We start from the raw sequence: 115,343 nt of genomic DNA on the forward strand, positions 1-115,343 counted from the left end.
CTTAACTCTCCGGGTCGTGTTATCTCCAAGTCTGCATCTTATGATAACTGGTTACCCAGTGTCTCGATAAAAGCAGATTGGCAAGATAATATCATTGCAAGACTCGGTGTATCTCGATCCTTAACTCGGCCCACTATGGGGCAGTTGTCGCCGAGTTTGGTATTAACTACAACTCGTCAAGGCGGCGATTTGCGGGCTAGTTCGGGTAACCCAGATCTTAAGCCATTTGAATCTACCAACTTCGATGTGACCCTTGAATGGTATTACCAACCATTGAGTTATCTATCTGCTAGTTATTTCAAAAAGAAAGTGAGCAACTTCATTGTAAGCACAGTAATACAAACCACAATAAATGATGTTACTGACCCAAGCACAGGGGCAGACTCTCGAGCCCCAGATAGTGAAGACACGCTAGCCGAATTTGATTTAACTACACCTATAAACGGTCAAACGGCAACAGTAAGCGGATTTGAGTTTGCGATTCAGCATGACTTTGACAGTGGCCTTGGGGTGGTGGCAAATATGACACTGGTCGATAGTAACGCAAAACTAGATCCCACAGATATTTCACAGAAATTTGCCCTCACCGGCCTTAGTGACTCACAAAATTTGATCGTTTACTATGAAAAAGGCCCCGGTAAAATTAGGCTAGCATGGAATCATCGTGATGGATTTTTGCAATCTTTGGTGCAAATACAAGGGCCTGAGCCAACTTACGTGCGCAGCTACCAACAATTTGACGTAAGTGCTAGTTATGCAATTAATGACAACGTTTCAGTGTTTATTGAAGGGGTAAATATTACTGAAGAAAATGTGCTTAAACATGGACGTTATCCCAATCAACTGCTTTTAGCCCAACAGCCAGGTGCACGTTATTCTTTAGGTTTACGCGGTAGTTTTTAATTTCGAGATAAATATAGAATATATTTATAGTAAAACAACCTTGGGGTATGAAGTAATAGACCATTGCCAGTTGAACCCGGAATGAAACAAATGACAGCCTTCGTATCCATCGCCTATTGACGAGCAACTACATTAATTATACTTCGTAGAACGCCAGCTATAGTTCGCACATCACCAATAAAAGCCGCTGCACAGCAATACAACTCTCCATTTTTATTTTTTTAAAATAGCCCTCCATTATTTTGTACGAAAAATCGGTATAACTGACAAGGCCTCAAGAGATTAATTTTTTGTAATGTCATCGCTCAGGGCATTGCAAATATTAATAGTGCATTAAAATCGGTTTGAAATGCAATAAATTCGGCGCTTACAATGATGTGACGAAAATTAACATTACGTCAAAATCGGTTCTGTGTACAACAATATCGGCGTTTTTAATATTGAAATTGTTACATTTTATTATTTAAAAAATAATAAAATCCAATTAAACCAATAGTTTGACAGATGTCACCACAAGCAAAACAATAAACATTTATTTTACAGTTAATTTACATAGACTGTTCAAAGTTAACATTCTCATGTTCTAATTTGAGCGCAGAAGGCAAAAATTAATATCAAAACCCTGCTGCACAGACAGACATTTTTTGGCTGATAATGCGTTTATTAAAAGACAACTGATGAATTATGTATTGCCCAAAATGTAGATTGACTGGAGGAAAAACGATAGCCAATCGTCTATCAAATACAGCCATGTAAAAAAATTGTAAATTAAGCCAAATAGATATTTAACATGGTGTAAACATTTTGTTTTTAACTTAATACTAAAACACACATAGGCACAATAATATGATGAAAACACATAAAATATTTAAAAAGTCGTTATTAACACAAACTATCGGGATCATGCTTGGCACAGCAGTAGTTTTACCCGCTGTGGCGCAAGAAGTAGATAATACCGAAGTGATCCAAGTTAAGGGCGTTCGTGGCAGTCTATCTCAGTCAATGGATATTAAACGTCAATCTGCAGGTGTTGTTGACGCTATTTCTTCTGTAGACATGGGTAAATTCCCTGATACTAATTTAGCCGAGTCTTTGCAACGTATTACAGGCGTATCTATCAACCGTGTTAACGGTGAAGGTTCAGAAGTCACCGTTCGTGGTTTTGGAGGTAACTTCAATTTGGTCACCCTCAATGGTCGTCAAATGCCAGCAGCCAACGTTGGTAGCATCACTGGTAACCCTCAAGATAAAGGAGCAGCAGGCACTAGTCGTTCTTTTGATTTTTCAAATCTTGCTTCAGAAGGTGTCAGTGGAATAGAAGTATATAAAACAGGGCGTGCTGGAATAAGTTCTGGTGGTCTTGGTGCAACTATCAACATTAATACTCTAAAACCTTTAGTGGTGGGTAAAAATACCAGTTCTGTTGGTATAAAAGCAGTTAAAGATGAAAGTGGTGATGGTGTCACCCCAGAGTTGAGTGGCGTCACTAATTGGGTGAATGATGACTCAACGTTTGGTGTGTCACTATTCGGTTCATTTCAAGAGCGCGACTCTGGTAGTCGTCATATGAGTACTGAAGTGTATGAATTGCGCACATATAATGGTGCAGCAGATTTGGATTCTCTTACCATACCTGGTGCCACAGTAGTGAATGAACCTAATATTGGTCAAATTCTATCTATACCTAGTAATATTGGTTTAGGTACTAACCAAGATAATCGTGAACGTACAAATGCCATGCTAACGGTGCAATTTGCACCTACGCAAGATTTAATCTTAACTGCTGATGCTACTTATGCAACAAATGAGAAAGAATCAACATCACTTATTGATGGTATCTGGTTTGCAAGGCAGTTCAGTTCTGTTGAATTTGATGGCAATCCGGTCGTGTCTACGCCAGTTAAATTTTCTGAAACGGGTGGCGCAAATAACGCAGTTATAGGTAAAGACTTTTTCTTTCAAAATTTAGCATTAGCAACCAAAGATGAATTAAAATCTTTTGGTTTTAATGCTGAGTATAACGTCAATAACGACCTAAGCCTAAGCTTTGATGTTGCATCATCAGAAGCCACTAGTGGCGGCGCTGGTCCTGATGGGCTTAACGTTATTCGCTTTAATATGGCTGGTGCAACTGCTGGTTGGCAAACAGTTGACTTTACTCAACGTATCCCTGCAGCAAGCATATTAGTTGAAGATAGTATAAAGGGTGGTAACGGTAATGGAGTTTTTGATAAGGCTGATGTGGGTTCACAAGTCACTCAAACAGATAAGTCTAATCAAAAAACTACAGTTGACCAAATCCGTTTTGAAGGTCAATGGATAGGCGATGAGGTAACAGTTGATTTTGGTGTGGGGTATCTTTCAACTGAAATGAGACAAACACGTCAAGCTTCAACTGACGCCTTAGGCGATTGGGGTGTAACAGCACCTGGTGATATCCCAGAGGGTTTATTCGACCAAAGCTGTACTGCTTGTGCATTTGAAGATCATGATATATCGGGTGTTGATGGGGCTGATGCTAATTCACCAGGTGGAACAACCATACCTTTAGGTAGTGTTTCCTTCAGTGGTGATCCCCTTGCTCTACTAAACGCAGTGGGTCCTCTTTATGACGTATCTTTAGCGGGTCGCTCAATCAATACTGATGATGATAATACGGTTGAAGAAGAGATTCTTTCTGTATATGTTCAAGCTGTTATGGATTATGAAATTGGTGACATGCCTTTAAACATTGTTGCTGGTTTACGTTATGAGCAAACTGATGTGACATCATCATCGATTCAATTTATACCTACAGAAATAATTTGGGAAGCTGATAACGACTTTTTACCCGTATTAGGTGCGTCAGTAGACACTATCTCGGACAAAAATGACTACTCTAATTTTTTACCTAGTCTCGATTTAGCCCTTGATGTGAATGATGAAATCAAGGCTCGTGCTTCTTTTAGTAAAACGTTAGCTCGCCCTTCTTATGAGCAATTGTTCCAATCAACTTCATTCTCACCACCACCACGCATAACGTCATTGGGTGGTGTAGCAACAGGTTCATCAGGTAATGCACAACTAGATCCGCTTGAGTCTTCTAACATCGACTTATCTCTAGAGTATTACTATACCGACTCAAGCATGATTTCAATCGGCTATTATAGAAAAGACGTCAAAAACTTTGTTGGCATTGCACAATCTGAGAAATCATTGTTTGGTTTGTTAGATGCCACTTCAGGTGCCCCTGGAACAATCTCAGGTGATGCAATAGCAGCATTGACTGCCGGAGGTTATGACATTTCCGAAGTTAACATGTTTACCATGTCAGCCGTTTTGCAAAACCCAGCGGACTTTCCTAATGGCGCAGCAGACTTCCAAGATCCTGTAGTTAATCCAACATTTGAAGGTCAAGTGTTTGCTGCTTATGATGTGTTTGCAGTTGCAGGTGATCCATTATTACAATTTCAGGTGACCGGTCCTGTTAATGATAAAAGTGCTGTAATAGATGGTTTTGAGTTTGCATGGCAACATTTCTTTGGTGAAACAGGTTTTGGTTATCAAGTAAACTACACTACCGTTAATGGTGATATTGGCTTTGATAATGGCGGTGCTATCAGTGTTGACCAATTTGCATTGGAAGGTTTAAGTGACACGGCTAACTTGGTTCTAATCTACGAAAAAGAAGGATTTTCAACGCGTATTGCCTATAACTGGCGAGATGAATTCTTAAGCACCACTAACCGTGGTAAAGGTCCGCGTAACCCAGTCTATGTCTCTGAAACTGAGCAAGTTGATATTAACGTCGGCTATCAAGTGAACGAGGACTTATCTGTGAGTTTAGATATTATTAACTTATTGGAAGAAGGCCAGCGTAAGTTTGGTCGTAGTAAGAATAATATTTTCTTTGTTCAAGAAGCGGATAGACGCATGGTATTAAGTGCAAGTTACAGCTTCTAAGCACTTAAGGTTTTCCCCTAGTCAGGTTTTCTGACCTGGGGTGTTTATTAGTGTAAAAAATTACATCATCAAAGAGTGAAACACGCACCTTGTGTTTCACTCTATTCGTTGCGCCGCTATTTATGGCAATGCTAGTATGGATAACAAGCGCAATTTTATAAAACAACCAGTAAAGCGAACTACGCTATGAGTAAAGCAACCGTCTTAAATAATGTTGATCATAAAAATTTAAAGGTTGATACACGACCTGAATCTAATAATACCCAGCAAGTTAACCGTTCTTTAGTACATGCGACAGAGATAAGCGAACTTCACAAAGAATTTCCATTAGTATTTTACAAACACACGGACACAGAACAGCTGCAATTGCATGCCATTCTTGGCCTTGAAAAAGACGAAAATTTATTTATGGGTGAAAGTGGTTGGATTACTCGATTTGTGCCTGCTCTTTTGGCCAGAGGCCCGTTTAGTTTAGGTTATAAAAAATCCCAAGAAGAAGGCGAGACGCCAGCCGATCCGGTTATTTGTATTGATATGGACGACCCCCGTGTTAATACTGAGCTGGGTGAAGATATTTTTCTGCAATTTGGTGGGGAAGCGCCTTACCTGGAGTATGTCAAAAAAGCATTACAAACCATTGATAGCGGCATCCAGTTTGATAAAACGCTGTTTACTCTGGTTGAGTCAATGGACCTATTGGAGCCCGTGTCGATTCAAATCAAACTCAGCAATGTAGAAGAAATCAATTTCAGTGATTATTACACAATCAACCAACAGAAATTGGCCAATTTGACTGGTGAAAACCTAAGTAAACTAAACCAATATGGTGTGTTAAGTTTGTTGTATTTTGTACTCTCATCAATGGGTAATTTCCAACAGCTAATCGCTCTTAAAAATGCAAAGTCGGCAATGTTTTAACTCTTCGAAATAAGGCACCGCCTGCGTGATAAAAAAACAAAACAAAGTAACAGTAATGGAAGGCATAAGGCCAGATTGCATTCCATTTGATGAGCTATTTGCACAGGAACAACCTGTGATTTTAAAGGGGCTGGTGAAAGACTGGCCATTAGTTAAGGCTGGGCAACAATCATCCAACAATGTAATGGAACAACTGGAGTTGAATTATAGTCAACGTCCAATGTTAGTTTACAAAGGTTCTCCAGAAATAAAAGCACGTTTCGGCTATGACAAGTTTTGTACTGGTTTTAACTATTCCAGTGAGCGAACTACTATTCCTGAGGTATTTAATACCATACGCAGTCAATTGGATCAGGAACAGCATGAATACCTGTATATCAATTCACTTAGGTTTGATGAAGGTTTTCCCCCATTATATGCAAGCAATAGCCTCGCATTTAAACACCCCGAATTTGAACATAATCAACCTATTGCCAAAATCTGGCTGGGCACAGAATCTGTTGCTGCAGCCCATTTTGATCAGCCCAAAAATATCGCTTGTTGTGTATTAGGTAAACGTCGTTTTACTTTGTTTGCACCTGATCAAGTAGACAATTTATACCCCGGACCTTTGACTCCTACACCTGGTGGGCAAGTGGTGACCTTGGCAGATCTCAGTAAACCTGATTTTACTCGTTTTCCACGATTAAAAACTGCCCTTGAAAATGCCTATATTGCAGACCTAGAACCAGGGGACGGCCTATATTACCCCAGTATGTGGTGGCACGAAGTCGAGGCCTTTGATCGCTTCAATGCCATGGTAAATTTTTGGTGGATGACAGCAGCACCTTATTTAGGTAATCCCATGGATGTGTTGATGCATGCCATGATGAGCGTAAGAGATCGTCCAGCTAAGGAAAGGGAAGCGTGGAGAGCGTTATTCGATTACTACATTTTTTCTGATCCTGATCAGGTCCGAGCCCATTTACCGGCTGAGAGTCATGGGGCATTGGCAACCATGGACGATAACTTAAGTAGGCGTTTGCGCGCAATGTTGCGCAACAATCTAAACCGCTGAACAGAAGAGACAAAATATAAACATGAATGCAAAAACCAAAGTCATAGTAGCTGGGGGCGGAACGGCCGGTTGGCTGACGGCATATAGCCTAGTCACTCGTCTCGGTAAGCTACTGGACATTACTCTAGTTGAGTCCGACCAAATTGGCACAGTGGGAGTGGGAGAAGCCACCATTCCTACCATTCGCACATTTCATGGCTTAATCGGTATTGATGAAAAAGAGTTTATGGCTGCCACTCAGGCAACCTTTAAATTGGGGATACAGTTTGATAATTGGGGGCAGCAAGGTGACAGTTTCTTCCACTCTTTCGGCGAGATAGGTAAACGTGCCTGGATGGCTGAATTTCATGAATTCTGGATGGAAGCTAAAGCTCAGGGTTTTGGCGGTAGTTTGGATGATTATTGTCTCGAATTAAAAGCCGCTAAAGCCAATAAATTTTCCACTATGGCTGGCAAGAAACCGGTTAACTTTGCTTATCATATGAATGCCACAGCTTACGCTGCCTATTTACGGGGAAAAAGTGAAAAAGCCGGTGTCAAACGTATAGAAGGTCGTATCAAACAAGTACAAAATGACCAAGCAGGTAATATTTCATCACTTGTATTAGAAGGTGGTGAACCAGTATCAGGCGATGTGTTTATTGACTGTACTGGCTTTCGAGCATCGCTAATTGGCGATAATTTGGATGTCGGGTATGAAGACTGGAGTCATTGGCTGGCTGCTGATAGTGCCATTGCGGTGCAAACCCAAGCAGTAGAAGCACCTCGTCCTTATACTCGTTCTATCGCCCATTCAGCGGGGTGGCAATGGCGTATTCCTCTGCAAAACCGAGTGGGTAATGGCATTGTTTACGCCAGTCAGTTCCTGTCTGATGATGAAGCGACAGGCACGTTATTGGCTAACCTAAGCGGCGAAACTATTACTGAGCCACGGCAACTTCGTTTTAAAACGGGCAGGCGAAAAAAAGCGTGGCATAAGAACTGTATTGCCATTGGACTTTCTAGCGGATTTTTAGAACCATTAGAATCAACCAGTATTCATCTTGTCACCACTGCAATACTTCGACTCATGAAGTTGTTTCCTTTTGGCGGCAATACCACCATGCTGGCAGAACAATTTAACCGTGAGACTCAGCTAGAACTTGAGACTGTTCGTGATTTTGTGATTTTGCATTATCACCAGACCCAACGTAATGACAGTGCATTTTGGGATCATTATCGAAGTATGGAAGTGCCTGACTCTCTGGTGCACCGCATGGCAATGTTCCATGAAAATGGTTATGCATGGCCTGACGATGTAGGTTTGTTCCGAGTCGATTCATGGGTACAAGTCATGATGGGGCAGGGGTTAATGCCCAAACAGCACCACGGGGCAGGTCGTGTTTTGCCGGCAGATGGATTGAAGCAACAGATGATGACTCTAAGAAATATGATAGACAACACTGTTTCGCAAATGCCGGCGCATAGTGATTTTATTCAAAGCTACTGCCCTGCTCAGGATTTGTAAGATATGAAAACGAGGGTAGTGATTGTTGGCGGCGGCACGGCCGGTTGGTTAACCGCCGGTATTATTGCTGCAAAACATTGTTTAGAAAAAAGCACAGGAAAAAGCACAGAAAACACCTTAACCCAAGAAACTGAAGTGATACTGGTCGAGTCCCCTGACGTTAAAAATTTGGGGGTAGGTGAAGGAACCTGGCCTACCATGCGCGATTCCCTGCGCCAAATAGGCATATCTGAACGCACATTTCTGTCTTGTTGCGATGCTAGTTTTAAGCAGGCGTCCAAATTTGTTGGTTGGTCAGACGGGGAAAATGAACACTATTACCACCCATTCACAGCACCAGTTGGTTATGGCGCAGTGAGTATAGCTGAGCATTGGTCAGCGACGCCTAAAGACATCGATTTTGAAAGCTGGGTTTGCGCGCAGGGCACTATCTGCAAGCAAAATTTAGCACCTAAAACCCCACAAATGCCTGAATATGCTTTTGCTTTGAACTATGGCTACCACTTAAATGCGGGAAAGTTTGTAAAAATGCTGCACCAGCATTGTGTTGAAAAGCTTGGCGTACAATACATTCAAGGGCATGTGGAGCATGTACTCCCCGCAGAAAATGGGGATATTGCATCGATTGCATTGGTTGGGGGGGAACATGTTGAGGGTGATTTATTCATAGATTGCAGTGGTTTTGCTGCCATACTGATTGGTAAACATTATGAGATCCCCTTTACATCAAAGCAGAATATTTTGTTTAACGATACGGCACTCGCATTGCAGGTCGATCACGCTTCAGATGAGGTGCCGATAGCGTCGTGTACGGTGGCAACAGCACAGAAAAATGGTTGGATTTGGGATATTTCGTTGCAAAATAGACGGGGTATTGGGCATGTGTTTTCTAGTGACTTTACCGATGTTGAGCAAGCAGAACAGGCGTTACTTAAATACGTGCATAATGATCCCTTTCTCGCCGCACAGAAGTTAAGCCCTCGGAAAATTAAATTTACCCCAGGCCACAGAGAAACGTTCTGGCATAAAAACTGTGTTGCCATTGGTGTCTCGGCAGGCTTTGTCGAGCCTTTAGAAGCCACAGCTTTGGTATTAATTGAAAAGTCAGCCGAATGGATCAGCCAACAGCTTCCGAGAGAGCGAAGCGCTATGACGGTGCTGGCAAAAAGATTTAATCTGCTCACGCTGCAGCGGTGGCAAGAAATCATCGACTTTTTGAAGTTGCATTACGTACTCACAAACCGCACAGACAGTGAATATTGGCGTGCCCATCAACAACCGGACTCTATCCCTGAAAGTTTGCAAGATACGATGACCTTATGGCGAACTCAAGCCCCTGGTCTGTATGAAACAAACCAAAGGTTTGAACTGTTTTCCTCTGCCAGTAAACAATACGTGCTCTATGGAATGGGCTACCACACAGCTAGAGAACAAGGTGATTTGGGACGTCAAGAAGCCTCAATGGTAAAACGATTACGCAATGAAACCCTGCATACCACCGAAAAATTACTCAGTGTATTACCTTCTAATCGACAATTTTTAAGTGGTTTAAAGAAAGGGTAAGGCAAGGTATTACCATGGATATGAGTTTGTATTTTTTGTGGCAGGAGCAGGGATAGGGTTACTGCTGTTTCTTGTTATCACCTTACGTGTAGCTGCATGAGTGAAGGCTGATTTAGGTTGGGTTACCTTGTTCGGTGCCATAACGGGGATCTCAGCTATGATTATTGCGGGTCCTTCGTTTGGCAAATTTATTGCAAAAAAACATTTATTGGTGATTGCGATGTCATCAGGTGCAACTATCTTGTCACACGTCAATGACTCTGGGTTTTGGTTGGTGAGTCGTTACCTTGGTATCAGTGAAAAAGACACATTAAAGACTTGGACTGTCATGACCACTTTGATTTCGTTGACAGGGTTAGCCAGTTGTATGCTGACACCCCTATTTTTATAAGTAACTATAAACACACATTTGGAAATCCATGAATATTAGACTCGCTACTGAACACGATCTTGACTCCATCTCACAGGTATATTCGAAGTGTTTTCCCAATGAACGTAATCACTTGTTATGGATAAAGTCATCGTTCAATTCATTCCCCCGCGGTGTTTATTATGTAGTAGAACAGCAAGGTGTTATTGCCGGCTATATCCTGTGGTGCGTGAAAAATGGATTTAGAGAGGCCACTATCATTGAGCTCGAACAAGTGGCTGTGGCTCCTCAATATAGCGGCGCGGGGTTGGGGCGTAGACTAATTGCAGACACGTTTGAAAAATTCAAACAGCAGGTTGAAGAAACCGGTCACAAAGTAGGTGCAGTGATGGTGACTACCACAGAGGGTAACTACGCAGAAAATTTATATATCTCAACTTTAAACGTATCCAGAGCGGCAATGTTGTGTGGATATGCATCAGGAAACGAGGTGATTTTATACAACAATTTTATCGAAACTTGAATCTGCCAAAATTTTAAGTGTTGAATGACTTTAAATTTATCTTTCACCACAACATAGCAGTTTGATATGCCTTTATATCTTGCAACATAAGCTAACACAGCCTGTAAAATTGTTAACTAGACACGTTTTTAACCTTGGCTTAATCTCGTTTAATGTCAATAGATAATGAACCGTCATGTCTGACAAGGCACTTCCTGAAAACCAAGACACAGAGTCAACTTCACTGATAACAGCCACACCTTCACCGCTCATACCTGTTGCGGTCGACCAAAGGATAAGTGCATTAGATATGAGAACGTTAGTTTTACAACTTGAAACTGAGGCTGCTGAAATTCAAAAGTTATCATCCAACGAATCAGTTGAGCCTACCGAAGATACGTCAGAGGTCTCATCAGATGACGAACTAAATACCGAGATTGCGCAAGTTGAGTCCTGCACAGATGAAGAAGAGGTTGTTGAATCAGAAAATATTGAACCAATACCTCAAGAGCAGGCACAAGATATTTTTGAGTCTGAACAAGAGAAGGCCCAAGACGGGACTGATGAAATAGTGGCCCTTAAGGATGGCAGTTATTGGTAGGCCACAGTGTTTAGAGCAAAAGCATCGATGATGTGGTTACTGTTTACTCCAATATTCGTACTGACTATGTTACTGCCGATATTATTGCTTTGGTATTGGCTAGTTGTGTCAGGTGCAATCAAAGAGCACGCGCAACATCCCAAGCTCTTTGGATATATGGCTCGCATTAGTCTTGGTGCGGGTTTATTTGTGACAGTTGGCGGCTTAGTCATTTTGGGCCATCCAGCGGTTGAACATATTATGCCTATTCAAGCTGCAGCCAATGTGTTGTTTGATGGAGGTCAGTTCTTTATGGCCGCTGGTTATCTAGGGCTATTGATTAGGCTATTAGATTCACCTAAGTGGCATAACATGTCAGCTAAATTAGTCCCGATGGGACGTATGGCGTTAACCAATTATATTATGCACTCGATAATTTTAAGCAGTGTATTCTACGGTTATGCTGGTGGCTTGTATGGCGAGATATCGCGCGCTCCACAAATGTTAATTGCGGTTGCGATCCTATTAATACAAATACCATTGTCTAGCTGGTGGTTAAAGCACTTTCAGTTTGGACCGCTGGAATGGTTGTGGCGTTCGTTAACTTATAAAACCCGCCAGCCTTTTAGAGTGATACCTAGCTAAGCATTTTCTTGAATATAAATGTTCTAAAAAGTAGAACTAACTAAGCTAATTATTGCGTTATTTTTTCATTAATATCGCAAGTATACTTTCCTCATCAACTTAGAAGAGGAAGGCATTATGTTCGTTTTAAGACCATCATCACAGCGCGGAAGCGCAGACCATGGCTGGTTAAACAGCCGGCATAGTTTTTCCTTTGCCAATTATTATGACCCTGCACACATGGGCTTTTCAAAACTGAGAGTGATCAATCAAGATATTGTTCAACCCAGTATGGGTTTTGGCACACACGGTCACCGAGACATGGAAATTATCACCTATGTACTTGAAGGTAATATCGCCCATAAAGATAGCCAAGGAAATGTCAGAACCTTGCCAGCGGGTGAGGTTCAATTAATGTCAGCAGGAAGTGGTATTACTCATAGCGAATACAACCATTCAAATACACAAGCACTAACATTTTTGCAGATTTGGATTGAGCCCAATATTAAAGGGCAAGCGCCTGGATATCAGCAAAAGGACTTTGGTCAAAATGAAGGGTTAACGCATATTATTAGCCCGAATGGAGCTGTCGATACTTTGCAAGTCAAACAAGATATGCATGTGCATCAATTGATTTTAAGTAAAGGGCAGTCAACCCATTTTTCTAACACGTTCCCCTATCAGTATGTGCATTTAGTTAGTGGGAAATTAGATGTCAATGGTTTTGAAATGGGGCCTGGAGATGGATTAAAGATCACTGATGAAGCAAAGCTGGTCTTTGAATCATTAAACGGCGTGGCAGTTAAAGCGTTATTTTTTGAGCTGCCTTAGCTATGACAGTTTAAATGTGTTCTGATATTTTGGTTACATCTGTTAATCGAACAGATTGGACCTTCGATAATTCGGGATGCCTGGTGAGACCCTTACTAGGTTAAATAGGAGTAAAAAGTATGTCGTCTGTTATTAATGTGTTTGATCTAGACTTTCCTTGGCAAACACAGGATCCCTTTTTATTTTGTGTGTATCACAAGGATGATTTCCCAAAAGGTAACGGAAAATCTGGACCTAAAGCTTCTTTGGTCGGACGCAATATAGGCCAAGATTTTAATTCGGTAGATGGTTGGAATATGTATCATGGTGAAACTGTACCCGGGTTTCCTGCTCATCCGCACCGTGGTTTTGAAACCATTACGGTGGTTAATGAAGGGGTAGTTGATCATGCGGATTCATTGAATGCCGCAGGCCGATACGGTGGCGGTGATACGCAGTGGATGACAGCTGGCAAAGGGGTTCAGCATTCTGAAATGTTCCCATTGGTGAACGAAGAGCAAGGTAATCCATTGGTGATGTTTCAAATTTGGATTAACCTGCCTGCGAAAAACAAAATAGTAAAACCACATTTTGCCATGCTTTGGGGAAAAGATACCCCCGTTGTGGAATGTGCCGATGTCAAAGGAAAGGTCAGTACAGTTAAAATTATCGCAGGGGAGTTCAATGGGTATCGACCACCTTCACCCCCACCAGAATCTTGGGCTAATGATCCGGAAAATGGAGTGTGGGTGTGGAATATTAAAATGCCTAGCCATGCTCAATTTACCTTGCCAGCTTCCAGTGCGGGGCTGAACCGTGTGCTGTATTTTTATAAGGGACAAGTAGCGACGGTTCAAACAACGCCGATTAAAACACAACAAGGTGTACATCTAATGTCAGATGCTGAGGTGATATTGCATTCTGGAGATGAAGCATGTGAATTTTTATTGCTTCAAGGTCGCCCAATTGATGAGCCAGTTGCTCGGTATGGTCCATTTGTCATGAATACCGAACTGGAAATTCAACAAGCATTTTCTGATTACCGTAAAGACCAGTTTGGTGGTTGGCCTTGGCCGAATACTGCCCCTGTGCATTTCGATGCCAAAGGACGTTTTGCAAAACATGCCGACGGCACACTAGAAGAGCCAGATGTTTGATGGACGATGCTGCAGCCCCACTTAAATCAGCTATCTCATCCGTTTTTGACACTGCCGTTGTGCCTTGCTAAACCCTAACAACATTTAAATGAGTTTCTCTTTTAAATGTTGTTGCATGAAATTATTTGCAGCCCAAATGTCGGTTAAAGGTTGATGGGTACTAGGTTGCACATGAGCGTAGGGAAAGGGGCCAAATTCTGGAGTAATGGTAAAGGTTTTTTGACCTCTATTTTTGGCAAGGTTGATCACTTTTTGCCATAGATTGACATGATTTTTTAAGTGGCCTGCCCACAGTTCGTCTTGAGGGTTGGTGACCTGAGGCCCTTCTTCAAAACCTACTCGCCCATGAATGTGATGTACGTGTGGAAAAATAGTGTCCAAACGAGTCAGTTGGTCGCTTAAGTCAGACTCATGCACCACCATCCAATGGCTGATATCCAAATTTAATTTTAATTCTGGTAACACTTTGATAATTTTTTCAGTATCGAATGTACTGAACGTGGGTCTAAATCGGTGAGTTTCATGGGTAATGGTAACATTGTATTTTTGTTCGAGTGTTAAGGCGTTTTCAAATAGACGCAAATTGTCTTCAAGGCTGAAAATATCTCGGCCGGTATGGGAATTAATAAGCACAGGGGAAAACTCAACCGCGCGCTCAATTTGAGCATTCATGCTTTTGAGATGGGCTTGAACGTTGTCTCCTTGCGTCGCTATTCCGGTAATGATGTTGAGGCCGAGTTCGGCATGGGCTTTAAGGGTGGTGTCGGTATCAATATCAAAGAAGGGTAAGAACAGTTCGGTACCCTGATAGCCATCGCCAAAACTACGTTTTACTAATTCATTAAAGTCCTGCTCGTTATTACAGGGTGCTTCCCAAAAAGATTTATGAAAATTAAGTTTCATTTAGTGTTCTCGCAAATGCAGGCTGCTTGATAGTGAGCAGCGTTGAGGATGTGATTTTGTTTTGATTTCATTAGGCCAGTGCGGTTAGTCACTTAAGTTGATATTGGTATTTTTACTTAACAAACGATTTAAAACATAATCAAGCATCTGTTGCTGTTCGGCTAAGTGATTTTCGCCAAAGTTATCGGTTGAACGTTCTGCTTCTATATTGATATAGCGAATACCTGATTTTTGCGCGTAAACCGACAAAGAGCCGTCGTCTTGTGCTGGATCTGTGACTACTCGAGGATGTTGCAATACGGTGTTCCAGCCACTTTGTTGCAAAGCATTAAAATCCTGGTGCTCGGTAACAAAAAACAGATCATCTTCGTCACCGTATTGTTGACTCACAGCCATAATAAATGCAGCGCCATCGGCTAATTTTTGCTGATATTGCAGAATGGATATATTGCCCATTCCTTGTTTATTATCACCCGAATATCCTTGAGTATTGTTGTGTATAGCTAACCATGCCCGAGAAGATTCTGTGCCTCCCAGTTTACTGATAATAAGCTTAGCTAGAGCTGCCGAAAGACGCATAGCTCGATGAAATACATAAGTATTAGTTCGCAATGTGGGATTGTGTTTGATGATGTTTTTGCGTCTACCTGACTCAGTGAAAATGCGATTAGGATCTATTTCAACTTCAAAAGGCTTAATGTCGAAGCGTATCAGGCGTTTACCGTCTTGGCGCAAGATAACGAACACTCCACTACGTTCAATAATTTGTTGGATAACATAATCATTGGCTACATTCTCGTTTTCGTGAGGAGCAAAAAGTGCGAAATTAGAGTTGGTTGAAGCTTGCCCAATTACTTCAAGCTTTATGTTGGGCTGTGCAGGGAAAAGGATAATCTGACTGAGAAGGAGAAAAATAAAATTCACGTTGGGCTTATTTACTGACATAAAAGATAACAAGTGGAGCGGTAAATTAACAAAATTGGTGTTCTGATACAAAGAAAATCTATTCTTGATTATTTATGCCGTTATATTCACCTAGTTAATGGGTGCTGCGATCAGATTTTTGCAAATGTCTGCCTAAGAATACGGCTCCACTTCTTAGGAGAGCCAAGTCATCAATAAAATGGTAACTGGGCTGTGCATTATAATGAGTGTTTTGCGGTGCTTGATTAATCTCACAGTGTTCCCTCGCTGATACATAAAAGTTAATGACCGATATGGATCTTTGTAGGTGTATGTTTGGGCTGAAGATCCGTCGCATATTGTCTGCATAATTAGGATGAAGCTACGAAAATACACTTATATTATATAAAGGTAGCTATTTTACAGAGTGGCTTTTTATTTATAGCATGGTTTGGGACAGAGGCATCTTCAGCAGGGTAACCCACAATCAATAACATGTAAGGGCGTTCGTTATCTGGACGGTTACATATCTTAGATAAAAAACTCATTGGTTTGGGAGTATGGGTGAGGGTTGCCAAGCCAGAGTAATGTAAGGCATTGATGAGAAAACCTGTGGCGATACCTACAGATTCATGCACGTAGTAGTTGGTTTGTTTATGTCCATCTTCTTGTTCAGTATTTTTTTTGCTGAAAATAGCGATAAGCCAAGGGGCGTGTTCTAGATAGGGTTTATCTGCATCAGTGCCTAGAGGTTTGAGCGCATCTAACCATTCTTCCCCTCCACGTCCTTCATAAAAACCTCTTTCGTGCGCTTCGGCTTGCTCACGCACTTGCTTTTTGACTGCTTGTGAATGAATGGCTACAAAATGCCAAGGTTGATGATTGGCCCCATTAGGTGCAGTGCCTGCGGCTTTGATACAATTTTCGATGATAGTTTTAGCCACCTCACGGTCACTAAATTTACGAACACTATGGCGACGTTTGATATCAGTATAAAATTGTTTTGACCGCACCAGCATTTCTGCTGGTGGATATTCAATAAAGTCGTCTAGAGGTGAAGCATGATGATCTTGCATTGGGCGTCTCTTCTATTTTTTAGCCACTGTATTTTATCGAGACGCCTTTTGCCAGAAGTTAACTTTATGCTACCTTCAATGCCGCCTCGCGACTAGATAGATATTCATTGTATGTACCTTGGAAATTAATGATTTCGTGATCAGTAATTTCTATGACGCGAGTGGCCAAAGATGAAACAAATTCTCTGTCGTGGCTCACAAATATGAGTGTGCCGTCGAACTTTTTGAGAGCGTTGTTTAAGGCTTCAATCGCTTCCATATCCATATGGTTAGTGGGTTCGTCCATAATAAGCACATTAATATCTGACATCATTAGCTTGCCAAATAACAGGCGGTTTTTTTCTCCACCTGAGCAAACCTTGGCTTTTTTATTAAAGTCGTCAGCGGTAAATAATAAACTACCCAACAAACCGCGCACTGCTAAATCATCGTGTTTTGGGGTACGCCACTGTGACATCCAATCAAACAAAGTAAGATCAGTGTCGAAGTCAGCAGTGCTGTCTTGTGGGCAATAACCTATGCTGGCATTTTCAGACCATTTCACTACGCCACTAGTGGCTTGTAAATCATCAATCAAACAACGTAATAGTGTGGTTTTACCTGCGCCATTTTCACCAATGATTGCTAGTTTCGCGCCAGCTTCTAAAATTAAGTCAGCGTTGTTAAATAGCGGCTTGTCATCAAATTGGTGACTCAGCTGCTCAAGGATCAAAGCCTGACGATGTAATTTTTTGTGCTGTTTAAGCATAATTTTAGGTGTGCGGCGACTGGATGATTTGACCTCGTCTAAGGTGATTTTTTCCATTTTCTTGGCACGAGAGGAGGCTTGTTTCGCTTTAGATGCATTAGCCGAGAAACGATTTACAAAAGCTTGTAGCTCGTCAATTTCGGCACTTTTCTTGGCATTTTCTGTATGTAGTTGTTCTTGGATCAATGATGATGCCGCTTGGTAAGCCTCATAGTTACCAGGATAAATACGTAATTCGCCATAATCAATATCTGCCATATGGGTACAGACTGAATTCAAAAAGTGCCTATCGTGTGAAATAATTATCATGGTGCATTTGCGTTCGTTAAGCACTCCACCAAGCCAATTGATGGTATAGATATCAAGGTTGTTGGTTGGTTCATCTAACAGCAAGATATCTGGATTTGAGAACAATGCTTGGGCTAATAACACCCGCAGTTTCCAACCGGGTGCTACCTGTGCCATGAGTCCAAAATGGTAGTGCTCGGCGATACCTGCCTGTAATAATATTTCACCGGCTCTAGATTCTGCTGTGTAGCCGTCCATTTCGGCAAATTGGGTTTCCAACTCTGCCACATGCATACCGTCGGCTTCACTCATTTCTGGTTTTGAGTAGATGGCATCGCGCTCTTGTTTAACCTTCCAAAGCTTAGCATCACCCATGATCACGGTGTCGACTACCGTGTATCCTTCAAAGGCAAACTGGTCTTGGCTTAGTGTGCCGACTTTGTCGCCAGGAGTAATCGACACATTACCGGCGCTTGGCACTAAGTCGCCACTGAGAATTTTCATAAATGTGGATTTACCACAGCCGTTAGCACCAATCAGTCCATAGCGATTGCCGTGGCCAAATTTAGCCGAGATGTTTTCAAACAAAGGCGCAGCGCCAAATTGCATGGTGATATTTGCAGTAGAAATCAAAAGTAGGTCGTCCAGAATTAAAAATTAATCGATATGTTTGCCAAGCGGCTCTGTGCCATCGGGTAAACAAAGGCCGCGCATTATACGGAAATGTGACGCTAAAGTCGAGTCTAATTGATGATTATTTATACAGACTGGTATAATTGTACTTCTTATAAACTGCTTGGTAGCATTATCACGCACATAAATTTCTAATGGATTGTATATGACTCTTAGCTTTAATTTAAAATCGGTTGTTGTGGTGGTGTTCATACTTTTAGTATCTGCATGCTCATCACCACCGGTTATTAGCGAAATCGATCGTTTGACTGCCAGAGCAGAGCGAGTTGAAATTATTCGCGACGATTTTGGGGTGCCACATATCTACGGCAAGACAGATGCAGACGCGGTATTTGGTTTGCTGTATGCCCAAGCAGAAGATGATTTTAAGCGGGTAGAGCGAAATTATATTTGGGCCATCGGTAGACTGGCAGAAGTGGAAGGCGAAAAAGCATTGTACAGTGACTTGCGGGCGCGTTTATTTATGTCTGTCGAACAAGCAAAGTTAGATTATCAAAATTCTCCAGCAGCACTTAAAGCGCTATGTGAAGCTTTTGCTGATGGTCTTAATTATTATCTCGCTACTCATCCAAACGTCAAACCCGCTTTGCTGACAAAGTTTGAACCTTGGATGCCGATGTTTTTTTCTGAAGGTTCAATTGGCGGCGATATTGAACAAATCTCAGAGAAAGGGGTGGCAGCCTTTTATGGCGACAGAGCGGATCATTTAAATACGCCAGATTTAGCTATGGTTGAGCCAAGTGGTTCAAATGGGTTTGCTATTTCAGGTAAGTTGACAAAATCCGGTGATGCCATGTTATTGATTAATCCACATACTTCTTTTTACTTTAGACCAGAAGTACATGTGGTTAGTGAAGAAGGGTTAAACGCCTACGGGGCAGTAACGTGGGGGCAATTTTTTGTGTATCAGGGATTTAACCAGAAAAATGGTTGGATGCACACTTCGACCCGTGTAGATTTTATGGATGAATATCTTGAAACCATTATAGAACGTGGCGAAGATTTATATTATCTATACGAAGGTGAGGAATTGCAGGTTGATACCACAAACATAACCTTGAAGTACCGCGATGCAGACACGTATAAATTTAAAACCTTCCCTACTTTTAGCACTCATCATGGGCCAGTAACGCATATGGTGAATGGGCAATGGGTAACAACAAGGATAAATTGGGATCCCGTCAATGCCTTACAGCAGTCATTTACCCGAACAAAAACAGCTAACCATGCCGAATTTCGGGCTATGATGGATATACGTACCAACTCATCTAACAACACCGTTTATGCCGATGCTGATGGCAATATCGCTTATTATCACGGTAATTTTATCCCCAAACGTGATCCTAGTTTTGATTATTCACAGCCAGTGAATGGTTCCATCAAAAACACAGACTGGACTGGCTTACACACAGTAGATGAAACCATTAGTATTCTTAACCCTGCTAATGGTTGGATCCAAAACGCTAACTCCACTCCCTTTACTGCTGCGGGTGAATTCAGTCCTAAAGTGGAAGACTACCCAACTTATATGGCTCCAGATCCTGAAAATTTCAGAGGCATACATGCGGTTCAAGTACTAACAGGTCAATCTGACTTTACCTTAGATAAGTTAATTGAGGTGGCTTATGACCCATATTTACCAGGATTCAAAACGCTTATAACAGGTCTTATTGATGCGTATGACAAATCACGTAAGCCGCTTAGAGCTTTAGATGAACCTATTAATGTGCTGCGCCAATGGGATTACCGAGTATCTGTGGATTCTGTTGCTATGTCTTTGGCACATTATTACGGCATGCAATATTTGGCTGAAGGTAAGCGTCCTGATGATAAAAGCTTTATGCAAATAATTGAACATTTTGGTAATGGCTCGCTGCGCTCAGAGAAATTAACAATCTTTGATTCGGCAGTAGAAAAGCTGACTGCAGATTTTGGGCAGTGGAATACTCTTTGGGGTGACATCAACCGATTGCAGAGGCTTACAGGCGATATAGATTTGCCTGTAGATGATACACAACCGAGTATTCCAATCGGCATGGCATCAGGGCGCTGGGGTGCATTAGCTGCTTTTGGAGCGCGTAGTGTCAATGGCAGTAAAAAACTTTATGGCTACCGTGGCAATAGTTTTGTGGCTGTGGTGGAATTTGGCGATAAAGTAAAAGCGAAATCGTTATTGGCCGGCGGCCAAAGTGGCGATCCAACATCAGCGCATTTTTATGACCAGGCCAAGCGTTATGCTGAGCGGCAGTTTAAAGATGTGGCTTTTTATAAGGATGATGTTTTGGAACGAGCGGTTGAAAGATATCGACCTGGTTACCGCGAGTAGTTTGAATATCTATTGTTACTTGTTGAAATAGAGTGTTATGACAAAATTATTATCAAATTTGATATGTTGTAATATTTTACCATACGTTCTGTAGTCATGATGTTATTGGTGCCTGTTATTTTTTTGGTGCAAGCTAACCATCTACAAATTGCTGAAAGCTTGGCTAAATCCATATGTTATTCTCGATACCCATTTAGAGCTTGCAACATTTGTTGAGGTATAACGTGCTGGGTTTTCAAAGTGCGTCAAATGTTTTAGGTCCTGAGTTTGCTGCTATTGAAGGAAACAAACTATATATGGAGATTGCCGATCAAAGTCGGCAACTTGAACTGACCGGCTTTAATTAATTTAAAAAAAGTAACCGTTCATTCCTTTTTTGCTTCAACACGCTACAGTGCTGGTTTGAAATATTTGACACTCAAGAAATAATTTAACCAAACCCCTGGCAAATACGTTTCGTCAGGGCGTTACGAAGCATTGAAAGTAAAATATAACTTTTAAATTATTCTTCCCATCATTAAGCGATTTCTCATTTATTAACAAACGTAGATTTATTTAATGTTTGTTTTCGCCTTAACATTAACTCTTTTGTCCCTAATAATCCGCATACCTTGAGTGAGTTGCTCAAGAATGGCCTCCACTGGATGTTGGCACGCTGCTCCTACTATAATAGCAACACATTGCAGTTAGATTGATTATCTAAAAGTTATAAAATCAGAATGCTGTAATAAAACTTACAACCCCTGCAGGTTAATCTTTAAACTTTATATATTTGAAGCTGTTGAAGTGGTTATTCTGGTTAGGTAAATGTATTTATTACTGGCTAAATTTAGCTCCAAGCGTCTCATAAATAAGTCTTGCTGCCAGCTTTGCGGTTCTGTTATCAATATCATAAGTGGGATTCATTTCAGCAATATCTGCAAGCCCCCAGTTATAGTGAAAAACAGATTCTGACTTAGCTATCCAATGCAGCATGTTAATGACAAATTCTACTGAAATACCCAAAGCACTCGGTGCACTAACGCCAGGTGCAATATGTGGCGGAAATGCATCAAGGCACACCGTGACATAAAGTTCGTCTACTGCTTTTAACATCGGTGTAATACACTTTTTAGCCGTCTCGGGCTCACAATCAATATCCAGTAGATATTGTGTTTTAGTGTGCGTGGCATAATTAAATAATGCTGCCGTATTTGACGATGAAGCTACGCCTAAGCAGGCATAATGAAAAGGCTGATGGTGAGCTTGGCAATATTCAGCAATCTGCCTAAAAGGAGTACCTGAACTGGTTTGTTTCGCAGGATTACGTAGGTCAAAGTGGGCATCAAAATTAATGATGCCAATTTTTTTGTTGGTGTTAGCAGCAAGATGCTGAACCAAACCTTGGTAACTGCCCCAAGCAATTTCGTGTCCGCCACCTAAGCCAATCACAAATGAATTTTCACCTAGGCTCTTGGCGATTTGCTGGGCATATTGAGTTTGGGCATCGGCCAAATGAGTTGCAGCAACGATATTGCCTGCATCCCTTACATCACAATCTGCATGCCAAGCTAAGTTAGCTAGTGCATTACGTATGACATTTGGACCTTTGGCTGCTCCAACCCTGCCTTTATTAGCGGCCACACCTAAATCACATTCAAAACCAAGCAGACTGCAACTATTGGTTGGTTGAATATTATCCATCACCTGATGCCATCGCAGTCCGTTTTGATCCTCTTCAGTATCTTCACGGCCTTGCCAATGGTAGGTTTTTTCTAAGGTAGTCACAATGCTTAGCACTCCCTTCCAGCGAACCACTTAGCAGCTGGCCTATGCTGGTTAATACCATAAACCAGCTCTGCCGGGTGTTCGATATCCCACAGGCATAAGTCTGCATCCATCCCGGTTTGAATTTGGCCTTTGTTTGCAATATCTAGTGCTTTGGCAGCATGCAGGGTGACACCTTGAAGTACTTCTTCCGGAGTCAAACCAAACAACACACTCGCCATATTCATTATGGTTAAAATGGATGCAATGGGTGAACTACCCGGGTTTAAGTCGGTGGCTATCGCCATAGGAACCTTGTTGGCCCTGAGTGCGGCTACAGGCGGTTTTTGGGTTTCACTAAGATAATAAAATGCGCCGGGTAACAACACAGCAACCGTACCCGATTGTTTTAGTGCGGGGATATCTTTAGGGTCTAAATATTCAATATGGTCGACAGAGATGGCACCAAACTCAGCTGCAAGTTTGGCACCCTTTAAATCAGAGAGCTGTTCAACATGGGCCTTCACATTGAGTTTGTGGGTTTTAGCGGCTGCAAAAATCTTGCGGCATTGTGCTGGCGAGAAGCCAATGCTTTCACAAAACACGTCAACACAACTGGCCAATTGCTGTCCAGCAACAGCGGGTATTACTTGATCACAAACAAATTGAACGTAATCATCAGGGTTAGAGCGGTATTCTATGGGCACAGTATGCGCCCCAAGATAAGTGGGAATAATACTAACAGGCAAATGCTCAGAAATTTGTTTGGCGACTTTGAGCATTTTTAATTCGGTATCCAAATCTAAACCGTAACCCGACTTCACTTCGATACAGGTCACCCCTTCTTTAACTAATCTCGCAGCGCGTTTAATGGCACTGGTGAGCAAGGTTAGTTCAGATGCATCTCTGGTGGCATTTACCGTACCTTGAATACCTCCGCCTTGTTGGGCTATTTCAGTATAGGTTTTGCCTTGTAGCCGTTGCTCAAACTCATTAGCTCTATTGCCGCCATAAACCAGATGGGTATGACAGTCGATAAACCCAGGTAGTAACCATTTGTTTTCGCCATCGACTTTTTTACTACTCTGGTAGGACGTGTCAGAACTACCGAATATGGCGAGTACTTTGCCGTCTTTTATGGCAACACAAGATTGACTAAGTATGCCGTAAGCTTTGCCGTTTTTTTGCATCGAAGCAATACGCACATTTTCTATTACTACATCACACTGCTTAGTCATGGGTTATACCCTTTATTTAATATACATATGAGTTTACTTGTACATACTTGTATATACAAGTATGTACAAGTGTATTAATATCATTTTATTCTTACATACTGGATGGGTTGATGATGGATAATAAATCTTCGGTGCAAGCCAGATTTGTACAAATTAAGTCTGCATTATTAGACAAAATTGAACGTGGCGACATGTGCCCAGGTGACAAAGTGTTGTCAGAAAATAAGCTGGCAGCTAGTTTTGGTGTGAGTCGTATGACTGCTCGTCGTGCTTTATCTGAATTGGTAGTGGAGGGCATTTTGGCGAGGTCTCAAGGTGTAGGTACCTTTGTTTCTGACAGCCGACCCATGAGTTCGATTCTTGAAATACGCAGCATAGACGATGAGATCATTCAGCGCGGACATCGCTATTCAAACAAAGTGTTAGGCGTGCATACAATACATGCATCTGAACGACAAAGTGTTTGGCTGGGAGTGTCGGCTAATAGTTTAGTTTTTCATACTAAGGTTGTGCATATGGAAAACGAGCTTGTTATTCAATTAGAAGACAGATTAGTGAATCCTGCTTTAGCTCCTCAATATATTGAACAAGACTTTATACACACTACAGCGAATCATTATTTGAGCAAAGTAGCGCCTCTGACTCAGGCCGATCATTCTGTTGAAGCTATATCTCCCAATAAAGAATTAGCCGATATATTGGAAATTGATATCACCCAGCCTTGTTTGAAAATAAGTCGCCGCACTTACTCAAGTAAAGGCATTGTCAGTTATGCCCGCTTATATCATCCAGGCAACCGCTATCGAATAGGTGGTCACCTTGATTTTCACCCTTCTAATTAGGACATTTTTATGAATCGATATGACCCCAGTCGCACTATCCGTGCACCTAGAGGCAATCAACTCAACGCCAAAAGTTGGCAGACAGAAGCGCCCCTTAGAATGTTGATGAATAACCTTGACGTGGAAGTAGCTGAACATCCCCATAGTTTAGTGGTTTATGGCGGCATTGGGCGCGCTGCGAGAGACTGGCAAAGTTATGACAAAATTGTTGAAGTACTCAAACGGCTGAATATTGATGAAACTTTGCTCATCCAAAGTGGTAAACCTGTAGGTGTGTTTCCTACTCACGAAAATGCACCGCGGGTTATTATTGCTAACTCAAATTTAGTACCACACTGGGCAAACTGGGAACACTTTAATGCGTTAGATAAACAAGGCCTGATGATGTATGGCCAAATGACAGCTGGATCTTGGATATACATTGGTTCACAGGGAATAGTACAAGGCACTTATGAAACTTTTGTCAGTGTGGCAAAACATCATTTTAATGGTCAACCCAAAGGCCGCTGGATATTAACCGGTGGTTTGGGCGGTATGGGAGGTGCGCAACCTCTTGCGGCAACGATGGCTGGCTTTTCAATGTTGGCGATTGAGGTGGATGAAAGCCGTATCGATTTTCGAATAAAAACAGGATACTTAGACAAAAAGGCTCAAGACCTCGACCATGCTATGGAATTATTAAAGCAGGCCAATTTAGCTGGTGAGTCGGTTTCTATCGGTTTACTAGCTAATGCTGCAGATGTTTTTCCAGAATTGGTTAGACGCAATATAACGCCAGATGTGGTGACTGACCAAACAAGTGCTCACGATCCATTGAACGGTTACTTGCCTAAAGCTTGGAGTCTGGAGCAAGCGTTAAGTATGCGTCAAACCGATGAAAAATTAGTAGTGAAAGCCGCTAAAAAATCTATGGCCATGCAAGTTAAAGCCATGTTGGACCTACAATCTAAAGGTGCGGTCACTCTGGATTACGGCAATAACATCCGGCAAATGGCGTTAGAAGAGGGCGTGTCAAATGCCTTTGATTTCCCAGGATTTGTGCCTGCCTACATCAGGCCTTTATTTTGCCAAGGCATAGGTCCATTTCGTTGGGTGGCATTATCTGGCAATCCAGAAGATATCTATAAAACCGATGCAAAAGTAAAAGAATTAATTCCAGATAACGCGCACTTACATCAATGGTTAGATATGGCCAAAGAGCGCATTCAGTTCCAAGGTTTACCTGCACGTATTTGTTGGGTGGGTTTAGGTGAAAGGCAAAAACTGGGGCTGGCCTTTAACGAAATGGTCAGAACCGGTGAACTATCGGCACCCATAGTCATTGGTCGCGATCACCTAGATTCAGGCTCAGTTGCTTCACCTAATCGTGAAACAGAAAATATGTTAGATGGTTCAGACGCGGTATCAGATTGGCCGATACTTAATGCGCTACTAAACACTGCTGGTGGCGCAACATGGGTAAGTTTGCATCATGGAGGCGGCGTTGGCATGGGATTCAGTCAGCATTCCGGTGTAGTTATTCTGTGTGATGGCACGGAAGATGCCGACAAGCGTATCGCTAGAGTGTTACACAACGATCCTGCTACAGGCGTTATGCGTCATGCTGACGCAGGCTATGACGTGGCTAAAGAATGCGCCAGAAAGCACAATTTAGACCTGCCGATGTTAGACAACGAGGGAGATAAGTAATGGAACGTATCGAAATTAATCCGGGGCAACTCACCCTATCTCAATTAAGAGACGTGTACCGTCAGCATATCCCTATTTCCTTATCATCTGGTGCTCATGAGGCTATTCATAAAGCTGAAATGGTAGTGTTGGATGTGATTGCAGAAGATAGAACTGTGTATGGGATCAATACTGGTTTTGGTCTATTAGCTAATACTAAAATTGATGTGTCGGAGTTAGAACTTCTGCAACGCAGCATAGTGCTGTCACATGCTGCTGGTATTGGCAATTTTATGTCTGAAGATGTAGTGCGTTTGTTGTTATTACTTAAAATAAACTCGCTGTCTCGAGGTTATTCAGGTATTCGCTTACAAGTGATTGAAGCCCTGATTACCTTGTACAACAAAGAAATCTACCCTGCTATTCCTGAAAAAGGTTCGGTGGGTGCTTCGGGCGATTTAGCGCCGCTGGCCCACATGAGCGTAGTGCTATTAGGAGAAGGTGAAGTCATCTATCAAGGCACCCGAATTTCAGCAGAAAACGCCTTAAAAATAGCGGGACTTGAGAAAATTGCACTCGCACCTAAGGAAGGATTGGCCCTACTCAATGGGACTCAGGCGTCAACAGCTTTTTCCCTAAGAGGTCTGTTTTGTGCCGAAAATGCATTAAATTCCAGTATCGCCATTGGTTCATTAAGTGTCGAGGCTGCACTGGGTTCGAGAGTGCCTTTTGATGAACGTATTCATGAGGTGCGTGGCCATCAGGCACAAACTGATGTGGCGGCGGCTTACCGAGGTTTATTAAAAGAATCCTCTATTGGTCACTCCCACGGCGGCTGTGAAAAAGTCCAAGATCCTTATTCGCTGCGTTGCCAACCCCAAGTGATGGGCGCTTGTTTGCAACAAATGCGTTTTGCCGCACAGACGCTTGTAATAGAAGCTAATGGGGTATCAGATAACCCATTGGTATTTTCTGATAGTGGCGATATTCTTTCAGGTGGTAATTTTCACGCTGAAATCGTTGCTATGACCGCAGACATGTTAGCCATTGCTTTATCCGAAATCGGTGCCTTGTCTGAAAGACGCATGGCGTTATTGATTGACTCGCACCTAAGTGGTTTACCCCCATTTTTAGTGGATAACGGAGGGGTGAATTCTGGGTTTATGATTGCACAAGTGACCAGTGCCGCGCTTGCCAGCGAAAACAAAACCCTAGCCCACCCAGCATCAATAGATTCATTACCGACTTCGGCTAATCAAGAAGACCATGTGTCTATGGCCACCTTTGCAGGCAGACGATTATGGGATATTTTCGACAATGTAGCGGGTATTTTGGCCATAGAATGGCTGGCGGCTAGCCAAGGGTTAGACTTTAGATTGCCACTTGAAACCAGCGATAAGCTCAAATCAGTTAAAGCGTTGCTGCGTACAAAAGTGACTTTTTATGACAAAGATAGATATTTTTCACCTGATATTGAAAATGCCAAAAAGTTGATAGTGAATCGTAGTTTGTTGGATATCGTTGATATTGACTTGTTGTAAACAAGTTTGCTTATAGAACCTTCCTAGTTCAACAAATGTGCATCTTATGCAAGTTAATGCTTCATTTCTACAGAGGTGATTATGTATTTTGCTATTTTTATTTGTGTTTTATTTTTACTTTGCGTATTTATCCAGACTTAAAAGTTTGGGTAAATACATGGTTTGCTCACAAAACAGCAAACTTATATTACGCCTTTTAAAAGATTCAGTTTATGAAATACCGTAAAAATTTCCCCGAAACGTTGACGTAATTATGATTATAGCGTTCGTACCTAATCCGACTTCCGCGAATATACTTTGAAGTGTTTGCACGCCTAGTATTTGGTTTAATTGATCCAAATGGTATTGAGAGTAAATATGAATAACCTAAAATTATTTGGATTATTTCTAGTCGACATCTTTTCTGCGATGGGTTGCGGCGAAAGCAGCAACAGCATCTCAAATGCTAGCGTCTCTGCTCCATTCGTAAGTGCTGGTACTTTCATGGTGGTATTTTTCAAATACAGCAAAAACTCATAATGTTTTAGGCGATGGGGCCAATACTTTCAATTCGTCTGGCTCCTACACTTATATAACGAGTGAAAGTGTAGGCAATGCAATCGTAGTTGATTCAGTTATTTCGAATTTTACCCTTACATTTATTTCATTAATAACGGGAAAATTCCAAGCTACAGCTGAACCTGACGCAAATTCAAACCAAACGGGTTTCTCTATTGTGTTAAGACAATCATCACCTAACAAGCGTATAAGTTTATAAGTAACAAATGAGCCCAAATTTTTGTAAATACGAACGACGTAAAATGCGTCTAATTTGCTCCGTTTTTTATGCGGAATTTGAGGCTATAGAAAGGTGTAGAGCCAAAACTGCAGTGCGCCACGTAAAATATTTTTATTTACTAATGGTTCAACTTATCAATATTGCACGTTTTAGTCCTGTACTCTTTTTATCGAGCACTTAGTTCAGCCCACTTTACGTAGTCCCAGTGATTAGACTTTGACGCTTAGTGTTAGCAGCGCCGGGACTTGTGGTAATGAACTTTGCCTACCAGGGCAATACGGCTAAGTACTACTGCTACAAGTAATACAGCAGCACGTAGGCCGATAATAACCCTGCAATCCATAAAGCGGTGGTGCCTACAGGCCAAGAACGGGCAAACACGCCTCTTTCTTTACTGTCAGCCGTGTGGGGTTGCCCCAAGTAATTGATGGCGATCCGATGTAACAATTTCTGCAAACGTACTCTTTGTACTGCAATAACTTCACCGATCGAACTAAGTGCTTGCTCTATTATTCTCACCAATGAAACGGCTGCACGTCTCCATAACCAATCAGTGTCGAGGCTTATTGTCATAGTTCGTTTCATCAGTGGCAACAGCACGAAGAACGCAAGTCCTGAAAATAATAGTAATTGTAAATAGAACAATACTTTGCCAACCGTATACGGTTCATAATTAACTGGATAGGGAAGCAAGCTATAAAGCATCTCGGGGAAAACACCGAGTAAAACACACAAGCTGGCAAAAATGACCATCGCCAGTCCCATATTCCAAGGTGCATCTTTAGGTCGTAAACCTGAATCTTTTTGAAAAAACACAAACCATGGGAATTTTATCCCAGCATGTAAAAACACACCGGCAGATGCGGCAGTTAATGCCATATACACCCATACTAGATTTCCATCAACTGCAGCTTGGGAAATCATACTTTTTGTGGTGAAGCCTGATGTCAGTGGAAAACTTGAAATGGCTAAAGCACCTATAATACCGCAGACGCAGGTTAGCGGCATAGTGCGAAAAAGACCACCCAGCTCCATACATTTATTTTTACCCGTGCGATAGATAACCACGCCCGCACTCATAAATAACAGTGCTTTATAAATAATGTGTGCAAAAGCATGTGCCGTCGCCCCATTGAGTGCCATTTCGGTGCCAATACCCACAGCAACCACCATGAAACCGACCTGGTTAACCACAGAGTAGGCTAAAATGCGCCGAACATCGTTTTCAAGTAGGGCAAAGATGATGCCGTACATAACCATAATCAAACCTATGCCAATCAACACAGGCTCGCCGGGGAACAACAATATAAGTGCCAGCACAGCTGTTTTGGTTGTAAATGCCGACAGAAACACCGAGCCGGTTGGAGTGGATTCTGGGTAAGCATCTGCAAGCCACGCGGAAACAGGCGGTGCTGCGGCGTTTATTAATATACCAATCAGTATCATCCATGTACTAAAATCTGTTGCCAGCATAGGTTGAATTTGGATAGAACCAGTACTCACAACCACACCTTCAATTCCAACTTTAAGCACCACGCCCCCGAGAAGGTGCATAATGGCATAACGTATCCCCGCTGCTCTTGCGCCAGCCGTACCGCCACACCAAACAACAATGGTGGAAAATATCGCCATTAGTTCCCAATACAAAAACATGGTAATCAGGTCACCAGCAAAACAGACACCTATGGCACCCGCGGCGTATGCAAAAGCAGCGGCAAGTTCATACCAACGTGCTACTCGAAAAGAATACAGCCCTCCCACAAAGACCATGATTGCAAAAATGGTAGCGAACAATCGCCTTAGGGGGCTACCCTCAAGGGGTTCAATATTGTATGAAAGAAATTTTACGGTACTTTGAACGCCATCAGGGACTTGCCATATCGCCCATAGGGTGATTATGGGGGCTACTAATATGACTGCGGTACGCCCATGACCTTTTACCAGACAAATTAGAACAGCAGCAATGAGCAGGATAAATGCAGGAGAGAAAAGTTCAAATTCCATTGTTACTCTCCTTTATCTTGTTCTGACTCGGGTCTGGGTTCGTATGAGGCTGAGTTTCGTCGTAATAGTCTAGGGGGCGCTTGAGCACTAGGCCCAATAATTTTGCCATTAACACCATTACCAGACAACTGACAAATCCGTAAATTGCACCGAATCCAAACCAAGCATCAAAGCCAAAATAACCTTTAACGTATATAACTGTCTGCGCAAGTACCACCAAGGTGAGTACTACACTGGAACCAATCCACAACTTACGAACAGTTGACGGTCGGACTAACCAGTGGAGTTGTTTTTCATCATTGTTCATTAACCCAGCCCCTTCACTACTTGGCTTTCCAACTCAATTACTGGACCGTTAAACAAGAAGAAAGCGAGTGTCAGTAATGCGGTTAAACACAATGCTAACACGGCTAAAAACGGTGCTTCTCCATGTTCGTTGCCACCTTCTTTTTCGCGTTCAAACCAAACCATGTATAAAATGGGTAAAAAGTACGCTGCGTTTAGCACTGTACTGGCAATGATGGTGAATACGGCTACAAGATTATTGGCTTCAAATGCGCCAGCTAAAATATACCATTTAGATACAAAACCGCCTGTGGGTGGGACACCGATCATACTCAGCGCTCCGATCGTAAATGCCGCCATGGTCCATGGCATTCGCCTACCAATACCGCGTAATTGATGAATTTCGGTTTTCTTGGAGGCAACGTAAATGGCTCCTGCCGCAAAGAATAAAGTTATCTTGCCAAAAGCGTGAGCAACCATATGTATAGCTGCACCTACTTCTGCTAGTGGTTTAAGTATAGCTGCGGCCATAACCACATACGAAAGTTGGGCAATAGTAGAGTAAGCAAGTAGGCGTTTGATGTTGGTTTGCCGTAATGCCACTAAGCTTGCAGTAATGATGGTAAATGCTGCAGCATACAACAACCATTGGGAGCTGGAAGCTTCAAACAGAAAATCAATTCCAAATATGTAAACGATAATTTTTGTGATAGTAAATACACCCGCCTTTACCACTGCAACGGCATGCAGTAAGGCACTCACTGGCGTAGGTGCAACCATTGCTGCAGGTAGCCATTTGTGAACAGGCATCACTGCTGCTTTACCCACACCAAATACGAATAGGCCTAGAAGTAAACCAATTTCAGGATCATTCAACTTACCAGCGAGGATACCCCCAGTGGTAAAATCGCCTGTTCCTGCCACTGAGTAGGTCCAAATTATCGCAGGTAAAAATAAACCGATTGATGTGCTAAGTAAAACACCTAAATAAATTCTTGCTGAACGCACTGTAGCAGCATCACCTTTGTGGGCTACCAGCGGATACGTAGAAAGCGTTAACAGTTCATAGAATAAAAATAAAGTAAACAGATTGCCGGCAAAAGCTACACCAATAGTGGCGGAAAGAGCAAGGGCGAAACAGGCAAAAAAGCGTGTTTGGTTTTGCTCTTTGTTGCCACGCATGTAGCCTACGGAATATATTGAGTTGATAAGCCAAAGACCTGATGCCAAGGCAGCAAATAACATGCCCAGCGGTTCCACTGTAAAAGCAATGGTTAGACCCGGCATCACCTGACTTACCTCTACTGAGGGACGTCCACCATCCATCAGAATGGGCAACAGCCCCCAGACTACCCAAATTAATGACAGTGAGGTAATTGCAGTAGCTGCTTCACGCAGGTTAGGACTTATGCGCCCAGCAAGAGCAATAGCTAGTGCGCCTACTAATGGGATGCCAATGGCGACTAATATTGCGGTTTCTGGTGTCATCGTGAGCCCTCTAATAGCAGGGCTGCAGCACTATTTGCTAGCTCTAATGGAACCTGCGGAAATATTCCAAAGTATATGTTCATCACCGCAATCAGCCCAGTAATCAATAATAATTGCATTGGTGCTTCAGGTAGCGGGGTTTTTCCCTCAACAGGAACCTGGAAGTAAAGTGCTTCAACGATGCGCCAGATATATACTACCGCCATCAATGAGCTTATAAGAATGATAGCGACTAAGCCCCAGCCCCATGGTCCGCTCTCAAGTGCAGCATTAATTAGCATCCATTTACTGATAAACCCTGCAGTGCCGGGGACACCGATCAAGCTTAAACCACAGACCACAAAAGCTGCGCAAGTCCAAGGCATACGTGCAGATGCACCGCCGAGTTGGTTTAGGCGTAAGTCGCGATATTGGTAAGCAAGGCAGGCAACAGCGAGAAACAGCCCGCCTTTTGCTAACGCATGGTTGAATATATGCATGGCACTGGCACTTAACCCTGCAATACTCACAAAGCTGACACCCAGCAAAATATAGCCGATTTGTGCAATAGAAGATGAAGCAAGCAACCTCTTAAGATGCCCTTCAAACATTGCGACTGCTGAGGCAATAAGTATCCCTAAAATTGCTAGGGGCATCATAAACATCGCGAACTGGATCTCGTGAGCATCAAGCGTGGCCTGAAATACCATGTAGTCGAAACGTATTAATACATATAGTGCAACCTTGGTGGCGCAAGCTGCGAGAAACACTGTCACCATATGTGGTGCATGTGTATACGCATTTGGGACCCAAACATGCATTGGAAACACCGCAGCTTTTAGGGCTAAACCAATAGTAATGAATCCTGCTGCAACAAGGATTGGATTAATATCGGTGACATCACCAATCCGCGCTTCCATATCAGCCAAGTTAAGCGTGCCAGTCATCATGTAAATAAGACCCACACCAATAAGGTAGAAGGTTGCACCTATAGTGCCCATCATCAGATATTTAAAAACAGCAGGTAGCGCGCGTCGGTCTGGACCACCCGCTATCAATATGTAGCTGGCGAGTGATGAAATTTCCATAAATACAAAGATATTGAAGGCGTCTGCGGATACAACTATTCCTACCAGCCCAGAAAGAACAAGTAGCCAAGCCGAGTAAAAAAGCGGTTGACGCTCGATTTCTATTTGTTGGTCAATGCTGGGTTTGGCCGCTAGCAGGGCTGCTGCTGCCGCGCCCGTAATGACGAGTAATACCAGCGCACTAAACGCATCTACCGACAGGGCAATACCATAAGGTGCGGGCCACCCACCCATGGCATATTCAATGGTTTGACCGTCTAATACCGCAATGGTAAGAGCCACTGCAATGGCAAAACTGAGCACAGCAACGGCAGTTGCTCCCGCCCATGCTAGACCACGTGGCTGTAATAAAACAATAAGTGGGGCCGATAACATCGGAACCACAACTTGCAATGCAGGAAGGTGTGTTAATAAATCCATAGTAGTTAGTCGGCGTCCAAAATTTCGTTTTCTTCGATAGTGCCGTAACATTCACTGATACGCACCACTATAGCCAAGCCTAATGAGAGGGTAGATACCCCTACAACTATGGCTGTTAGTATCAGCACTTGAGGCAGTGGGTTAGAAAATATCTGATCTTCCACACCCTCTTGAATGATGGGGGCCGTGCCGCCTTCTACCTTGTCCATGGTGATATACATAAGGAAGACTGCTGATTGAAAGATGGATAATCCAATTAATTTTTTAATTAAATTGACTTTATTGATTACTGCATACAATCCGATCGTTAAAATAATAGCAAAAACCCAATAATTGAAATAGCCCAGTAGTTCTAAAAAATTCATGTCAATATCTCACGGGCTGCAAAAGCATGGAAAATAGCCAGAAGGGCTCCACAAACAGCCATCCCAACTCCGGCCTCAATAATTAAGATCCCTAGCTGCTGTCCAAATATGGGGTTGGCTGCCAATACAGAATAATCTAGAAAGGCTCCACCCATAAACATACACGCCACACCAACACCGCCATACAGTAGCGAACCGCCTACAACCATGCCAAGTAACACCCTACGAGGGATTGCTCGTAGGGCTTCAGCTTCGCCTTCGAGCAACGCATAAAGGATGACACCTGTAGCAATAATAGCGCCTGCCTGGAATCCCCCACCTGGCCCGTACTCCCCATGAAATTGCACATACAACCCAAATAGCACGATAAAAGGTATCAGTAACCGACCGACCACTTGAGGTATCAGATGATGGCGTAGACCACTATTTTTTTCGACTACTTGTCGAGTTTTTTGTGGAGGGCTCACACCAAGGATAAATAAAACTCCGATACATGCAGCAAAAACTACAAATACCTCGCCAAGTGTATCGTAACCTCTAAAAGAGCCCAGAATAGCTGTGACTACATTGGGTATATCGATATATTCAGTGGTTTTCTCTATATACCATGGCGCAATATGTTGATGCACTGGGGCATCTGGGTCGCCAAGCCTTGGTTTATCGAAGGTTGCGTAAATAATTAGTAGTGCCAGCACGCCCACAGTACCAAAAGCTACCCAACGTCCTGTCTGTCGAGGTTTCTCCTTGTCATCAGTTAGCGCTAGCGCACACAGGAAAATGACTGTCGTTACTCCAGCACCCACCGCGGCTTCTGTTAGTGCTACATCGGCAGCATCCAGAATAAAAAAGTTGGCAGCCATCAGTAAACTAAAGATAGATGTAAGCATGACTGCGACGAAAAGGTCTTCAGTACGAACTATAGCTATCGCGGTAATGACGAGTAGGGTGAGTAGAAACAACCCAAATATGAATATCATTCTGGCGTGTTTTCCTTGGGTTTATCGCTAGTAGTTCCAGCGTCTGGTTTGAGACCGGATAACAGTGCCGCATTGGCTAGTGCATAGGTAGCGGTTGGACCCGTTAACAGCAGAAATAGCATGATAGCGAACAATTTTAAAGTGGCCAAAGTTAAGCCAGCTTGCAGCATCATACCAACAAAGATCAAAATGGTTGCCATAGTATCAGTAAGGCTGGCGGCATGAATTCTGGTGTAAAAGTTTGGCAAACGCAGGCCTCCTATACCGCCTATCAGCACACAAGCACCACCTAAAACAAGCAAGATCCAACTTAGAATATCCAACGCGATATCAATCATCTTTGGAGCTCGACTCTTTTCGTGCCCGATTTTGGAAGAATTCCAATACCGCAAGGATCCCGACCATATTGATCAAGGCGTAGGCTAGCGCTAGATCGAGAAAATCCGGCCGACCGTAAAGGAATGCGATAACAGACAGCAGCAATACTGTCTTTGTGCCAAACACATTGACCGCCAATACACGGTCGTAAACACTTGGGCCCATTAAAGCTCTAACGAGGGCTAATACCATGGTCACCAGTATGGCGATTGAGACGATAATGTACATGCCTATTTATGCTCCAGTGCGGCTGCTCGACGATTGGCTTCGCCTTTTTGTAATTCAAGTGCACTTTTGCTGGTAAGACAGTGAATCAATAGTTTTCCCTCATATAAATCCAATGTGACAGTTCCAGGTGACAGAGTAATAGAATTGCCGAGGATTACTTGGCCTACATCTGTTTTGGTTTGGGCTTCCAGTACGACTACTGTAGGACTTATAGGTAAGGACGGCTTGAGGATTAGTTTGGCCACTTCCAGACTTGAAATAATAATTTCTCGCAATAACCACATCCAATAGCCCGGCAAGCGAGGCATTAGTCCAAGTAAAGCCTGATGTCGGAAAAAGCCCATGCGGTGGGCGAGGTAAACGCTGAGCACACACGAAAAAGCCCCTAAACCCACGACCAATGGTTTATAGAGCCCTGACCATAGTAACCATGTGATTGAAAGAATAAACAACAAAAGCAAAACAGACGAAAGCCTTGCTTCGCCTTTTTGAAGCCTATGTCGATTTTGAATCATCTTCATTATATACAGGGATAATTATTGAGCAGTGAAATGTAAACGACTTCCATAGCCAGCACGTCTTTCATTGCACTTTTTTGTTGAGCTGTCAGGTCGGCAACCACCACATCAACTACATCGCGAAGTGGCACGGGATCACCGAGGCAAAAACCGGCCAATTTGGCTGCTCGTGAACGATCGACACGGCCTGGCATACGAGTACGCATCGCTCGCTCTGCAAAGGTTTCATTACCAGAAATGGCATTCTCGGCACTCAACATAACCCGTGCATCTGTCGCAATGGCCCCGTCTATAAAACCTTGAATGTAGCGGACACAATACTGACCATCAACGCCCTCTGGCTCAGATTTAAGTAATGCACAATGAGATGCCAATTCCTGAGAAGATAGTTTTTCCAAAGCATTGACAGTTGATACTGACATTAATTGCAGTAACACAAGCGCGAAAATAAGCTTAGGGTAAATCTTTAGAGAATTACGCAGCCTGAAATATTTATTTTCAAAGGACATTTTTGGAAACCCTTACTGAATTTACTGAGCATTATGAACTATTTAGCAGCGTGTGCAAGTCCCGACTAGTGATTAAGATTACGTTAGGATGAGCCTTTTTTACTTACACATAGCCTTGATTTTTTAGTCTTACTTGAATCCGTTGTAGATGTTTTTAATATTAAATAAGGTAACTTCGTTCTCCGTATTGAACTGTATATAAAAGATGTTTATTAATTTTTTTATAAAAATAGCTAAACGTTAAAATCACTGTATTGGTTCTATTGTGGCGTTTGATTAAGTTAGTCATGTATCGCAATATGAAAAATATTAGAACTAAAAATTAAGGTTAATCTCCACAAGTTATGTTGGATAGTCATATATTTTCATTTGAAACCCACTTTAAAGCTAAAAGTATGCATTTACCGTAATAATAATCCGTAAGGTCTTAGTTTCATGTGTTTATTTATGATTATTGAGGGAATTAAGGTTCTTTGTGTTCAATAGCGGCAGTGATTTGAAACTAATGAGTATTTTAAGCTTAAAATTATAAATTTTAGTGATGCAAAAAAAATAACAGTATGGTGTGTTTCTATTTCTCATAATACGAACGGTCGCTAGGAGAATTTGAGCCTAATATGCTGTGACTCATTGGTTATGATGCTTTTTATGGGTTTAATACTTCTTTGGACGTCAGACATTCACATTTGCTTATCCCTGATAATCAAGTAGAGCACTAAAAATGCTTAAGTCGCGCCAGCGTTAATTATGAAAAAGACCGTTGTGAGTCAACTCTGCTTTTAGTTAACAAGTGTCTCCTACTGTTAAAAATGAGGTTAAAGAGCTCATTTCGTCTCCGACAAAAATAATCAACAACGGGGAGATATATTTGGAAGTATGCTGTTATTGGAAGACTATTATTAAGGTGAATATTGGAAACTTTTTATTATCCTCAATACAAAAATGCCACTCTTAGTGAGCGGCATTTTAAATTCTTCGGCTAGTCAATCCGGTTATAAAATAAAGCGACTTAAGTCTTCATCGTCTACTAATTTTTCTAAGTGGTCGTCAACGTATTTAGCATCGACAATCAACGATTCGCCACTTCTTTCAGACGCATCGTAAGAAATATCTTCCATCAGTTTTTCCATGACAGTGTGCAAACGTCTGGCACCAATGTTTTCAGTACGTTCATTGACTTTCCATGCGGCTTGAGCGATGTGTTCAATACCCTCTTCAGTAAATGATACATCGACACCTTCGGTTTTCAGAAGCGCTACATATTGCTCGGTAAGCGAAGCGTTTGGTTCAGTCAAAATACGTACGAAATCGTGAGCAGTCAACGCAGATAGTTCCACGCGGATCGGCAAACGGCCTTGCAGTTCGGGAATTAAGTCAGATGGTTTGCACATTTGAAACGCGCCAGAAGCGATAAACAAAATATGGTCGGTTTTTACGGTGCCATGTTTAGTCGACACGGTTGAACCTTCAACCAATGGCAATAAGTCACGTTGCACCCCTTCACGAGACACGTCTCCTCCACTGGTAGAGCCTTCACGCTTACAGATTTTATCAATTTCATCGATAAACACTATGCCCGTCTGTTCAAGTGATTCTATAGCTGTTTGCTTTAAATCTTCTTGATTAATTAGCTTTCCAGCTTCTTCATCAACTAACAATTTAAACGCTTCTTTAACCTTAAGTTTCTTCTTCTTATTTTGACTACCAGACAGGTTTTGAAACATGCCTTGAAGTTGATTGGTCATTTCTTCCATGCCTGGAGGTGCCATAATTTCTACGCCAACTTGAGGCGCAGCTACGTCTAGCTCAATTTCTTTGTCGTCTAACAGGCCTTCGCGTAGTTTTTTGCGGAAAATTTGTCTGGTACCTTTATCCTTGGGCGCATCCTCTTCACCAAAAGCCTTTTCAGGGGGCGGTAATAACGCATCTAATATACGTTCTTCTGCCGCTTCTTCAGCTCGGAATTTTACTTTAACTTTGGCTTGTTCCTTAGTCATTTTGACTGCGATGTCCGCTAAGTCACGAATGATTGTTTCGACTTCTTTACCTACATAACCGACTTCGGTAAATTTTGTAGCTTCGACTTTTATAAAAGGCGCATTAGCTAACTTGGCTAGACGTCGGGCAATTTCGGTTTTACCGACACCTGTAGGGCCAATCATTAGTATATTTTTTGGTGTCACCTCTTGGCGCAGCTCTGGTCCAAGCTGCATCCTGCGCCAGCGGTTTCGAAGGGCAATAGATACCGCTCGTTTAGCATCTTGTTGACCGATAATATGACTGTCCAATTCGTGGACGATTTCTCTTGGGGTCATTTCTGACATAAATTAAACCTTTTAATCTGGGTAATCGGCTGACGGTAAATATAAACAACGCCAGTCAGGTAAGTGTTTTAGTCGCTATGGTCAATAATCGATTGTTTCAATTGTTTGGCTATGGTTGGTAAATACGCAAATGTTGCCCGCTATGGTCAAACTTTTTTCAGCTATTTCTTTGGCTGATAATTCGGTGTTTTCTAACAAAGCCATGGCGGCTGATTGTGCAAAGTTGCCGCCAGAGCCAATAGCAATTAAATCATTTTCTGGCTGCACTACGTCACCGTTTCCAGTAATGATGAATGATGCCGTTTCGTCTGCGACAGCCAATATGGCTTCTAGTTTGCGTAACATGCGATCGCTACGCCAGTCTTTGGCTAACTCAACAGCGGCTCGGGTTAAGTTGCCTTGATGCATTTCAAGTTTAGATTCAAAACGTTCAAACAAAGTAAACGCATCAGCAGTGCCGCCAGCAAAACCTGCCAACACTTTATTGTTATATAAGCGGCGCACTTTTTTTGCGTTGCCTTTCATCACGGTATTGCCAAGTGAAACTTGACCATCACCTGCAATTACAACTTGATTATTACGGCGTACAGATACAATTGTAGTCACGAGAATTCCTTCAATGTCCAGGGACAACCAGATGGGTTTACACAACTGTTGTCAGGGCTAAGAGTGGGCTACGGCTTTCAGTATTTTAGAAAACTCCGCCGGCTCTGGTAGATGTGGGGAGGATTCCTTTTTTTTCAAGCCGCAAAGGATGTTAGGCATTTGAAATGCTTCTCTTGTGCGAGTGAATTAATATTTGGAACTCAAGCCTCGCTGATAGACGAGCTAGCCAAAATGAACAAAAGCGGGCAGTCAAAGCTTTTTGGAAATGGGTGCTTTGTGCCAAAAACGGACTGTCGCCACAAATAAAAACTGCTCACGAAGGAGTTACTATTGATTACATTTACACTGCTAAGTTCTTTTGCGTCTAGTAACACCAATCAAGCCGGTAAGGCCTAAACCAAATAGCCATACAACCGTTGGAGCGTTAACTACTAACGGCTTAAATAACCATACTCCAGTATCAGAGTTTGAAATAACTACTGGTATCGATTAACGTTCGCGGTCTAAGCCCAAGCGGTAACCGTGTAACCGTCTTAATCGAGGGTCGTAGTAGTGACTTTTAGGAGTGGATTAGCCGATGGACCATCCATAGCCAACCTGTAATCCCATAATAAATCTCATCTGAATAAGAGTATTAAACAGTCCGGTATCTGTAACATCACCGTTAAAAATTCAATGCCGTTTGGGTATTCGGCCATCTTCGGTGGCATCATAAAATGCTTCAGCTGAAAATTTATAGTGTTGTTGGGTAGTAAGCAATCAAATAATGCGCACACCTCGGGTTTTTGTAGCCCATTTTCAGCCCGTGAAATCAATGCCATTTAAACTACCGTTACATGCGCTACAAATATTAATAGGGGTTAAATCGGTATACGAAAAATGAATTGTTTCGCTTAGCTGTCGCCAGTATTTATCTTCGATGATCCTGGCACTAGCCACATTGACTAAGCAACAGATAGGGCAAAAGATGTTGTGAGTGGGTTTAGATGGGGTTGACGGCCAGTGCAAAACCAAGAGTCGTTTCTAAGGACTCGATTAAAACTGAACACACAGTGTTAAGCAGCCCCTTGGTAAAAATGTGCAGATGCCGAATATCAACATGATAATATGATTGATATTCGGCCAACTAGCGGTTTGAGAGGATTAAAACACCGCATTGAATTACAGTGCGTTTGGCGCAGGAATTAGCCCTCGTACACCGTTTCCCAGGTTTTCTCGGCTAAGGCCTTGGTTTTTAAAATGCCCTCCCGAGACGATAAACTGGAACCTTCGTATTCTATGCCCAGATAGCCATCATAGGATCCTGCTTTCATTATTTGAAAAAACTTTTCAAAATCCATACTGGTTTCGTTACCGTTTGAGTCAAACTCAAGCGCTTTCACACTGACTGCTTGTGCCGTGGTGATTAATTCAGCAAAGCCCTGATAACTATCGTATTTTTTAACGCAGGGCGCGTTCCAGAGTTCGCCATTTTCACGCTCTATACACCAATTATGAAATCAGCCAGACCGGCAACATTTTTATCTGCCAGCTTGGTGATCAGATCAGCTAGCCATGCGCCATCGTTAGATATTCCACCATGGTTTTCGATAATGATTTGCAGCCCTTTTTGCTGAGCATATTCCGCCAAAATACCTATCGCTTCTATGCTTTGTGCCTTTACATCCTCAGGGCTTCCGTCACCGTGGGCATTCACTCTCATCATGTCGCAGCCTAAATAACTGGCAGCATCCACCCATTTTTTACCTGTAGCAATTGCCTGTGATTGTAGTTCTGAGTCAGATGCGCCCAGATTGCCGATATTGTCCACTTGGATCATTAGGTTTTTGATGCCTGCCGCTTTTGCGGCCGCGTTGAGACTGTCGAGATATTCAAAATCATCCACTTTATCTTGAAAAAATTGGCTGACGTATTCAACGCCCACAAAATTCATATCTCCTGCAGCATAAATGAAATCCACTGTGTCCATTTCTCCAGCAAATAACTCTCTGTTAAATGACCACTGAGCGAGAGAGTATTTAGCTTCTGAACCGATTGTTTTTGCAACTGGCGCTTGGTTATCTTCGAGTTTTGAGCATGAGACAAACAGCGCCAATGTGATTGTGGCAATCCACGTAAGAGGGAATATTTTCAATGGTAAGTTCCTTTGCTAGACATTATCGCTGTCGCGATCCTAAAACCTCATTGTACGATAGACCTAAATTACAGCGAACTGTGAATATAGACAGCATAATACCCCATTTTTGTATTCAGGTTACTGAGTATCTTTTGGATCACCAATGGATTTTTAATGTTTAGAATAACTGTGGCTGAACGTCTGGAGATTAGATCGGAAATGGTGAAAATAACTCTGACCAGTTAAGGTAGTTGACTCGCGATAGTGGTTAAGAATGCTTTAGAAAACTAGACAAATCCTAAAGCAAAAAACCGCTTTCATAATCTTGGTGTGAGCTTCAGACATTAATGTCTAGTGATATCACAGCTAAGGATGTGGGGCTCATTTCCCAATTTTTTCAAGCCGCAAGCAAATGCTCACGACCTGTAATCTTTAGCGCCCGTTTTATTAGAGGTTCCAGTTCCAAATTTTACATCCGTTAATTTTTGCACGCTGCAAAGTGTGGCGGTGTTTTTCGGCTAAGCGTTTACTGTCATAGGGGCCAAGAATGACGCGGTACCATACTCCTGACGTACCTTTACTCGATCTCACTTGTGCCTCTAAACCTTGAAAGGCAATCATTGCTTTAAGCTCTTGAGCTTGTTCATTTTTTCTAAACGAGCCACACTGGATTAAGCGGCGCGGTGCTGGTTGGTCTTGCTCTTTTTGTTCTATTTTAACTGTAAATTCTGGCAAGCTTTTAATAAACTCCCATTCTTCCTCTGGGATATCAGGCATGGTATCTTTTTTACTTTGGGCATGTTCGGTGCTTGCGCTATCGTTAAATTCGTCTCCAGGCGCATTACCTTTGATACTCCACAAAAAATAGCTAAACCCTGCCACTAATGAAAGAGTGATGACTACCCGTAGCCAAGGAAGTGAAGGTTTGAGGGGAGGTGTTGCTTGTTTTTTGCTGCGGCCACGAGCCACGTAATCTTTGTGCGCCATGCTATAAAAAGTACTGCGTAGAAATAAGGACCATTATTTTACCGCGGAACACAGGATCCTCAATCAGAATCTGTATTTTTATTGTATTCAACTGAAATCCTGTGGATCGATATCTAACGACCAGCGGATTTTATTGCCGAGTTTTAATGTTTCGATCTGTTTGATTTGTTGCCCAATGGCTTTTTGTAAGCTGCTACGCTGTGGGCTTTGTAATAACAATTGCATTCGATATTGGCCTTGTCGTTTTTCCATTAAAGCAGGAATAGGGCCCACACAATCCACACCGCTAGCAGCACTGAATAGTTGAGCGATTTGTTGTAAAAAATCAAAGGCATCGCGAGCACTTAATGCTTGTGCTTTGAACAATGCTTGAAAAGTATAGGGCGGTAAATGGGCATGTTGCCTCTCCAATAAAGCATATTGCGCGAAGTGTGCATAGCCGTTATTAATCAAGTCTTGCAATAACGGATGACCTGGGTCGTGAGTTTGCAACCACATTTCACCAGGTTTTTCTGCACGCCCTGCACGTCCTGCCAATTGAGTAATCAATTGCGCCAAATGTTCTGCTGCACGATAGTCTGCGCTAAACAACGCACCGTCAACATCAAGAATAAGTACCAGTGTGACATTGGGAAAGTGATGACCTTTAGATAAAATCTGGGTGCCAATTAAGATTTGATGCTCATTGTTATTGATACTGTTGAGCATGTTATCCAGTTTGTTTTTACCTCTAGCGCTATCACTGTCTATTCGAATACTGCTGTACTGTGGAAAATAATCTGCAAGGCCCTGTTCTAATTGCTCTGTACCCACACCCATAGAGGTCAGTTCATTGGATTGACATTGTTGGCAACTCTTAGGGATTGATTTTGCGCTGCCGCAGTGGTGACATTGTAATTTGAATAATTGTTTATGCACAGTGAACGGTTTTTCACATCGCTTACAATGTTCAACAAAACCACATTGATGGCACACTAGGGCAGGAGCATAGCCCCTGCGGTTGATAAATAACATCACCTGACTGCCTTGCTGCAAATGCTGCCCCATGCGCTCTAACATGCCTAGTGCCACGCCAAATTGTAAAGGCTGCTGACGAATATCAAAAACATGTTGCGTCGCGAGTGACGCATTACCTGCTCGTTCATTTAACTTAAGATGATGGTACTTCCCGGCTAAAGCATTGTTTAGAGTTTCTAGGGCAGGTGTAGCTGAACCCAGTACCAAGGGAATATTTTCTTCTCTGGCGCGGATCACCGCTAAGTCACGTGCGTGATAACGTAAGCCATCTTGTTGCTTATATGAAGAATCATGTTCTTCATCAACAATCAACAAGCCAGGTTTAAGCATCGGTGTAAATATTGCGGAGCGGGTACCTATAATGATGCCTAGCTGGGCATTTGCACTTTGTTGCCATACTTGCAGACGTTCATTGTTGTTAAGTCCTGAGTGTAAAATTCCTACATCAATACCAAAGCGATATTTGAATCTATGAACAGTTTGCGGGGTAAGACCAATTTCGGGAACTAAAATCAGTACCTGTTTACCTTGTTTAAGCACCTGCTCGATTGCTTGTAGATACACTTCTGTTTTACCGCTGCCAGTAATTCCATCTAATAAAAAACAGCCATATTGGTCAAGTTTCGATTCAATACAACTTATGGCGATGGCTTGCTCAACATTGGCCATAGGTTTGTCTTGGATTATTAAATCTTGTTGCCATGTTGACGCGGTAGACGAAGCTTTTTCAATGGGAACAATTAAATCCTTTTCGACTAAAGACTTAATTGCAGCCGCCCCAAAGTCAGCTTTGGCTTTAGACTTAATAATATCTTGGTTACGCAATGACGCTACCAACGAGCGCTGTTTGGGTGCGCGGGACAAACTATTTATATCTGCAGAATGGCCAACGTCGCTTAATGTCAAATATTGCATCGGTTTTGCTAGGCTTGACTCACCTTTTCTAAGCGCTACCGGGATTGCGGTTTGAACTACATCACCAATGGGGTGTTTATAATATTGAGCCAACCAGTTGCACAGTTTAATTAAGGTTGGATTAAATATCGGTGTGTCATCTATTACCATTTCAATGGATTTTAGCTTACTGATGTCCCAATCTAACTTTTCGCTTACTCCCCAAACCACACCTATTAATTTTCGAGGACCAAAAGAAACACGCACCCGAACACCTACAGGCAAAGCTGCACCTTCATATAGATAATCGAACAATTGACGCTTTGGAATAGGGAGCGCGACACTGATTATTGCCATTTTTATACTGCATAGCCTTTGATAGAGGAGGTGACCTGGGTATATTATCAACAAAACCCTTGATCGCCCAAGCCCGTTACATTAATATGCGCGCCACTTTGCGGCAAGCCACAAAGTCTTTTTTAATTTAATTTTCGTATGGTGTTCAACTTCGGGTTGAATAGCGATGCGGCCTGACGAAGAGGTAACCCATGAAACAAGATATCCATCCTGATTATCAGATAATGACTGCAAACTGTTCTTGCGGAAATATCATCAAAGTACGTTCTACTTTAAAAAAGACCTTAACTTAGACGTATGTTCGTCTTGCCACCCTTTTTATACTGGTAAGCAACGTAACGTCGACACTGGTGGTCGTGTTGATAAATTCAACAAACGTTTTGCTGGTCTTAAGAAAAGCTAAAACTTTTTTTAGTCTGACAATACATAAAAAGGCGCTTATCTAGCGCCTTTTTTGTGCCTATTTTTTAGCAAAGATTAACGCCGCCACCATGTTTTGCCAGCCCTTAGTAGGCTTCAGCTATTTATTTTTTTGGGAAATCATAAGTATCAATTTTAATTATATTAGATATATGAAAATAGCAATCTGATCGGGTATGTGGATTGATACAGGCTGTGTTACATTTATTCGAAGAATGTTGATCAAAACTCTGTCTGATGAAATTTTTTAAAAGGACATCATTTTATCAGAGTAACAATTAACGTTTAAATTTACTGTAAACATTTTTAAATTCCAAAAGGACTGACTACACCATGTCTGATTTTCGCCAACAAGCGCTTGATTACCATTCCAAACCTACACCGGGGAAAATCTGCATTGCGCTTAGTAAGCCTGCCGAAAGTGTTACCGACTTAGCGCTAGCATACAGTCCTGGTGTGGCTGAGCCCGTTCGAGAGATCGCAGCCGATCCCGATGCAGCTTATAAATACACTGGCAAAGGAAACTTAGTTGCGGTTATTTCAAACGGTACAGCTATTCTAGGCTTGGGTAATTTAGGTCCTCTCGCCTCAAAACCTGTCATGGAAGGTAAGGCTTTATTGTTTAAGCGCTTCGCCAATATTGATTCCATTGATATTGAAGTGAAGCATACAACAACTGAAGAATTTATTAATACGGTTGCGAGTATTGCAGATACCTTCGGTGGAATTAACCTTGAAGATATAAAAGCTCCAGAGTGTTTCGAAATAGAGCAGGAATTAATTAAGCGTTGTTCCATACCTGTTTTTCATGATGATCAACATGGCACGGCTATAGTCACCGCTGCAGGCATGTTGAATGCATTGGAAATTCAAGGCAAAAGTATTGGAGAGGCCACAATAGTGTGTTTAGGCGCGGGTGCTGCAGCTACCGCTTGCATGCAGTTATTGGTTAAATGTGGTGCAAAACGCGAACGTATTTACATGCTTGATAGACAGGGTGTGATCCATACCTGTCGTGATGAACTCACCTTCCATAAAAAGTTGTTTGCCAATAACACAGACAAACGTACCTTAGAAGATGCTTTGGATGGCGCAGACGTATTTATTGGCGTATCTGGGCCTAATTTGTTGCCACCAGAGGCGCTGAAATTAATGGCTCCTAATCCGATCGTTTTTGCTTGCTCTAACCCTGATCCTGAAATTAAACCTGAGTTAGCCCACGCAGTACGTGATGACTTAATTATGGCAACTGGGCGTTCTGATTATCCAAATCAAGTGAATAACGTACTGTGTTTCCCGTTTATTTTTCGCGGCGCGTTAGATGTACGTGCCTCTCAAATTAATGATGAAATGAAAATTGCTGCCGTAGACGCTATCCGGAATATTGCAAAAGAAGAAGTATCAAAAGAAGTATTGGCTGCCAGTAATATAGGCAGTCTTAGTTTTGGTAAGGACTATATTATCCCTAAGCCTATGGATCCTCGACTCTTAAAGCGTGTTGCTCTGGCAGTTGCACAAGCCGCCATTGACTCCGGCGTGACTGCATTTAAAGAGCTGCCCCCAGGTTATATGCAAGACTAGAATCGGTATTTTGACATACACATGACCTTGTTGGGGTCATGTGTATCTAAAGTTCTACAATAACAACAGCCCAAACACCATTACTCGTGCTTAGAATGAGTTGATTCTTCCTTATAGCAAAATTTACCTTTTTCTTTGTACATTTTTTTGCTTTATGTGCCAGCCATCAATATCAGAAACGATGCATTTTTCCTCGATTGAATGATTAGTAGAGCAAGATATTTGACGCATGATAATCCCCGCAATGTGTCAGCGTCCTGGTATCGAGGTTATTGTCATTCCTTTACCTGCGAATCTTGCGCAGCAAGAAGCTGTGTATGGCGACACAGATGGTGAAATTATGCGTATCTGGAGTTATGGTATTGATAATCCCGATATGATCCGTGTGCCCACTGCCTATTGCTATTTGCAAACAGGTGCATTCATTGTCAAAGATTCTGATGTGCTAATCTGTAATAAAACCGAGCTTGCGCAGTATCGGCTGGCGAGAGTGAGAAGGTTAAACACACTAATAGCATTACCGCAGGTTTGCCCTTAGAGACCTATAAGTTGTGCCACACCTAAACAAAAAGCATGCAGCGTTAGGTCTAAAATTGATCTCGTGATCCGTGATATGCAAAACAGTGGTGAGCTTGCCCAATTAATTGCCAAAGCAAATGCTGAGGTTATGAATTATTAATCGGCGGCCTTAGTGCAGGAGTATTCAGGGCTATTTAAAGTGATACTTCAGTAAACATTTATACCCTTCATGTAGGCCTGATTCACGATTTTTAGTCATGTAACAATACAAGGAATCATCGCATTTGGATAATCTCAAATACGTAAATGTATCAAAACTTTGCTAAATACTACGAAAAACAAATATTAAGCGCTGGTCTATCGCAATAATTATTTGTTTGAACGCTTCATCACGTTTTACCGCGACTTACCTGTTTTGTCCCTCCAATATCATTATTTATCTCTACTCTATGATCGAACTGACGTTAAACACCACCACCTAACATAGAGAGACTCATGATGAAAAAATTACTTATTAGCAGCGTTATTGTCGCAGCTAAGTTTATAGTTGGTAATGCCCAAGCAAAATATATTGATCCGGTCACTGAAAGCAAACTAGTTAAAGTATGTGAAGCCATAAAAAGCGACAGACTAATTAAAGTGCATGTTGCAGTAAAAAATAGCGACATAAGTTTGAAACAAATTACTAACGGTTTATTGTGTAACGGTGCACACCCAGTGAACTTCGCTTTGGCGAACAATGCTGAAAAAACAGCTGAGTTTTTAGCCCGAAAAAGTCGCGGAAATCATCAGCAGTTGTTGACTAACTTATAGGTTACTTGCATGTACTTACCTAAATAACCTGAACTCGGGTTAAGACGTGCCGCGACCTTATAAATATTGCAATAAAACAATATGTCAGATGGTGCTAATTGGTTTGCAAAGACATTGAACGCATCCAGTGCTGCTATTATTACGTTTATCGAATCGAGCTTGAAAGGGAATAGCGCGCTATTGTGAGCAAGTTCATAGAAGATAGGCTCGATAGTAGTGATACTGGACGGTATGCCTTATCTATAGCTCCGGTTAAATAGTGTGTACTTAGCATGATAGTCAGAGCATCTTTGCTCACAGCTCTTTTGTAGCAAACTCACTTTTATCTATGGGCTAAATACTTCTATTACAGGTGTTACCGCTGTTTAAATATTTATTTGTGAATTTGAAAAGCGTGTTTGGACATGATGGTGTCAATATGTGTCGCTAATACACTCATGAACCAAACTGTACCATATATCAGGTATTGAATAACCGGCATTAATTTTGTCAACGTTAAGTTGGCAGAGAGCTTAATATTTTTTAGGTCACTTTAAATTTCCTTAAAGCCGGATTAATCGTAAAAAAGATAAGGTTTGACAGAGAATCAATCAGAAGATGGTAGTAAAATTTCAACATTACCCGCAGTGATATTGGTCAGTTCGGTTTTAAATGCGTTGAGTTCGCTGCACGCTATCGCAATAATTTGTGTCACTTTCTGAGAATAAGTAGAATCGATACTATCGATATCATAACGTTCTAACAATCGAGATATATTGCCTTCATGGGTATAGTCATAGGTTAGTTTTAGGGTGCTGCGTGCAACTTTTAGTTCCATTGGTAAATCAACTAAAACCAGTGACACAGCGTGAGAATATGCCCGTTGTAATCCGCCAGTACCAAGCTTAGTGCCACCAAAATAGCGAACTACTGCTACCACAATATCGCCGTAACCACTGTATTCGAGGACTTTTAACATAGGCATGCCCGCAGTTCCACTGGGTTCACCATCGTCACTCATGGAGCGGATAGTGGTATTCGGAGCACCAGCAATATATGCCCAGCAAACATGATTAGCTTGAGGATGTTGTTTACGTAACGTTCTGATGAAATTGTCTGCTTCTTGGCGACCGAAGGCAGGCGCCGCAAAGGTCAAAAATTTGCTACGTTTAATTTCTAGCTCAACTTGGCATATCTGCGCAGGTACTTGATAGCTTGGTGAATTCAATTGATTATGCCCACATCACTAAAACTGCGGCAGCCGCGATAAGTAATAGTCCAATCAGCTCGTGTTTTTTAACTTTCTGTTTAAGCCAAAAGGTGGCGATCAATATGGTAAAAAGCACCTCAACTTGTCCCAACGTTTTTACATAGGCCACATGATGTAGAGCCATAGCACTAAACCAGCAAATAGAGCCTAAGCAACTTGTGGCGCTAGTAGCCAAAGTCATTTTGGCATTGTTTTTAAGTGCCACAAACGTGCTTCTGTTTTTAACCGCGATATAACTCACAAGTAAAGTAGTTTGAATGCACAATACCCAAAGTAATACCCAAGCGGCACTATGTGGGAAAGGTACATTTATTAAATGGCTGGCTTCTCTAACAAATAAAGATGTAAGCGCAAAACAGCTACCACAAGCTAAACCTATGGCTAATATTTTAAGGCTCAACTCTCCTTTTCTGCCGCCTCCAGACAGCACAAATACTGCAGCACCGCCAATTAAAATGCCTAACCAACCAAATAAACTCAGTTGACTACCAAAAAACAATGTACCTAATACGCCAGCCACCAAGGCTTCACTTTTGGCTAGTCCAGCTCCCACAGCAAAGTTTTTTTGCTTAAACAAAATGACCATCAACGCAGTAGCAAAAATTTGCATCACCGAGGCCAGCAAAACAAAAGACACAAACTTAAAAGTAAATTCAGGAATGATTTGATTTGATAAGGCATAAAGCATTGCCAAGTAAGCCAGAGCAATCGGTGGCGCGAATAAAAAGCGTGCTAAGGTGACACCAGAAGTACTCATATTCACACTTAGCTTACTCTGCAACGCATTACGAAACGTCTGCATCACCACGGCACCCAGCGTAAAGAAAACCCAACTCACAGCATTACCTCAAAAACTACAAAATGTGATCTTACTCTATAAACGACTGAATAGATTATCATCTGTTTAAATAGCTAATATTTCCCCAGTCTATTCAATTCAAATTGTTGCTTGGTGAGTCTTTTTTGTTCTTCTAACTTTCTGATATAGAAAATACTTTTTATAAACTTTCATTATTGAAATAACAAGGCCAACATTAATAAAACTCAAACGATTAATCGTTAATCAATTTTTTATTATTCGTAATACCATCATTAAAAACGCCAATCTTTGATGAGTGGTTCTTTTGTGCCATCCATAAACCACAATGCGGCAACCAAACCTTTTGTATCGTTGGTCACCGTAATGACTGCTTCGTAGTTAATATCACTCAAAGACGTTCTGAGTAAGCAGCTATTATAATTAATACTATAACCTCCATCGCTACGCTGCTGATAATCACTACACAACGATAAATAGGCTGCCTGGTAATCATCTTCTGAGCGAGAAATCTTTAGGTTAAACGAACGCTCACTATTTAATGCAAAACCATTAGGTACCACTATCTCATGGCTAGACTGTGCCGAACTATTTACAACCACTCCGACCTCCATAGGTGTTTTCTCTTCCAAGCTAAATTCAGTTATAGCAGGTTGGCTTTGAATAGGATCCGGCAAAACGGTGCTTGGCTGACTTACAACGCTCCCTGCTGTTGGTTTCACTGTAATGTTCTCTGATCCGCCCCCTCCACACCCAGTTAACAACGTACTCAATAAAACAAAGCTGTATATTTGTTTCATACATCACCTCTTTAATTAGAAAAAATATTATTTGTGTTGGCATTTTCAGGTATGTACCAATCAGCATCCACAAGACCTTCATTGGCAATAAAACTAGAAAATAAGGGATATGCATAAATCACATCCATATATTCCAAGGAATATTGCATTTCAACACCCACATTGATAGCCCAAGGCATACCATTCTCACTTACAAAGTAGCGCCCATTTTGTGGCTCACTCCTATCATCTTGACGACCGAAGAAATCGGTTCTAAAAGCTTCTGTTGGCGCTTTATCGGGTAAATGTATCTCATACGCTCTTCCCGGTGGCAGACCAAATGCTAAGCTATGATCATATCCATCACTCGCAAATAAGAACGGGTCATAAGGAAACTCTGGCATTTGCAGGCTGGGAATAGCATTGGTCATTGGTAATGTCATAGAAAAGCCCATTTGAATATCTGTACCACAACCTGGTTCTGTTCGATAATAGTTGCAATTTATACTCGCACTAACGAAGTCCCACACATCATTGGTGACGATGGCTATTGCCTCATTCCTAGCCAATTCGAGGGGAGAGGTATTTTGTGGTATGTCATTAATGGTGTAACGAATAGCATCTTCATCAACTGTACTTCGTAAAATACCGGGTAAACGAAATGCAAAACCATTGTGATGTAACGCGCCTACGGCTGCTATCTGCCCTTCTAATTTAATGCGAATAACTTCATCATTGAGTCTATATTCACTGATACGGTAATTCATCACTAAGTCATTAAAATCATAGTCGCCTATTGATGGCCAGTTATCTTCAAAGGCAATGGTTGCCCACTCAGAAGCACTAGGGTAGTAACTTATGCTGACATTAAGCTCTGTGATATCAACTTGGTGATCTTCAACCTCTCCATCACTAAAACTACCCGTTGGCTCTAACCCACCGATACTACTGAGTCTAAAACGCGCCCATGTGTTACCCGCTTCAGCCCATTCAGGGACGTCATAAGCTAGCGTATTACTACCTTGAATTACAGCTTGGGTATCAGCGATTTGTTCATCAGTTCCAAACACACCATTTCCGTCAAAGTCTATCCAAGCATCAACAAAAGCTGGTGTTGATGCGATAAGTTCCAGTAGTGCAGAATTACCGACTTCGAGACCTGTAACAAAAGCCACACCGTCTTCATCATCATTACCATCTGTTACGTCATCACTGAGAGGAAATTGATAGCTATCAAATTCGGCGTCGACACCAGACCCCATAAAAATCGTATTATTTTCTGTACTATGGCTAGCACCATTATCAGCAGCAAGGCTACTGTATGAGGCGGGTGCATCACCAAAGTCAATCGTAGCTTCAGGAGGTGCTTCAGCTATTGCTTGAGTGATCGACGCGGCCATTCCGTTAGTACAACCTGTCTGTCCGATAACGCTATCTGCACCAAACTCGATGAAATTCGTTGCTGAATAAGCACCGCCACAATCATTAGCTATACCCTCTATTACTGTATTAGCTCCCGTTTGAACGAAACCCTTAGCAAGAATAAATCCTGTGGTTTCCGCGCCTGCACCTAACTGTGTATAACCAGCTGCACCCGGTTTGTCGCCCAGTACATTCCAAATTATAGTGCTGTTATCAGTTACGTTTAACAATATAACCTTCGCATCGATAGCAAAACTCAAGTAGTTAGCAATATTAAAAATCCATGTACCATCCACACCTTTGCCATCAAGCGTGAGGGTTTTTCCGCCAGTAATTGTCAGATAATCTATGGTGCTATAGATGCCAGCTTCGAGCGTTTCATTATTCACTCCAAAAGTAATTGAGACGAGCTCAGTTCCTGTTCCCAGGTCTTTCAGTGCCGTTTGCATCGTCGTAATTAACACTTCTTGATTGGTTACTAATAGGGGAGGAGGGGGGACTAACAAAGAATTCGCCGTGAGGATCCCATCAATTTGAACACCAGCACCGATGGTAGTGGTGGTCCCAGCATCAACATTGCCATGAAAAATTGAACCCGCACCAACAGTGACTGTGGTTCCAGCTAAAACATCGCCAGTTACCTCAACAAGTGTATCAAAGGTTGCGGTTGTTCCGGCTATAATACTGCCATCTATTATGGCGCTAGCACCAACCGTGGCGGTGGTACCCGTCTGAATATAACCGTTAACAAAGGCAGCTACGCCAAGTGTTACAGTAGACCCTGCTTCAATATAACCAACAACACCTGCATCAGCGCCTAGGGTGGTAGCTGCTCCAGCCTCTACATTACCGGCAATTATTGCATTTGCAGCTAATGTGACTGCAGTGGCACTTTGCACATTACCCCCAATTGTGGTGCGTGCCCCCGCCGTTACATATCCACTGGCATACAGCGACTGGTTATTTAGGTCTGAATCTGCCAGAGACTGAGCCGTTACTTGTGCGCTAGACAGTATAAGAAGCGCCGAGATAAGTAGGAGTGGATTTACACATCTAAAAAATGAATTTTCACGGTTAGGTGGCGTGTTATTAGATAAATGATTTCGACTGTTTCGGTCACAATTATCTTTTAATTTAGATATATCAATTTTGGCATTGTTCGGTGCGACGCGTTTCTTTCGGCCTTGGCTTCTATCAGTTACATTGCATCGCGTATGGTATGTCACGTATCGTTGAAACCATTCTTCGTGATGAGTTAAGCAAGCGCTGGCTAACAATAAGACATCATTGCCACTACCTTTCACTTTATAGTCGTCACAAAGATAAACATTATACTTTTGCATCTTTCTGCCCTCTGTCTTTAGATATATTTCGTACCTATTTAGGATTAGAGATTGCAAGCAACGTACCAAATCATGATTATTATAAGTAACTGATTATTATAAGTATTTATAAAAATTTGAGTTTATTGTATTTCTGTTTTGCAAAAACTTTTCATTTTGCTAATCGATTTAAGTCATTAATTGGCAGAGAACAAAATTTTGAGTGGGATTACCGAATATTGATTAGGTCTAATCGCTATATTTGTTAAACGGTGCCGTTTTAACGGTTTGAGAATTTCATCTTTGTAGGCTCTTAAGCCGATGAAATGTTTTTCGCTTAAGCAAACTAACTTGAAACTGCCTATATTTCCCTTCGTTTTATGTCATTAACTGAGTGAAAATAGAATTAATACAAGAACCCATTGTAATATGACGGTAGTTAATGCGGTTGTTTGTGTAAGCTTTTCCACACAAGAGATGCTAAGAGATGCCAAGCGCTGATATTCAAATTTTTCATTAGTAAAAAAGCCTCTATAAATTGATAAACCTTCGTCAAGACTATCAAGGAAGTGATTCTTTGATGCTAGAATGTAATAAGCTCATATGTCGGTTATTGAAACGTAAAACTGACGTTGATAAATGTGACGCATAGCCCCCAATGGGGCTAATTAAACATTGTTCTTCACACTTTAACTCGGTAAATATTCCTTACTCCAACTTTCACTGATATCACCTGAGAGGATAAGTTTTTGGATCGCCTCTTGCCCATAACCCAATTCTTGCAAAATAGAGCGTGTTGAACTGCCAAATTTCTCGGTTGGTTGCAGGGCGTTGATTGGGCAAACTGTGGTGCGCACGGCATATGGGTCAAGCTGAGTGACTTCGTGACCACTTGGATGATCAGGATAGTAAGAAAAGGAATAGCTACCGTTCTGTGTTCCTGGCGTGCCATCTGCAAGCCGCGTGTGCTCGGCTCGCAGTGCATCAATATTATTACAGATTGCCACACCGATATCGGCCCCCTGCAAGCGCACCACCCATTCATCCGCAGAGAACCACTGAAAAGCTTGGGACAGAAATGCTGCACGGCCTTCTTCGGGCACCTCTGCTATTCCCTCTAATCCTTCAACTTTATCCAGTCGGGGCAAGTCGCGTTCATAGGCGCTAAGTAGAACATAGATGCCTGATGCCGTGCTGTAGAAACGGGTGAGCGCATCGTAGCCATTAACATCAGGCCCAGTGGGTTCGTCGAATAATCCACGGCCTTGATAGTCATAACAAAAAGGGATTTGAAGCAGCCCTGAATTAGCAGCAAGAGATGTCCGTCCGCGCCCAATTCTACCATGGCGATACTTTTGATACAGTGCGGCTGCGACCCCCAGTGCACCTCCAAACCCACACATTACATCGATTGTGCCAACATGGGCATGTTCTTCGGGGCGGTCCATCGCGCCGCCAAAGCGAAGCATAATGCCAGTGACCGCCTGCACCAAATCATCGTAGCCGATATAATCTGTTCTCACTCCACGTCGAACACCACTATAACAATCCAGCTTACAGAATAGGACGTCAGGGTTAAGCTTACGTAAAGACTCTTCGTCTAAGCCCATACGTTTTATTTGACTATCAGGCGCATTCCAAACGATCACATCCACCGTTTTGATCAAGTCCTCAAGTACTTTGAGGCCATGGCGGCTTTTGGAATCAGCAAGTATTGAACGTTTTCCTCGCCCCTGTGACAGGCCGTACATGACCGTGTTCCAACTATCATACATAGGAATGGCAGGGTCGATTTTGACGACCTCTGCTCCAAAACGAGCTAAATAGCTTGCTGAATGTGGTCCAGCTATAACATTGCACATGTCCAGTACCTTTATACCAGATAGCCAGCCGACATTCGGCGAATCTTCTTCTCGGTCTGGAATGTCGGTGCGGATCTTTTTGAGTGTAGTAAGCGCCTCGCTGTATTCGACCCAACGACGTGGTTTGGGGTTTATTGCTTCTTCGCCACTTTCTTCCATCCAAACAACCGGACCTGGTTGGGTCATCTCGCCATAGACGGCATCAACGACATCAACCATTAATCCTGATGTTTCTGCATATTCATCATAGATCCACTCTTGCAACCATCGCTGTGGCGCAGCAGGAATGCCTGCTCGTCCAAACTTCTTTTGCCATTCGTGTGAGGTACGCGATAAAAATACTTCTTTCATCCGTGCGGCTAGCTTATCAGCCCAGTCTTTGGGCATCGGATAAACTCCGAGTGAACAGGGCGAAGCCCAATCTGCGACCGGTTGGTAGGTGTCAGCCTCTTCGGTCAGTCCCTCATCGACCATTTCCTGATATAGCTCTAAGACTTCAAGGCATCTGCGGGCGTGATATTTATGGCTTGGGCAGACAACGTAAAACATCCGGCCGTCTTTACACATGTAGCTACGAAAGAATGGATCAAGCAGCTCTTGCAACTCATCATAGCTGACATTCATTGGCATGCCCTCAATTCGACGGCGATCGATCTCTTGCTCACGTTGGGTAAGATAACGTTCAGGAATATCAACCACTTTGATCGAGTTATAGCAAAGCCCTTCCATCACTGCAGCTGCTAATGGCACCTCAATCTGATCGCCAACACCCGTCAGCTGACGTGATTGCAGGGCTAAAACGACTGAAGAAGCACCGATTTGTGCGGAATAGGCAGATGCCAGGGGCAGCGGTGAAAACGATGGATTGACGCCCATTAAAACACGGTTAAGCCCCATATCAGTGAAGACACCGGAGGTCGCAGCCACAACACTTTCGAAGGCTCGCCAGTTGCGTCGCACTGGGTCATTCGAAGCAAAGCCGGGTAGCGATAAAGTGATCAATTCGGGCCGTTCAATACGCATCTGGACAAAATCTAGACCTAGATTTTTTAATTTATCAGGTCGAAAGTTTTCAACCAAAATATCAGCTTCAGCGCACAACGCATGAGCACGTTCTAACCCCTCTTGCGACTTGAGATCTATCGAAACAATCAATTTGTTACGATTTAGGATCGCAGTTGCAGGGCTGTCCCACATGTCGCCGCCAGGCGGATCGATATGCACAACTGTTGCACCCAAATCGGCCAGCAGCATCGCGACGGCTGGGCCTGCAATGTATTGTCCAAAGTCGACAACTTTCACACCGTCAAGAGGAAGTAGTGAGCGAGTAACATTTTTCATAGTTTCTCCGGTATTTTATTGGTTAGATCTTTTATAGCCTTTGCCGCGAGCATAGGCAAACTCATTGCATCAGCATATAACGCTAACAAATTCTTTAGTCACCTCTTTTGCATGACCTTTCTCAAACTTTGACCCTGCTCGATGCGGGCGCAATTGCATACACGGTGCGTTTCACTCATTAACCACAAGTGGCTGGCATTTCCTTTAAAATAGGCTTTTCACTTTTTTTCTAAAAACCTTCTATTAACAATTTCACAATGATGTGCGCTTTTACAAAATAATCATCTAAAGCGAACTCGAGCATGTCATCTAGTTCATGGATCTCTGTGTCATTTTCTAATGAGACACCAGGAAATGTTGTGTACTGGTGAGAGTCATGCTTGGCGAAACGTAACCAACTAAGAAGTATATATACGTCGTAAACCACTTAACAACGCATTTTTAAGGTTACACACCCTGCCAATTAGCCTTGAAGCGCTTTTCGAGATTATCGATACTTAAAAAGCTGGCAAAAATGAATCAGGCCAAATATGTGGACGCTCATGTGATGTCAAGTTACTACTTGCCCATTCGTGCTGATTTTCAGCATGAATACCATTTTTAAGCCGGTATTACCGCTTGTCCGTTGTGTTGATGGAAGTCTAAAAATGACCCTCATTTTCAAACCTGGGCTCCCATATATTCAGGCTCTTGATTGAAATGGTTTTATCATTTCAGGCCTCTAATTGAAGTCCGTACCGAGTGATGCGTAGCACGTACCTTATCGCCTTAAAAATATATCCACACAGATTATTATCCTTGCCTGTCCGGTGACTGGGTCATGCCATTTAAGACTGCTGCGTGACCACGAGGAAGCACCACCCAAACTCACTCAATAAGCCTCTGGATTGATTACCTAGTGCACTCTTACTTTTGATTAAGCGTTCGCGAATGCGGTGCAGGCAGCTAACGTCTTGCTGATGCACAGTTTTAATTGGTACAAAGGGAATATGAGGACGTTGGCTGACTTCTGTTATTGCAAACGCATCGTTATGGTTATTGTTGTTACCTCGCACAAAGGGTGTGACATGTTGGGCAGGGATACGCTTGATATCATGGCCTAGCTTCGCTATTTCTCGCCCCAGTAATGAGATGAGTAACAGATCTCTATCACCACTACTGTTGGTAATTGATGATGTATAAAATCGAGTAACTCATTACGCTTTAACTTCTTAGTAAACTAAAGCTTTATATGCTCATTCACCTTGCATACTTGGAATACGTTCTTTTTTAAATTGATCGTAATTATTTAAGTTTCATCTTGGACGTTCCCCATGTAAATAGTCTTGTTGGAAATATTATTTTGGCGTGTTGACGCTGTACTAGGGAGCGTCTATCTCATCAGCCATGTTAACGAGCAGCCAAAAAAATTATTCTACTTTTATTATAATGAGTGTCTTATTAATTCAGCGCAATTAAGTTTATGAAAAATCAACTTCACTGACCCCATCGATTTCATTCAACTTTGATAATTATATCAACTGCTCTATCTCAAATCTTTTAAAGTGAAACCTTAAGGTAATATTTGATACCTTAAGGTGTCACCATAATTTAGAGGAATTAATATGCATACTGAAACGGAATTAACGCCTGCGATAGAACAACACTTCTTAACACTCATTGCTAAACTATCTGCGGTATTCGGGCTTCTTTTCATCACTGACAGTATCTACACCCTAGTAGAAAGTGTATTCCCAAACTCTACATGGCTAAAAATTATCGTCGGAACGTTTGGGCTAGTTCTATTCATCGCTATGGGAGTGAGTTTATTTAAAAATCTGAAATTTAACGGAAAAATAAATATTAATACATCTTTGTGTTTTAAATTTTCCGATGAATATATTAGCTACGTGAGTATGAAAGGCTACCAATACAGCTGGAATGTAATGAGTATCTTACTGCCTATCTTAGTGATACTCGCCTATTTAAATGACAGGGGCGAATACTTACCTGAGCTTTTCAACAGTATTTCCTTTCTTGAATTTATTAAACTAAACCTTGCGGTATTATTGCTCAGTTATGGTTTGCCCATACTATATATGCTGCGTAAAGAGCAGGATTAACATGCTTGACAATAATATTGCAAAGCTTCAGGGGAAACTTAAAATATCTCAGCAGGAACTTGCGGATGGCATTGGGGTATCTAGAAAAACCATCAGTACAGTGGAAACGGGACGTTTTACGCCATCGGTAGTTATTGCATTAAAATTGGCGGCTTATTTTCACGTTACAGTAGAGAGTATTTTTAGCATCGAAGAGTAAGAAAATAAGCTGTTATATGTTGTTCACAAAATGGAGTTTCAAATGAGAAAAAAATTCGAATTCAATGTTAAAGATCATAAAATTAAAGTTACTAATTCATGGCTTCATGGGGCCAAGCTCTATGTAGATGGTGATTTTCGCGATTTTGATAAGAGCCTATCTGCAAATGGAAAAGTTGCACTTTTATCTGCTAACCTAGGTAACTTTGGTATTTTAGAAATATTTCCTGTGGCATTTTTTACTGTAGAGATAGATGCTTATTTAGTATTTGATAATACAAAGCAGCATATTTTTAGTTCTCATAAACGCTTGAGTTTAACTGAACAAAGAACAGCGTAATAAACTTATATGAACTTCAAACGGAGAAAATATATATGGATGAAGTAATTAATAAAATAGAAAAACGCAGCAGCCAAAACCAATACACCAATGCGAGTATTTTGACAACGATCTTAGGTACGGTATTGGTTGTTCAAGAACCTGCATATTACTTGGATGTAATTATACTTAGTTGTGCAGTAGTTCTCGGCGTAATAGGTTTTATAAAAAGTTCAAAGTAGTCGCACTGCTAACAAGTTTATTAAACATCGTTACGGCTAAAAAACGGCCTTCACTGGACGCGCAAAAAACGCGTGCTGTTTATAAAAAGCGTCAGCACGCAAATCAAAATAAGGTGTTTTATCAATTATGGATAATCAAACTAAAGACGAACTTAAAACTGGTGCTTTATTAGCAACCGGAACACTTACAGGGTTTGCAATTTTAAAATCAATAACTACCAAAACCTCCTTTTAGTAAACATTAACCCGCACAAAAAGTCAGCTGTAGCCAAGGGTAGTCAATAGCGTTTATTCGACCTATACTCAAATATCTAAATAGATAAACGGGCGTCGTGCATAGTCACAAATAAGCAGTTTAAACTTGTTGATTTTGGTCAAGATAACCATAGTTTAAGGTCTATAAAATTAAGGAACACTAATATGTCTGATAAAGTGAAATGTCCAATTGCTGGCGGTTACAGTGCAATTGAAAGTAAACGAATAGGAGGCGCTATTGGCACCCCCCCTATGAACGCTGATTGGTGGCCCGGCAAGCTTCCCATAGAACTGCTACATAGTCAGTCACCCGCCGCTAATCCTCTTGGTGATGATTTTGATTATCCTGCTGCTTTTGCGTCTTTAAACATTGAAGAAGTCAAGAAAGACATTTTAGAATTGTTAACTAGCTCTCAAGACTTTTGGCCTTCAGACTATGGAAATTATGGACCTCAGATGGTTAGGATGGCTTGGCACTCTGCAGGCTCTTACCGCGTGTTTGACGGACGCGGAGGATCAGCTCAGGGTTTGCAGCGATTTGCTCCACTGTATTCATGGGAAGACAATGGCAACATCGATAAATCCATTCGATTGCTACAACCCATAAAATTGAAGTACGGTGAAAACATTTCTTGGGCAGACCTTATTATGCTGACAGGCAATCTAGCCTTAGAGCAGATGGGCTTTAAAACATATGGCTTCGGCGCTGGTCGAATTGACTATTGGGAAGCTGATGATGCGAGCTATTGGGGTCCTGAAACCGTTATGGCAACACAAGACAAACGCTGGGTTGGTGAGCCAGGAAGTGATGATTATGATTTAGAAAATCCTCTTGCCGCCTCAAGGCAATCGTTAATTTACGTTCACCCTGAGGGTCCATTTGGTAATATGGATCCCTTATCTTCTGCACAAGAGATTAGAATTACCTTTGGTCGCATGGGCATGAACGATGAAGAAACCGTTGCATTAATTGCAGGTGGACATGCATTTGGTAAAAGTCACGGTGCATCCCCTAAATCAGCCCTTGGACCTGAACCGAGCGGCGCACCGATCGAAAACCAAGCCTTAGGGTGGTTAAACAGCAATGGTACGGGAAAAGCCCAGTACACAACTACCAACGGCATTGAAGGTGCGTGGACGTCTCATCCCACTCGTTGGGACCATGAATATCTTAAGAATTTGTTTGCATTCGAGTGGGAACAAACAGAAAGTGTGGCAGGTGGTAAGTCATGGCGTCCAAAAAAATGGAGCCGCATCTGACCTTATTCCTGATGCTCACATTGATGGGCTGCGCCATCCACCTATGATGATGACCACCGATATTGCCTTAATCAAAGATCCGGCCTACCTCAAAATTTGTCAAAAATTCGTTGACACTCCATCATTGCTTGACGACGCATTTGCAAAAGCTTGGTACAAGCTGATACACAGAGATATGGGACCAAAAAACAGACTGCTTGGTGCCGATGTTCCTGCAGATGACTTAATTTGGCAAGACCCGATCCCAATGCTTGATCATGAGTTAATAAACGAATCCGATATCACCACACTTAAATCAAGCGTACTAAACGCTGGCCATAGCCTATCAGCGCTAATCAGCGCTGCTTGGGGCAGTGCATCGACGTTTCGTAAGACAGATCTTAGAGGCGGAGCAAATGGCGCACGTATAAGACTTGAACCAATGGTCAATTGGGAAGCGAATAACCCCAAGCAACTCAAGAGTGTATTGAATTCACTTGAAGAGATTCAACAAGCATTCAATAACAGTGCAAGTGGCAATAAGCGAATTTCAATAGCTGATTTAATTGTTTTAGCTGGCTGCGCTGCTATTGAAAAGGCAGCTGCCCAGGCTGGTGTTGACGTCGTTGTGCCTTTCGTAGTGGGGAGAATGGACGCTCTTGCAGAGCAAACCGATGAACATAATATATCTTTTCTTGAACCCCACGCAGACGGTTTTAGAAACTTTGTAAAGGGTAATTACGCGGTAGAAACAGAGCGGATGTTGATCGACCGAGCACACCTTCTTGATTTATCAGCTCCTGAGATGACTGCACTTGTGGGTGGCCTTCGCGTTCTTGACACCAACTTTGATGGGTCAAAACACGGCGTATTTACACACCAGCCAGGCGTGTTAAGTAATGATTTCTTTGTCAATCTACTTGATATCAATACAAAGTGGGCACCTGTTGACGACGACAAGGAAATTTTTACAGGAACAGATACGGCAAGCGGCGAAATCAAGTGGTCAGCTACCCGCTGTGATCTTGTCTTTGGTTCAAACCTTCAGCTTAGAGCCATTTGTGAAGTGTATGGTTCCTCAACAGGGAATGTAAGGTTTGTAGAAGCGTTTGTAAAAGCGTGGCACAAAGTAATGATGCTTGACCGTTTTGAACTACAAAATGAAATGTATCGTTCATAATATGCTTACTTTACTGCTCGCGATACGGTGACAAACTAGTAACGCGGGCAGTAAAACATGTTTAAATAGCTATCAATTGTTACAGTGTTTGGGTTGTCACCTGTTCGGCTGACGTAGACGTCAAGGAGCAATTTAAACTATCTTTAAATTCATATTTAAGAATATCGTTACTCATTTGACCAAATTTTTCCGGCGTGTTTGGGCGATCATTTATGTTGACTAAAATAGCGCTTGCGGCCTCAAGATCATCCAATGCACGGGCAAAGTGTCATAGCATAGACTCAGACTCACCTTTAGCAAAAATTCAATATTCCCGCACGCACATCTTTAAGGCATTCTTTGTCAAGCCAGCATTGTAGTCTTTGCCAGGCGTTGAAATCTTGATTGCGTTCATCATCAAAACTGCACCCATTGTGGTTTTGGTCATGGGGCCTGCGCTGTCTTGGGCCAATGAAATAGGAATTATATAACGCTGCGGCACAATACCAACGGTAGGTTTAATGCCATACAAGACTTTAAAGCAAATCTGTCATACACACTAATTCTTACCGATAGTGTTCTATGGTTATTAGTTCAAACAGACATATTTGCTAAGGTTAAAGATGTTTATTTTTCTTGGGGGCTCACTACTTGAGGGGATTTTTTCTGATTATCTGGCTAGTATTGTTGGTAAGCGCCGATCATTTAAAAAAACGAACTGAATATTTATTCGATAACAAAATTATTTCCCAGTCATTGCATGACGGTTTGAATTGGGTCTGGGATATGAGAAATAATATGTACTTGTTCCTGCTCGATGGGCGTGAATATGAAAATTTCTATAATGCTTCGTCTCACGTTGGCTGCGCCAATACCTTTAAATGATAGATTGCCTGTTAGGAGGTGCTAGGACGACGATAATCATGGCGCTAAGCTTTTCCGTCCTGCATTTCTGCGCGCACATTTGAGCGTTAACGTTAGCTTTATATGATAGCTGAATCAAAAACCGAATATCCCCCCATTTCTGTTGAGCGTTCAAATAGGACTAAATGAGTGAAAACCGCAATGTCGGCAATCTGCCCTTTGGGGTCGTTGATATAGGCTACAGAAATGTTGTCGACAGTGCGCACTAGTCGAGCTTTTCAATTTAAATGTATTAGCTCAAGTTCGAACTAACGCATTTAAAGACACATTTGAGATCTTATCTAAATAGTGAACCAAAATTGTCTTTATTTCATTATTTTTTGTCTTCATTTAATTCTGTTTGTCTCCATTTACCATTCAATGAAACATCTAAACCACTTGCCCAGCGACCCAACCACTGCTCCAAGCCCACTGAAAGTTATACCCCCCTAACCAACCGGTTACATCGACAACCTCACCAATAAAATATAATCCCTCAACATCTTTCGCCATCATGGTTTTGGATGAGAGTTGATCGGTATCTACGCCGCCTAATGTGACTTCGGCTGTGCGATAACCTTCGGTGCCATTGGGTTTAAGTTGCCATTGGTGAAAGGCTTGGGCTGCTTGTTCTAGTTGCTTACCTTGGTATTGTTTTAGGGGTTTATTTTCAATGCCTAAGTACGGCAATGCGGCTTGTACATAACGTTTTGGGTAATGGTTAGCCAGCGCTGTGCTTAGTTGTACATCAGGCTGATCTTGAAGTGCTTGCTCTAAGTCAGCTAACAAATCGCCATTGGGAAATAAGTCGAATTCAACCGCTTGGCCTGGCTCCCAAAACGAAGATATTTGTAATACTGCAGGGCCACTTAAGCCACGATGCGTAAATAAAATACTTTCGTTAAAGCTAGTATCGTTGCAACTGGCGTTCGCATCCAACGAGATACCACTTAACTCAGCTAACACATTCTTATCTTGTTCGTGCAACGTGAAGGGCACTAATCCTGCTCGTGTAGGTTTAACACTTAAGCCAAACTGCTCTGCTACTTTGTATCCAAATGGGCTAGCTCCAAGTTTTGGCATAGATAAGCCGCCAGTGGCTATGACGAGTGATGTGCATTGATACTCACCTTTTGCAGTATTAAGAATATATCCTGAGTCTATTTTTTTGATGGAGAGTATTTCGCATTGATTAGTCACCGTGACGCCTGATTTATCGCACTCGGATAACAACATTTTTAAGATGTCTTTGGCACTGTCGTCACAGAACAACTGGCCTAGGGCTTTCTCGTGGTAGGCAATGCCGTATTCGGCAACCAAACCAATGAAGTCCCACTGGGTATAACGGCTTAAAGCAGATTTGCAGAAATGCGGATTGTCGGATAGAAAATTTTCATGACTGGCGTACATGTTAGTGAAGTTACAACGACCCCCTCCCGACATCAGGATCTTTCCCCCTAAACGTTTTGCGTGGTCGAGTACCACCACATTACGGCCACGTTTTCCTGCTTGGGCTGCGCAAAACAAGCCAGCAGCTCCAGCGCCTAATACAATCACATCTACTTTTTTCAATTTATCGCCCGTTAGCTACCACACCCTATTTTGAGCGCTGAATTATAGGGCATAAACGCATCCTTAATAAGTACCAGAGTCGAATGCCCTTAAAATATTGTCGTGTTTTACTCAAAATATATTAGATTTATATAAAATTAGGCAGCATAAACTTAAACAGTGAAGGGCGTTGAGGGGGTATTCTTTAATTTGTATATTTACCAGGCCACAATAACCGCACTCACCAAAGTGAAATTCGATACAGGGAGTAGGAATAACATTGCGGCTGAATTGTTTAGCTTGTCTTGAGCGTGTTTGAATTTGTCCATAACGAATGAATATTCCTATTGCTGTTAAAGCGTTTCGGCCATAGGCAGCAGGAAAGTTTCATCAGTTAAAGACAATTTTTGAAGTGTTATTTTTTACAAAGATGCAAAACGTCTGGTATGCACATCAGTACTACCAAACAAAAATTGTATGGTGGTTAAACGCTTAAATATATGACCTACATCAATTTCGTCAGTCATACCGATACCACCGTGAATTTGTATTGATTCGCGACCTACTAAACTCGCCGCTTTACCAATACGACTTTTCGCCGCTGATAATGCTTTTGCATCACTGCCATTATTGCTATCCATTTTTAATGCTGCCATTAAAAGGATAGATTTAGCTTGTTGATGCTCTATAAACATATTTACCATACGGTGTTGAAGCGCTTGGAAAGACCCAATAGTACGCCCAAATTGTTTACGTGTTTTGGCATATTCTAAGGTACGCTCATGGGCAATTTGCATCGCACCAACGGCTTCAGCGCAGATCGCCAGAGTAGCTCTGTCGATAATATTGTTAATGGCAGGCAAGGCTATATCTAATTCACCTAACAATCCAAGGGTAGGGGTATTATCAAATGAAATGTCAGCCGCCTGGTGACCATCTACATTTGCATAACCTTGGCGGGTAACACTTGCATGCTTAGCATCAACTAGAAATAAGCTAATGCCATGGGTGTCATTGGTATCACCAGAGGTACGTGCGGCAACAATTAATGTATCAGCATGATTACCATTTAAAACAACAGATTTTTGACCGGTGATAACAAATTCACCATCTATTTTGTTGGCGCTACATTTTACGTTGTTTAAATTATAACGACTTTGTGACTCGGCATAGGCAAAGGCCATTTGTAATTCACCCGCCATGATTTTGGGTAAATAATCGTCTTTTTGTTGTTGATTACCCGCTAACGCAACCAATCCACCTGCCATAACGGTAGTGGCAATAAAAGGTTCTACCACCATGCCTTTGCCAAATTCTTCCATAACCAATGCAAGGTCGACCATAGAGCCACTTAAACCGCCGTCTTCTTCGGAAAATGGCAGCATTAACCAGCCAAGTTCAGCAAAAACGTTCCAGTTTTCTTGGCTATAACCTGTTGTTGATCCGAGTATTTTTCGACGGGTATCAAAATCGTAATCATTGAGGACAAACCTCGAGACACTGTCTTGAATCATTTTTTGTTCGCTGCTTAACGAAAAGTCCATAATAAACTCCTAATGCTAATTTAAAGGCCTAAAACGGCTTTGCTAATGATGTTAGTTTGAATTTCGTTACTGCCACCATAAATGGATGTTTTTCGATTATTGAAGTAACGTAATGAACTGTTAGTAGCCATATCAGGGCCAATTTGAGCTCCGTCATAGTCGTCATAGAACTGATAAGGAACAAATGGCATGCTGTAATAACCGGCAGCTTCGACATACAATTCATCAATTGCCTGAATAATTTGTGTTCCAACAATTTTTAAAATTGAAGATTCTGGCCCTGGAGCTTGCCCCGTGCTGATAGCAGAGAGGGTGCGTAATTCTGTATATTCTAACGCCAATAAATCAATCTCTACATTTGCTATCTTTTGAGCAAAAATAACGTCATCCATTAATTTGTCTTCTCCGTTAGGAGATGTTGCAACTAATTCTTTTAGTTGCACTAGGCGGTCTTTAGATATTGCTACACGAGCGATGCCTGTTCGCTCATGGGTTAACAATACTTTCGCGTATGTCCAGCCTTGGCCTTCTGTTCCGATAAGATTATTTGCAGGTACACGCACTTCATCGAAATGCACTTCATTCACTTCATGCCGTCCATCAATAGTGATAATTGGCGATACCTTTATTTTAGGATCGTGCATGTTAATCAATAAGAAACTGATTGCTTCTTGGTTTTTAGCGCTGGGAGGACCAGTTCTAACTAAACAAAATATCCAATCAGCATGTTGACCTAACGTAGTCCATGTTTTTGTGCCGTTAACCACATATTCATCGCCGTCTTTCACTGCAGTTGTTCTAACGCCTGCAAGGTCAGAGCCTGCCCCCGTTTCTGAATAACCCTGACACCACCACACGTTACTGGCTAATATATCAGGTAAAAAACGTTGTTTTTGTTCTTCATTACCAAAAGTGTAAATAATCGGTGCCACCATTTTTAAACCAAATGGGATCACATCGGGACCGCCAGCTTTAGCGCATTCGTTGGCAAAAATATATTTTTGGGTTTGTGTCCAACCAGTTCCACCATGTTCTAATGGCCAATTAGTGGCGGCCCATCCTTGTTTATGGAGTATTTTTTGCCATTCAACGCATTCTTCTTTAGATAAATGTAACGCGCTTTTAGTTTTTCTAGCGGTTTCTTTTGGCAACTTTTCTTGCAAAAATTGCTGCACTTCTTGTTGAAAGTCTTTTTCTTCAGCGGTGAAATTTGAATTCATTTTGCAGGCCTTTGTTTATACTTAATTTATTAAATGTACTTAATCTATTGAATGTCTTTAATCATATTTCTGGCAATGATCATCTGTTGAATTTGGGTTGTACCTTCGTACAATCTAAATAATCTGACGTCACGATAAAGCCTTTCTACTGCGTATTCTGAAATGTAGCCTGCACCGCCATGTATCTGTACTGCTTTGTCAGCGACTCGGCCCACCATTTCTGTTGCAAACAATTTACAACAAGACGCTTCAGTGGTTATTTTATTGCCTAAATCTTTTTGTCTTGCCGCATCAAGCACCATGCATTTAGCTGCATAAGCTTCGGCTTTACTGTCAGCTAGCATGACTTGAATCATTTGGTGCTCTGCAATAGGTTTACCAAATTGAGTCCTATCCACTGCGTACCTTAATGCATCGTTAATTAAGCGTTCGGCAATACCCACACTCAATGCAGAAATATGTAAGCGCCCTCTATCTAACACTTTCATCGAGGTGATAAAGCCTTTACCTGCAACACCACCAATAATACTGTCTGCTGGCACATGACAATCTTCAAAAATTACATCACAAGTATAGGAGCCTTGCTGACCCATTTTTTTATCTTTAGGCCCAAGTGAAATGCCAGGAGTAGACGCGTCAATTATAAAAGCAGAAATGCCTTTGGCTCCTTTAATTGATGGGTCTGTTCGGGCCATTACTGTAAAGGTGCCTGCTCTAGGTGCATTGGTAATATAGCGCTTGGTGCCATTAATAATATATTCATCGCCTTTTTTTACCGCGGTTGTTTTTACTGCGGCGGCGTCAGAGCCAACATCAGGCTCGGTTAAACAAAAAGAACCGATCAGCTCACCTGAAGCATATTTAGGCAAGTAGGTTTGTTTTTGTGTTTCGGTACCGTCAAATACAATCGCGGCAGAGCCGATACCATTGTTAGTGCCAATCAGGGAGCGAAAAGCAGGGGATGTTCTGCCCAACTCAATGGCTACCAGCACTTCTTCTTCCATGGTTAGGCCTAAGCCGCCATATTCTTCTGGGATTGTCATGCCAAACAAGCCCATGTCTTTCATTTCTTGAACAATATCTTCTGGAATAGCATCGTTTTCAGCTACTTCGTTTTCCGCAGGAACTAAGCGCTCCCTAACGAATTTTGAAATAGTATCCAGAAATTGATTCAACATTTCTGTATCTCGAATCATTTTAAATCCTCATTAAAGCGATCTCATTCCGCACAGTGGAACAGGAAACCCACAAGAAATCAAGCCGCAATTGTACTTATTCGCCTGAATTGACCGCTTAAGTAATAGGGCTTGTTTGCTTATTTTGCCTTGTAATGTATTCAGTAATCTTAATCCATTAAATAAAGATGGAATGCATATGTCAAAAACAGCTTGAATATTCCGCTAGGCAGAACTAGTATCGCCTTAATTGTTGTAATAATGTATTTATTTGTTAATTGTGTTTTAAATTTGTGCTTCCTGTGTAAATGCAAGTTTTTTGTGGAATACAAGGCCATCTAAACATATTGCAGTTGGTTGCAGATTATATACGGGCGTTATCGATAAATTAGGCAGTTTTATACTGTTTTATTTGACCCAGAATTGCTCAAGGTACAACCAGAACATTGGAAGCAGACTTAGCATGTTCGTCATAAACACCATAAAGATTAGTCATGACATGGGGTTTTCGAATATCTGTTAATTGAAATATTTTATACATAATTAAAAAATACATTAAAAAAGGAAACACATGAGACATACAAATTTAAAACGAAATTCCATCACCATCGCTATTAGCGCGGTGCTTGGGCTAATGGGTAACACTGCTGTATTTGCACAAGATGGGCAGGATGCTGCAGAAAAACAAATTGAGAAAATCCGAGTCATTGGTTCTCATTTGAAAGGCACTGCAATGGAAACGTCAGCGCCAGTGCAAACCATCGACAGAGCAGACCTAGAAAAGGTTGGTTCCCCTAATATTGTTGAAATGACCCAAAAGTTGTCAATTAGCTCTGGTATCCAAGGTAATTCAAATCAGTATGGTTCTAATGGAACCGAAGGTACTTCGAATATCAACTTGAGAGGGCTAGGTGCAGGTCGAACGTTAGTGTTAATTAATGGTAAAAGACACACTTTTAATCCTTACTCTATCGTTGACCAACAGATGCTTTATGTTAACACTCAAGACATTCCTTCCATGGCGGTTAAACGAATTGACGTTTTAAAAGAAGGGGCCGCAGCCATATATGGTTCTGATGCAGTTGCAGGTGTCGTTAACTTTGCAACAAGAGGTGACTTCGAAGGCTTGGAAGTTAAAGCTGATTATAAAAGTTTACAAGATAGTGATGGCGATTACGGTTTAGGTCTTATTTGGGGTTTAGGAAATGACAATACCCATTGGGTAACCTCGGTTAGCTATGATAAAACCAGCACCATACTCACCAGAGATAAAGACTGGGCGGTACAGGATTATGCTTCTAACCCTCAAGGTGGTTGGTCATCAATAGGTAATCCACCGTCGATATTTAACGCGGCTTGGTTGAGTGATAAGTCAGCGCCAAAATATTTTATGGATCCTGGATGTGAGTTACTAGGGGGGACAATAGCGGGTTTATGTCGACTTCAATACACGCCATTCTCAGCTTTAAATGATGGCGATACCCACCTAAAAGTGTTCAGTGAATTAAATCACGAATTTGAAAGTGACACCTATCTACATGTTGAAGTTTTATATTCAGAGACTGAGGTACCCACCACTTATGGTTCACCCTCTTATCCACCACAAAAATTAGTCGACTTTGCCGATCGTTATGTACCGACTTATCATCCAGCATGGCAAGATTTACTAGTAAATAATCCCGAATTTTCTAGTGCGCCTCATCCATCCTTAGATCGTGTTGCTTATGTGGGTCGAACAGTAGGCGTTGAGGGTCCTTCTAGTGAGGGGGGGTTAAAGTATAAAACCTATCGTATCGCAGCCGACCTAGAGGGATCATTTGAAAACGGTTATAACTGGGAAACAGGGTTTGCTTATTCAAACTCAAAACTTGATTATGCAAGTAACCCAGATACTCAAATAGTGACATTGAAAAATGCTCTACTAGGCTATGGTGGCGATAATTGTGATAGGGATGCTGGTGTCCCAGGAGCAAATGGCTGTTTATTCTTTAACCCATTTTCTAATGGAATTGAAACATCCGCTTCTAATGGGGTGACTAACCCTAACTTCAAGCCTGAGCTCGCTAACAGCCAAGAAGTGCTTGATTACGTTTCAGGCGTGCGAACATCGCAAAAAGCCACTGAATTATTTGTGCTAGATGGCTTAGTTTCGGGCGACTTAGGTTTTGAATTAGACGGAGGTATTGCTGAGTTTGCAGTAGGTGCTCAATACCGTCGTGAAGTCTTTTCAAATGAAGTGAATGATCTTGGAAATTTAGCCATAAACCCATGTCCAGTATTAGGTGAAACAGATTGTGCCAATCCTACCGGTGTTTTTCACTTCCGTAGTGGTGAGCTGAACCAAGACTCATCTCAAGGTATTTCAGCTGTATTTGCAGAAGTCGCGTTACCTGTATCAGAAGATTTACATATGCAAATTGCATTGCGATATGAAAATTATGGTGGTGAAGTAGGCGATACGATAGACCCAAAAATATCAGCGCAATACACCATTAATGATAACTTTTCATTACGAGGCTCTGCGAGTACTACGTTCAGAGGACCCACACTTAATCAACTAGAAGGCAGTAATACTACCCTTTCTTATGTTGGGGCTCCTGCTGCGTTTAAAGCTGTTGATACTCAGGGTAATGGCGCTTTGGCTCCCGAATCTGCGGTTGCACTAAACTTTGGGGTTATTGGTGAGTTTTTTGATGACCGTTTATTCACAACCATTGATTTTTGGTCATTTGATTTAAGTGATCCGATTATCGTAGAAAATTATAATGCAGTATTATCAGCTGCCGTTGCAGGTAATGCTGATTATATTAGTCAAGTACAATGGACCACACCCGGTGACGCATCAACAGTAGAGCGTATTCAAACTAATATCATTAACGGCGCTGATGTCAGAACCAGCGGTGTTGACATGCAATTACGGTTAAATGTTACAGACTACTGGACCCTAAACGTGAATGGAACGTACACCTCTGAATACGAAGTAACAGGTGATGCTTTGTCTGATACTTTTGATGCGGCTGGTTACCTAAATACGACTAACTCTAATCGCCCCATACCCAAGTTTAAAGCGACTATGGTCAATAGCTTCGATTTCGATAATCACAATGTGAGTTTAGCTACTTATTATGTCAGTGATTACAAAGATGAACGAGATTCGTTATTTACCACTAACAGCAAAGGTAAAGTCATTGATAGCCAGATACAGCTAGATTTAAGTTATAACTATCGCTTCAATGAAGCGCTAACCAATGTCAATTTCACAATCAGTAATTTAACGGATGAAGAGCCACCCTTTGCTCGTTTAGATTTAAACTATGACCCTTTTACACATAACCCTTTGGGTCGGACTTTTAAAGTAAGTGTGGTGCATAAATTTGGTGAATAAAGTCTAAGATAAAAAGTTAGGCCATGATTGAATGAAGAATTGAACACTGACTTTTTTGACTTATAAGATGAAATCCGATGACTCTAATCATCGGATTTTTTTGTTTTTTTTAGTCAGTATTAGTAAGCTGATTAAAATCTATCTAGCAGTTTTGAACAATCCCCTTTAAGTCGCCAAACACAGAACAGAATTTGTTAGTCAGCATTTTTCTATTGATCTACCACTCAGCAGTGTAATCGAATTAATATTTGAAACTGAGTATGCAAGTTCAGTCATCAGGTTAAATAGCACTTCAAGGTTCAGATAACGCTGGCGACGTTGTTTGCCATGGCTAGAAAATTTAAAGACTAGTAATTGGGTGAGCAACGCTGGATATCTGCTTTTATTACCGTAAAATTTAAATTTAAAATTTAAAATTTAAAATTTAAAATTCATTATTAATTTGAATTAAAATGATGATTAAAGCTATAAGAATCAGATGGTTAAATTTGTATGTTGGATTTATGTCGATAGCCTGTTCTAGCTTGAATGTTGCACCTCTTAGCTAGGAGATTGATACACATAAAGGAACAGTTGAAAATAGTTTACTGAAACTTACTGTGACACCCACGTTAATAAATTAACCAAAACTGCGAAACCTACAAAATTGAATTTCTTTTATTACAGGTAATGAGAAGTTGTGAGTGCCTTGAAAGTTTTTTGCTTAGTTTGTTTGAAAACTGACGACTTGCCTTAGTTTTCTTAGATTTGAAACAAGCGATTACCTCAACCTCTTAGATTGATAGCTTAAAAGTGCTAATAGTTTACTTAGGCGTATTTTAACAGCGCTTTCGCTTTACCAATACCTCGCATTCTTTGATGTTCGGTGTGCAAACCAAATTGACGCATTAAGTGTTCGCTACCTGCTGAGTAGTAAAGTGTTGTTCAAACTCTGTGGTTAGGGTTAACCCTTGTTCTGAGTCTAAGCTTAGTCTTTCTAGTGTTGGGTTTTTATCCTCAATGTAACTGCGTTTGTCTGCCCGAATGATTTTACCTGTCGTGTCTACCCGTTCACAATAGTCTGTGAGGCTGTAGGCAATACCTTTGGGTATATCTTGTCTTGGGCTACTAATAAAGGGCATTAAGTTATTAGGTTGTTGTGTGTGTTGCTGTATTAATGCGCTGTTGAATACTGGTATGCCATAACGCCGACTCTTGTTTATCTGACCAACCTTGAGCCTTTTCTAGATTCTCATACAACACCTCATGTACGTGATTACTCATCACCGCAAAGACACAGATACGGTAGCCACGCTGTCAATAGCAAACACTGACGATAAATAAAGTAAACGAGACTCAACCCAACCTCGCCTGTGCTCATAGTTCTGACCTGAATAGTCATTAACACCACACAAATAAGACCGGCGAACACAGCGAGATACACAATGGTAATAGCACGTATAAACTAAACTGATTAATCTCTTTCTTGCCTGAAGCATAATAGCCACCCTCAAAAATAAACTTTAAATAAAGCCTATTTCTGTATGTTAACTAGCCAATTATTTGTGGGCAACTACTTGTGAGAGTCTAGTTAGTATCTGTCAGCCGTGATAAGTGGATTGTTGACGATAAACAATAAAACTAATGTAGTTGTTATTTGAAGTGCTAATTTCATGTTGATATTCGTCCCTAAGAGTCATTGTCGTTTATGCACACTGCATAGGTACTACAAATAAAATGTCCGGTTTTGATTAGCGTATTATCCACTTCTTTTTTATTCATATATTTTGTCGTAAATGCCTTCATATTACTTTTATACTTGTCGAGCAAACTTGCTTTTTCTGTTGCGGACAAAAATCCATATTGAATTGAATTTTCGCTCAATTTAATGATTTCTTGCCAAGTTAATCCGAATTCTTTAACTGCCACAAAAAATTCGTCTGTCATATTTGAATCCCACATTCCGCGGTCATCGGTAGATAAGGCCACAGGAATACCTGTGCGTAAATACTCTGGAAAAGGATGTTGAGCATAAGAAGTGACGTAATTGAGTTTTAAATTACTAATAAGGTTAATTTCAACTAAGTACTGATTATGACGCATTAATAACATGGTACTGGGATCCGTAATTAAGTTAAGGCCATGCCCTATTCGATCAACCCCCAACAATAATGTATCTCTAACATGATAATTAGGCTCATCAACTTCCCCTGCATGAAAGGACAGTTTTACTTCAGGCAATGTCTGTCGCAATTTTCGTAATGTCGATAAAAAACGCAAAGGATATCCTTTGTCATTATCTTCTCTTCCGGCTGCGTTTATACCTACATACAAATCTCGATTCTTATCTACAAATCGATAACTTTGCGTTAAAGCTTGTTCGGCATTAGGTGAGAACCGCAGAAACACATGCTGTAGTCGAACTGTAAGGCCGGTATCGATTGCATCTTGCTGGGCCAATCGGTTGCGATAAATATCAGCTACTTCCTGCATGGGGATTGCCGTGCCGTCACTGCGTAGGAAGTTACTTGCGTTAGCTTGTGTCTCTAGGTATAGCAAACCCTCGTCAGCAAAAGACTGCATGTTTTTAAAGAGCATTTCGGCGGCAATATACGGATTGTTGTTTAATTGATTAAGGCGCTGCCAATGCGTTTGAAAAAACTCTTCTCTGCCTTCGTGAGGTTTGTCTAACCAAATCCCATTAAGCCAGGCTTCTTTTTGTATATTGGTGAGCGATTGCACAGGGTTATATTCAGCCTGTTCACAGCTTGTTAATGTCTCATAAGTAGAGGCTTGTATGGTCACGAACAGTAACAAACTAGAAGACGGCCCAAATTGATTAAGTCCATAACCGTCACAGTGCTTCAGTGTTGTTTTGACATAGTACTGGTAGCCTCCATTTTTCGAAGGATCGCTTGCTAACGCTCCCCACCACTGGTTATAGTTAGAACCTGATAGGTGGTTATGCAGGTCGCCGCCTTTTGGCATCGCATATAGCAAACGATAGAGTGCTTCGTCAGATGCATTGGCTTTAAACTCCTCAAACCAATGATTCAATTCGCTAGCCATTGCGTGACGAGTAAAAATAGCAGCCCAGAGGAAGGATAGGGTAAACAAGTAAATGAAAACTAATGACATTACTGAACGAGATTTAACTAACATGGATATGGTTCCTGCTGAAATGTAGATGCAAAATACTTCGCGCTCACGTATTCAGCAATTTATTGTCCACTTATTTAAACTAAAATTTAAGTGACTGAAAAATATAGACATTATTTTTAAGCAAAAATATAAAATTACATAATTAAATATATTGTTCCGCTTATTCACCATTAAACTGCACTACTTTAGGGAAACCTTCGTTTACTGAGCTACGATAAAGTGTTCTGTCTCGGTGTCGCGATAATAAATTGTAGCCCTAAGTAATTGTGTTCATCAAGTTGTTCTTGAATATCTTGGCGGGCATTTATGTTTGCTACCGTACTGATTTTAATATGACTAATAGCAATTTTGCTTGGCTTAACGACATCGGGTTATCGAGTAAAAATGAGAAGCTTGCTAGCTCTTTAGTTAACCATGTAGGTGTTAAATGTCAGAATAACAGCCTATTGGTGCGACCTTGCAAACTAGATTAACTTGTATGCTTGAAAAGTCCAGAGTGCACTATGTAAGCTCAGAAGTCAGTCGCCTTTCATTCAGTCGTATGTCTTCTTTGTCGGACAAGCTGAAATACACTCGGACTTCAGTCACTAATTTTTTAAATTCCAACGTGACTAAACATTAATCAGTCGCGTGATATCTACAATCACTGCCTGTACCAAGTTAGGATAAAAATATAACTAACTTGTTTATTAAGATTTGTTTTTACAAATTTAAGGTATGCAGGTTGACTGTAGGAATAATAGTCAATACTGAGCTCAAATCATAAACCACAATGATATTAATTTTATTTAAGATGATTGATGGGTCATTCCTAGTTCTTTGTTCCTGTTTTTGTTAAGTAGGCTAGTGTCTGAAACATAATATATTACCAATCGCTGGACTACTGCTACTTACAAGCAGTGACACCTATTTTGAGTCGTTACTAGAGTGCTTTAATATTTAAATATTGTTAACTGAACAGATCAACATAGCCGCTGTGCATGAGGTAAACGTTTGTACCACGTATAAACTTCAGTATTGAAGGTGTCCTAAAGAAACTTGTGATGAACATCAACGCTCATTTGTGTTTCAAGTAAGTAGCCTAGCCTTATCTAAATTAACTGACCTTGCAAGGAAAACGCATAAAAAAAAGCCAATTGTTGACTCCTTAAGGAGCTCAAATTTTCATTTGAAATTACGGTACGTTTTGCTTACAAGTGCCAATATCGAGCAAGCTAATGGTTTTTTTGTGGTAACAAATACTGGGGATTTCATGCAAGCGTTTTATACAAAAACGCGTCGAGAGTATAATCATCCAAATAATTAAAGAGCAAGAATGGAAATTTCGTTGGCCCGATGGTCATTTTTTCAGACAAGCATGCAAGTCTTTCTGAGCTTGGTTTATAAAGGCAGGTAACGTATTCAACCTTCATAGCCATTAGCTGATATTTTCATCACATATGGCTTAGTTACACCGATAGCCCACAAAACATTGATAACATCATTTTAACTGAGCTAAAGCGAGTTTAGATACATTTGTAAGCTCAGGTCCATCCTCTGCTAAATATTGCGTCATTTTATTTCGCATTGAGACCGCCCAGAATTTTTGCAAATGATTAGCAACGATTTTTGCTGTCTCTTCGTCAGTTTTTTTATAATTATTATTATTGGCAATTTGGTTGAGCATGCTAACCAGATTTTTAATTTGAGTACCGCTCATAACTTGATAAGTCCTATTTATTTATTAAATTTAGTATACAAAGTATGTCGACCAGGGCGTGCAAAACCGATTAAATTTAGCTTCGCTTGAGTTGCAAGTTTTATTGCCAACACCGTAGGAGCTGATACTGCGACTAATGTGGCAATATTCATGCTCGTTACTTTTTGGACCATTTCATAACTCGCTCTGCTCGAAATCAAAACGAAGCCGTTATCAGTATTTGTTTTATGCAACGCTAAAGCACCAATTAGCTTGTCTAGGGCGTTATGTCGACCAACATCCTCACGTAATAGCATAATGTCTCCAACACCATCGCACCAAGCAGCACCATGAACTGCACCCGTTAAGGATTGCAGCTTTTGATGCTCACTTAACTGAGACAAGGCATGCTGAATGACTATAGAAGAAGGTAACACTTGTGGGGTTACACTCTTAATTGGCCGTATCGCTTGTTCTAGTGATTCACTACCGCATAAACCACAGCCTGTGCGACCGGTAAGATTTCGTCTTAATGATTTTAAAGACATCATACGTTGAGAACTAATCTCAATGCGTACTTCTATGCCTTTTTCGCTGGGGACAAGTTCAATATCGTACATTTCAGACGTATTATTAATTATCCCCTCTGACAAACTAAACCCCAAGGAAAAATCCTGCAAATCTGCAGGTGAAGCCATCATAACCGCGTGAGAAATGCCATTATAAACTAACGCAATGGCAACCTCTTCCGCGATATTATCAAGCTGCTCTTGGCCTTTATCATTGCCTTGCTCCCAGTAATGAACTGGCAGTGATTGAAAGCTTCCCTGCAATTTTGGTTCGTCGTCCCAGGTCAAATTTATCTTCCTATTGTCGTCTTTTCTTTTTTAGGGGAGCGTTTAAAGTGCTCTTTTTGTTGCTCACTAAACTTCTTATAACGCGTCTGCCAATCTGATGGCGATGTGACTTTTTCAACCTGTACAGCGGTTACCTTATATTCTGGACAATTGGTCGCCCAATCAGAGCTATCGGTAGTAATAACGTTCGCACCACTAATAGGGTGATGAAAGGTCGTAAACACCACGCCACTTTGCATACGCTCACTGACTTTCGCTTTCAGCACAGTATCACCAGCTCGGCTCGTAATCCCTAACCAATCACCATCATTAATGCCTCTTTCGTCTGCATCATTAGGGTGTATTTCAAGCACATCCTCTTTGTGCCAAGTTTGATTAGCTGTTCGGCGTGTTTGCGCACCTACATTATACTGACTAAGTATCCGCCCTGTTGTTAATAGTAGTGGGAACCGCTTATTTGCACGGTCTTCACTTGCAAGATAAGGAGTAATAGCAAAACGACCATTACCAATTGGAAAGCTTTCCACATGCATAATCGGTGAACCATTTGGAAATTCTTCGTTACAAGGCCACTGAATACTGCCCTGCTCTTCTAGCTTTTTATAACTTACCTGACTAAAAGAGGGAACTAGTGATGCTATCTCGTCCATTATTTCAGACGGATGCCCATAATTCATAGGGTAACCTAGTGCATTTGATAACTTTTGAGTCACTTCCCAATCCGCGTACTTAGCCAATGGCTTCATTACTTTACGGACTCGATTTATGCGTCTTTCGGCATTGGTAAATGTGCCGTCTTTTTCAAGAAATGAAGAGCCCGGTAAAAATACGTGTGCGTATAGGGCCGTTTCATTTAAAAAAATGTCCTGCACAATTAAACATTCTAATGATGACAATGCTGCTTGAACATGTTGTGTATTAGGGTCTGATTGAAGGATATCTTCTCCTTGCACATACATGGCTTTAAATGTGCCCTCAATCGCCGCATCAAACATGTTTGGAATGCGCAAACCAGGTTCGTTATCTAAGGTAACACCCCAATTTTTTTCAAATTTTCCGCGGAGTAAATCATCGCTTACATGTTGATAACCCGGAAGTTCTTGCGGGAATGAACCCATATCACAAGACCCTTGTACATTATTTTGTCCGCGTAACGGGTTGATACCCACGCCTTCACGACCTATGTTTCCGGTCGCCAGCGCTAAGTTTGCTATACCCATTACCATGGTAGAACCTTGGCTGTGCTCTGTAACACCTAAGCCATAATAGATTGCACCATTTTTTGCCTTGGCAAAGGCACGGGCTGCAATACGGATTTGTTCAGCATTAACAGTGGTGATGCTTTCCATTGCTTCGGGCGAGTTGACCTCATCGAGTATAAATTCACGCCATGCGTTATATTCATCCGTGCGCTTTTCAATGAAATGTTTATCTTCAAGGCCTTCACTAATAACCACGTGTGCTATTGCATTTATCATAGCAACGTTAGTGCCCGGTTTTAACGGAAGATGATGATTAGCGCTGATATGAGCGGTGTTAAGTAAATCAATCGTTCTTGGGTCAACCACAATTAATTCGGCTCCCTCACGCAAACGTTTACGCAACATTGATGCAAATACAGGGTGTGCGTCAGTAGGATTTGCTCCGATAACCATGATCACATCGGATTGCATTACCGATTCGAATGTTTGGGTACCAGCAGACTCTCCGATTGTTGCTTTTAATCCATAACCTGTAGGTGAATGACAAACACGGGCACAGGTATCGGTATTATTATTGCCAAAAGCAGCGCGTATCAATTTTTGAACCAGATAGGTTTCTTCATTGGTACAACGAGATGAGGTGATCCCGCCAACACTTTCACGACCATATTTAGCCTGAATGTTTTTAATTTTGTTGGCTGAAAATGCTAACGCTTCATCCCAACTAACCACTTTCCATTCTTCATCAATGCTGTCGCGCACCATAGGCTCAGTTACGCGATCTTTATGAGTGGCATAACCAAAAGCAAAGCGTCCTTTAACACAGGAGTGGCCTTGGTTGGCCTTGCCGCCCTTGTAGGGCACCATGCGTATAACTTCTTCGCCTTTCATTTCAGCCTTGAATGAACAACCCACGCCACAATATGCACAGGTAGTGATGATGCTATGTTCTGGCTGCCCTTTTTCGATCACTGACTTTTCCATCAGTGTTGCTGTAGGGCATGCCTGCACACAGGCGCCACAAGATACACAATCAGAGGACATGAAATTCTCATCGCTAGTCCCTGCACTGACTTTCGATGCAAAACCACGACCTTCAATAGTTAAGGCAAAAGTGCCTTGGACTTCTTCACATGCTCTAACGCACCGAGAGCAGGTTATACATTTGCTTGGCTCGAAAGTGAAATAAGGGTTCGAGTCATCAATTTTGGCATCAAGATGATTATCGCCATCAAAGCCATAACGTACTTCACGTAAACCTACGGCACCGGCTACGTCTTGTAATTCACAATCACCATTACTTGAACAAGTTAAGCAGTCAAGTGGATGATCAGATATATACAGTTCCATGATATTACGGCGTAATTTAGCAATATCATCATTTTGTGTGGTTACCACCATACCTTCTTTTACTGGGGTGGTACATGAGGCTGGGTATCCGCGCATTCCGGTAATTTGTACAGCGCACAAACGACAGGAGCCAAACGCTTTTAAATTATCACTTGCACATAATTTGGGAATGTTAATGTCAGCCATGGCCGCAGCGCGAAGCACTGAAGTACCTTCAGCAACAGTCAGCGTTACGCCATCTATTTCTATGCATACTGTCTCAGTAGATTTACTCGCAGGGGTTCCATAATCTTTATTCACATCAAACTTTGGCTGATGTGAAGCGCCTTCAGTTGCGGGATTATAATAATTAACCATGGTTAGTTTCCTCTAATACTGCGTTGTTTGAAGGTAAATGAAAATCTTCGGGAAAATCTTTATAAGCACTTATAACTGGGATTGGGGTCATACTTCCCATGGCACACAAGGAGCCATTAATCATGGTTTCACATAAGTCGCTCAGTAATATCATGTTTTCAGCGCGAGAATCATCATATTTTATCCGATCAATCACCTCCACACCGCGCGTTGAGCCGATTCTGCAAGGGGTACACTTACCACAAGATTCATCGACACAAAATTCCATTGAAAACCGGGCTTGCTCTAGCATATCTACAGTGTCGTCAAAAATGACTATACCACCGTGACCTAGCACTGCTGATGCATTAGTAAACTCCTCATAGTCCAGCGGAATATCAAATTTAGAGGTGGGTAGATACGCACCTAAAGGTCCGCCAACCTGAATTGCTCTGATTGGTCTTGCACTTTGTGTTCCACCAGAAAAATCGTCAAGTAGACTTTGTAAGGTTGAGCCAAAGGGCAACTCGATAAGTCCACCTTGTTTTACATTTCCAGCTAATTGAAATGGCAGGGTACCTCTGGAACGATTGGCTCCATATTGTTGGTATGCCTGTCCACCTTGACTCAGAATATAAGGAATGGCTGATAAGGATAATACGTTATTCACTACTGTTGGTTTACCAAAAAAACCCTCGATGGCTGGTAAGGGCGGCTTGAAGCGAACAACACCGCGTTTACCTTCCATAGACTCTAATAATGAGGTTTCCTCGCCACAAATATAAGCCTCAGCGCCTAACCTGACTTCCAGGTTAAATGTTCTCCCGCTGCCACAAATATCATTCCCTAAGTAACCCTCTTTTGTCGCTATTACAATGGCTTCCTGGAGTATTTCATCGGCAACAGGGTACTCAGACCTAAGGTAAATATAGCCTTCGTCAGCACCCACTGCCAGTCCCGCAATGATCATGCCTTCAATAAGCATAAAGGGATCACATTCCATCACTAACCTATCAGCAAAGGTACCTGAATCTCCTTCATCAGCATTACACACAATATATTTTTTATCGGAAGGAGCATCATGCACAGTTTGCCATTTTATACCGGTTGGGAAAGCGGCTCCACCACGTCCTCTTAGTCCAGAATCGACAACCGTGCTAACGATTTCTTGGCTGGTAGCGGCAAGTGCTTTGTGTAGTCCACTGAATCCATCCAGTGCCAAGTAATCATTCAGCGATAAGGGATCTGTTATGCCGGCGCGGGCAAAAGTTAATCGTGTTTGTTTTTTTAAGTATGCGAGCTCTTCGGTCAGGCCGAGTGCTAACCTATGCTCCTGAGTATGCTTGGATAATAAATTGGTTGTGATGTCTTCCATGATGCTGGGCACATCTGAGACATCAACCGGGCCATAAGCAAACCGCCCTTTTGAGGTCTCGACCTCCACCATAGGCTCTAACCAAAACATACCACGGGAGCCATTTCGTATTAAGTTTAACTCTGTTTTATGCTGAGTTGAATAGTCTGATACAGCGCGCGCAACATCATGGGCACCTAGAGATAATGCAGTACTTTCTCGTGGAATAAACATTTTAATATTCATCATTATCTCCCTTTAACTTGTGTTTTAAATGTGGAAACAAGACGTTCAAATTTCTCATTACTCACTCGGCCATAGAGCTCGTCGTTAATTCTTACATTAGGGCCCGTTGCACAATTACCTAAACAGTAAACACTATCGAGACTAAATTTTTTATCAGCGGTTGTACCTCTGTATTCGATATCGAGGTGTTCTTTAGCATGTTGTTCTAGCTCTCTGCTTCCGCGTGATTGGCAAGCCTCAGCACGACATATTTGAATTTTGTGCTCACCCGGTTGTGATGTTCTAAATTGATGATAGAAACTGATCACTCCATGAATTTCAGCCGGTGTTTGCTGAAGTTTTTTGGCTATTGTGTCAATTGTTTTTAATGGAATATATCCAATCTCTCTCTGGATTTGATGCAAAATGGGCAGCAAAGCACCTTTCTTATGTTTTAGTGTGTCAATGATTTTGACCACATTTGATAAATCTGAAGAAAAATCTAATTGCATTGTGTCTCCTGGATGACCGACATACTTTTTAAATATGAAATAAAGTGCATATTTTTATGGTGTTATAGTAATATAAGGCGATTGCTGGTTAATAAAATGTTATTAAATTGTAACATCACTATTTAAATATAAGAATATGAAATGTATTTCTTATTCTTATATTGTTTTGTACAAAATACATCAATAGATCGTTTTCTATCAGGACAGGCTGGCTCTTCACAGCAGAATTATCAGTAGATAGAAACTCAAAAAATCAACTATACATATAGGTGTCCAGTCGTAATGCAGAATAAAGTAGCGATAGCAAAGAGAATATATATTAAGGCTGCATGGAAGTTTTATGATGAAAACGGCGATAATGTTGATCCCCGAATTTTTCCTTTACTAAATGCAATTCATGAATCAGGTAAATTAACCAAAGCCGCGGTTGAACTCGGAATATCTTATCGTCACGTGTGGAATATTTTAAAAAAATGTACTGATTTTTTTGGCTCTGAGTTAGTTGAATTACAGAAGGGAAAAGGGGCAACATTGACCCCTTTAGGTGAAAAGTTATTATGGGCAGAACAACTAGTTAACGCACGCTTTGAGCCTCAACTTAATAGTCTAGCCTCAGAATTAAATTTGGAAATACAAAAGAATTTAACATTTAAAGAACCCTTATTAAGAATTGTAGCCAGTCATGGTTACGCAGTGGCTTTGTTACCTGAATTTACAAATAAATTTAAATTAAATTTACAATATAAAACCGCTGAGGAATCACTTCAGGCTCTGACGAAAGGGCAATGTGATATTGCTGCATTTCATTTGCCCACTGATATCGTAAACCAGACTCTCGTCGATATGTATAGTAAATATTTTAAGCCGAATACCTACAAGGTCATTCGGTTTGTTACAAGGCAACAAGGCTTGATGGTCAAAAATGGCAATCCTAAAGGTATTGAAAAAATTGAAGACTTATTGCGCGCCGACATTAAGTTTATCAATCGTCAGGACAACTCAGGGACACGTTTATTGATCGAAGAAATATTTAGAAGGGCAACAGTTGATTTTGAACAAGTTGCAGGTTTTCATGAAATTGAATTTACACACTCAGCTATTGCTGCTTATGTGGCTTCTGGGATGGCCGATACGGGTATTGGAGTTGAAACGGCAGCAAGACAATTTGGTTTAGATTTTATACCATTAACAACAGAAAATTACGTCTTAGTGTGCCATCATAAATCCGTCAAAAAATTTGCAGTGCAACAATTAATTGCCGAGTTAAAAACTGAAAAATTTCAACAATCGGTAATGACACTTGCAGGCTATAAGCCGGTTTGTTGTGGGGATGTTTGTAATTTAGAGGATATATTACCTTGGTGAACGCCTCATTTAGATTCGATTATCTTAGATAATTAAGGCTAACTCAGCACAATCTATTGGCTACTGATGTACGCAATAATTCCGCGTATCTTCTACAAGTTGGCGCGTTTTTTTCTGTCTCTCACCCATCACAATAGTCAATAAAAAGCCGCCTTAAACTTAATAAAAGCGGCTTTGATTTTTGACCTCATTCAGCCCACCAATGGACTTTATTTATGGATGCGTATTTTCTACATGATGTTTTGCATCAACTGGTCGAACCGTTAAGTTAGCAAAGAAAGCAATCACCAATAATGCTGCCATAACATACATAGTCGTATTGTATAGGCTTGGCGTTGGATCAATTGTGCCAGCGGGCACTAGTTCCATCAACTTGCTTACCGTGACTGTTTTAGCCGCAACCAATTCATTTAGCTGACTTACCGCCGAACCAAATTTAGCCTGAAATACAGCTGGATCTATTTTTGCAACTAAGTCGGCAATGGCATCATTTAGTGACATGTTTCTTAGATACGTGATAGCAAATGGTCCTAGGACGCCAGCAGTAGCCCACGCTGTTAACAAACGACCGTGTATTCCACCAACATGTAACGTTCCAAAAATATCAGCTAAATATGCAGGGATAGTTGCGAAACCACCGCCATACATAGTGAAAATAATCATGGTCGCAGCATAAAACATAATCAACCAAGTAACTGAAGGATCAGCACTCACCTGTGAAGCCGCATAAGGAATAGACAAGTATAGAAGGGTGCCTAAAGCAAAGAACCAGTGATAGGTGTTTTTTCTACCAATGAAATCAGAAATAGAAGCCCAAAAGAATCGTCCACACATATTAAATACAGAAATCATTAATACATAAGTACCGGCAAAAGTGGCCGTAGCAACTGTGGGTAAAGTGGAACCAAAAATATCCACCATCATCGTTTTCGCAACTCCAATTACGCCGATACCGGCAGTAACGTTGAAGCAAAGTACAACCCATAATTTCCAGAATTGCGGTGTCTTAATAGCTTGGTCAATGTGCACATGGTTATGACTAATCATGCTCTTAGCTGATTCATCTTTAGCTGGTGGTGTCCAGCCCTCTGGCTCCCAGCCTTCTGCAGGAACACGGTATGAAAAAGAAGCGATGATCATGACGATAAAGTACACAATACCTAGAGTTAAGAATGTACCTGCAGCACCCGTGTTACCACTGCCCACTACGTATATACCAGCATCACCAGGAATCGCCATTGTCGCGGCTTCACTCGCGGTCGCCACCACAACTTCTATGCTACCCGAGGCTGTTTCAACAAAACGTTTACCTGCTTCAGTTATTAATTTAACTGAACCTTCGGCTCCTAGATAAGTAGGTGCAACAGCATGCAGCTTTAATAAAAAAGCAATTAAAGGTGCACCGATCATAGCTCCGCCACCAAAACCCATAATTGCCATACCCGTGGCCATGCCACGTTTATCTGGAAACCAGCGTAGTAGGGTCGAAACAGGAGATACATATCCTAAACCCAACCCACAACCGCCAAGGGCGCCATAACCTAGGTATACCAGCCACAATTGATGAGTAGCAATACCGACACTACCAATAATAAAGCCACCACCCCATAGGAAAGCTGCAGTAACACCAACACAACGAGGGCCCACCGCTTCTAGCCATTTACCGGCAACTGCGGCAGATAAACCAAGAAACACGATTGCTACAGAAAATATCCATACCACACTACTTAATGTCCAGTCACCCGCAGAACCTGTGACCACCCCTAGCTCTTTGATTAACGCAGGATTAAAAATACTCCAGGCATAAACTGAGCCAATACATAGATGGATTGCAATGGATGCTGGAGGGACTAGCCAGCGATTAAATCCCGCTTTGGCAATGATTTTTTCTTTCATCAAAAAAGAAAAAAAACCACCTGTTTTATTAGACATGTGCTTTGACCTTTTTACTATAAATTAATAGAGACTTATTTACCTTCAATTCGTCCATGCTAAACGTTTTATTTTTGTCTTTTTTTATTTATATTTCATGCACCATAAGTGTTATATGAAATATGCACCAAGAGTGTTTCGCTCCAGTTTCACAGTAGCCGGCATTCAGTAATTTTTAGTGGAAGTAAAGACAATAAATAAAGAAAATGTGCACTTTCATAAATGCAGCAATATGATTTATTAGTTGCTATTAATTTTTATAAGCGAATCAAAATATGAATTTAATATCATATATGAAACCTTTTAATGCCGCCTTTCTACTTTACAATTAATTTACAAACCATTTACAATGGCGCGACTATAGCATCGGAATATGCATATACAAATATGAAAATAATTGCTTATATACCTGATTTTTCTACATGTGGATATTTAAAAATCTTAATCGCCCATGATCATTTATAAACGTGTTAACCGTATCAGTATCGACTTGACTGATGACTATTTTATAAGTATGTCACCTTTTCACTTACTGAAGCGGTAGTGGCTACCTAAGAATAAAATAATGAGCAAGCATCGCATTGAGCTGAGCATGACAACAACAAAACATTATCTTTACGTTGGGCTGTGGTTCGATAAAAATATGGTATGGAGCGCGGGAAGTTTTGCGGATGCAAGTAGCGCCTAGACTAACCTGGTAGAGGACAGATAATCGGGGTGAAGATATTTATCCGCCAAACATCGCTAAGTGTTTGGTGGCTCCTGTGTAACCATCATGCAAAAAGTGAGTGGATTTTTTATCTGCTAATAAACTTACAAACTCATCTTGCAGACGCCGTTCAGTGTTATCCAGCTAAAATTGCCTAATATCTAGTCCGTGCTCACTGGACAGGCACAGGTGTAATTCTCCCATAGCTGAAATACGTAACCTAATACAAGTAACACAAAACCTTTACTGTAGGGCATGATAAGCCCAATATTTCCTTTGCAGAGATGGTGTGTAAATTCTTGCGCTGGGCCCGCAGTTTTATCCTGCACAATTTGGCTCCACTCGTTATTGAGTAAACGCTCTTTTATGGGTAAACCTGATATATGATTTTGGTCAAAAAAGTGCTTGTTATCACCTGTTTACGTCAGTTCAATAAAACGCAATGTGATCGGTGTGTCTTTTATCCAATTCAAAAAATTATCGAGCTCATTGTGGTTAAAATGGTGCATCAATAAAGCGTTGACCTTAACCTTGACACCTAGCTCAATTGCTAGTTCGATACCTTGCATAATTGTTTGTAATTTATTATGCCCGGTAATAGCAGCAAAATGCGCGGTTCAAGGCTATCAATACTGACATTCAATGACGTTATCGCTGCATCGACCCAACTGTTAATTTACTCTGGTAGCATATAACCATTACAGGTAATCGCAACATGCTCGATACCCGGTGTGTTGGCAGAGGCTTCAATTATTTACGTAACGAAGGTTCACCAGCGGTGATGCTGATTTTGCTAGTGCCAGGGTTAGCAAACGCGCTGGCAATTTTACGAATTTCGTCTAGCCTAAAAAGTCTCGGGGAGGTAACACATTGGTACCCATCAGGCAGGCAATATTCACAGCTGAAATTACATACATCTGGAATAGACATTCGCAAATAGTGGAAGCGACGCGAAATTTATCTTCTCACATATCACTAACATCTTTCCAAAATGAAGTAGCTACACGAAATTATGTGACACTTAGGGGAGGCTGATTGGTTTCTCTTAAAACCCTGACGATACCGATGAGAACATCAGTATCGCGGCCAGTAAACCTTGTCATTAAGGTTTAGGTTTAAGGGCTCGAGGTTAATCCAATATTATTAGTAACATAGCTTGATAAATGGTCCTATTTAAGCGGTACTTCAATATTAACTCGTACTTCAATAAAAAATATTAACAATTTAAGTATCGTAGTAGTTATTATAAAACTGAAAACAAAACATTGGATAAACAACAAATAAACAAAGTTGAAAAGTATGTGCTTATTTTTGCGGTGTTCGACACATATTTGATATAAATTAAATATGTTTTAGGTTACTTTATTTTAAGTGAAATAATGGCCTGTTGAACATGACAAGCCCATTGAGAAAAGTATTTAAATGAATTTGGGAGCCTGTAATAGATTCTGTGGTGCGACACGGTGTTGCTCCAGTGATTGTTTAATCCAACCAATTGGATGTTAAACCTACTGTCTCACCAGTAGTTCCCTTCTTCGCTGTGCGTTAACGGTAACGTTTAGGTGCAAAGCGCTGAGGACAATGTAACCGCGGGGAACCGTAAATACTGCCTGTTAAGGCAGGCTTGAATCTGCTAGTCGAAAGCGGTGATGGTGCTAGGGATGATGGTATGATCAGCAAATGCAAATCTTGGTAAGTATCGTAACTGTTGAAAAGCTAAAAATGGCTAATAAGCTTTACCAAATGGAGCGAGGTTTGGAATATCCTTTCACAGATGGGGTTTGTGAGCAATTATGCCGCCGGTATTAACAAGAGGTCTTACCTATCGAGTCGTAGGAACGAAACCTGGAAACCCCGTATAGCTCCGTAAGGTAGCAAGCTCGTCAGAGCAAGTAATGGCTATGCAGGCATAGGAGGTCGGAAGAAGCAAATGGCAGGTTGTAACGATCTGCATAAGGCATGGTTTGCCTAGCTCGAAAGATGGTCCACGTCCGACTGGTTCTCAATAGTGAGAGAATTTGGAGAATTGAGTTTATGAGGAAAAGCAAATGCCGCCTGCAGTAATGCATGGTGGTGCGTCTTCACCTTTTGCTAATTGGTCTCCTATTGGTTGGAACCAGGTCAGGCAAGATGTTCATCGACTGCAAATGCGTATTGCTAAATCAGCTAGAGCTAAACGCTGGGGTAAAGTCTAAGCGTTATCACATTTACTAACACGATACCATCAAGCTAAATTACTGGCAGTTAAACGCGTTACTGATAATAAAGGACGCAATACTGCTGGGGTTGATGGTGTTTTGTGGGTTAATGCAAAACAGAAATGGGAAGCGAGTATTGCGCTTTTCGGTTGTCGTTATCGTTCACAATCATTGAGATGCGTCTACATCCTCAAAAAGGATGGGAAGAAGCGGCTTTGGGGGACCCCAATTATGTTTGATAGGGCAATACAGGCGCTATTTCTATTGGCGTATGAGCCTATTGCTGAGGTAACAGCGAATCACCATTACTATGGTTTCCGTCCTAAGCGTTCGGTTGCTGACGCCATTGAAAGGTGCTTTATCGTGTTAGCGCAACGAACATCGGCGTGATGGTTCCTTGAAGATGATATCAAAGGTTGTTTCGATAATATTAGCCATGCATGGCTATATCAACATCTGAAGTTAGAGCAGAACGTGTTGAAGCAATGGTTAACGGCAGGTTTTATGGATAATGGGCGTTTATCTCCTATGACAGCCGTTACTACGCAAGCGGTATTATATCGCCCAGCTTGTTAAATAGTGCTTTGGATGGCATGGAATCAATGCTTGAGTTGATCACTAAGCCTTACCAAATTGTCCACTTGATAAGATATACTGACGATCTTGTGATCACTGCCAATTTTAAGGAGTTGTTAGAGGACACAATAAAGCCTTCAGTAGTGAGTCTCCTGTTAGAGCGAGATCTAACGCTTCCCTAAGGAAAAACTTTGATTACGTCGATTACAAAGGGATTTGATTTCTTTGAATTTAATTTACGCAAATATGCTCAAAAGTTGCTAACTAAGCCAAGTAAAAGCGGCATCAAATTATTTCTTGAGTCTATTAGGTTAGCGATCAAGAAGGGCATTTCGACATCAATGGCTACATTAATTGGCTCGCTTAATCGAAAGATAGTTGGCTGGGCCAATTATCCTGAATCCTGTTTAATAAATTGAACTAAATGCCTGTTCCAAGATCCGATCTTTCGACTAAAAGAGATGAATCTAAAAAGGAACAGGCATGAGTAAATTAGTTGAGCTGTTTTGTGATGTCGATGATTTTTGCAAAGTATTTATTCCTCAATGGCGTAAACAACTGCTTGAAGACGGTACGCGAAAACGTCAAAAAGAAGGGCAAAGAGAAGGGCAAATGACCACATATGAAATCATGACGATTGTCGTCAGTTTTCATATGTCATATTACCGTGATTTCAAAAACTACTCTCTTGGGTATGTATCTCTTGTGTACAAAAATGCGTTTCCAAATTTATTGAATTACACACGATTCTAGCGGTCATGCCTAGAGTTACCGTGCTCATGTGTGCCTACTTTACATCACTTAAAGGAAAGCCATCAGGACATGAATTCATTGACTCTACAAGCATCAAGGTGTGTCATAACATCGAATACCTAGACATAAAACCTTCGACGGTATCGCTCAACGAGGTAAAGGTACTATGGGTTGGTTTTATGGTTTTAAGCTCCACTTAGTCGTCAATCATCACGGTGAAATTGTTGCTGCGAAAGTCACAACCGCCAATGTACATGACACCCAACCCGTACGTGAATTAGCAGAAGGCTTGACTGATAAATTGTATGGAGACAAAGGCTATTTGAGTAAAGATTTGGAAGCAGATTTATTAGACAAAGGTGTAAGTCTCATCACAACCGTTCGCAAAAATATGAAAGCAAGAGCTATATCGTTGTGGGATAGAGCCATGCTTTCAAGGCGCTATATAATTGAAACAATAAACGACCAACTTAAGAATATTTCTTATATCGAACACTCAAGGCATCGGAGTATGAACGGCTTTATGCTGAATTACTCGCGGGATTGGTCGCTTATTGTTTAAAAGAAAATAAGCCAAGCTTCAATTTAACTGACGTAGAGCTGAACTCTATGATCATCGCTTATGCAGATCTCAGGCTAGTTATGAAACCATTTATCAGCACATTTGGTCTGACAGGCAATTGGTGGCTATTTATTCCAACATTTACGTAGAAGAGGTAATTGGGAAATTAACCTGGCCCTTTGGCAAAGGGCACAGTGGCGCACTGGTCACGATTGTAGAGCGGAATACTAGCTTTACTGTTTCGACATGTCTAGATGACAAATCAGCTAAAAAAGACACAGCAGCCACCATAGCTTTGTTAGCACCGTTTAAAGGCGCGGTGCTAACGATCACAGCAGATAATGGTGAAGAATTTGGGTACCATGAACAGATGACTGAAAGTTTGAAATGTGATGTTTATTTTGCAGATCCTTATTGTTCGTGGCAACGAGGGCTGAATGAAAACACCAATGGCCTATTACGACAATATTAGCCGAAATCAACAGACTTTTAAAAGGAATCGCAATAAGCCGTTCAGGATGTAATAGTCAATCTCAATGATAGGCCAAGAAAGAAACTAAATTATAAAAAGCCAGCCAAGCTAATGGTTGAACACATGGTGGCTATAGCTGCTTAGAGGTTATGCACTTCAGACTTGAATATGCCCTTCTAAAAGAACGTTCCATTACCGCATTATCCCAACAGTTGCCGCGTCGACTTATACTTTGGGGAATTTGATATTTCCAGAGCATTTGTCGGTATTGAAGACTCATGTAGTGACAGCTTTGGTCTGAATAAAGAATTAAGATTTTTGGGCGTCTTCGGGTCTCAAAAGCTATTCGTAATGCTGCACAGATCAAGTCGGTATTAGTACTGTCTACACAGGCCCTACCCACTATTTTCCTAGCGAATAAGTCCATAAATACGGCTAAATATAACCACTGTGTTCCAGACCAAAGATAGGTGACACCAACGCAACAGACCTGATTTTTATCTTCAACATTAAATTGCCGTTTGAGTAAATTAGGCGCAATTTTCGATTCATTTTCGCTATTTTTAGCTAGTTTTCTGGGGTGTGTGCTGACGAGTCCTACCTCTTTCATCAAACTGGCCGCTTTATAACGCCCGACATTTTCACCGTTTTGATTGAGTTGACCTGCAATGGTTCTCGCGCCGCAGCACCTCGACTATTTTGATGTATTTTAACGGCTTGTTCTGTCAATCTTTCACGCTCCATTTCGAGGCGTTTGACTTGTCCCTTCAAGCTGAGGATTTTGGCTTGTTCGGGTGTCAGGGTGCCATTACCGCGAAAAGCATGGCCGTTATCATCTTCTGCCTCTTTGAGCCAACGACCCAGTATCTGAGCAGTAATACCTAAATTCGTAGCCGCCTCAACTCGACTGTATCTTTGTTCTATCACTAATGCGATGGCATCCAATTTAAATTCTTTTGAATATTTCTTACGTGCCGTCATTATCTATCTCCAGTTAGGCTTATTATGTTTTGACTGGGTGACCGGATTTATTCAACCACGTCAATAGGTATGGTTAGACGAAAATGATTTTTTGGTTAAATTTAGGCAAACAAGATTATACATTCGGTTGTCTTTTACTAAAGAATCCTAAATAAAAGGAAATATGACTTTTACTGATATATGTTCCCGATAAGTGTTTCGGAGGGTATTTTTAAGATATCGATATACAAAATACAAGGCAAGAACGAGGAGCAATAATTACGTTTGTTTACCTATTTTTCACAGGATAATAAGTCGAGTATTAAGCTCTATGGCGGCACGGACTTGGGTTTATATATCAGCAAAAACTTGACGAAATTTTGGGTTAACACATAAAGGACTTAGCCAGTTCGGTGAAGTTGCCCAGTTTGCCATTTACCTGTTCTGGAGAAGCGCAGCGATAAGTAAAACAGTGTATTCCCAGTGAGAGTTTGAAAAGTCGTTGCAAAATGAAAATTCACTAGACGTTAAAATCCCCAAATTAATGGACATATATTCTGTGCTGAGGATAGTCGTCGCCTGATTGCTTATCTGGTTAACAAAACCGCTACCAGGTTAAACCAGATTGATGACGGGCAATAAGCGACTACATTATCGAGAAATAAGGGTTTTATGTCGCCTATCGTTATGTTCACTGCAAATGAAGACTCAGCAAGTAAAAGGCAAATCTTGTTAGCGTGCATTTTTGAGTATTTTCCTAAACCGACAGATACTTAACATTTTTATCAAACGCTTATTAGGTACTTAGGGCCTACCCCTGAGCAGGCTCATGCTAATCGGCTTCAGCATAATGATTTTATCCTTTGAATTGCCCAGTATCAAATCAACTTTCATATTAAAATAAGCGATATTAAAGGGGTCTTGACGATGCAAAATTTGGATTCATTGAAACAATTAATAAGTAAAATAGAGCTTCGCGTGAAGTTATGATTTAAACGATCATTGATGTGACCATGCAAGTCGAATACCACATCGATGCAGAAGAGCATCCCGCCGCCGAATTTTTAGCCTATGAATTACACGCTCAAATTGAACAATTACAATCCTAGATGTGTTTCGAATCGGCTGTTTATAATCGACTTAGTTTATGTGCAATCCAGAACTTTGCTGCTCACTATTAGTTTACATAGACATCTGTTGCAGTTTAGCTTTGTAAATTGCTGACTGATTTGAACTTGTAGCTTTGACTATTAAATCCGCCATTTCAGCGATACGAATATTGTTATCCATCGCGCGTTTTTGCAATAAGCGATAGGCTTCTGCTTCGCTTAATTTGAGCTGTTCCATCATTAACAATCTGGCTCTATCTATGGTTTTTTGTTCTGTTAATGCGCGTTTTACGTCATTAAGTTCATCTGCCATTTTTTTTATATGTTTAGATTGATCGCGTAATAAGTCGTAAAAAGAATGACTCACATTTAACTTATTGCTGGCGTCAAGGTCTAATTCACTGAGGTTTTCAGCACCTCGTAAACCAGGCATTGCAGAATCGAACAACATGCTGAAGCTTGAATCATCACTTTCAGTCAAATTTGCAAACATTTTTAAGCGTTTGTTGTGGTGGCAGAGTTCAGCAGAGGCTTGTTTAACCCGTTTATTAGCTAAGTTGACTAAGGTTTCCGCAATGCTTTCTTCCATTACATGCATTTGGTTTATCCGCTGTGTGGCAACTTCATACCAAACTTCACTGATTTCTGCCGAAATAGGCGAGCCATCAACGAGTTTACGGATCATATTACGCATTTGCTCAATGGATTTCATTGGTGTGCTTGTCTCCAACTCAAGCCAAAGTTGCTTGTCAGATTGACTAGCAAACTCTAGAAATATTTGGAAACAATTTCGCTGCGCAACTTGCAACTGTTCGAGACGTTCACACAGCTCTTGGTTAAAGTGGGTTTCTGCAAAACCGATCGCCCCCCAAGCCCGCTCTTGTCCGGTATATTCTTTGCCTTGCATAAAATTAAACATAGCAACCAGAATGCGAGTAATGGCAGGGTCACTTGCCACATCGGCAGCTTCAAAAACAACGTTTAATAAACCTGCGACAAGTCGACAATAAGCTTGCGAAGAATTAAGCGGAGAAATGGCTAAGCTATCAATTTTATGGCGCAAAACCGGAAGATTATCCATGCCCTGTAGAGCGATACTTATACTGTTAAGGAGTCGCATATTGTCAGCGGTGTCATGACCAATTAAATACTGAGTTTTGAATTGACTACGCAGAAAGTCTTCCGCCAAAACACTTTGTAATATCTGTTCTGTACGTTGTTTAGTAAATCGTTCACAACGTGAGGCTAAAAATATGTTGCTAGTACCCCGTTCCTTTTGTAACTGATGAATAAACACACTGATCGAGTTAACAACCTGGCAGTTAGCCAACAATCGTTTAAGTGCGTTGATCTCTGCGTGTTTCGCTGCCAGCAGAAAGCGTTTAGTCGCTTCACTATATCCCATTTTCCCTCCTTTGATATCAGAGTATAGATAAAATAAAACGTTATTTTTCGTAACATAAAACATGATGCCTGATATTTTTCATCTTGACATCTATTTTATATTTTTTAAGGGGAGAAGGTTGGCTATCTTTCATCTATTACTCAATTGTTTTCAAGTTATTAATAATTTAAAATAAGCACCTCTCGTTGTTATGCAAATCAGTTTTGAATATTGCCTTTTCTTATGATGATGAATTGATTTTATTCAAACAGACTTATTTGCACCAGCGCATTTAGATGGCAACACCGCTTTCTGAAAGCTCCAACTAAGATACAAACTGAGACCGTTCCGGGGAACGTTGATGTAGACGAAACCTATAGAGCGTTGTATTCCGATTTTTATAACAAGTCGACATTGAGAAAAAATATTCAAACTATTCTGCTCATATTAGAGCCAGTGGTTTTAATCTCAAAATATACAGTGCAATGTGGGGACCACATGAGTTTAGTGCTTCAGGTACATTAAAATATTACAATTCAGTATCACTCTCAAGGCAAATAGAAGGTAAAAGACACTATTTTTTGCCGTGCAATATAACTCTGCTCGTATCGACACAATACAAAATTATGTAACCTGAATCCTTAAACAGGATTTAGGTTAAGTATACTTTTAACAACATTGTCGCCATTTATCTCTCTTTCTCTAATATTAACAAAAACTTCAACGTTACTAAATTCGGCTGTCACCTTGAATGCGGTTAATGGTCAAGAAGGCTTTGACGTTCTCAACAATTACCTTGATTACATCTCCTAGGTAGATCAAATCTGGGTTCTGTATCTGTTGACTTTGCTTCCACAAGTCAAATCATAGTATTGGGTCATCTAGATATTTTTTAGCTATACTCCAAAGGGTGCCACCACCTTGAACTTCATAGACCTCAGACAAATCATTGCGCAGTTGCAGTTGCACCATATATGTTTGATCTTAGCTGGCAGGCTTTAACGGAAAATTTTGCAAGTTACTATAATCGTCGTATTCATCATCCGCTGCAGTTGCCTCAATCGGCAGTAAAACACCGTCAATTAAGCGCATCTCAGGGTTATATAGTGCATCGACGCCAATACTGTAAGGACTCACTTCGTTGAGGATAGCCTGGTTAATTTGAGTAAGTTCTTCGACCGTATCCTTTATCGACTGCAAACCCTGGTATGTTTTGGCGCTAGTAAAAGACTGCAACTTATCACCGGTTGCACTAACGCTTGGTTGCTGATTAAAAAAATCGGGGGTAACAAAGCTTACGGCAACAATATCTACGCTGGTAAGCACATTAGCACGCAATTGATTATTAATTTCACCCATAGACTCAAGGCGTTCCGACTCTGTACCCAAATTTACGGTATTGGCAATAAGATGGATTTCGAGTAAGGTTTTAAAAGTCAGTGCCCCTAAGTTTTTACTGGTTAACACTATGTTACCAGCCGCACCGGCATCAACCTGTTCAATCACCAAATCTTTTTTGGCTGATACATCTACATTAATTGAGCTGCCATTATTAGCCACTTTCAGCTCAACAATCTCGGTGTCGAGATCAATATCGCCTGAAGCACTGATGTCGAGACGGTTAGCCACGACCGTCCCGGTGATACTGTTAGCTCCGGTTGCTTGGCTGTCGAGTAAAATGTCACCGTTAGAATTATAGGACAGTGTCATACTGCCATCGTTGAAGCTCACATTATCACTGTTGAAGGTGGTCGTTAAAGAAGTATCTAGGTCCAAATTAGTGCTGCTATTAGTCAAGTCCTCAAACTCACTAAAAGCAGTACCGCTAACATAGTTAGTCGCACTCACAGGACCCGTGACGCTCCACTCTATGTTGTCAATATTAACCAGTAATCTATCGGTACCACTACCACCCTGCAACGAGACTGATGCCGAGGCCACATTGTTAAGTTCCACCACGTCATCTCCAGCGCCTGTATTAAGGCTATTAACTAACCCCCCATCAAGGTTGACAAAGTCTTCGCCAGCACCGGTGTCAATATTATTAATCGCACCAGAACTGACAATGAAATTATCAACACCGCCGCCGCTGGTAATATTTTCAATACCGCTAAAACCTAAACTATTACCGCTACTGCTAACACGACCTCTACCGTCACCTAAGATCCAGGTACTGTCTAAGTCACCACCTTGTAACTCACCTGTTGCACTACCCGCATCGAGCTGTCTCACTCCGCTAAAGGTAATACCGGTATAGCTCATAGTATTGATATCACTAAAATTATAGGTGCTGTTAATATCAACTCCCGCAAAATTGCCGGTATTGAGCACCGCATCGATATCGGTAAAAATCACTGATATACCACTCATTACCGCAATGGCCTTAGCGGCCTCTGCCGAACTCGCCGACCAGACAGCACCGTTACCATCAACATTATCTGTGCCACCGTTGCCGTCGATATTGTCAAGTCCGTCAAAGACAATTCCAGCCACCGATACACTGCCAACTTCACTTAGTCTAAAGCTATCATTGCCAGTAGTTGCCAATAAGCGGCTAGTGGTCGCCGACGCTTTTTCGACACCGGTAAAGTTAACACCTTGCGCGCTTAAAGCATTGTTGCTATTCAGCTGCCAATCAGTGTTAGCCGCTGCATTAACTTGATCACTGCCGCTACCAGCATTGACCGTACTGATACCAGTAAAGTTTACTACATCGCCAATATTGGCCTGCTGATAGTTAATATCGCCCGCGCCAACAATGGTAAATGTGTCACTGCTGTCGCTACCCAGTAACTGAGCACCCGATGCTGCAACAGTACCTGATACCGAGTGACCGGACGCGAGTGCCAGAGTATCACCTGCACCCCATCCGTAATTGCTTTGCACGGCCAAACCGTTAAATTCAATCCCGCCAACGCTCATTATAGTGTCACTGGACAAGACGTAATCCAAATCGGCACTGTCGCTAACTGAGTCTTCACCGTCCTTCAGCGTCACCTTATTCAAACCGGTGATATTCATTTTGTTGGCTACAACACCGTTGTGAACATCAACATTGCCAGCACCATTGATGATGAAGGTCTCTGACGCTCCATCAAGCGCAACCACACCTGCGTTATTGGCTACCAGTTGTTGTACCCCATCAAAGGTGATGCCATGGTTAATCGCTTGATTATCCGTGCCCGTTAACAACCAGTCTGTACCCAAAGAGCCTGTCACTATATCGGTGCCACCAAGGGCATCGACCGTACTGACATTACTGAATTTGACTAGGTTTTGATTACCCAGAGTAAAGTCCAGCGCATTGCTGTCCGTCACTGTAAAGGTATCTACCCCAGCGCTACCCAGTAGCTGGGCATTCTTGGCATTAATGAGGGTATCTGTCGCAATGTTATGGTTATCCGACAGCGCCAGCGTATCGTTTGTACCCCAGTTAAAATTACCGAAGGCACCGCTGCTAAAGCTAATGCCCAAAACATTCATGGCGCTGTCACTTTCCAACTCGTAAGCGTAAGTGCCTGTATTATCATCCGTTACTGTATCGGTAGTATCCAATGTCACGCTATTGACTGAATAAAAGTCGATACCCTGAGCATTCACATTCACAGCGCCACTGCCAAACACTGTAAAAGCGTCGTTGCCCGAGCCAGATGTGTTGCCCGCGTCAATGCTGGCATTGCCCGAAACAACCTGTGCTACTTCAATATGCTCAAAATCAATGTTGCCATCACTCAGGTGCTCGTTACCCTTTAATGTCCAGGTCTGATTAACCTGACCCATCAATATATCGCTATCGCCAATGGCGTCACTACTGCTTCCCTGCACACCAGCAACACCCGTAAAGCTCACAGTATTGCCAATAGTAGCCCGCTTATAGTTAATATCGCCTGCGCCAACAATAGTAAATGTGTCGCTACTGTCGCTGCCCAGTAACTGAGCACCCGATGCTGCAACAGTACCTGATACCGTGTGACCATCAGCCAGCGCCAGCGTATCGTTTGTACCCCAGTTAAAATTACCGAAGGCACCGCTGCTAAAGCTAATGCCCAAAACAGTCATGGCGCTGTCACTTTCCAACTCGTAAGCGTAAGTGCCTGTATTATCATCCGTTACTGTATCGGTAGTATCCAATGTCACACTATTGACTGAGAAGAAGTTGATACCCTGAGCATTCACAGCGCCACTGCCAAACACTGTAAAAGCGTCGGTGCCCGAGCCAGATGTGTTGCCCGCGTCAATACTGGCATTGCCCGAAACAACTTGTGCTACTTCAATATGCTCAAAATCAATGTTGCCATCACTCAGGTGCTCGTTACCCTTTAATGTCCAGGTCTGATTAACCTGACCCATCACCGTATCGGTACCGCCAAGCGCATCGACCGTACTGACATTACTGAATTTGACTAGGTTTTGATTACTCAGAGTAAAGTCCAGCGCATTGCTGTCCGTCACTGTAAAGGTATCTTCCCCAGCGCTACCCAGTAGCTGGGCGTTCTTGGCATCAATCAGGGTGTTGGTCGCAATAGTGTGGTTATCTGACAGCGCCAGAGTATCACCTGCACCCCAGTTAAAATTGCCGTAGGCGCCGCTGCTAAAGCTAATGCCCAAAACAGTCATGGCGCTGTCACTTTCCAACTCGTAGGCGTAAGTGCCCGTATTATTATCCGTGACTGTATCGGAAGCATCCAATGTCACGCTATTGACACTACTGAATTTAACCAGGTTTTGATTGCCCAATGTAAAGTCCAGCGTATTGCTGCCCGTCACCGTAAAGGTATCTACCCCAGCGCTACCCAGTAGCTGTGCACTCTTAGCATCAATCAGCGTATTGGTCGCAATGGTGTGACTGTCCGACAGCGCAAGAGTATCACCTGCACCCCAGTTAAAGTTGCCGTACGCGCCGCTATTAAAGCTAATACCAGCGACGTTCATTGCGCTGTCACTTTCCAATTCGTAAGCGTAAGTGCCCGTATCCGTTACTGTATCGGTAGTATCCAATGTCACGCTATTGACTGAGGAGAAGTTGATACCCTGGGCATTCACAGCGCCACTGCCAAACACTATAAAAGCGTCGGTGCCCGAGCCAGATGTGTTGCCCGCGTCAATACTGGCATTGCCCGCGTCAATACTGGCATTGCCCGCGTCAATACTGGCATTGCCCGCGTTAATACTGGCATTGCCCGCGTCAATGCTGGCATTGCCCGAAACAACCTGTGCTACTTCAATCTGCTCAAAATCAATGTTGCCACCGCTTAGGTGCTCGTTACCCTTTAATGTCCAGGTCTGATTAACCTGACCCATCACCGTATCGGTACCGCCAAGCGCATCGACCGTACTGACATTACTGAATTTGACTAGGTTTTGATTACTCAGAGTAAAGTCCAGCGCATTGCTGTCCGTCACTGTAAAGGTATCTACCCCAGCGCTACCCAGTAGCTGTGCACTCTTAGCATCAATCAGCGTATCGGTCGCAATGTTATGACTGTCCAACAGTGCAAGAGTATCACCTGCACCCCAGCGATAATCACCTTGCACGCTCAAACCGTCAAAGGTAACACCCTCAACTGTTGCATTTGCATTGCTTGATAACAGGTAATTAAAGCTGCCACTGTCAGCTACCGTATCTTCAGCGTCTTGAAGACTCACCGTGCCTAATCCCGTCACGCGCATAACCTTGCTTGCGTCAGCAATATTAACTGTCGTGACCACATCAACGCTGCCGCCACTGTTAACGGTGTAAGTTTCGCCCGTAGTGCTATGGCCCTGTAAAGCACCGCCATTAGCAATCAGACTTTCTACCCCATCAAAGGTAATACCATCATTCGTCGCTTGATTATCCGTGCCCGTCAACAACCAGTCTGTACCCAAAGAGCCTGTCACTATATCGGTATTGCCAAGTGCATCGACTGTACTGACGTTATTAAATTTAACTAAGTTGCGGCTGCCCAATGTAAAGTCCAGCGCATTGCTGTCCGTCACCGTAAAGGTATCTATTGTGGCGCTACCCAGTAGCTGGGCGTTCTTGGCATCAATCAGCGTGTTGGTCGCAATAGTGTGACTGTCCGACAGTGCAAGAGTATCACCTGCACCCCAGTTAAAATTGCCGTAGGCGCCGCTATTAAAGCCAATACCGGCGACGTTCATGGCGCTATTACTTTCCAACTCGTAGGCATAAGTGCCCGTATTATTATCCGTTACTGTATCGGTAGTATCCAATGTCACACTATTGACTGAGAAGAAGTTGATACCCTGAGCATTCACAGCGCCACTGCCAAACACCGTAAAAGCGTCGGTGCCCGAGCCAGATGTACTGCCCGCATCAATGCTGGCATTGCCCGAAACAACCTGTGCTACTTCAATCTGCTCAAAATCAATGTTGCCACCGCTTAGGTGCCCGTTACCCTTTAATGTCCAGGTCTGATTAACCTGACCTGTCACTATATCGGTATTGCCAAGTGCATCGACTGTACTGACGTTATTAAATTTAACTAAGTTGCGGCTGCCCAATGTAAAGTCCAGCGCATTGCTGTCCGTCACCGTAAAGGTATCTATTGTGGCGCTACCCAGTAGCTGGGCGTTCTTGGCATCAATCAGCGTGTTGGTCGCAATAGTGTGACTGTCCGACAGTGCAAGAGTATCACCTGCACCCCAGTTAAAATTGCCGTAGGCACCGCTATTAAAGCCAATACCGGCGACGTTCATGGCGCTATTACTTTCCAACTCGTAGGCATAAGTGCCCGTATTATTATCCGTTACTGTATCGGTAGTATCCAATGTCACACTATTGACTGAGAAGAAGTTGATACCCTGAGCATTCACAGCGCCACTGCCAAACACTGTAAAAGCGTCGGTGCCCGAGCCAGATGTGTTGCCCGCATCAATGCTGGCATTGCCCGAAACAACCTGTGCTACTTCAATCTGCTCAAAATCAATGTTGCCACCGCTTAGGTGCTCGTTACCCTTTAATGTCCAGGTCTGATTAACCTGACCTGTCACTATATCGGTATTGCCAAGTGCATCGACTGTACTGACGTTATTAAATTTAACTAAGTTGCGGCTGCCCAATGTAAAGTCCAGCGCATTGCTGTCCGTCACCGTAAAGGTATCTATTGTGGCGCTACCCAGTAGCTGGGCGTTCTTGGCATCAATCAGCGTGTTGGTCGCAATAGTGTGACTGTCCGACAGTGCAAGGGTATCACCTGCACCCCAGTTAAAATTGCCGTAGGCGCCGCTATTAAAGCCAATACCGGCGACGTTCATGGCGCTATTACTTTCCAACTCGTAGGCATAAGTGCCCGTATTATCATCCGTTACTGTATCGGTAGTATCCAATGTCACACTATTGACTGAGAAGAAGTTGATACCCTGAGCATTCACAGCGCCACTGCCAAACACTGTAAAAGCGTCGGTGCCCGAGCCAGATGTGTTGCCCGCATCAATGCTGGCATTGCCCGAAACAACCTGTGCTACTTCAATCTGCTCAAAATCAATGTTGCCACCGCTTAGGTGCTCGTTACCCTTTAATGTCCAGGTCTGATTAACCTGACCTGTCACTATATCGGTATTGCCAAGTGCATCGACTGTACTGACGTTATTAAATTTAACTAAGTTGCGGCTGCCCAATGTAAAGTCCAGCGCATTGCTGTCCGTCACCGTAAAGGTATCTATTGTGGCGCTACCCAGTAGCTGGGCGTTCTTGGCATCAATCAGCGTGTTGGTCGCAATAGTGTGACTGTCCGACAGTGCAAGGGTATCACCTGCACCCCAGTTAAAATTGCCGTAGGCGCCGCTATTAAAGCCAATACCGGCGACGTTCATGGCGCTATTACTTTCCAACTCGTAGGCATAAGTGCCCGTATTATTATCCGTTACTGTATCGGTAGTATCTAGGATCACGCTATTCACTGACGCGAAGGCTATGCCCTGAGCATTCACAGCGGCGCTACCGACTACTACAAAGTTATCGCTGCCGCTCAAGGTGCTGGCATCGATGGCTATGCCATCGGGAGCTGATGAGTCATTATTATCTTCAAGAACAAGCTTAAATGCACTGGTGCTGTCGTCGCTTATGGTATATAGCTGTTTGGCAGTTGACGTGTTCAACCTACCTAAAATTTGGTTCACAGTTGTGCTGGTATCGCCCAGATACAGCGTGACCTTACCCTGACCGGTACTTACGCCCTTGTCAGCCATTACCGCATTATTGATAAAAGTTTGGGTCCTGGCGGTAAAAGAGCCGTCAGCTGGACCTGGAGTCGTCATTTTTTGGGTATTAATCAGTGCAATGTCTTTGATAATCACCTGTTCGGATTTGACACCGCTAGTAGTGCCCTCAATCAGAACATTACCACCGGCAGTGGTAATGTTTTCATTTACTCTAACAATGCCATTAGCAAGAAGGTTTAGGTCAAGACTGTTGGTCGTACTTTCATTTATGATGGCGGCGTCAACAGTAATGTTACTTTCGGTCAATGTATTAGCCGCATTCACTGTACCCGCTTCCAGAGTCAGCGAAATATTACTGTCAACGTCGATGCGAATTTCAGACTGCACGTGAATTGAGCCTGTATTATCCGTAGAATTATTATCCACGTTTTGGGTAGCCCCACCCCACGACACAGTGGTGCGCCCCACACTTTCTACATGTACGCTGACACTCGTTCCGCCATTCAATATGAATTCAATAAAACCTGAAGACACACCGTTTTTTACATTTTGGTCTGATACATCAGACTTAATGCCAGTGGCCTCACCACCGACGAGACCATCCTTCCAAATAACATCATCAATCGAGTCACTGATAATAAAAGCGCGCGGGTCGAGCAACCACATTCCCGCCTTCCCGCCGGCATGTGACTTGGCGACAGCTTCGCCACGCACGGTTAAATTGATTTTACCCGAGGTTTCAATAAAACCGCCATCGCCACCAAGCAAGCCAGAACTGGCATCGATAAAACCGTAAAAGTAGGTGTCTTCATTGGCCCAGACGATGACTTTACCGCCATTACCATTTTCGCGCGCCGCTGCCAAGATTTGAGCATCAACACCAATAGTGGTGGTGATGGCGTTGCGCGCATCAGTATTACCACCCTTATAACCGCCCCCGATCAGAATTTCGCCGCCACCGCTATGGCCTTGAGCTGAAACTGTAGAGTTGCCGATTACCTCGACCACATCGCCAAGAATTTTGATATCGCCGCCTTTGCCGATGCCGCCATCGGCCAGCAAGGTACCGGTGTTGATGGTTTTGTCTCCTTCGACATGGACTGAGCCACCGTTAATATCACCAGAGGCATCTAAGGTGCCACGGTTAACCACAGTGCTGCCGCTGCCGAACAGCATAATTTTACCATTGGAAGTGTCTATGCCATGTGCGCGAATGGCACCGGTGTTATTTACTGCCTGAGTAAATAAATTACTCGAGACGGTGGCTTGCATCAATACCTGCTGACCGTTTATTTCGCCGCTGTTGAGTACAGCACTGTCAATACCCAGCTCATTTTCCATTATTTCTTTGGTGACTTTGACGCCCATAATGCCGTCGGCATCGAAGGTTAATATCGCTTCGTCAGCCCCGGTCAGTGAAATAACCTCTGCACTGATGAGGCCGGTGACGTCGTTAGTCACCTGCTTACCGACTAATGCCACACTGGAAGCGTTTATGATGCCTCGGTTAACTACGGTACCGGAACCGCCTTCATCGCCTTTAAACAGTAGATCGCCATTCATAAAATCGGTTGAGTTAATGCTTAAACCGGAAGCGGTAATAGCGCTAACGTTAACCACTGAGGTTTCAGAGAACAGTATGCCGCGAGGGTTAACCAAAATCACGTGACCATTGGCTTCAATAGAGCCGTGAATTTGGCTGGGGCTCTTATCAAGAATACGGTTAAGCACAATCGATGACGACGACGGCTGAACAAACTTGACGATCTCATTCTGGTTGATATTGAACGAGGTCCAGTCGATGGCTAGACGATCAGAGAACTGATTAATCTGCGTTGTAGTCAAGTTCACATTGCTAATACTGCCCGAGCCGCCAACTACAACGCCGCCCTTAGGCCCAGCCAAGGTAGTTTGAGAAAAAACGAGCTGCGAGGCAATTAAACCACCGTAGACCAGATAATTTTTTCTGATAGCAGCGGCTAGTTTGCTGACACGATGAGCTGATTTATGTGTACTTTTTTTGGTTGCGCTCTTAGAGTTGTTGACTCGGTTGGTAATACCCTTATCCATTTTTTTGGTCATACTGTTCTCGCTGGTTTCGGGCCCACACAGTGGTGTGCTATCCGTCGCAATGTTATTTATTTAATTAAAAGAAGAATGAAAAATCGACATAAACTTGGGCCGATTTAGCTTCATCAACAAAACTTGCTTTGCTGCTGTTTAATCCTTCTGATGATTTCGACATCATTGGGTGCGAAACAGAAAGTTGTATGGCAAATTTCTCTTCCCAATTTAACTTAAAGGTTAGGCCAGCACCTGCTAGAGCCGCCCAATTATCAACAGCATCGGCTTCGTAACCGTTAAGTGAGCCATAACCGGCATCAGCAATTAAACCAAATTGAAATACTTCGTTAAGGCGTTTGCCGCCCCAGACGTTAACGTTAATAACTTCTGGCAAATTGAAATACCACTCGACGCTTAACAGCGCCGCTTGGTCACCCGAAAAGTCACGGACATTATAAGCACGCACACCGTTGGCACCACCAAGGGATAACTGCTCAAAAGCCGGCAGTGCTTCGTTACTGTACTGCACACGCCACTTCATAATGAGACGGCTTTTAGAATCGATAAAGGGGATCGGGACAAAAATTAGTGAGTTGGTATCGAGGGCGAATTTATAGAAATTGTTACTCCGGGCTTCGTCGACTTCGTTCTGGTGCTCGCCAAACTGAACCTTAAAGTTTAACATATTCAACATCTGCACCGACTGATTTAAGGCATCAATAGAGAAAGACACCTCACCCCCACGAACATGCTCTCCGGTACCAATTTCGATAATAGCTTCAAGCTCAGTTTCTTTATCAGTAATACTGACACCTGCCGACATGTTAAAAGCCCGCGAACGAAAGAATTTATGATCTAAGCCCATGGCATAGGTCTTGTTAACACCTTCGATTTCGAGCAAGTTGATGCTGTTATTCTCGTTACTTTGATCAGCCAGCTTAAATTGGTTGTAGACGGCCGAAATTTCAAAGCGCGTGCGCAAACCAAATACCGGGATACTATATTTAAACTGACCGAGGTCAGAACCAAAGTCGTTGTCAAAGTTTTCTACAGTGTTTGATTTCAAATAACTAATGGTCAGGGCGTCGCCGTTACCGGTAAGGTTGTACCATTCCAACAAGGTGGAGATACGGTTGTCACCAGTGAATGTTGAGCCGTGGTTATCAGCATGTGTGGTCATATTCCATGAGGCGTCTTCAGTTGCTTTTAAGTTGAGGGTGGTTTCACCGGGTTTATCACCGGCCGAAAAATAACCAGTTACATTGAGACTCGGTAAATCGTTGAGTAGATACAAGCCCTCCTCCATTTGTGTGTCCCTAACCAATTCGCCGATGTAGTGCTTAAACGGCTTGGACAGTTGCTGAAAGCTATAACCTTGGTTATCTTCAACTACCACTTTACCCAAAATACCTTCTTGCACTGTTAACGTAATAACGCCGTCGGCAACTTCTTGCGCCGGAAGTTGCACCTGCGCCAAAAACAAACCCTGCTTGCGATAATAGGCGGTTAATTTGTTGGTGATTTCTTCCAGATCGGCATAACTGACACCCCGTATGGCATTTTGCTTGTGCATCATATTTTTCAGTTGTTGTAGGTCTTTGCCAGAAAGGTTTTTGGTGTTGTCTATAGCTTCAATTTCATTGAGGTAGTCGGCCAATTCTTCAAGATCGGTGCGAATGTAACCGCTGGCGAAAATTTCATCTTCTTTCATGTAGGTGCAACGAAGATCTTCGGCTATGGTTTCGACCTCGGCGCGGGTAATACCGGCCTCGGGATATTCAACTAATCGCGCAAACTCAAATTTTTTAACGAAGATACGCGGGCCATCGTCGCGTAAGTTTTGTCTTGGGATTTCAGTTTCAAGTTTAGGCTCATTGGCTTCAACTGTGCGCCGGTAGAACTCTTTGGTCAAGTCTTGGTCGCCTTTAGCTATCCCGTCCTGTTCAAAGGTTGATCGCACCAAGCTGCGAAAGCTAGGGCCGCTGACCTCCTGTGCCAAGCTTTCAGTCGAAACCGTTGCAATAGCCGACGCAGTAAGGACTGCGATAAAACCCTGTCGCAATCCTAATTTTTCACATAATGTGAGCATATTTACCAACTTCAACATCTTCTATTCCTAATATTCTGTGCCAACATCAAAGTGGTTTTTAACTATATATATTTACATTGTTTACAATGTTATTAATTACTCGCTGTTATGTTTACTGATGTCGCGTACAACCCGGAAACCGGTGTGTTGATCAGCACTATAGTCATGAGTTTTTTGTCGTAACTAAGCACCGGCTCACCGGATGCTGCCGATGACAACCAGCCACCATCAATTTTTTATCATCGTCGAGGCTTCACTCCTGTAGATTACCAACATGATTTATTAAACTATATTTGTTATTTTTACCAGCTTTAATCTCAACTAGCTCAATACCTTTGTTAGTTGGACCAAATTCTAGAAGGCAGTTAAGGTTGGCCTGCTCACCCTCACCCCAACACTGAGTGCTGAAACCATTCACGATAACTCGGCAAGCGATAAGCGTAATCAGTTCGTTGACTGAGCCACTACAAGTATCCCTTGGCCACTTTGACCGAAATATTATTGGCCGGTTGCTCATCTGGCAATACGACTAGAGCAAGTACTGTTGTTTATGCAATAAGGTTTAAATCATTGACAGAAGCTTCATAACGACCAATACCATTCAGCTTTTTTGACTCACCTTCACTCACCACTAGCAGCGGGGAAAAACCACCACCAGCGAGCTGATCTTGACTGTTATTTCGCTCGCTCTTGCCACCACTGCCTGGTTTTAAGTGAATGCAAGACTCGAGTATAGGTAAAATAGAACGACACTTTTCGGAGAATTAATATGATGCCTCATATTTGTCATCTTGACATCTATTTTATATTTTTAAGGGAGTGAAAGTTGGCTATCTTTCGTCTATTACTCAACTTATTTTAAGTTATTAATAATTTAAAATAAGCATCTCCCGCTGCTGTGCAAACCAGTTTTTAATATTGCTTTTTCTTATGATGATGAACTGATTTTATTCGAACAGACTTATCTGAGGCAGCACTTTACTTCGCCAAAGCGCCGAAAATAACCGTGGTGGTGTGCGGCAACGACGTGTTAGCCGTAGGGGCTTTGAGGGCGGGGATAGAGATGGGCTGAATGTGTCAAAAGATATCTCTGTTACTAGGTCCGATGACATAGAGATCGCGCGACTAGCTGATCCAGACTTGACTACAGTTCACGTGCCCCACCGAGATATGTTCCAGTGCGCCGCGTGCATGTTTATCCAAATGGTAGAATAAAGACAGGTCACCGCAAGCGTCAAGCTTCGGACCGTTTCGAGCTCCTTCTATGCAACTAGAAGCGTAATTTTATATATCCTGTGGTAAACGAAAAAATTCAACCCAAACTGGTAACGTCAAATCTAAATGTCGTCGCGTTCCGCCTCTGCGTTTTCGACAGCCCATTCGCCCGCAGCCTCCACCGCAACAGTTGACGCAGTGGGTAGGATATTTAGGTAATTAACCTGAATCCTGTTTAATAAATTGAACTAAATGCCTGTTCCAAGATCCGAACTTTCGACTAAAAGAGATGAATCTAAAAAGGAACAGGCATGAGTAAATTTGTTGAGTTGTTTTGTGATGTCGATGATTTTTGCAAAGTATTTATACCTCAATGGTGTAAACAACTGCTTGAAGACGGTACGCGAAAACGTCAAAGAGAAGGGCAAATGACCACCAGTGAAATTATGACGATTGTCGTCAGTTTTCATATGTCACATTACCGTGATTTCAAAAACTACTCTCTTGGGTATGTATCTCTTGTGTACAAAAATGCGTTTCCAAATTTATTGAATTACACACGATTTCTAGCGGTCATGCCTAGAGTTACCGTGCTCATGTGTGCCTACTTTACATCACTTAAAGGAAAGCCATCAGGACATGAATTCATTGACTCTACAAGCATCAAGGTGTGTCATAACATCGAATACCTAGACATAAAACCTTCGACGGTATCGCTCAACGAGGTAAAGGTACTATGGGTTGGTTTTATGGTTTTAAGCTCCACTTAGTCGTCAATCATCACGGTGAAATTGTTGCTGCGAAAGTCACAACTGGCAATGTGCATGACACTCAACCCATACGTGAATTAGCAGAAGGTTTGACTGATAAATTGTATGGAGACAAAGGCTATTTGAGTAAAGATTTGGAAGCAGATTTATTAGACAAAGGTGTAAGTCTCATCACAACCGTTCGCAAAAATATGAAAGCAAGAGCTATATCGTTGTGGGATAGAGCCATGCTTTCAAGGCGCTATATAATTGAAACAATAAACGACCAACTTAAGAATATTTCTTATATCGAACACTCAAGGCATCGGAGTATGAACGGCTTTATGCTGAATTACTCGCGGGATTGGTCGCTTATTGTTTAAAAGAAAATAAGCCAAGCTTCAATTTAACTAACTTAGAGCTGAACTCTATGATTATTGCTTAAGCAGATCTTAGGTTAGCTATCGGTTTCGTTCACGGGGACCATTGCGCGCTGTGTCATACTGAAGAGTGCGTAAAGCGCAATAGCGCAAAAGTTGGCCCAAGCACCAACCAGAAAGCGGAAGAATCAAGATGTTGCATTGCCCATCCAGTGACTAGCGGGCTGGTGATAGCGCCCAACCCAAAGGTAAAAAAGCCCTCCAGATGCTGCAGGAATATCAGCAGCGGAAAGAGCCCCGTTCGTATTAGCCACGTAATTATCGAAATAAAAAGCAGTGTTGGAAACAGCCTTACATCGACCAATCTTTATTTAGGTGTATTCTCGGCCAAAAAAACTTCATGTTTGAGTTTCGAGAATTGACTGAGGTCTAGTGTAGATTTACTTAATCCTGAAGCGTTTAGTAACGATTTAATCAAATATTTGTTAAATACACTGTTGTTGTTATCGGCCAAGTAATCTTGGGGTAATTCCCATTTGGCATCATCAATTTCGTGAGTATCTTGAATATCGATTTGTGTCGAAATAGGGACAAGCTTGCACACCATATAGATGTTGGATTTTCCAAATCGGTAAGGGTGAGTACTAGCCATCCCTAAAACAGTATCAAACGAGGTCTGAATACCTGTTTCTTCTAGTACTTCACGTATCACGGCATCTTCAATTGTTTCACCTAATTCAATGTGGCCACCGGGTAACTTGTAAGTAGTGGCGCCGCGCTCGCGGATCACGAGTATTTCGCCTTTTGAATTTTGCACTAAACCACCGGCCCCAAGTGAATGAGTGGGCATAAAAGGCACAAAATCTTGAGGTTGAGATTTAAAGATCAGTGTGACTTCGGTAGGTAAACAATTATGAAAAGTGAAGCCCTGTGTGGTGGCTACTGCTATCAAATGAGCTAAATCAAGGGGCAATGTTAACCAGATAATCGCCTTGTTGTGTTGCTTAGCATGGCTCAATAAAGCGTTTAGCTGGGGTAAAAATACATCTATGTCTTCAGGGATTTGGTCGCTATCGACTATGATACCGTTGAATCTGTTGTACTCAAATGCTAACAAAATTGCTCACTTTTATATAAACGTGTCATTTTTTGAGACATTATAGGGCAAATTTCTGTGAGTCGCAGTGCTAAAGTGGCGATTCATTTAAAATATAGGATAGGATTAATTAAGTGGGGTATCTTTGAAAGTTGTGATGACAAACCTCGTTTAAGTCAGCTCAATTCGATAGGGGTTTACTGAGATGCCTAAAGTAAACCTTGTGACATTATGTTGATGACACCTGTGCTGAATAATGTAAACACAGGTGTCGTTGATTTCAACGATCTGTGATCGCGATAAGTGAGGACTCTTCTTCAGACACTAAGCCATAATCCTTGTCCAGTCCGTTTTGCTGTTTAACTATTTTTAGATTAGCTGCCACTAAGTTTTGGAATCTACCTTGACTACTGGCTGCATCTAGATCTTCAAGGCTAGCCTCAAAATTTCCCAAAACATAATGCATCACTGCTCGATTATTATAGGAAATAGCTGAAGCTCTACCTGTGTTAACTGCGGCTTGGCAGTATTGGTTCGCCTGTTCCATATCGTTAATGGCTAAATGAGCGACACACAAGTTATCAAGCAGCGGTTTACGTAAAGACACAGTTGACGTTTTGGCTAAAGCCGCCTTGCTTTTACGGATACCCTGTTCCAATTTACCTGACTCAATTTCTCTTACACCAATAACTTCGGCCACGCTGGTTTTCACTATTAACTGAGAGCCTACAGTGACATCAGTCGCTGATGCTTGACTAATTGGTATGCTCATCAGCATGACTAAGACTGCTGGAGTGTATAGTTTGATTGCCGTTTTCATAATGATATTTACCTTCTGTGTTTGAACGAGTGATACATGTTTACTTGTACTGCTTGCTTGTGCCGTGTGGGTTTGATCAGTATGGTGAACCGGTAGGAAAAATTCCTGAGGAACAGCAGATAAAAAGCTGATGAAATTGTGATTAAAAACAAATGTTGATGGTTATATACCCATATCACCTGAAAATATTGGCTAATAATTGAATGGGACCAGCTAGGGTGATCATTAAGTGGGACCAGAAAATTGACTGATAAAGCGCTACCTGAAAATGGTTATTTTCGTCTAGGTGACTACTACATTGACGTGGGTGATCATCGGGTATTTCATGGTGATGAAAGTCGTCACCTAGAGCCCAAAGCGATGCATGTTCTTTATCAGCTGGCTTTGAATGCCGGCGAGACCGTTAGTCGACAAGAATTAATGGATAAAGTATGGCATGGACGAGTGGTGATGGAAGATGCCCTGACGCGGATAATCTCGCAGCTGCGCCTAACATTCGACGACAGTAAAACTCGTCAAATAATCCACACTGTGCCTAAAAAAGGTTATCGACTATCGGCAGATGTCACTTGGCTAACTAGGCAAGAATTTATTAAATTCAGCACAAAACACAGCACTGCTTCAGGTTTAACCACATCATTTAACAAAGGCAAAGTGGTAGCACTTATAATCTTGGGGTTAATGTTTGTTCTGCTGATTTTTGTTTTATTGATGGACACTTCTGAACATCAGGACCCTGCGACCAAGCTACTGACTCAAGAGGTTGCTCAAAAGATCGAAAGCAACGCCTCCAAAACTGAAACTATTATCGCCTTTCTACCGTGGCGCAATCTTACTGGTGACGACGCTAATGACTATTTAGCTGAGATGCTCCCCGAAGAGTTATCAATTACACTGGCAAAGTCAGATAAAGTGACGGTGTTGGCACATTATTCTGCTCTTGCCCTTGCTAGAGAATCTGGGGCTTTAGATTCTCTAGTTGAGCAGTTAAACCTTAACTATTGGGTAGAAGGCAGCATCACTGAGGCAAATGAGCGGATTCGAGTCCTAGTGCGTTTGGTCGAAAAACACACTAATAATGCAGTTTGGTCCGAAGTGTATGAAGATAATATGGAAAATCTACTTAAATTAAATACAAGGATCATCTCAGATATCAACGCCCAGCTGTTTGGGAAAGGCGCATCAGTAGATTTCACAACGGCACCAGGAAAAGTGGATATTAATGCCTACCGAGCCTATCTTCAGGGAAATTATTGGTGGATGAATGGAAAAACCAGCGAGTGGTTTCTTCGAGCTGAAGCATCGTTCATAAAAGCCACAGAACTAGCGCCTGATTTTGCCGCTGCGTTCGGTAGTTTAGCTTTTATCTACGCGAGGTATAGCTATCACGATATCTACATGGAAAAGGTCGTCGCTGTTACGAAAGCTACGGCGGCTATTGATAGAGCCTTACAACTTGATCCTAACGACATTAATGCCCTTTTAGCGGGCGCTTTGTTGGCGATTGAAGACTTACAGTTTGATATGGCCGAGCAATTGCTCAATCAAGTATTAAGTATCGATGCCTCGGATACCCGAGGTCTATATGTTTATTCTGAGTTAGCCTTAGCTAAAAATCATTTTGACGCGGCGCTCACTTATGCTGATAAGGCGCTGCAGATAGATCCTCTTTCGCCTTGGATAAATGTAAACAAAGCCATTGTGCACTTTTGGCGTAATGAGATGACCCAAGCGCTGGCATCTGTAAACCACGCCATTAATATTGATAATAGTTTCACGTGGGCTTATGTGTGGAAAGCTAAAATACTCAGCCAAAAGGGACAAGTCTCTGAGGCTATTGAAGTCATGAAAGCCTGTTTACAAATTGATGATGGCTCGCCTGTAAATAGCATATACTTGGCGCTGTTATATACCCAAGTTGACATGTCTGAGCAGGCTGAAATTTGGTTTGCCCATACTGCATCGCTTTATGGCGATTCCCCCGACGCCAGATTTTGGCAAAGTTATTTAAGTTTTATCACACAACAAGAAGACCCAGATATCGCGCGACAACTTGTTAATCAGGTCACCTTAAAAACCACACGATTTTTTAGTTTAGTGCCTTTGCAAAAAGCTTTATTAACATCCCAACCCATGCTGATAAAGCAAGCCTTGCCACAGTTTTTATCGCTTATTGAACGTCCAAACCAATCGGGATTTTGGGTCAACCACCATAACCAATTCAGTGCCTATGCAGCATTTGCATTAATGCAGCAGCTAGATAGCGTTGAATATAAGCAACAACTAGCCTTACTAAATATTCAGATTAAAGCATTTGAGAGCAAGGTAGTGTTAGGACTGCGAGCCAATATCAAGTAAACGAGTTTGGATGCTAAGTTATGAATCGATTTAATGACGTGCTCAATCCGCGACTTAGGAGCACATTATAAAAAGTGTAGGTGTCATGCCTAATCATTAAGGTCTTCAATTACAGCATCACAATCAGATAAAGATCTAATACTAAAAGCACTAACCCACTGTATAAACCATTCCACTTGATGCCCATATGAAAAGGAGTAATTCCAGTGATCTTTGCGCTAATACGCACAGAGGTCGTAGTGGGGGAGCTACCAATCACTACAGCCCAAGTAACCATCATCACTAATGCTATGGTTATAGGCATATTTTCGACACTGGGTAATTGCGATAAGGCTCCGGCTACTAAAGTTACTGAAATCATTGGATTGATAAATAAAAGCGCGGCTAAAAAAATTACCCAAGAAGATAAAATGAGTATCAGCGCAGCAGTTATATTCAAATGTGCTAATTTTTGCGCAAACCATTCAATGTTCAACACCGTTAACAACAAGCGGCCAATCAGCACTGAGCCGGCAAAAAAGACAATTTCTGAACGTTGTAATGGCAGTTTGAAAAAGATGTCTTTAGTGAAACGTCTCACGGTTAATCGCATGGCGCTTAGTTTATTTCGTTTGCGATGATACTGGGCAAATATCCAAGCTGTGCTCACAATCGGCGCGCTCACTAACACTGCTGCTATGGGACGTAGAGACGTTATGTATATCAGTAAACCAGACACTATTGCTAATGCGGTAACAACAATAGCAATAGGGTAGCTCACCTTCAAATCTGACAAATTATTGGATATGGCTGGTGCAAGGTGTCTCAGGTGCTTGGGGGCCTGAACATGATCAAGCCAGATGCCAAATAATAGTATTGCTAGTGTTAGGTACAAGCCATAAGGAATAATATCTATCCACTTAAGTTCGGGAATAGTGGTCACTAAAAGAGTAATAGTGACTGACGTTGGTGCCCACAAAGGTATGCTACAAAATCCTCGTACCACCGCTAGCATCATTCGGCGCTGCCTTGCACTGTTAATACGGGCGTCCACGGTGTCTTTGTTGTCAAGCAAACTTCTGTGGATCATGGTGCCTAATAAATTAATGGCT

At 42.0% G+C, this 115,343-nt stretch carries 77 protein-coding genes, 8 pseudogenes and 1 riboswitch (2 of these 86 running past the window's edge); of the genes and pseudogenes, 34 read left to right on the forward strand and 51 right to left on the reverse strand.

All coding sequences use genetic code 11. The features are described 5' to 3' along the window. From C427_RS00815 to C427_RS00870, 12 genes and pseudogenes are all read left to right on the forward strand, one after another. Positions 1-903: the 3' end of a TonB-dependent receptor gene (locus tag C427_RS00815; protein WP_007638152.1), read on the forward strand. Its footprint begins 2,109 nt before the window's first position; only the last 903 of its 3,012 coding nucleotides appear in the window; its start codon lies off the left edge, out of view; the stop codon is at positions 901-903. An 846-nt stretch (positions 904-1,749) separates the two neighbouring features. After that, positions 1,750-4,845: a TonB-dependent receptor gene (locus C427_RS00820; protein WP_007638154.1), complete on the forward strand. Its 3,096-nt coding sequence runs from the start codon at positions 1,750-1,752 to the stop codon at positions 4,843-4,845. Positions 4,846-5,031: 186 nt separating this feature from the next. Continuing rightward, positions 5,032-5,763: a SapC family protein gene (locus C427_RS00825; RefSeq protein WP_007638155.1), complete on the forward strand. Its 732-nt coding sequence runs from the start codon at positions 5,032-5,034 to the stop codon at positions 5,761-5,763. Positions 5,764-5,788: 25 nt separating this feature from the next. Then, positions 5,789-6,820, forward strand: coding sequence for a cupin-like domain-containing protein (locus tag C427_RS00830; RefSeq protein WP_007638156.1), 1,032 nt, complete (start codon positions 5,789-5,791; stop codon positions 6,818-6,820). A 22-nt stretch (positions 6,821-6,842) separates the two neighbouring features. Next, complete coding sequence (locus C427_RS00835; protein WP_007638157.1) at positions 6,843-8,327, forward strand: tryptophan halogenase family protein; 1,485 nt, start codon at positions 6,843-6,845, stop codon at positions 8,325-8,327. 3 nt (positions 8,328-8,330) lie between these two features. Then, entirely contained in the window at positions 8,331-9,890 is a 1,560-nt protein-coding gene (locus C427_RS00840; protein WP_007638158.1) for a tryptophan halogenase family protein, read from the forward strand. A 208-nt stretch (positions 9,891-10,098) separates the two neighbouring features. Further along, positions 10,099-10,281: pseudogene (locus tag C427_RS26855) on the forward strand (GntT/GntP/DsdX family permease); the annotation flags it as partial. A 28-nt stretch (positions 10,282-10,309) separates the two neighbouring features. After that, positions 10,310-10,783 carry a GNAT family N-acetyltransferase gene (locus tag C427_RS00850; RefSeq protein WP_015430262.1) on the forward strand — a complete coding sequence of 158 codons (474 nt, stop codon included), beginning with the start codon at positions 10,310-10,312 and terminating at the stop codon, positions 10,781-10,783. A gap of 175 nt (positions 10,784-10,958) precedes the next feature. Continuing rightward, positions 10,959-11,363, forward strand: a complete 405-nt coding sequence (locus C427_RS00855) for a hypothetical protein (RefSeq protein WP_007638162.1) — start codon at positions 10,959-10,961, stop codon at positions 11,361-11,363. 6 nt (positions 11,364-11,369) lie between these two features. Next, complete coding sequence (locus tag C427_RS00860; protein WP_007638163.1) at positions 11,370-11,987, forward strand: DUF418 domain-containing protein; 618 nt, start codon at positions 11,370-11,372, stop codon at positions 11,985-11,987. A 117-nt stretch (positions 11,988-12,104) separates the two neighbouring features. Further along, complete coding sequence (locus C427_RS00865) at positions 12,105-12,797, forward strand: pirin family protein (protein WP_007638164.1); 693 nt, start codon at positions 12,105-12,107, stop codon at positions 12,795-12,797. Between the two features lie 119 nt (positions 12,798-12,916). Beyond that, on the forward strand, positions 12,917-13,933 hold the full coding sequence (locus C427_RS00870; protein ID WP_007638165.1) for a pirin family protein: 1,017 nt from the start codon (positions 12,917-12,919) through the stop codon (positions 13,931-13,933). Positions 13,934-14,017: 84 nt separating this feature from the next. Here the strand turns inward: C427_RS00870 and C427_RS00875 are convergent, their stop codons facing one another. The 4 genes from C427_RS00875 to C427_RS00890 all read right to left on the reverse strand — a co-directional run bounded on the left by C427_RS00875 (position 14,018) and on the right by C427_RS00890 (position 18,484). Further along, a complete protein-coding gene (locus C427_RS00875) occupies positions 14,018-14,836 on the reverse strand; it encodes a sugar phosphate isomerase/epimerase family protein (RefSeq protein WP_007638166.1) in 819 nt (272 codons plus the stop codon). An 84-nt stretch (positions 14,837-14,920) separates the two neighbouring features. After that, positions 14,921-15,781 (reverse strand): hypothetical protein, encoded by an 861-nt coding sequence (locus C427_RS00880; protein WP_226991149.1) that lies wholly within the window; start codon positions 15,779-15,781, stop codon positions 14,921-14,923. A 359-nt stretch (positions 15,782-16,140) separates the two neighbouring features. Continuing rightward, positions 16,141-16,815 (reverse strand): nitroreductase family protein, encoded by a 675-nt coding sequence (locus C427_RS00885; RefSeq protein ID WP_007638169.1) that lies wholly within the window; start codon positions 16,813-16,815, stop codon positions 16,141-16,143. 64 nt (positions 16,816-16,879) lie between these two features. Continuing rightward, a complete protein-coding gene (locus C427_RS00890) occupies positions 16,880-18,484 on the reverse strand; it encodes an ABC-F family ATPase (protein ID WP_007638170.1) in 1,605 nt (534 codons plus the stop codon). Positions 18,485-18,689: 205 nt separating this feature from the next. Here C427_RS00890 and C427_RS00895 point away from each other — a divergent pair, with 205 nt between their 5' ends. After that, positions 18,690-20,870 carry a penicillin acylase family protein gene (locus C427_RS00895; protein WP_007638171.1) on the forward strand — a complete coding sequence of 727 codons (2,181 nt, stop codon included), beginning with the start codon at positions 18,690-18,692 and terminating at the stop codon, positions 20,868-20,870. An 816-nt stretch (positions 20,871-21,686) separates the two neighbouring features. Here C427_RS00895 and hutG read toward each other — a convergent pair. Both hutG and hutI read right to left on the reverse strand, forming a co-directional pair. Further along, positions 21,687-22,637 (reverse strand): formimidoylglutamase, encoded by a 951-nt coding sequence (gene hutG / locus C427_RS00900; RefSeq protein ID WP_007638174.1) that lies wholly within the window; start codon positions 22,635-22,637, stop codon positions 21,687-21,689. A gap of 5 nt (positions 22,638-22,642) precedes the next feature. Continuing rightward, positions 22,643-23,854 (reverse strand): imidazolonepropionase, encoded by a 1,212-nt coding sequence (hutI, locus tag C427_RS00905; RefSeq protein WP_007638175.1) that lies wholly within the window; start codon positions 23,852-23,854, stop codon positions 22,643-22,645. A gap of 110 nt (positions 23,855-23,964) precedes the next feature. Between hutI and hutC the strand changes: the two genes are divergently transcribed. The 4 genes from hutC (at position 23,965) to C427_RS26110 (ending at position 28,424) form a co-directional block, all read left to right on the forward strand. Then, positions 23,965-24,696: a histidine utilization repressor gene (gene hutC, locus C427_RS00910; RefSeq protein WP_007638176.1), complete on the forward strand. Its 732-nt coding sequence runs from the start codon at positions 23,965-23,967 to the stop codon at positions 24,694-24,696. Between the two features lie 9 nt (positions 24,697-24,705). Further along, positions 24,706-26,385 carry a urocanate hydratase gene (hutU, locus tag C427_RS00915; RefSeq protein ID WP_007638178.1) on the forward strand — a complete coding sequence of 560 codons (1,680 nt, stop codon included), beginning with the start codon at positions 24,706-24,708 and terminating at the stop codon, positions 26,383-26,385. Then, a complete protein-coding gene (gene hutH / locus C427_RS00920) occupies positions 26,385-27,905 on the forward strand; it encodes a histidine ammonia-lyase (RefSeq protein ID WP_007638179.1) in 1,521 nt (506 codons plus the stop codon). Before hutU ends, hutH begins: the two co-directional genes overlap by 1 nt. A gap of 357 nt (positions 27,906-28,262) precedes the next feature. Then, complete coding sequence (locus tag C427_RS26110) at positions 28,263-28,424, forward strand: hypothetical protein (protein ID WP_007638181.1); 162 nt, start codon at positions 28,263-28,265, stop codon at positions 28,422-28,424. 553 nt (positions 28,425-28,977) lie between these two features. On the opposite strand, the gene C427_RS00925 is transcribed toward C427_RS26110, so the two are convergent. From C427_RS00925 to priA, 16 genes are all read right to left on the reverse strand, one after another. Continuing rightward, positions 28,978-30,687, reverse strand: coding sequence for a Na(+)/H(+) antiporter subunit D (locus C427_RS00925; protein WP_007638182.1), 1,710 nt, complete (start codon positions 30,685-30,687; stop codon positions 28,978-28,980). Further along, positions 30,677-30,994, reverse strand: a complete 318-nt coding sequence (locus C427_RS26115) for a hypothetical protein (protein WP_051075179.1) — start codon at positions 30,992-30,994, stop codon at positions 30,677-30,679. Before C427_RS26115 ends, C427_RS00925 begins: the two co-directional genes overlap by 11 nt. Next, complete coding sequence (locus C427_RS00935; protein ID WP_007638184.1) at positions 30,994-32,460, reverse strand: monovalent cation/H+ antiporter subunit D family protein; 1,467 nt, start codon at positions 32,458-32,460, stop codon at positions 30,994-30,996. Before C427_RS00935 ends, C427_RS26115 begins: the two co-directional genes overlap by 1 nt. Beyond that, positions 32,457-33,947 (reverse strand): monovalent cation/H+ antiporter subunit D family protein, encoded by a 1,491-nt coding sequence (locus C427_RS00940; RefSeq protein WP_007638185.1) that lies wholly within the window; start codon positions 33,945-33,947, stop codon positions 32,457-32,459. Before C427_RS00940 ends, C427_RS00935 begins: the two co-directional genes overlap by 4 nt. A gap of 5 nt (positions 33,948-33,952) precedes the next feature. Then, on the reverse strand, positions 33,953-34,312 hold the full coding sequence (locus tag C427_RS00945) for a cation:proton antiporter subunit C (RefSeq protein WP_034899398.1): 360 nt from the start codon (positions 34,310-34,312) through the stop codon (positions 33,953-33,955). Continuing rightward, on the reverse strand, positions 34,309-35,289 hold the full coding sequence (locus C427_RS00950) for a DUF4040 domain-containing protein (protein ID WP_007638187.1): 981 nt from the start codon (positions 35,287-35,289) through the stop codon (positions 34,309-34,311). Before C427_RS00950 ends, C427_RS00945 begins: the two co-directional genes overlap by 4 nt. Then, on the reverse strand, positions 35,286-35,627 hold the full coding sequence (gene mnhG / locus C427_RS00955; RefSeq protein ID WP_007638188.1) for a monovalent cation/H(+) antiporter subunit G: 342 nt from the start codon (positions 35,625-35,627) through the stop codon (positions 35,286-35,288). Before mnhG ends, C427_RS00950 begins: the two co-directional genes overlap by 4 nt. Continuing rightward, positions 35,620-35,895 carry a monovalent cation/H+ antiporter complex subunit F gene (locus C427_RS00960; RefSeq protein ID WP_226991150.1) on the reverse strand — a complete coding sequence of 92 codons (276 nt, stop codon included), beginning with the start codon at positions 35,893-35,895 and terminating at the stop codon, positions 35,620-35,622. Before C427_RS00960 ends, mnhG begins: the two co-directional genes overlap by 8 nt. Before the next feature lie 2 nt (positions 35,896-35,897). Next, positions 35,898-36,416, reverse strand: a complete 519-nt coding sequence (locus tag C427_RS00965) for a Na+/H+ antiporter subunit E (protein WP_148285874.1) — start codon at positions 36,414-36,416, stop codon at positions 35,898-35,900. Next, entirely contained in the window at positions 36,416-36,835 is a 420-nt protein-coding gene (locus tag C427_RS00970) for a Rap1a/Tai family immunity protein (protein ID WP_226991151.1), read from the reverse strand. The genes C427_RS00965 and C427_RS00970 overlap by 1 nt, the downstream gene beginning before the upstream one ends. Before the next feature lie 1,079 nt (positions 36,836-37,914). After that, positions 37,915-39,246, reverse strand: a complete 1,332-nt coding sequence (hslU, locus tag C427_RS00975; protein WP_007638192.1) for an ATP-dependent protease ATPase subunit HslU — start codon at positions 39,244-39,246, stop codon at positions 37,915-37,917. Positions 39,247-39,327: 81 nt separating this feature from the next. After that, positions 39,328-39,852 carry an ATP-dependent protease subunit HslV gene (gene hslV / locus C427_RS00980; protein ID WP_007638195.1) on the reverse strand — a complete coding sequence of 175 codons (525 nt, stop codon included), beginning with the start codon at positions 39,850-39,852 and terminating at the stop codon, positions 39,328-39,330. Between the two features lie 1,184 nt (positions 39,853-41,036). Then, positions 41,037-41,234 (reverse strand): hypothetical protein, encoded by a 198-nt coding sequence (locus C427_RS00985; RefSeq protein WP_007638200.1) that lies wholly within the window; start codon positions 41,232-41,234, stop codon positions 41,037-41,039. 98 nt (positions 41,235-41,332) lie between these two features. Continuing rightward, positions 41,333-41,986, reverse strand: coding sequence for a sugar phosphate isomerase/epimerase family protein (locus tag C427_RS00990; protein ID WP_007638201.1), 654 nt, complete (start codon positions 41,984-41,986; stop codon positions 41,333-41,335). A gap of 429 nt (positions 41,987-42,415) precedes the next feature. After that, positions 42,416-42,955, reverse strand: a complete 540-nt coding sequence (locus tag C427_RS00995; RefSeq protein WP_007638213.1) for an SPOR domain-containing protein — start codon at positions 42,953-42,955, stop codon at positions 42,416-42,418. Positions 42,956-43,042: 87 nt separating this feature from the next. After that, positions 43,043-45,223 (reverse strand): primosomal protein N', encoded by a 2,181-nt coding sequence (priA, locus tag C427_RS01000; RefSeq protein WP_007638215.1) that lies wholly within the window; start codon positions 45,221-45,223, stop codon positions 43,043-43,045. Between the two features lie 191 nt (positions 45,224-45,414). Here priA and rpmE point away from each other — a divergent pair. The 4 genes and pseudogenes from rpmE (at position 45,415) to C427_RS01015 (ending at position 48,556) form a co-directional block, all read left to right on the forward strand. Then, positions 45,415-45,626: pseudogene (rpmE, locus tag C427_RS24345) on the forward strand (50S ribosomal protein L31). Between the two features lie 350 nt (positions 45,627-45,976). Beyond that, positions 45,977-47,224, forward strand: a complete 1,248-nt coding sequence (locus C427_RS01005) for a malic enzyme-like NAD(P)-binding protein (RefSeq protein WP_007638228.1) — start codon at positions 45,977-45,979, stop codon at positions 47,222-47,224. Positions 47,225-47,453: 229 nt separating this feature from the next. Continuing rightward, complete coding sequence (locus C427_RS01010; protein WP_007638235.1) at positions 47,454-47,762, forward strand: hypothetical protein; 309 nt, start codon at positions 47,454-47,456, stop codon at positions 47,760-47,762. A gap of 476 nt (positions 47,763-48,238) precedes the next feature. Beyond that, entirely contained in the window at positions 48,239-48,556 is a 318-nt protein-coding gene (locus tag C427_RS01015) for a DUF3718 domain-containing protein (RefSeq protein WP_007638237.1), read from the forward strand. Positions 48,557-49,142: 586 nt separating this feature from the next. On the opposite strand, the gene C427_RS01020 is transcribed toward C427_RS01015, so the two are convergent. From C427_RS01020 to C427_RS01045, 6 genes are all read right to left on the reverse strand, one after another. Then, the gene (locus tag C427_RS01020) at positions 49,143-49,763 is read right to left on the reverse strand and encodes a YigZ family protein (RefSeq protein ID WP_007638239.1); all 621 of its coding nucleotides are present in this window, start codon (positions 49,761-49,763) and stop codon (positions 49,143-49,145) included. Positions 49,764-49,767: 4 nt separating this feature from the next. Then, a complete protein-coding gene (locus tag C427_RS01025; RefSeq protein WP_007638241.1) occupies positions 49,768-50,643 on the reverse strand; it encodes an EamA family transporter in 876 nt (291 codons plus the stop codon). A gap of 254 nt (positions 50,644-50,897) precedes the next feature. Continuing rightward, positions 50,898-51,422, reverse strand: a complete 525-nt coding sequence (locus C427_RS01030; protein WP_007638247.1) for a hypothetical protein — start codon at positions 51,420-51,422, stop codon at positions 50,898-50,900. 11 nt (positions 51,423-51,433) lie between these two features. Beyond that, a complete protein-coding gene (locus C427_RS01035) occupies positions 51,434-54,166 on the reverse strand; it encodes an LruC domain-containing protein (protein ID WP_007638249.1) in 2,733 nt (910 codons plus the stop codon). A gap of 668 nt (positions 54,167-54,834) precedes the next feature. Next, entirely contained in the window at positions 54,835-57,348 is a 2,514-nt protein-coding gene (locus C427_RS01040) for a CoA transferase (RefSeq protein ID WP_007638251.1), read from the reverse strand. A gap of 229 nt (positions 57,349-57,577) precedes the next feature. Next, complete coding sequence (locus tag C427_RS01045; protein ID WP_007638253.1) at positions 57,578-57,775, reverse strand: hypothetical protein; 198 nt, start codon at positions 57,773-57,775, stop codon at positions 57,578-57,580. A 1,177-nt stretch (positions 57,776-58,952) separates the two neighbouring features. Here C427_RS01045 and C427_RS01050 point away from each other — a divergent pair. The 5 genes and pseudogenes from C427_RS01050 (at position 58,953) to katG (ending at position 62,883) form a co-directional block, all read left to right on the forward strand. Then, positions 58,953-59,450, forward strand: coding sequence for a hypothetical protein (locus tag C427_RS01050; RefSeq protein ID WP_007638256.1), 498 nt, complete (start codon positions 58,953-58,955; stop codon positions 59,448-59,450). Between the two features lies 1 nt (position 59,451). After that, positions 59,452-59,649 (forward strand): helix-turn-helix transcriptional regulator, encoded by a 198-nt coding sequence (locus C427_RS01055; protein ID WP_007638258.1) that lies wholly within the window; start codon positions 59,452-59,454, stop codon positions 59,647-59,649. Between the two features lie 42 nt (positions 59,650-59,691). Further along, entirely contained in the window at positions 59,692-59,988 is a 297-nt protein-coding gene (locus tag C427_RS01060) for a hypothetical protein (protein ID WP_007638260.1), read from the forward strand. A 35-nt stretch (positions 59,989-60,023) separates the two neighbouring features. Beyond that, positions 60,024-60,209 carry a hypothetical protein gene (locus tag C427_RS01065; protein ID WP_007638262.1) on the forward strand — a complete coding sequence of 62 codons (186 nt, stop codon included), beginning with the start codon at positions 60,024-60,026 and terminating at the stop codon, positions 60,207-60,209. 420 nt (positions 60,210-60,629) lie between these two features. Beyond that, positions 60,630-62,883, forward strand: a pseudogene (katG, locus tag C427_RS28645) (catalase/peroxidase HPI). A gap of 304 nt (positions 62,884-63,187) precedes the next feature. Here the strand turns inward: katG and C427_RS01075 are convergent. The 6 genes from C427_RS01075 to C427_RS01095 all read right to left on the reverse strand — a co-directional run bounded on the left by C427_RS01075 (position 63,188) and on the right by C427_RS01095 (position 69,276). Continuing rightward, positions 63,188-63,394: an amidase family protein gene (locus C427_RS01075; protein WP_007638267.1), complete on the reverse strand. Its 207-nt coding sequence runs from the start codon at positions 63,392-63,394 to the stop codon at positions 63,188-63,190. Between the two features lie 451 nt (positions 63,395-63,845). Then, complete coding sequence (locus C427_RS26120) at positions 63,846-63,992, reverse strand: hypothetical protein (RefSeq protein WP_007638269.1); 147 nt, start codon at positions 63,990-63,992, stop codon at positions 63,846-63,848. Positions 63,993-64,155: 163 nt separating this feature from the next. Further along, complete coding sequence (locus C427_RS01080) at positions 64,156-65,337, reverse strand: BaiN/RdsA family NAD(P)/FAD-dependent oxidoreductase (protein WP_007638270.1); 1,182 nt, start codon at positions 65,335-65,337, stop codon at positions 64,156-64,158. A 401-nt stretch (positions 65,338-65,738) separates the two neighbouring features. Continuing rightward, a complete protein-coding gene (locus C427_RS01085; protein WP_007638271.1) occupies positions 65,739-66,860 on the reverse strand; it encodes an acyl-CoA dehydrogenase family protein in 1,122 nt (373 codons plus the stop codon). 20 nt (positions 66,861-66,880) lie between these two features. Continuing rightward, positions 66,881-68,080, reverse strand: a complete 1,200-nt coding sequence (locus C427_RS01090; RefSeq protein WP_007638273.1) for an acyl-CoA dehydrogenase family protein — start codon at positions 68,078-68,080, stop codon at positions 66,881-66,883. A 44-nt stretch (positions 68,081-68,124) separates the two neighbouring features. Next, the gene (locus C427_RS01095; protein ID WP_007638275.1) at positions 68,125-69,276 is read right to left on the reverse strand and encodes an acyl-CoA dehydrogenase family protein; all 1,152 of its coding nucleotides are present in this window, start codon (positions 69,274-69,276) and stop codon (positions 68,125-68,127) included. 550 nt (positions 69,277-69,826) lie between these two features. On the opposite strand from C427_RS01095, the gene C427_RS01100 reads away from it, so the two are divergent. Next, positions 69,827-72,640 (forward strand): TonB-dependent receptor domain-containing protein, encoded by a 2,814-nt coding sequence (locus C427_RS01100; protein WP_007638279.1) that lies wholly within the window; start codon positions 69,827-69,829, stop codon positions 72,638-72,640. 807 nt (positions 72,641-73,447) lie between these two features. On the opposite strand, the pseudogene C427_RS28650 reads toward C427_RS01100, so the two are convergent. The 7 genes and pseudogenes from C427_RS28650 to C427_RS01135 all read right to left on the reverse strand — a co-directional run bounded on the left by C427_RS28650 (position 73,448) and on the right by C427_RS01135 (position 83,295). Further along, a pseudogene (locus tag C427_RS28650) lies at positions 73,448-74,118 on the reverse strand (hypothetical protein). Between the two features lie 190 nt (positions 74,119-74,308). After that, complete coding sequence (locus tag C427_RS01110) at positions 74,309-75,781, reverse strand: adenosine deaminase family protein (RefSeq protein ID WP_007641880.1); 1,473 nt, start codon at positions 75,779-75,781, stop codon at positions 74,309-74,311. A gap of 1,480 nt (positions 75,782-77,261) precedes the next feature. Further along, entirely contained in the window at positions 77,262-77,480 is a 219-nt protein-coding gene (locus tag C427_RS01115) for a formate dehydrogenase subunit delta (protein ID WP_007641883.1), read from the reverse strand. A 17-nt stretch (positions 77,481-77,497) separates the two neighbouring features. Then, positions 77,498-78,316, reverse strand: a complete 819-nt coding sequence (fdhD, locus tag C427_RS01120) for a formate dehydrogenase accessory sulfurtransferase FdhD (protein WP_007641885.1) — start codon at positions 78,314-78,316, stop codon at positions 77,498-77,500. Positions 78,317-78,318: 2 nt separating this feature from the next. Continuing rightward, complete coding sequence (gene fdhF, locus C427_RS01125) at positions 78,319-81,225, reverse strand: formate dehydrogenase subunit alpha (RefSeq protein ID WP_007641887.1); 2,907 nt, start codon at positions 81,223-81,225, stop codon at positions 78,319-78,321. Further along, a complete protein-coding gene (locus C427_RS01130) occupies positions 81,218-82,807 on the reverse strand; it encodes a formate dehydrogenase beta subunit (protein ID WP_236613731.1) in 1,590 nt (529 codons plus the stop codon). The genes fdhF and C427_RS01130 overlap by 8 nt, the downstream gene beginning before the upstream one ends. Next, positions 82,807-83,295 carry a formate dehydrogenase subunit gamma gene (locus tag C427_RS01135; protein WP_007641891.1) on the reverse strand — a complete coding sequence of 163 codons (489 nt, stop codon included), beginning with the start codon at positions 83,293-83,295 and terminating at the stop codon, positions 82,807-82,809. Before C427_RS01135 ends, C427_RS01130 begins: the two co-directional genes overlap by 1 nt. A gap of 282 nt (positions 83,296-83,577) precedes the next feature. Between C427_RS01135 and C427_RS01140 the strand changes: the two genes are divergently transcribed. Continuing rightward, entirely contained in the window at positions 83,578-84,660 is a 1,083-nt protein-coding gene (locus C427_RS01140) for a substrate-binding domain-containing protein (protein ID WP_007641893.1), read from the forward strand. A 213-nt stretch (positions 84,661-84,873) separates the two neighbouring features. Here C427_RS01140 and C427_RS01145 read toward each other — a convergent pair whose 3' ends face one another. Both C427_RS01145 and moaA read right to left on the reverse strand, forming a co-directional pair. Continuing rightward, on the reverse strand, positions 84,874-86,592 hold the full coding sequence (locus tag C427_RS01145) for an OFA family MFS transporter (protein WP_007641901.1): 1,719 nt from the start codon (positions 86,590-86,592) through the stop codon (positions 84,874-84,876). Positions 86,593-87,319: 727 nt separating this feature from the next. Continuing rightward, a pseudogene (gene moaA / locus C427_RS26880) lies at positions 87,320-88,231 on the reverse strand (GTP 3',8-cyclase MoaA). Between the two features lie 33 nt (positions 88,232-88,264). Then, a riboswitch (molybdenum cofactor riboswitch) is annotated at positions 88,265-88,442 on the reverse strand. Between the two features lie 922 nt (positions 88,443-89,364). Here moaA and C427_RS01155 point away from each other — a divergent pair. From C427_RS01155 to C427_RS01175, 4 genes and pseudogenes are all read left to right on the forward strand, one after another. After that, a pseudogene (locus C427_RS01155) lies at positions 89,365-89,889 on the forward strand (reverse transcriptase N-terminal domain-containing protein). Between the two features lie 443 nt (positions 89,890-90,332). Continuing rightward, a complete protein-coding gene (locus C427_RS01160; RefSeq protein ID WP_226991255.1) occupies positions 90,333-90,494 on the forward strand; it encodes a group II intron maturase-specific domain-containing protein in 162 nt (53 codons plus the stop codon). 64 nt (positions 90,495-90,558) lie between these two features. After that, positions 90,559-91,446, forward strand: a pseudogene (locus C427_RS24380) (IS982 family transposase); the annotation flags it as partial. A 65-nt stretch (positions 91,447-91,511) separates the two neighbouring features. After that, a complete protein-coding gene (locus C427_RS01175; protein WP_015430281.1) occupies positions 91,512-91,862 on the forward strand; it encodes an IS30 family transposase in 351 nt (116 codons plus the stop codon). Positions 91,863-91,992: 130 nt separating this feature from the next. On the opposite strand, the gene C427_RS01180 is transcribed toward C427_RS01175, so the two are convergent. The 5 genes from C427_RS01180 to C427_RS01200 all read right to left on the reverse strand — a co-directional run bounded on the left by C427_RS01180 (position 91,993) and on the right by C427_RS01200 (position 107,652). Next, the gene (locus C427_RS01180; RefSeq protein ID WP_148285876.1) at positions 91,993-92,532 is read right to left on the reverse strand and encodes a DDE-type integrase/transposase/recombinase; all 540 of its coding nucleotides are present in this window, start codon (positions 92,530-92,532) and stop codon (positions 91,993-91,995) included. Continuing rightward, entirely contained in the window at positions 92,472-92,843 is a 372-nt protein-coding gene (locus tag C427_RS01185; protein WP_007642837.1) for a transposase, read from the reverse strand. The genes C427_RS01180 and C427_RS01185 overlap by 61 nt, the downstream gene beginning before the upstream one ends. Positions 92,844-94,004: 1,161 nt before the next feature. After that, entirely contained in the window at positions 94,005-95,336 is a 1,332-nt protein-coding gene (locus tag C427_RS01190) for a nitrate- and nitrite sensing domain-containing protein (protein WP_007642838.1), read from the reverse strand. A 963-nt stretch (positions 95,337-96,299) separates the two neighbouring features. Further along, on the reverse strand, positions 96,300-105,563 hold the full coding sequence (locus C427_RS01195; RefSeq protein ID WP_015430282.1) for a filamentous hemagglutinin N-terminal domain-containing protein: 9,264 nt from the start codon (positions 105,561-105,563) through the stop codon (positions 96,300-96,302). A gap of 64 nt (positions 105,564-105,627) precedes the next feature. Next, positions 105,628-107,652, reverse strand: coding sequence for a ShlB/FhaC/HecB family hemolysin secretion/activation protein (locus tag C427_RS01200; RefSeq protein WP_007638549.1), 2,025 nt, complete (start codon positions 107,650-107,652; stop codon positions 105,628-105,630). 1,508 nt (positions 107,653-109,160) lie between these two features. Here C427_RS01200 and C427_RS24390 point away from each other — a divergent pair. Further along, positions 109,161-110,043, forward strand: a pseudogene (locus tag C427_RS24390) (IS982 family transposase). Between the two features lie 302 nt (positions 110,044-110,345). Here C427_RS24390 and C427_RS01215 read toward each other — a convergent pair. Both C427_RS01215 and C427_RS01220 read right to left on the reverse strand, forming a co-directional pair. After that, positions 110,346-111,095: an NUDIX domain-containing protein gene (locus tag C427_RS01215; protein ID WP_007637955.1), complete on the reverse strand. Its 750-nt coding sequence runs from the start codon at positions 111,093-111,095 to the stop codon at positions 110,346-110,348. A 259-nt stretch (positions 111,096-111,354) separates the two neighbouring features. Beyond that, the gene (locus tag C427_RS01220; RefSeq protein ID WP_007637953.1) at positions 111,355-111,894 is read right to left on the reverse strand and encodes a hypothetical protein; all 540 of its coding nucleotides are present in this window, start codon (positions 111,892-111,894) and stop codon (positions 111,355-111,357) included. A gap of 243 nt (positions 111,895-112,137) precedes the next feature. Here C427_RS01220 and C427_RS01225 point away from each other — a divergent pair, with 243 nt between their 5' ends. Further along, positions 112,138-114,252: a winged helix-turn-helix domain-containing protein gene (locus C427_RS01225; protein WP_007637952.1), complete on the forward strand. Its 2,115-nt coding sequence runs from the start codon at positions 112,138-112,140 to the stop codon at positions 114,250-114,252. A gap of 109 nt (positions 114,253-114,361) precedes the next feature. On the opposite strand, the gene C427_RS01230 is transcribed toward C427_RS01225, so the two are convergent. Further along, positions 114,362-115,343, reverse strand: partial view of a hypothetical protein gene (locus C427_RS01230; protein WP_015430285.1) — the 3' portion only. Its footprint extends 440 nt past the window's final position; 982 of the gene's 1,422 nt are visible here — the last part of the coding sequence; its start codon lies beyond the right edge, outside the window; it ends in the stop codon at positions 114,362-114,364.

Source organism: Paraglaciecola psychrophila 170 (assembly GCF_000347635.1).
Classification (GTDB): Bacteria; Pseudomonadota; Gammaproteobacteria; order Enterobacterales; family Alteromonadaceae; genus Paraglaciecola; species Paraglaciecola psychrophila.

Excerpts from the sequence above, each read along its gene's own strand:
- priA (WP_007638215.1), bottom strand. The coding sequence starts at position 45,223 with ATGGCAATAATCAGTGTCGCGCTCCCTATTCCAAAGCGTCAATTGTTC.
- hutU (WP_007638178.1), top strand. The coding sequence starts at position 24,706 with ATGAATCGATATGACCCCAGTCGCACTATCCGTGCACCTAGAGGCAAT.
- C427_RS01050 (WP_007638256.1), top strand. The coding sequence starts at position 58,953 with ATGCATACTGAAACGGAATTAACGCCTGCGATAGAACAACACTTCTTA.
- hutC (WP_007638176.1), top strand. The coding sequence starts at position 23,965 with ATGATGGATAATAAATCTTCGGTGCAAGCCAGATTTGTACAAATTAAG.
- C427_RS01185 (WP_007642837.1), bottom strand. The coding sequence starts at position 92,843 with ATGACGGCACGTAAGAAATATTCAAAAGAATTTAAATTGGATGCCATC.
- C427_RS00820 (WP_007638154.1), top strand. The coding sequence starts at position 1,750 with ATGATGAAAACACATAAAATATTTAAAAAGTCGTTATTAACACAAACT.
- mnhG (WP_007638188.1), bottom strand. The coding sequence starts at position 35,627 with ATGATTGATATCGCGTTGGATATTCTAAGTTGGATCTTGCTTGTTTTA.
- C427_RS00970 (WP_226991151.1), bottom strand. The coding sequence starts at position 36,835 with ATGTCAGTATCAACTGTCAATGCTTTGGAAAAACTATCTTCTCAGGAA.
- hutH (WP_007638179.1), top strand. The coding sequence starts at position 26,385 with ATGGAACGTATCGAAATTAATCCGGGGCAACTCACCCTATCTCAATTA.
- C427_RS01005 (WP_007638228.1), top strand. The coding sequence starts at position 45,977 with ATGTCTGATTTTCGCCAACAAGCGCTTGATTACCATTCCAAACCTACA.
- C427_RS01065 (WP_007638262.1), top strand. The coding sequence starts at position 60,024 with ATGGATGAAGTAATTAATAAAATAGAAAAACGCAGCAGCCAAAACCAA.
- C427_RS01030 (WP_007638247.1), bottom strand. The coding sequence starts at position 51,422 with ATGAAACAAATATACAGCTTTGTTTTATTGAGTACGTTGTTAACTGGG.
- C427_RS00940 (WP_007638185.1), bottom strand. The coding sequence starts at position 33,947 with ATGGATTTATTAACACACCTTCCTGCATTGCAAGTTGTGGTTCCGATG.
- C427_RS00825 (WP_007638155.1), top strand. The coding sequence starts at position 5,032 with ATGAGTAAAGCAACCGTCTTAAATAATGTTGATCATAAAAATTTAAAG.
- C427_RS00885 (WP_007638169.1), bottom strand. The coding sequence starts at position 16,815 with ATGCAAGATCATCATGCTTCACCTCTAGACGACTTTATTGAATATCCA.
- C427_RS00925 (WP_007638182.1), bottom strand. The coding sequence starts at position 30,687 with ATGGAATTTGAACTTTTCTCTCCTGCATTTATCCTGCTCATTGCTGCT.
- C427_RS26110 (WP_007638181.1), top strand. The coding sequence starts at position 28,263 with ATGAATAACCTAAAATTATTTGGATTATTTCTAGTCGACATCTTTTCT.
- C427_RS01060 (WP_007638260.1), top strand. The coding sequence starts at position 59,692 with ATGAGAAAAAAATTCGAATTCAATGTTAAAGATCATAAAATTAAAGTT.
- C427_RS01220 (WP_007637953.1), bottom strand. The coding sequence starts at position 111,894 with ATGAAAACGGCAATCAAACTATACACTCCAGCAGTCTTAGTCATGCTG.
- C427_RS01195 (WP_015430282.1), bottom strand. The coding sequence starts at position 105,563 with ATGACCAAAAAAATGGATAAGGGTATTACCAACCGAGTCAACAACTCT.
- C427_RS01115 (WP_007641883.1), bottom strand. The coding sequence starts at position 77,480 with ATGAGCGGTACTCAAATTAAAAATCTGGTTAGCATGCTCAACCAAATT.
- C427_RS00950 (WP_007638187.1), bottom strand. The coding sequence starts at position 35,289 with ATGATATTCATATTTGGGTTGTTTCTACTCACCCTACTCGTCATTACC.
- C427_RS01135 (WP_007641891.1), bottom strand. The coding sequence starts at position 83,295 with ATGCAATTAGATTTTTCTTCAGATTTATCAAATGTGGTCAAAATCATT.
- C427_RS00870 (WP_007638165.1), top strand. The coding sequence starts at position 12,917 with ATGTCGTCTGTTATTAATGTGTTTGATCTAGACTTTCCTTGGCAAACA.
- C427_RS00965 (WP_148285874.1), bottom strand. The coding sequence starts at position 36,416 with ATGAAGATGATTCAAAATCGACATAGGCTTCAAAAAGGCGAAGCAAGG.
- C427_RS00995 (WP_007638213.1), bottom strand. The coding sequence starts at position 42,955 with ATGGCGCACAAAGATTACGTGGCTCGTGGCCGCAGCAAAAAACAAGCA.
- C427_RS01130 (WP_236613731.1), bottom strand. The coding sequence starts at position 82,807 with ATGATGAATATTAAAATGTTTATTCCACGAGAAAGTACTGCATTATCT.
- C427_RS00855 (WP_007638162.1), top strand. The coding sequence starts at position 10,959 with ATGTCTGACAAGGCACTTCCTGAAAACCAAGACACAGAGTCAACTTCA.
- hutI (WP_007638175.1), bottom strand. The coding sequence starts at position 23,854 with ATGACTAAGCAGTGTGATGTAGTAATAGAAAATGTGCGTATTGCTTCG.
- C427_RS00840 (WP_007638158.1), top strand. The coding sequence starts at position 8,331 with ATGAAAACGAGGGTAGTGATTGTTGGCGGCGGCACGGCCGGTTGGTTA.
- C427_RS26115 (WP_051075179.1), bottom strand. The coding sequence starts at position 30,994 with ATGAACAATGATGAAAAACAACTCCACTGGTTAGTCCGACCGTCAACT.
- C427_RS01085 (WP_007638271.1), bottom strand. The coding sequence starts at position 66,860 with ATGGACTTTTCGTTAAGCAGCGAACAAAAAATGATTCAAGACAGTGTC.
- C427_RS00835 (WP_007638157.1), top strand. The coding sequence starts at position 6,843 with ATGAATGCAAAAACCAAAGTCATAGTAGCTGGGGGCGGAACGGCCGGT.
- C427_RS01090 (WP_007638273.1), bottom strand. The coding sequence starts at position 68,080 with ATGAATTCAAATTTCACCGCTGAAGAAAAAGACTTTCAACAAGAAGTG.
- hslU (WP_007638192.1), bottom strand. The coding sequence starts at position 39,246 with ATGTCAGAAATGACCCCAAGAGAAATCGTCCACGAATTGGACAGTCAT.
- C427_RS01110 (WP_007641880.1), bottom strand. The coding sequence starts at position 75,781 with ATGTTAGTTAAATCTCGTTCAGTAATGTCATTAGTTTTCATTTACTTG.
- C427_RS01055 (WP_007638258.1), top strand. The coding sequence starts at position 59,452 with ATGCTTGACAATAATATTGCAAAGCTTCAGGGGAAACTTAAAATATCT.
- C427_RS01035 (WP_007638249.1), bottom strand. The coding sequence starts at position 54,166 with ATGCAAAAGTATAATGTTTATCTTTGTGACGACTATAAAGTGAAAGGT.
- C427_RS01200 (WP_007638549.1), bottom strand. The coding sequence starts at position 107,652 with ATGTTGAAGTTGGTAAATATGCTCACATTATGTGAAAAATTAGGATTG.
- C427_RS01140 (WP_007641893.1), top strand. The coding sequence starts at position 83,578 with ATGCAGAATAAAGTAGCGATAGCAAAGAGAATATATATTAAGGCTGCA.
- C427_RS01010 (WP_007638235.1), top strand. The coding sequence starts at position 47,454 with ATGATAATCCCCGCAATGTGTCAGCGTCCTGGTATCGAGGTTATTGTC.
- C427_RS01100 (WP_007638279.1), top strand. The coding sequence starts at position 69,827 with ATGAGACATACAAATTTAAAACGAAATTCCATCACCATCGCTATTAGC.
- C427_RS00850 (WP_015430262.1), top strand. The coding sequence starts at position 10,310 with ATGAATATTAGACTCGCTACTGAACACGATCTTGACTCCATCTCACAG.
- C427_RS00880 (WP_226991149.1), bottom strand. The coding sequence starts at position 15,781 with ATGTCAGTAAATAAGCCCAACGTGAATTTTATTTTTCTCCTTCTCAGT.
- C427_RS01190 (WP_007642838.1), bottom strand. The coding sequence starts at position 95,336 with ATGGGATATAGTGAAGCGACTAAACGCTTTCTGCTGGCAGCGAAACAC.
- C427_RS00865 (WP_007638164.1), top strand. The coding sequence starts at position 12,105 with ATGTTCGTTTTAAGACCATCATCACAGCGCGGAAGCGCAGACCATGGC.
- C427_RS01040 (WP_007638251.1), bottom strand. The coding sequence starts at position 57,348 with ATGAAAAATGTTACTCGCTCACTACTTCCTCTTGACGGTGTGAAAGTT.
- C427_RS00875 (WP_007638166.1), bottom strand. The coding sequence starts at position 14,836 with ATGAAACTTAATTTTCATAAATCTTTTTGGGAAGCACCCTGTAATAAC.
- C427_RS01095 (WP_007638275.1), bottom strand. The coding sequence starts at position 69,276 with ATGATTCGAGATACAGAAATGTTGAATCAATTTCTGGATACTATTTCA.
- C427_RS01015 (WP_007638237.1), top strand. The coding sequence starts at position 48,239 with ATGATGAAAAAATTACTTATTAGCAGCGTTATTGTCGCAGCTAAGTTT.
- C427_RS01145 (WP_007641901.1), bottom strand. The coding sequence starts at position 86,592 with ATGTCTAATAAAACAGGTGGTTTTTTTTCTTTTTTGATGAAAGAAAAA.
- C427_RS00945 (WP_034899398.1), bottom strand. The coding sequence starts at position 34,312 with ATGAATTTTTTAGAACTACTGGGCTATTTCAATTATTGGGTTTTTGCT.
- C427_RS00960 (WP_226991150.1), bottom strand. The coding sequence starts at position 35,895 with ATGTACATTATCGTCTCAATCGCCATACTGGTGACCATGGTATTAGCC.
- C427_RS00935 (WP_007638184.1), bottom strand. The coding sequence starts at position 32,460 with ATGACACCAGAAACCGCAATATTAGTCGCCATTGGCATCCCATTAGTA.
- fdhF (WP_007641887.1), bottom strand. The coding sequence starts at position 81,225 with ATGGTTAATTATTATAATCCCGCAACTGAAGGCGCTTCACATCAGCCA.
- C427_RS00895 (WP_007638171.1), top strand. The coding sequence starts at position 18,690 with ATGACTCTTAGCTTTAATTTAAAATCGGTTGTTGTGGTGGTGTTCATA.